Annotated in this window: 83 protein-coding genes, 4 tRNA genes and 2 other RNA genes (1 of these 89 running past the window's edge); 26 read left to right on the top strand and 63 right to left on the bottom strand. The window is 38.4% G+C overall.

Annotated features, from left to right (window positions below; genetic code table 11):
* Window positions 1–196 (top strand): hypothetical protein (locus ACTCIM_RS05255; RefSeq protein ID WP_472314264.1); only part of this gene is annotated, 196 nt, incomplete at its 5' end.
* Window positions 197–266: 70 nt separating this feature from the next.
* Here the strand turns inward: ACTCIM_RS05255 and ssrA are convergent.
* Window positions 267–631: a transfer-messenger RNA gene (gene ssrA / locus ACTCIM_RS05250) on the bottom strand.
* A gap of 106 nt (window positions 632–737) precedes the next feature.
* Window positions 738–814 (bottom strand) — tRNA-Met (locus ACTCIM_RS05245).
* 213 nt (window positions 815–1,027) lie between these two features.
* On the opposite strand from ACTCIM_RS05245, the gene ACTCIM_RS05240 reads away from it, so the two are divergent.
* Window positions 1,028–1,483, top strand: a complete 456-nt coding sequence (locus ACTCIM_RS05240; RefSeq protein ID WP_464278409.1) for a hypothetical protein — start codon at window positions 1,028–1,030, stop codon at window positions 1,481–1,483.
* 47 nt (window positions 1,484–1,530) lie between these two features.
* Here ACTCIM_RS05240 and ACTCIM_RS05235 read toward each other — a convergent pair whose 3' ends face one another.
* The 3 genes from ACTCIM_RS05235 to ACTCIM_RS05225 form a co-directional block, all read right to left on the bottom strand.
* Complete coding sequence (locus tag ACTCIM_RS05235) at window positions 1,531–2,595, bottom strand: BMP family ABC transporter substrate-binding protein (RefSeq protein WP_472314262.1); 1,065 nt, start codon at window positions 2,593–2,595, stop codon at window positions 1,531–1,533.
* A 146-nt stretch (window positions 2,596–2,741) separates the two neighbouring features.
* Window positions 2,742–4,661 carry an acetate--CoA ligase gene (gene acs / locus ACTCIM_RS05230; RefSeq protein ID WP_472314261.1) on the bottom strand — a complete coding sequence of 640 codons (1,920 nt, stop codon included), beginning with the start codon at window positions 4,659–4,661 and terminating at the stop codon, window positions 2,742–2,744.
* A 152-nt stretch (window positions 4,662–4,813) separates the two neighbouring features.
* Entirely contained in the window at window positions 4,814–5,653 is an 840-nt protein-coding gene (locus ACTCIM_RS05225) for a LytR/AlgR family response regulator transcription factor (RefSeq protein ID WP_464278410.1), read from the bottom strand.
* 203 nt (window positions 5,654–5,856) lie between these two features.
* Between ACTCIM_RS05225 and ACTCIM_RS05220 the strand changes: the two genes are divergently transcribed.
* The 7 genes from ACTCIM_RS05220 (at window position 5,857) to ACTCIM_RS05190 (ending at window position 13,310) form a co-directional block, all read left to right on the top strand.
* Window positions 5,857–7,590, top strand: a complete 1,734-nt coding sequence (locus ACTCIM_RS05220; RefSeq protein ID WP_472314259.1) for an aldehyde ferredoxin oxidoreductase family protein — start codon at window positions 5,857–5,859, stop codon at window positions 7,588–7,590.
* Window positions 7,591–7,649: 59 nt separating this feature from the next.
* Window positions 7,650–7,871: a MoaD/ThiS family protein gene (locus tag ACTCIM_RS05215; RefSeq protein ID WP_029966015.1), complete on the top strand. Its 222-nt coding sequence runs from the start codon at window positions 7,650–7,652 to the stop codon at window positions 7,869–7,871.
* Between the two features lie 3 nt (window positions 7,872–7,874).
* Window positions 7,875–8,642 (top strand): ThiF family adenylyltransferase, encoded by a 768-nt coding sequence (locus ACTCIM_RS05210; protein ID WP_464278411.1) that lies wholly within the window; start codon window positions 7,875–7,877, stop codon window positions 8,640–8,642.
* Window positions 8,643–8,791: 149 nt separating this feature from the next.
* Window positions 8,792–8,989, top strand: coding sequence for a hypothetical protein (locus ACTCIM_RS05205; RefSeq protein ID WP_464278412.1), 198 nt, complete (start codon window positions 8,792–8,794; stop codon window positions 8,987–8,989).
* A gap of 174 nt (window positions 8,990–9,163) precedes the next feature.
* Window positions 9,164–9,775: an XTP/dITP diphosphatase gene (locus tag ACTCIM_RS05200; protein ID WP_464278413.1), complete on the top strand. Its 612-nt coding sequence runs from the start codon at window positions 9,164–9,166 to the stop codon at window positions 9,773–9,775.
* Window positions 9,775–11,595 carry a glutamine--fructose-6-phosphate transaminase (isomerizing) gene (glmS, locus tag ACTCIM_RS05195; protein WP_472314257.1) on the top strand — a complete coding sequence of 607 codons (1,821 nt, stop codon included), beginning with the start codon at window positions 9,775–9,777 and terminating at the stop codon, window positions 11,593–11,595. Before ACTCIM_RS05200 ends, glmS begins: the two co-directional genes overlap by 1 nt.
* A complete protein-coding gene (locus tag ACTCIM_RS05190; protein ID WP_472314256.1) occupies window positions 11,592–13,310 on the top strand; it encodes an N-acetylmuramoyl-L-alanine amidase in 1,719 nt (572 codons plus the stop codon). The genes glmS and ACTCIM_RS05190 overlap by 4 nt, the downstream gene beginning before the upstream one ends.
* On the opposite strand, the gene ACTCIM_RS05185 is transcribed toward ACTCIM_RS05190, so the two are convergent.
* Window positions 13,307–14,326: a type I asparaginase gene (locus ACTCIM_RS05185; protein WP_472314253.1), complete on the bottom strand. Its 1,020-nt coding sequence runs from the start codon at window positions 14,324–14,326 to the stop codon at window positions 13,307–13,309. The genes ACTCIM_RS05190 and ACTCIM_RS05185 overlap by 4 nt on opposite strands.
* A gap of 96 nt (window positions 14,327–14,422) precedes the next feature.
* Between ACTCIM_RS05185 and hisD the strand changes: the two genes are divergently transcribed.
* The 6 genes from hisD (at window position 14,423) to ffs (ending at window position 18,766) form a co-directional block, all read left to right on the top strand.
* Window positions 14,423–15,730: a histidinol dehydrogenase gene (hisD, locus tag ACTCIM_RS05180; RefSeq protein ID WP_464278419.1), complete on the top strand. Its 1,308-nt coding sequence runs from the start codon at window positions 14,423–14,425 to the stop codon at window positions 15,728–15,730.
* A 12-nt stretch (window positions 15,731–15,742) separates the two neighbouring features.
* Window positions 15,743–16,636, top strand: a complete 894-nt coding sequence (locus ACTCIM_RS05175) for a phosphoribosylaminoimidazolesuccinocarboxamide synthase (protein ID WP_464278420.1) — start codon at window positions 15,743–15,745, stop codon at window positions 16,634–16,636.
* Window positions 16,637–16,656: 20 nt separating this feature from the next.
* Window positions 16,657–17,421 carry an SDR family oxidoreductase gene (locus ACTCIM_RS05170; protein WP_029965962.1) on the top strand — a complete coding sequence of 255 codons (765 nt, stop codon included), beginning with the start codon at window positions 16,657–16,659 and terminating at the stop codon, window positions 17,419–17,421.
* A gap of 137 nt (window positions 17,422–17,558) precedes the next feature.
* Entirely contained in the window at window positions 17,559–18,512 is a 954-nt protein-coding gene (locus tag ACTCIM_RS05165) for a D-2-hydroxyacid dehydrogenase (RefSeq protein ID WP_472314250.1), read from the top strand.
* A 48-nt stretch (window positions 18,513–18,560) separates the two neighbouring features.
* Window positions 18,561–18,654: transfer RNA gene (locus ACTCIM_RS05160), tRNA-Ser, on the top strand.
* A 16-nt stretch (window positions 18,655–18,670) separates the two neighbouring features.
* Window positions 18,671–18,766, top strand: an RNA gene (gene ffs, locus ACTCIM_RS05155) — signal recognition particle sRNA small type.
* A gap of 74 nt (window positions 18,767–18,840) precedes the next feature.
* Here ffs and ACTCIM_RS05150 read toward each other — a convergent pair.
* Genes ACTCIM_RS05150 through mgtE form a run of 3 tightly spaced genes read right to left on the bottom strand, consistent with a single transcriptional unit; the run spans window position 18,841 to window position 21,660 of the window.
* Window positions 18,841–19,680: a pseudouridine synthase gene (locus tag ACTCIM_RS05150; RefSeq protein WP_472314248.1), complete on the bottom strand. Its 840-nt coding sequence runs from the start codon at window positions 19,678–19,680 to the stop codon at window positions 18,841–18,843.
* Between the two features lie 27 nt (window positions 19,681–19,707).
* On the bottom strand, window positions 19,708–20,313 hold the full coding sequence (locus ACTCIM_RS05145; RefSeq protein ID WP_464278424.1) for a CDP-alcohol phosphatidyltransferase family protein: 606 nt from the start codon (window positions 20,311–20,313) through the stop codon (window positions 19,708–19,710).
* 27 nt (window positions 20,314–20,340) lie between these two features.
* Window positions 20,341–21,660: a magnesium transporter gene (mgtE, locus tag ACTCIM_RS05140; protein ID WP_472314245.1), complete on the bottom strand. Its 1,320-nt coding sequence runs from the start codon at window positions 21,658–21,660 to the stop codon at window positions 20,341–20,343.
* Window positions 21,661–21,760: 100 nt separating this feature from the next.
* Here mgtE and nadC point away from each other — a divergent pair, with 100 nt between their 5' ends.
* The 3 genes from nadC to nadB are packed head-to-tail and all read left to right on the top strand — an operon-like array spanning window position 21,761 to window position 25,189.
* Window positions 21,761–22,627: a carboxylating nicotinate-nucleotide diphosphorylase gene (gene nadC, locus ACTCIM_RS05135; RefSeq protein ID WP_472314243.1), complete on the top strand. Its 867-nt coding sequence runs from the start codon at window positions 21,761–21,763 to the stop codon at window positions 22,625–22,627.
* Window positions 22,617–23,627: a quinolinate synthase NadA gene (nadA, locus tag ACTCIM_RS05130; protein ID WP_472314241.1), complete on the top strand. Its 1,011-nt coding sequence runs from the start codon at window positions 22,617–22,619 to the stop codon at window positions 23,625–23,627. The genes nadC and nadA overlap by 11 nt, the downstream gene beginning before the upstream one ends.
* Window positions 23,627–25,189 (top strand): L-aspartate oxidase, encoded by a 1,563-nt coding sequence (nadB, locus tag ACTCIM_RS05125; RefSeq protein ID WP_472314238.1) that lies wholly within the window; start codon window positions 23,627–23,629, stop codon window positions 25,187–25,189. The genes nadA and nadB overlap by 1 nt, the downstream gene beginning before the upstream one ends.
* On the opposite strand, the gene ACTCIM_RS05120 is transcribed toward nadB, so the two are convergent.
* The 15 genes from ACTCIM_RS05120 to phnC form a co-directional block, all read right to left on the bottom strand.
* Window positions 25,186–25,413, bottom strand: a complete 228-nt coding sequence (locus tag ACTCIM_RS05120) for a hypothetical protein (RefSeq protein ID WP_464278428.1) — start codon at window positions 25,411–25,413, stop codon at window positions 25,186–25,188. The two genes, nadB and ACTCIM_RS05120, sit on opposite strands and share 4 nt — an antisense overlap.
* A 4-nt stretch (window positions 25,414–25,417) precedes the next feature.
* Window positions 25,418–26,158: an RNA methyltransferase gene (locus ACTCIM_RS05115; protein WP_472314236.1), complete on the bottom strand. Its 741-nt coding sequence runs from the start codon at window positions 26,156–26,158 to the stop codon at window positions 25,418–25,420.
* 12 nt (window positions 26,159–26,170) lie between these two features.
* Window positions 26,171–27,181: a DUF933 domain-containing protein gene (locus tag ACTCIM_RS05110; RefSeq protein WP_472314235.1), complete on the bottom strand. Its 1,011-nt coding sequence runs from the start codon at window positions 27,179–27,181 to the stop codon at window positions 26,171–26,173.
* A gap of 46 nt (window positions 27,182–27,227) precedes the next feature.
* Entirely contained in the window at window positions 27,228–28,391 is a 1,164-nt protein-coding gene (gene chrA / locus ACTCIM_RS05105; RefSeq protein ID WP_029965928.1) for a chromate efflux transporter, read from the bottom strand.
* 318 nt (window positions 28,392–28,709) lie between these two features.
* Window positions 28,710–29,237 carry a hypothetical protein gene (locus ACTCIM_RS05100; protein WP_472314233.1) on the bottom strand — a complete coding sequence of 176 codons (528 nt, stop codon included), beginning with the start codon at window positions 29,235–29,237 and terminating at the stop codon, window positions 28,710–28,712.
* Complete coding sequence (locus ACTCIM_RS05095; protein WP_029965919.1) at window positions 29,237–30,376, bottom strand: alpha-D-ribose 1-methylphosphonate 5-triphosphate diphosphatase; 1,140 nt, start codon at window positions 30,374–30,376, stop codon at window positions 29,237–29,239. The genes ACTCIM_RS05100 and ACTCIM_RS05095 overlap by 1 nt, the downstream gene beginning before the upstream one ends.
* Window positions 30,369–31,067: a phosphonate C-P lyase system protein PhnL gene (phnL, locus tag ACTCIM_RS05090; protein WP_035259857.1), complete on the bottom strand. Its 699-nt coding sequence runs from the start codon at window positions 31,065–31,067 to the stop codon at window positions 30,369–30,371. Before phnL ends, ACTCIM_RS05095 begins: the two co-directional genes overlap by 8 nt.
* 8 nt (window positions 31,068–31,075) lie before the next feature.
* Window positions 31,076–31,906, bottom strand: coding sequence for an ATP-binding cassette domain-containing protein (locus ACTCIM_RS05085; RefSeq protein ID WP_472314230.1), 831 nt, complete (start codon window positions 31,904–31,906; stop codon window positions 31,076–31,078).
* Window positions 31,878–32,729: an alpha-D-ribose 1-methylphosphonate 5-phosphate C-P-lyase PhnJ gene (locus ACTCIM_RS05080; RefSeq protein ID WP_029965912.1), complete on the bottom strand. Its 852-nt coding sequence runs from the start codon at window positions 32,727–32,729 to the stop codon at window positions 31,878–31,880. The genes ACTCIM_RS05085 and ACTCIM_RS05080 overlap by 29 nt, the downstream gene beginning before the upstream one ends.
* The gene (locus tag ACTCIM_RS05075) at window positions 32,722–33,744 is read right to left on the bottom strand and encodes a carbon-phosphorus lyase complex subunit PhnI (protein WP_029965904.1); all 1,023 of its coding nucleotides are present in this window, start codon (window positions 33,742–33,744) and stop codon (window positions 32,722–32,724) included. Before ACTCIM_RS05075 ends, ACTCIM_RS05080 begins: the two co-directional genes overlap by 8 nt.
* Window positions 33,744–34,280 carry a phosphonate C-P lyase system protein PhnH gene (locus tag ACTCIM_RS05070; RefSeq protein ID WP_472314227.1) on the bottom strand — a complete coding sequence of 179 codons (537 nt, stop codon included), beginning with the start codon at window positions 34,278–34,280 and terminating at the stop codon, window positions 33,744–33,746. Before ACTCIM_RS05070 ends, ACTCIM_RS05075 begins: the two co-directional genes overlap by 1 nt.
* 15 nt (window positions 34,281–34,295) lie before the next feature.
* Entirely contained in the window at window positions 34,296–34,712 is a 417-nt protein-coding gene (locus ACTCIM_RS05065; protein WP_029965892.1) for a phosphonate C-P lyase system protein PhnG, read from the bottom strand.
* 2 nt (window positions 34,713–34,714) lie between these two features.
* Window positions 34,715–35,572 carry a phosphonate ABC transporter, permease protein PhnE gene (gene phnE / locus ACTCIM_RS05060; RefSeq protein ID WP_472314224.1) on the bottom strand — a complete coding sequence of 286 codons (858 nt, stop codon included), beginning with the start codon at window positions 35,570–35,572 and terminating at the stop codon, window positions 34,715–34,717.
* Between the two features lie 63 nt (window positions 35,573–35,635).
* Window positions 35,636–36,505, bottom strand: a complete 870-nt coding sequence (phnD, locus tag ACTCIM_RS05055) for a phosphonate ABC transporter substrate-binding protein (protein WP_472314221.1) — start codon at window positions 36,503–36,505, stop codon at window positions 35,636–35,638.
* Between the two features lie 28 nt (window positions 36,506–36,533).
* On the bottom strand, window positions 36,534–37,319 hold the full coding sequence (gene phnC / locus ACTCIM_RS05050) for a phosphonate ABC transporter ATP-binding protein (protein WP_472314219.1): 786 nt from the start codon (window positions 37,317–37,319) through the stop codon (window positions 36,534–36,536).
* 235 nt (window positions 37,320–37,554) lie between these two features.
* On the opposite strand from phnC, the gene ACTCIM_RS05045 reads away from it, so the two are divergent.
* Both ACTCIM_RS05045 and ACTCIM_RS05040 read left to right on the top strand, forming a co-directional pair.
* Window positions 37,555–37,631: transfer RNA gene (locus ACTCIM_RS05045), tRNA-Arg, on the top strand.
* 53 nt (window positions 37,632–37,684) lie between these two features.
* The gene (locus ACTCIM_RS05040) at window positions 37,685–38,266 is read left to right on the top strand and encodes a YkgJ family cysteine cluster protein (RefSeq protein ID WP_472314217.1); all 582 of its coding nucleotides are present in this window, start codon (window positions 37,685–37,687) and stop codon (window positions 38,264–38,266) included.
* 13 nt (window positions 38,267–38,279) lie between these two features.
* On the opposite strand, the gene trhA is transcribed toward ACTCIM_RS05040, so the two are convergent.
* The 11 genes from trhA to ACTCIM_RS04985 form a co-directional block, all read right to left on the bottom strand.
* A complete protein-coding gene (gene trhA, locus ACTCIM_RS05035; RefSeq protein WP_029965874.1) occupies window positions 38,280–38,921 on the bottom strand; it encodes a PAQR family membrane homeostasis protein TrhA in 642 nt (213 codons plus the stop codon).
* A 29-nt stretch (window positions 38,922–38,950) separates the two neighbouring features.
* The gene (locus tag ACTCIM_RS05030; RefSeq protein ID WP_472314214.1) at window positions 38,951–39,175 is read right to left on the bottom strand and encodes an AEC family transporter; all 225 of its coding nucleotides are present in this window, start codon (window positions 39,173–39,175) and stop codon (window positions 38,951–38,953) included.
* Window positions 39,176–39,203: 28 nt separating this feature from the next.
* A complete protein-coding gene (locus tag ACTCIM_RS05025; RefSeq protein ID WP_472314211.1) occupies window positions 39,204–39,806 on the bottom strand; it encodes an AEC family transporter in 603 nt (200 codons plus the stop codon).
* Between the two features lie 69 nt (window positions 39,807–39,875).
* Window positions 39,876–40,808: a pyruvate synthase subunit PorB gene (gene porB / locus ACTCIM_RS05020; RefSeq protein WP_029965868.1), complete on the bottom strand. Its 933-nt coding sequence runs from the start codon at window positions 40,806–40,808 to the stop codon at window positions 39,876–39,878.
* Complete coding sequence (locus ACTCIM_RS05015; RefSeq protein ID WP_029965865.1) at window positions 40,801–41,973, bottom strand: transketolase C-terminal domain-containing protein; 1,173 nt, start codon at window positions 41,971–41,973, stop codon at window positions 40,801–40,803. Before ACTCIM_RS05015 ends, porB begins: the two co-directional genes overlap by 8 nt.
* Window positions 41,973–42,254 (bottom strand): 4Fe-4S binding protein, encoded by a 282-nt coding sequence (locus ACTCIM_RS05010; protein ID WP_029965857.1) that lies wholly within the window; start codon window positions 42,252–42,254, stop codon window positions 41,973–41,975. Before ACTCIM_RS05010 ends, ACTCIM_RS05015 begins: the two co-directional genes overlap by 1 nt.
* 105 nt (window positions 42,255–42,359) lie before the next feature.
* On the bottom strand, window positions 42,360–43,328 hold the full coding sequence (locus ACTCIM_RS05005; protein WP_472314208.1) for a hypothetical protein: 969 nt from the start codon (window positions 43,326–43,328) through the stop codon (window positions 42,360–42,362).
* On the bottom strand, window positions 43,321–43,638 hold the full coding sequence (locus ACTCIM_RS05000) for a NifB/NifX family molybdenum-iron cluster-binding protein (RefSeq protein ID WP_472314206.1): 318 nt from the start codon (window positions 43,636–43,638) through the stop codon (window positions 43,321–43,323). Before ACTCIM_RS05000 ends, ACTCIM_RS05005 begins: the two co-directional genes overlap by 8 nt.
* 5 nt (window positions 43,639–43,643) lie before the next feature.
* Window positions 43,644–44,969: a sigma-54 interaction domain-containing protein gene (locus ACTCIM_RS04995; protein ID WP_472314204.1), complete on the bottom strand. Its 1,326-nt coding sequence runs from the start codon at window positions 44,967–44,969 to the stop codon at window positions 43,644–43,646.
* Window positions 44,962–45,987, bottom strand: coding sequence for a tRNA lysidine(34) synthetase TilS (gene tilS, locus ACTCIM_RS04990; RefSeq protein WP_472314201.1), 1,026 nt, complete (start codon window positions 45,985–45,987; stop codon window positions 44,962–44,964). The genes ACTCIM_RS04995 and tilS overlap by 8 nt, the downstream gene beginning before the upstream one ends.
* A gap of 1 nt (window position 45,988) precedes the next feature.
* Window positions 45,989–47,578, bottom strand: coding sequence for a peptide-binding protein (locus ACTCIM_RS04985; RefSeq protein WP_472314198.1), 1,590 nt, complete (start codon window positions 47,576–47,578; stop codon window positions 45,989–45,991).
* Window positions 47,579–47,709: 131 nt separating this feature from the next.
* Between ACTCIM_RS04985 and ACTCIM_RS04980 the strand changes: the two genes are divergently transcribed.
* Window positions 47,710–50,916: a DEAD/DEAH box helicase gene (locus ACTCIM_RS04980; RefSeq protein WP_472314195.1), complete on the top strand. Its 3,207-nt coding sequence runs from the start codon at window positions 47,710–47,712 to the stop codon at window positions 50,914–50,916.
* Between the two features lie 138 nt (window positions 50,917–51,054).
* On the opposite strand, the gene ACTCIM_RS04975 is transcribed toward ACTCIM_RS04980, so the two are convergent.
* From ACTCIM_RS04975 to sat (ACTCIM_RS04860), 24 genes are all read right to left on the bottom strand, one after another.
* On the bottom strand, window positions 51,055–51,228 hold the full coding sequence (locus ACTCIM_RS04975) for a hypothetical protein (protein WP_472314192.1): 174 nt from the start codon (window positions 51,226–51,228) through the stop codon (window positions 51,055–51,057).
* Window positions 51,189–52,277 (bottom strand): EAL and HDOD domain-containing protein, encoded by a 1,089-nt coding sequence (locus tag ACTCIM_RS04970; protein WP_472314190.1) that lies wholly within the window; start codon window positions 52,275–52,277, stop codon window positions 51,189–51,191. The genes ACTCIM_RS04975 and ACTCIM_RS04970 overlap by 40 nt, the downstream gene beginning before the upstream one ends.
* A 15-nt stretch (window positions 52,278–52,292) precedes the next feature.
* A complete protein-coding gene (argC, locus tag ACTCIM_RS04965) occupies window positions 52,293–53,327 on the bottom strand; it encodes an N-acetyl-gamma-glutamyl-phosphate reductase (protein WP_472314188.1) in 1,035 nt (344 codons plus the stop codon).
* Window positions 53,328–53,346: 19 nt separating this feature from the next.
* Complete coding sequence (locus tag ACTCIM_RS04960; RefSeq protein ID WP_029965839.1) at window positions 53,347–53,754, bottom strand: DUF1844 domain-containing protein; 408 nt, start codon at window positions 53,752–53,754, stop codon at window positions 53,347–53,349.
* 1 nt (window position 53,755) lies between these two features.
* Window positions 53,756–54,913 carry a pyridoxal-phosphate-dependent aminotransferase family protein gene (locus tag ACTCIM_RS04955; RefSeq protein ID WP_472314185.1) on the bottom strand — a complete coding sequence of 386 codons (1,158 nt, stop codon included), beginning with the start codon at window positions 54,911–54,913 and terminating at the stop codon, window positions 53,756–53,758.
* A gap of 21 nt (window positions 54,914–54,934) precedes the next feature.
* Window positions 54,935–57,514: a DNA polymerase I gene (gene polA / locus ACTCIM_RS04950; protein ID WP_472314183.1), complete on the bottom strand. Its 2,580-nt coding sequence runs from the start codon at window positions 57,512–57,514 to the stop codon at window positions 54,935–54,937.
* Complete coding sequence (locus tag ACTCIM_RS04945) at window positions 57,507–58,529, bottom strand: DHH family phosphoesterase (RefSeq protein ID WP_472314180.1); 1,023 nt, start codon at window positions 58,527–58,529, stop codon at window positions 57,507–57,509. The genes polA and ACTCIM_RS04945 overlap by 8 nt, the downstream gene beginning before the upstream one ends.
* A complete protein-coding gene (locus tag ACTCIM_RS04940) occupies window positions 58,516–59,028 on the bottom strand; it encodes a bifunctional adenosylcobinamide kinase/adenosylcobinamide-phosphate guanylyltransferase (protein ID WP_029965831.1) in 513 nt (170 codons plus the stop codon). The genes ACTCIM_RS04945 and ACTCIM_RS04940 overlap by 14 nt, the downstream gene beginning before the upstream one ends.
* Window positions 59,021–59,746, bottom strand: a complete 726-nt coding sequence (cbiR, locus tag ACTCIM_RS04935) for a cobamide remodeling phosphodiesterase CbiR (RefSeq protein WP_472314178.1) — start codon at window positions 59,744–59,746, stop codon at window positions 59,021–59,023. The genes ACTCIM_RS04940 and cbiR overlap by 8 nt, the downstream gene beginning before the upstream one ends.
* A gap of 3 nt (window positions 59,747–59,749) precedes the next feature.
* Entirely contained in the window at window positions 59,750–62,794 is a 3,045-nt protein-coding gene (locus ACTCIM_RS04930; protein ID WP_472314175.1) for a UvrD-helicase domain-containing protein, read from the bottom strand.
* Window positions 62,787–64,400 (bottom strand): two-component system sensor histidine kinase NtrB, encoded by a 1,614-nt coding sequence (locus tag ACTCIM_RS04925; RefSeq protein WP_472314173.1) that lies wholly within the window; start codon window positions 64,398–64,400, stop codon window positions 62,787–62,789. Before ACTCIM_RS04925 ends, ACTCIM_RS04930 begins: the two co-directional genes overlap by 8 nt.
* Window positions 64,384–65,124, bottom strand: a complete 741-nt coding sequence (locus tag ACTCIM_RS04920; RefSeq protein ID WP_472314170.1) for a MogA/MoaB family molybdenum cofactor biosynthesis protein — start codon at window positions 65,122–65,124, stop codon at window positions 64,384–64,386. Before ACTCIM_RS04920 ends, ACTCIM_RS04925 begins: the two co-directional genes overlap by 17 nt.
* Window positions 65,125–65,136: 12 nt before the next feature.
* Window positions 65,137–65,832 (bottom strand): DUF1614 domain-containing protein, encoded by a 696-nt coding sequence (locus ACTCIM_RS04915; RefSeq protein ID WP_472314167.1) that lies wholly within the window; start codon window positions 65,830–65,832, stop codon window positions 65,137–65,139.
* Between the two features lie 103 nt (window positions 65,833–65,935).
* On the bottom strand, window positions 65,936–66,640 hold the full coding sequence (locus ACTCIM_RS04910) for an ABC transporter ATP-binding protein (protein WP_029968071.1): 705 nt from the start codon (window positions 66,638–66,640) through the stop codon (window positions 65,936–65,938).
* A gap of 3 nt (window positions 66,641–66,643) precedes the next feature.
* Window positions 66,644–67,408 (bottom strand): ABC transporter ATP-binding protein, encoded by a 765-nt coding sequence (locus ACTCIM_RS04905; protein ID WP_029968084.1) that lies wholly within the window; start codon window positions 67,406–67,408, stop codon window positions 66,644–66,646.
* A complete protein-coding gene (locus ACTCIM_RS04900; RefSeq protein ID WP_464278467.1) occupies window positions 67,405–68,361 on the bottom strand; it encodes a branched-chain amino acid ABC transporter permease in 957 nt (318 codons plus the stop codon). Before ACTCIM_RS04900 ends, ACTCIM_RS04905 begins: the two co-directional genes overlap by 4 nt.
* 10 nt (window positions 68,362–68,371) lie before the next feature.
* Complete coding sequence (locus ACTCIM_RS04895; RefSeq protein WP_029968089.1) at window positions 68,372–69,277, bottom strand: branched-chain amino acid ABC transporter permease; 906 nt, start codon at window positions 69,275–69,277, stop codon at window positions 68,372–68,374.
* Between the two features lie 74 nt (window positions 69,278–69,351).
* Entirely contained in the window at window positions 69,352–70,473 is a 1,122-nt protein-coding gene (locus ACTCIM_RS04890) for a branched-chain amino acid ABC transporter substrate-binding protein (protein WP_029968092.1), read from the bottom strand.
* Window positions 70,474–70,673: 200 nt separating this feature from the next.
* Window positions 70,674–71,819: a quinone-interacting membrane-bound oxidoreductase complex subunit QmoC gene (gene qmoC / locus ACTCIM_RS04885; protein ID WP_472314164.1), complete on the bottom strand. Its 1,146-nt coding sequence runs from the start codon at window positions 71,817–71,819 to the stop codon at window positions 70,674–70,676.
* A 9-nt stretch (window positions 71,820–71,828) separates the two neighbouring features.
* Complete coding sequence (locus tag ACTCIM_RS04880) at window positions 71,829–74,117, bottom strand: FAD-dependent oxidoreductase (RefSeq protein ID WP_472314161.1); 2,289 nt, start codon at window positions 74,115–74,117, stop codon at window positions 71,829–71,831.
* Between the two features lie 3 nt (window positions 74,118–74,120).
* Complete coding sequence (locus tag ACTCIM_RS04875; protein ID WP_472314158.1) at window positions 74,121–75,362, bottom strand: FAD-dependent oxidoreductase; 1,242 nt, start codon at window positions 75,360–75,362, stop codon at window positions 74,121–74,123.
* A gap of 152 nt (window positions 75,363–75,514) precedes the next feature.
* Window positions 75,515–77,539, bottom strand: a complete 2,025-nt coding sequence (gene aprA / locus ACTCIM_RS04870) for an adenylyl-sulfate reductase subunit alpha (protein ID WP_472314156.1) — start codon at window positions 77,537–77,539, stop codon at window positions 75,515–75,517.
* Window positions 77,540–77,589: 50 nt separating this feature from the next.
* A complete protein-coding gene (aprB, locus tag ACTCIM_RS04865; RefSeq protein ID WP_472314154.1) occupies window positions 77,590–78,084 on the bottom strand; it encodes an adenylyl-sulfate reductase subunit beta in 495 nt (164 codons plus the stop codon).
* Between the two features lie 189 nt (window positions 78,085–78,273).
* Window positions 78,274–79,563: a sulfate adenylyltransferase gene (sat, locus tag ACTCIM_RS04860; RefSeq protein WP_464278471.1), complete on the bottom strand. Its 1,290-nt coding sequence runs from the start codon at window positions 79,561–79,563 to the stop codon at window positions 78,274–78,276.
* A gap of 633 nt (window positions 79,564–80,196) precedes the next feature.
* On the opposite strand from sat (ACTCIM_RS04860), the gene sat (ACTCIM_RS04855) reads away from it, so the two are divergent.
* The gene (gene sat, locus ACTCIM_RS04855) at window positions 80,197–81,555 is read left to right on the top strand and encodes a sulfate adenylyltransferase (protein ID WP_029968108.1); all 1,359 of its coding nucleotides are present in this window, start codon (window positions 80,197–80,199) and stop codon (window positions 81,553–81,555) included.
* Between the two features lie 23 nt (window positions 81,556–81,578).
* Window positions 81,579–81,929 (top strand): DUF6955 family protein, encoded by a 351-nt coding sequence (locus ACTCIM_RS04850; RefSeq protein WP_029968110.1) that lies wholly within the window; start codon window positions 81,579–81,581, stop codon window positions 81,927–81,929.
* Window positions 81,930–81,978: 49 nt separating this feature from the next.
* Here the strand turns inward: ACTCIM_RS04850 and ACTCIM_RS04845 are convergent, their stop codons facing one another.
* Window positions 81,979–83,868: a diguanylate cyclase domain-containing protein gene (locus ACTCIM_RS04845; RefSeq protein ID WP_472314152.1), complete on the bottom strand. Its 1,890-nt coding sequence runs from the start codon at window positions 83,866–83,868 to the stop codon at window positions 81,979–81,981.
* Window positions 83,869–83,932: 64 nt separating this feature from the next.
* Between ACTCIM_RS04845 and ACTCIM_RS04840 the strand changes: the two genes are divergently transcribed.
* The 3 genes from ACTCIM_RS04840 to ACTCIM_RS04830 all read left to right on the top strand — a co-directional run bounded on the left by ACTCIM_RS04840 (window position 83,933) and on the right by ACTCIM_RS04830 (window position 86,022).
* The gene (locus tag ACTCIM_RS04840) at window positions 83,933–85,114 is read left to right on the top strand and encodes a class I SAM-dependent rRNA methyltransferase (protein ID WP_464278474.1); all 1,182 of its coding nucleotides are present in this window, start codon (window positions 83,933–83,935) and stop codon (window positions 85,112–85,114) included.
* Between the two features lie 12 nt (window positions 85,115–85,126).
* Window positions 85,127–85,894 (top strand): inositol monophosphatase family protein, encoded by a 768-nt coding sequence (locus tag ACTCIM_RS04835; RefSeq protein ID WP_464278475.1) that lies wholly within the window; start codon window positions 85,127–85,129, stop codon window positions 85,892–85,894.
* A gap of 51 nt (window positions 85,895–85,945) precedes the next feature.
* Window positions 85,946–86,022: transfer RNA gene (locus ACTCIM_RS04830), tRNA-Pro, on the top strand.
* 17 nt (window positions 86,023–86,039) lie between these two features.
* Here ACTCIM_RS04830 and ACTCIM_RS04825 read toward each other — a convergent pair.
* The 3 genes from ACTCIM_RS04825 to ACTCIM_RS04815 all read right to left on the bottom strand — a co-directional run.
* Window positions 86,040–86,537 (bottom strand): hypothetical protein, encoded by a 498-nt coding sequence (locus ACTCIM_RS04825; protein ID WP_472314149.1) that lies wholly within the window; start codon window positions 86,535–86,537, stop codon window positions 86,040–86,042.
* A gap of 70 nt (window positions 86,538–86,607) precedes the next feature.
* Window positions 86,608–87,072 carry a metallophosphoesterase family protein gene (locus ACTCIM_RS04820; RefSeq protein ID WP_472314147.1) on the bottom strand — a complete coding sequence of 155 codons (465 nt, stop codon included), beginning with the start codon at window positions 87,070–87,072 and terminating at the stop codon, window positions 86,608–86,610.
* Window positions 87,069–87,355, bottom strand: the 3' end of a protein-coding gene (locus ACTCIM_RS04815) for a sigma-54-dependent transcriptional regulator (protein ID WP_464278479.1). Its footprint extends 1,069 nt past the window's final position; only the last 287 of its 1,356 coding nucleotides appear in the window; its start codon lies beyond the right edge, outside the window — the gene reads right to left on this strand; it ends in the stop codon at window positions 87,069–87,071. Before ACTCIM_RS04815 ends, ACTCIM_RS04820 begins: the two co-directional genes overlap by 4 nt.

Raw genomic sequence — 87,355 nt, 5'->3', positions numbered from 1 at the left:
GACAACCGCCAAAAACGGCAACCAGCCGCAAACCCATATCAATCAAGGATGTAGCTTTCCGGACGAGCTTCGGACTTGGTCCGGAGAAAACAGAGAATCTGGGGGGCAAACAGAGAATGAAAGGCGGGAAAAGAGGGAGATTCAGGCGGGTGGAGAACGGGTCGTAAAAGATGTGAAACTGGCGCAAACCCTTTGAAAACAAGGGGAAATAGAAAACCCGTCGTCCCGGAGAATAACCCCGGAGAGACGGGTTGTCTTTTTTCAAATGGTGGAGGCGGTGGGAGTCGAACCCACGTCCGAGAAGCTTCGGACAAGGCTTCTACAGGCTTAGACCAGGTTTTAACATCTCGTCTTTAGGTTAGCCCCTGGTCAGGCACCTAAAGACCGGTCTGGATTTATTTTCACCTTTGGCCCTCCAGACAAAAACCAAAGGCTAGCCTGATGCCTATTCCGCCTTTATCCTCCCCTCAGGCAAGAGAAGATAAAGACGCTCGCTTTAATTAAGCAGCGAGAGCGTATTCGTAATTATCGTTGGCATTTATTATTTCGCTGCGTGTTTTACGAGGACCTCGCAGCACCTCGGCCTGCAACCTTGACCTACAAATCTCCCCGTCGAAACCATTTCGCCCCCAGGCGAAATTTATATCTAAAAGAACTAATCTCTAAATAAACATTCTTTGTTCTGTAGGCAAGCCCAAAAACAAAAAGAGCCCCTTTTTAGGGCTCTTTTTATCCTCTGGTAGCGAGGGAGGGACTTGAACCCCCGACTCTGCGGATATGAGCCGCATGCTCTAACCAGCTGAGCTACCTCGCCGTAGGAGAAGACTCTTTACCTTTTTTTAAAAAAAAATCAAGAAAAAATTTTTCACTTAAAATTTTATCCTTTTATTTAAAACTAATTGGACTCAATGAATTTTTCTTAAAGAAATCTTTGCTTAACTACTAAAAAAATTTATAAAGGAATATAAATCTTTACTATTAAAAAATACTTATGTAATATTTATTCAAATTTTTAAGGAGGTGAATAGTGAAGATTAAAAATTTCTTAATCCTAGGAGTAAGTGCTATCTTTCTCTTCCAAACCATGTCCTGTGGATATTTTATCTATCCTGAACGCAGGGGACAAACTGGAGGAAAAATTGATACTTCCATTGCTATTCTGGATGCTATAGGTCTATTATTTTTCCTGATTCCAGGCCTTATCGCCTTTGCTGTAGACTTTTCTTCAGGTACCATTTATCTACCAAATACCAATAAAAATACCAAGAAAAGTGCCTTGGATAACTCCTATCCCCTTTTAAGCTATGAAACCCATGATCAAAACCTTTCTAAAGAAGAAATAGAAGAAGTGGTTTTTAAGTTAACGGGTAAAAAAATAGACCTGGATGCCCCTGAAGTAAAAATTAGCAAACTAAAAAATCTCAATCAGGCCATTATAGAAATAAGTAAAGCCAATGCACAATTAAACTTAGTCCACAAATAAAAAAAGGGAGCTTAAGCTCCCTTTTTTATACTATATTTATCTCAATTTTACTTGGTATTGCCTATTACTCCCTCTACAAACCAATCCATGCCCAAAAGCTCTTGGTCACTAGCTACCTTTCCAGCAGGAATTCTAATCTTGCCCTGTTGATCTTTAATAGGACCTGTAAAAACCTTAAATTTACCTTTCTTAATTTCCTCTTTTATCTTCAATACCTTTTCCTTTATCTTTTCAGGCACCATAGGCCCAAAAGGAGATAACCCTACAACTCCTTTTTCCAGTCCATACCAGATATCCCTGCTCTTAAACTTACCTGCTTTTACTTCTTCAACGATTTCCTTATAAATGGGAGTCCAATTCCACACTGCTGCTACTAAATGAGCCTTGGGAGCGAATTGGGCCATATCAGAATTATAACCTATAGAATACACTCCAGCTTCCTGAGCTGCTTCCTGGGTTGCTGGAGAATCCTGATGCTGAGTCAAAACATCAGCCCCTACATCCAGTAAACTTTTGGCAGCTTCTTTTTCTGTAGCAGGGTCATACCAGGTTTTAGTCCAGACCACTCTAACCTGGACCTTGGGATTAACGCTCCTGGCTCCCAGAGTAAAAGCGTTAATACCTCTTATAACTTCAGGAATAGGAAAGGCTGCTACATAACCCAGGATATTGGATTTAGTCATCATTCCAGCCACAATACCGCTTAAATATCTGGCCTGATACATTCTGCCAAAATAAGTACCCATATTTTTAGCCCGTTTAAACCCAGAACAGTGCATAAAAACTGTTTGAGGAAACTTTTGAGCTATCTTATACATGGAGTCCATATAACCATAACTAGTACCAAAGATTATATCATAGCCTTTTCTGGCCATATTTAAAATAACCCTCTCGGCATCACTGCCTTCTGGTACTGCTTCAACATAAGAAGTAGTAACCCCTTCCATCTTCTCCAGTGCCTGTCTTCCCAGGTCATGGGCATAAGACCATCCAGCATCTCCAATGGGAGAAACATAAATAAAACCTACTTTAAGCTCTTTGGCCCAAGCTGAGGATAACCCCAAGACCAAAAAAGCCATCCCAACAACCAGAAAAAACAAACTTCTCTTCATAAAACCACCTCTCCTCTTTTTTTTATGGGCTAGCCATATAGTTTGTTTTTCATTTTAGCAAGAAAAGAAAAAGGGAGTAATCTCTTAACTTAAGATTACTCCCTTAAACCAAGTCTTCACCCTTCCCCCTTCCTAAACGGGGAATTTTATTCTTCTAAAGTAGAAGTATCTCCTACCTCTTGTCCCAATTCTTGAGCTTTTAAGACCCTGCGCATAATCTTACCACTTCTGGTCTTGGGCAATTTGTCTCTAATTTCAATACTTTTAATGACAGCTACTGGGCCTAATTCCTTACGTACATGCCCCTTTAATTCTTTAATTAACTCGTCTGTATCTTCTACTTCTGCATCAGCACTCAAAATTACAAAAGCCTTGGCCACTTCACCTTTAATAGGATCAGGAATACCTATAACTGCCGCCTCAGCTACTGCCCTATGAGATACCAAAGCACTTTCTAACTCAGCTGTTCCCACTCTATGTCCAGCAATATTCAAAACATCATCAGCTCTACCTTGAATCCAAAAATAGCCATCCTCATCTTTTCTGGCTACATCCCCGGCTAAATACCACCCAGGGAACTTTTCCCAGTAAGTTTTTTTGTACCTCTCCGGATCGTTATAAAGGGTTCTCAACATAGAAGGCCAGGGCTTTTTAATAACCAGAAGTCCACCTTTTCCTGGAGGCAAGGAATTACCTTCTTCATCTACCACATCAGCAAAAATCCCTGGTAAAGGTTTGGTCGCCGAACCTGGCTTTAGCAGGGTAATAGGTAAAGGACTAATCATAAAAGAACCTGTTTCTGTCTGCCACCAGGTGTCCATAATAGGACACACCTCCCTACCCACATTTTTATAAAACCAAACCCAGGCCTCTGGATTGATGGGCTCACCCACAGAACCTAAAAGCCTTAAGGTAGATAAGTCGTGTTTCTTGGGATATTGAGAGCCAAAACGCATCAGCATCCTCACCAAAGTAGGCGCAGTATAAAAAATGGTCACTCCATACCTAGACACCATATCCCAAAGCCTATCTGCCTGAGGATAAAGAGGATGTCCTTCGTAAATTACTGTGGTAGTCCCAGCCATAAGAGGTCCGTATACCACATAGCTATGGCCAGTAATCCAGCCCACATCAGCAGTACACCAGAAAATATCTGTAGGTTTAATATCAAAAACCCACATCAAAGAACGATATACCCCCACCATATATCCACCATGGGTATGTACAATACCTTTAGGTTTACCCGTGGTACCAGAACTATAGAGTAAAAAGAGCATATCCTCTGAATCCATTACTTCAGTGGGGCACTCTGGACTTTCCTGCCTTACCAAGTCTTCATACCAAATATCCCTGGCATCTACCATTTCCACATCCACATTGGCTCTGTGTACTACCACTACTGTTTCCACACAATCACAACCCTGGGTAAGGGCTTCATCCACTACTGTTTTTAAATTTATTACCCGCCCATTGCGATAAAATCCATCTGCAGTAATGACCAATTTCGCCCTAGCATCTTGAATTCTATCTCGCAGGGCCTTAGCAGAAAACCCCGCAAAAACCATACTGTGAATAGCACCAATCTTGGCCACTGCCAAAAGTGCAATTACGGTCTCTGGTAAAGGTGGCATGTAGAGTACCACCCTATCACCTTTTTTAATACCCAGAGCCTTTAATCCATTGGCAAAACGATTTACAGCCCTATAAAGCTCATAATAAGTAAGCTTTTTTGTATCTCCAGGCTCTCCTTCCCAGATAAGAGCCAATTTATTTTTATTTACTGTCTCAATATGTCTATCCAGGGCATTATAAACGATATTACACTTGGCTCCCACAAACCACTTATAAAAAGGAGCCTCTGAGTCATCTAACACTTTATCCCATTTTTTAAACCAATTTAATTCTTTGGCAGCTTCTTCCCAGTATTCTAGATAATTATCTTCAGCCTTTTTAATGGCTTCTTCATATTCTTGGGGATTCACATTGGCTTCAATTACCAATTGAGGCAAAGGTCTAAATACTCGCTCTTCTTTTAATAAAGCGTCTAGAGCACCTTTACTTTCCATATTATTTCCTCCTTTTTCCAAGACCCCATCAAAGGTCTCTCGTTAACCTTGTTCTTAAATTTTTAGGAACAAGGCAAATATAAATAAAGTAAAATAAAAAAAAAGACTTTTATCGATTAAAGGTTTAAACACATAGTTAAATGGTAAAAGGCTTAAAGACCCAAAATCTCTTTTAACTCCCCTATTCTGCGCCTGCTAATGGGCAACTCTATTTTTTTCTTACCTGTGGTGCGCAACATAAAATTGCTTCCAGGTAAAGAAGCTATCTCTGTAACCATTTCCAGATTTACCAAATACTTACGATGAATTCTAAAAAAGCCATAAGGAGTGAGTTTCTTTTCTAAATTTTTCAATCTATAGGAGGTAAGATACCTTTCTCCTGGAGTATGGACATAACTATAATCTTCATAAGCTTCCACAAATACAATTTGATGATAAGGTACCAAGATAAGCTTGCCATCCTGATTGATGGGCAACTTTTCCAGGTCCTTAATCTTCCTTTCTTTAAAGCTCCAGGCCTTTCTCAAAGCCTGCAGAATATCCTCCTGTTCTTCTTCTTTTAAGTCCAAATGTACAGTATCCTGCTCTTCTGCTTTTTGAGCCTGGACAATATGTTCTGGGGGCTCCAGTAAATACTCTACCCTTTCAATAGTCTTGATTAGTCTCTCTCGAATAAAGGGCCACACCAAATAATCTATTGCTCCCACTTCAAAGGCCTTAAAGGCCAAAGTCTCATCTTGGGCAATAAAAGCAATCTTGGGTCTTTTCTTGCGTTGATTTAAAATTTGCGCCAGTTCAAATCCATCTACTCCACCACTTAAATCAGTAGTAGCCAAAAAGAGATCATAGGGTATGTTTTCCAGAAGCTCCAAGGCCTCAAAAGCAGTCTTTGCTTCTCCTAAAATTTTAACTCTTTTCTCTTTGGCCAAAAAATCTCTAATAGTTTCTGAAATTTCTTGATCTGGAACAACCAACAAAAGTTTTATTTCCATATTTCTTCTCCGCCTCTTTTGTTTATTTAATAAAAAAAAACTCCCCTTGGCAACCACTAAAACCGAAAAGTTTCTACCTTCCAACGATGATAAATTTTGCCAGATTTGAAGGCCTTTTATCTTAAAAGCAATTGACTTTAATGCATTTTTGCTTTAAATAAGTGCTTAAAAAATAAACCTAAAGCCAACCAAGGAGGCAAACCATGGCTAAACTATTGCGTATTAATACCAAAACTAAGGAAGTCTCTTTTGAAGAACTGGGAGGAGAGCTAAACCTTCTGGGTGGTAGAGCCTTAACCTCTAAGTTAATTCGCAAAGAGGTTCCTCCTACCTGTCATCCTCTGGGAAAAGATAATAAACTCATTGTAGCCACAGGTCTTTTAAGTGGAACTCCTCTAGCCAATTCAGGAAGAATTTCTGTGGGCGGTAAATCTCCTCTAACTGGTGGCATAAAAGAAGCCAATGCTGGTGGAACCTTTTCTCAAAAAATGGCCAAACTGGGCATAAGAGGCATTGTTTTAGAAGACAAACCAGAAGAAAAGTCCACTCGCATTATCTACCTAGACAAAGATGGAGTAAAAATAGAAGACATGCCTGAGTTAGCAGGCCTTGGCACCTATGCCACTGCAGAGAAACTCTTTGCCAAGTACGGCAAAAAAGTGGGGATTTTAGTTATTGGCCCTGCAGGAGAGGACTTACGCTTGGGAGCATCCATTCAATTTACTGACCCCAAGGGAAGACCTGCCAGAGCAGCTGGTAGAGGTGGTTTAGGCGCAGTAATGGGCTCTAAAGGCATCAAGGCCATTGTGGTAAATGACGAAGGCGCTCCTGGAACAGAAATAGTAGACAAAGAGACCTTTAAGGCAGCAGCCAAACGCTGGGCTGAAATTTTAACCAATCATGCAGTTACAGGCCAGGGGCTTCCTTCCTTTGGCACCTCCATTTTAATCAATATTATCAACGAAGCAGGGGCCCTGCCCACCAAAAACTTCCGCTTTGGCCGTTTTGACAAAGCTCAAGAGGTAAGTGGCGAAAAAATGGTGGAAATCATTAACAAAAGAGGAGGCGTAGCCAAAGAAGGTTGCCATCCAGGCTGTATTATCCAGTGCTCTCAATCTTATGTGGATGAAAAGGGAGAATACATAACTTCTGGTTTTGAATATGAAACAGTCTGGGCTTTAGGCCCCAACACTTTGATAGATAACCTAGACCATCTAGCCCAGTTGGACAGGCTCTGTGATGATTTGGGCCTGGATACCATTGAAATGGGCAACACCATTGCTGTAGCCATGGAAGCAGGCCTAATCCCCTGGGGTGATGGCCAGGCTGCCATAGACCTTTTGAAAAAAGTCTATGACTCCAAAGACTACCTGGGCAAGATTATTGCCAATGGAGCAACTTTCACAGGTGAGGCCTTAGGAGTAGAAAGAGTACCGGTGGTAAAAAGACAATCCCTGCCAGCCTATGACCCAAGGGCAGTAAAAGGTGTGGGCGTAACCTATGCTACCAGTCCCATGGGCGCAGACCATACTGCAGGTTATGCAGTATGCCAAAACATCTTAAAAGTAGGTGGAGATATTAATCCTCTGGGTAAAGAAGGAAATGTAGAAGTCTCCAAAAACCTACAAATCGCCACTGCAGCCATAGATTCTACGGGCTTCTGCCTGTTTGTGGCCTTTGCTGTTTTGGATACAGAAGATGCCCTGGAGACTATAGCCAAGCTAATTTCTGCCAAAGTAGGTCAAAACATCACTGTAGATGATATTGTCAACCTCGGTATAAGCGTACTTAAGGATGAGTACTCTTTTAACCAGGATGCAGGCTTTACCAAAGCTCAAGACCAGTTACCTGACTTCTTTATCAATGAACCTTTGCCTCCTCATAATACTGTCTGGGATTTTAGCATTGAAGAATTACAACAAGCTAAGGTATTATAATCTCACAAAATAAAAAAGGGGTTGGGAATCTTTTCCCAGCCCTTTTAAAAAGCTAAACCATGTTAGAAGTAAAATGCTTTGCCACCTTACATGAATACACCCCGGACCAGGGCAAGCTGGAATTTACCCCTGGGATGACCGTACAAGAGGTGATAAAAAGGTTAAATATTCCCTTAGAAGAAGTAAAAGTGGTGTTTGTAAACGGAGGGCATGCTTCTCTAGACACACCTTTACAAGATGGGGATAGAATTGGCATTTTCCCAGCTGTAGGAGGAGGATAATTTTTGAGTAAAGTTAATTTTTTAGCCTGGGAAAATCTTGCTTCTTTATTAGAAAAATCATCCCTCTCTTCTCTTCTTCACCAAAACCTTTTACCCTTGGGCTTAAAAAAGAATTTTAAGGCCCTAAGTATAGAAGAACAAAAAAAACTCCTGCAAAGCAAGGTATTGGTCGTAGGTTGTGGTGGGCTTGGAGGCTATGTCTTAGAACTCTTGGCTAGAAGTGGAGTGGGAAAACTTGTCTTTGCAGATGGTGATACTTTTGAAGAGACCAATTTAAACCGCCAATTGTTTTCCACCCTTAAAAACCTGGGCCAAAACAAGGCCTTAGAAGCTAAAAAAAGGCTGCAAACTATTTTTCCCTTTCTTCAGTTAACCCCCCTAGACTACTTTTTAACTGAGCAGGATTTAGAAACTCAAATATCCCAGGTAGACCTGGTAATAGATTGTCTGGGAGGTATAGGCTTTAAACCAGTTTTAATCCAAAAATGCCAGCAAAAAAACATTCCCATTGTTACAGGAGCCATTGCTGGCTTTGAAGGTTTTTTAAGTACTGTTCTACCACAAAGCAAAGCTCCTCTAGCCTTTTACCAGGGTAGTCAAGAAGAAGGTGCAGAAAACACCCTGGGGTCCCCAGCACCTATGGTAAGCCTGATAGCTACCTTACAAAGCGCAGAAGCCATTTCCTTTTTAAGAAAACAAAAATTTCACCTGGTAAATAAAGTTTTTTATGTCTCTTTGACTGACTTTATCTTTGAAACTTATTCTCTTTAACCTCTAATTATCTTTTATTTTTTCTAATACAAAAACATCTTAAAAATATATCCTATTTTTCCATTACAAACTTGTTTTCATCATAAAAATTTGCTACCATATAAAAAATAAAAATTTTTAAAAATATCTGCTCAATAGGAGAATAAAATATGAAACTCCCAATTTCTTTATATTGGTTGTTATTTTTCCTTTTAGGGACAAGTCAGCTTGCCTGGTCCAACTTTTTACCTTTGATTGAGCTCTGGCAGGCTCAAGGATTTTGTTTAGAAAATCCAGAATATGAACAGGACTATATTCAATTTAAGGGCAAAAATGTGTATGGAGCTTATTGGCAATGCAACAATTAATTAACTTTAGGGGGTAGTGAGAATTAGGTTTTAACCCCAAACCTCTAACTACCCCCAAGTCAAAAACAACTCCAATATTTCCCTTTCCTTCCTGCACCCCCTTGTTTTAAGCCTAGACTATTAAAAAAAATTAGCCTAAAAGATTATTCTCAAAAAATCTGAAAGGAAATCTCAATGAAAATACTCTTAGCCACATCCAACAAAGGAAAAATAAGGGAAATCCAGAGTCTTCTCTCTACCACTGGAGATTTTGAAGTAGTTGGTTTAGACCAGTTCAATTTAGGAGATATCCCAGAGACAGGCACAACTTTTCTGGAAAATGCCTTGCTTAAAGCTAAAACTGCCAGTGAAAAAACCGGGCTTATTACCTTAGCTGATGACTCTGGTCTAGTAGTGCCCTACCTGGGAGGAGAGCCTGGAGTTTATTCGGCCAGGTATAGCGGAGAAGATGCCACTGATGCAAAAAACAATGCAAAACTTTTAGAGAAGTTAAAGGGAGTACCCTTAGAAAAACGCCAGGCTTTTTTTGTCTGCGTATTGGTAGCGTACGCACCTCAAGGTAAGTATTTTTGGGTAGAAGGCAAATGGGAAGGACGCATTGCCTTTGAGCCCAGGGGAACTAAAGGCTTTGGTTATGACCCCATTTTTATTGACCTGGAAACAGGCAAACACGCCGCAGAAATGGACTTGGAAGAAAAAAATCAAAAAAGCCATCGGGGTAAGGCCTTGCAGGAGTTTCTAAAAAAATGGCCTAAGTTTTTGACAGAAATTAAAGGAGAACTTTAATGTGTGGAATTATTGGCTATGTAGGACATAGACCAAGTGTACCTTTACTCATAGAAAGTCTACGCCGTTTGGAATACAGAGGCTATGATTCAGCTGGCCTGGCCTTTTGCTTAAACAATAAATTACAGGTCATAAAAAGTGAGGGCAAGTTAAGCAACTTAGAAAACAAATTAAATCAAAGCGAATTCTTCCTGGCTACCTCGGGTATTGGGCATACCAGATGGGCTACCCATGGTTTACCCATAGAAAAAAATGCCCATCCCCACTTGAGTATAGATGGCCGTTTTGCCCTGGTTCACAATGGAATTATTGAAAACTATGGGGAACTTAAAGAAAAATTAGAGAAAAAAGGCATTACCTTTTCCTCTGAAACAGATACAGAGGTATTGGTGCAACTAATTGCCCATTATGTAAGAAAGGGAGATTCTATTCTCCAGGCAATCTCTAAAAGCCTAAAAGAGGTAGAAGGCTCTTATGCCTTTGCCCTTATTGAATGCTCTCAACCCGATAAAATGTGGGTAGGAAGACATTCCAGTCCTCTTATCCTGGGGCTGGGACAGGGAGAAAATTTTGTAGCTTCTGATATCCCTGCCTTCTTGCCCTACACCAGGGAAGTAATTTTTCTGGAAAACGAAGAAATAGCTGAAATCACCACTTCTTCTTATCAAGTCTATGATTTAGACCTAACCCCTTTAAATAAAAAAGTTACTACTATTAAGTGGGATATTCAGGCTGCGCAAAAAGGTGGTTTCAAACACTTTATGCTCAAGGAAATATTTGATCAGCCCCAGGTAATCAGGGATTGTTTAACCGGGAGAATCAACAAAAGCAAAAAAAGTGTTATTCTGCCAGAATTAGAAAACTTTCCCCTGCCTCATAAAATCCATATTATTGCCTGTGGCACCTCTTTTCATGCGGGCTTATGGGGAAAATATCTCCTGGAAGAACTGGCCCAAATTCCTGTGGAAGTGGATATTGCTTCAGAGTTTCGCTACCGTAAAGTTCCCTTAAGCCCCCAAGACCTGGTAATGGTCATCAGTCAAAGCGGAGAAACAGCAGACACTCTAGCTGCTCTAAGACTGGCTAAAGAAAAAAAACTCAAGGTCCTGGGACTGTGCAATGTGGTGGGCTCCAGTATTGCCAGAGAAGCAGATATTACCCTTTATACTCAAGCCGGACCAGAAATAAGCGTAGCCTCTACCAAAGCCATGTTAAGCCAGATGTTGACCCTTTTATTACTCACTCTTTTCTGGGGAAACAAGAAACAATTACTAACTTCTACTTTTCTGGAAAAGGCCATAACAGTTCTTAGCAATTTGCCAGAAATTTTAGAAGAACAACTTCCAGTACTTAAAAACACTGCTGAAGAACTGGCTCAAAAATACGCCTGGGCCAGAAGTTTCTTTTACTTAGGCCGGGGACTGGGATACCCCCTGGCTCTGGAAGGTGCTTTAAAACTAAAAGAAATCTCCTACATTCACGCTGAAGGCTATGCTGCAGGTGAAATGAAGCACGGCCCCATTGCCCTTATTGACCCAGATTTTCCCACTTTTGCTTTGGCTTTAGAAGATGAACTCTTAAGCAAAGTGGTGTCCAACTTAAAAGAGGTCCAGGCCAGGGGTGGAAAAATAATTGCTCTAACCACTCCAGAGGTTAAAGTAGAAGCAACAGACCTTTGGACTGTGCCTTTTTTAGAAGCGCCCTTTAATTCCTTTTTGGCCTTGCCAGCTCTACAACTATTTGCTTATGAAATGGCTGTGTACCTTGGTAAGGATGTAGATCAACCTCGCAATCTGGCCAAAAGCGTTACTGTAGAATGAAAAAACTACTCACCTTTTATTTTTTTTGTTCTTTTTTACTACTTTCTTCTCCTGCAGGAGGGCTATCCCTTTCTGCCCAATACCAAAAGCAAGTAAATTATTTCCACTATCTCTTAAAAAATCCTAAAAAAGCCAAATATAGAAGCACCTGGCTGACTTTAAGCAATAATTTTCTAAAAATATACAAAGCCACTCCCAAAAGTTCTCTAGGCACCAAAGCACTCTACTACGTAGGCAGAAGCTATGAAGAGCTGGGGAAACGCTCTCACTTAAAAAAAGATTTTCTAGAAGCCATTGATTACTTCCGCAGGGTTACCCTTCATTTTCCCCATCACAGCTGGAGTGATGATGCCCAATTAAAAATTGCCAAAATATACCTATATCATCTAAAAGATGAGCCACATGCCTATGTAGAGCTCTTAAAAGTTGTTTATTCCTATCCTCAAGGAGACAAACAAAAGGAAGCCCAACAAATACTGGAGAAACTAGACCACAAAAAAATCGCCCAGAATAAAAAAAACAATTCTACTCAAAAACTGGCCATATCTAAAGTAAGTACAAAAAAAACAAAACCCAAGACAATCCAGTTAACCAGCATAAGACATTGGTCCAGTGATGATTATACTAGAATCGTCTTAGACTTAGAAGATGAAACTAAATATTTCTACAAATTATTAAATCCAGACCCCAAACTACACACTCCCTATCGCCTTTTTATTGACCTGGAAAATACCAACTTATCTTCCTCAGTACCTACTGAACAGGTTATTGCTGATGGTATCTTGAAAAAAGTAAGAGCAGCCAAGCATTCCACTCAAAAAACCAGAGTGGTTTTAGATATAGAAAATATCAAAGATTATCGTTTATTTTCCTTAAACAATCCTTACAGAATAGTTATTGATGTCTTTTCTGAAGAAAAAAAAGAACCTGCTTCTGCCAAAACTAAAATAAACCTAGACCCTAAAAAAAGAAAAGAAATTGCCAGTCAAAATCTCATTGAACAACTGGGCTTAAAAGTAAAAACTATTATGCTGGACGCAGGACATGGAGGAAAGGACCCTGGAGCCATAAGCCATGGAATTAAGGAAAAAGATATAAATTTAAGAATGGTCAAAATCCTGGGAAAACTTTTAAAGGAAAAAGGATTTAGAGTTATTTATACCCGAACTACAGATACTTTTATTCCCCTAGAAGAAAGAACAGCTATGGCCAATTCTAAAAAAGCTGACTTATTCATTTCCATTCATTGTAATGCGCATAGAAGCTCCAAAGTAAAGGGACTGGAAATTTATTATTTAAACCTGACCAAATCCAAAGATGCCTTACGGGTAGCTGCCAGGGAAAATGCCGTGTCTGAAAAAAGTATTAGTGATTTACAACTTATCTTAACTGAACTCATGTTAAATTCTAAAATTAGTGAATCCAGGGACCTGGCCAACCTGGTACGCAAGAGGTGTATTCAAAAGGCCAAAAAAGTATACCCTTCCCTTTTGGACCATGGAGTTAGAGAGGCGCCCTTTTACGTGTTGATGGGGGCAAAAATGCCAGCTATCTTAGTGGAAATTGGTTATCTAACCAATCCTTATGACCGTAAAAAAATGACCAGCTACTCCTACTTATCGGCTCTGGCCCAGGGATTGGTTCAGGGCATTTTGGCTTACAAACAGGAAGTAGAAAAAATCGCCAATCTGCCAGGAAGTACTACAGGCAGTTAAAAAGTTACCTCTCCACACCAATTGGAATTTAAAGCCCTGGGAACAAAGCTTAACCCCTTTTCACTATAGGCACAAATAAGCTTGCTGACCAGAGCTTCTCTGGTCATATCCCAGGCAGGTAAAACTCCCAAATGAGTCAAAACTTGCCCTGTGGCATAGGCTTGAGGACGCACCTTACCTTTTAAGCACTGGGTACGGTTAACAAAAAGAATCCCTTTTTCCCTGCCTTTTTCCAGGGCCCTTAAAAAGGCTTTATTATCCTCAGGTGCATTGCCACTACCAAAGGTTTCTAAAACAACCATCTGCACATCTTGAGTTGCAATCAACTGTTCCAGGGTTTCTCCAGAAAATCCTGGGAAAAGAGGAAAAATGAGTAAATTGGGGATAGTTATCTGCTTTACCCGCAATTTACACTCTTCTCTTAAAGGTGGTAAAAGAAGCTCTCTGTTGATTTTAAGCTCAATCCCCACCTCACCCAGAGGAGGAAAATTGGGAGAAGCAAAGGCAGCAAAACTATCTGCATCTACCTTACTGGCCCTTACTCCTCTTAGAAGCTTATTGCCAAAACAGATAACTACCTCTTTTAAATCCTTTTCTCTGGCCAATAAAAAAGAGGCAATGAGGTTCTCCCTGGCATCATTTCTGGTTTCAATGAGAGGAATTTGAGAGCCCGTAAAAATCACAGGTTTTCCTAAGCCTTGTAGCAAAAAAGCCACGGCTGAGGCTGTATAGGCCATGGTATCAGTGCCATGCAAAACCACAAATCCCTGGTAAGAAGAATAATGTTCATAGATGTCCTTAGCTATTTTAAACCAATCCCAGGGAGTCATATTAGAAGAATCCAGCAAAGGAGAGTATTCCAAGACATCAAAGGAAGGTAGTTCTCTGGCTTTTAATTCAGGAATCCTTTCTGCCAAAAGGGTTTTTAAATATCCCTTTTTAGGCTCATAGCCTTTTTCCCCTGGAACCATGCCGATGGTTCCTCCAGTATAGATTACTAAAATTTTCTCACTCAAAACACACCCTCCCCTCAACTTTAGCTAGTTTCACTTGACGAAGCCAGAGCCTAAAAGCTACTTTGTTTTTATACCCTGGTCAAAGGAGAAGTTTAGATGTTAATCAACAAATTTTCTTTAAAACAGGAATTTGAATTTCCTCAACTAAAAAAGTGGTTGAGTAAACGCAATGAATCCAACTTAGAAATAGAAGATAAAGTAAGAAAAATCATTGCTCAAGTAAAAGAAAACAAAGACCAAGCACTTCTGGAATATACCAGACAGTTTGATTGCCCTGACTTTTCTCTAACCAACTTAAAGGTAAGAGAAGAAGACCTAAACAAAGCTCTAAAGGAAATCCCTGCTGAAGATTTAGACATTATCCAGGAAGCTAAAGAAAATATCTGGGACTTTCATCTCAAACAAAAACAAAACTCCTGGTTTACTCCTCAGGAAGACGGAACTATCCTGGGACAAATAGTAAATCCTGTAAACAAGGCAGGACTTTACATTCCTGGAGGAAAAGGAGGAGAAACACCTCTTATTTCTTCTCTGTTAATGAATGCCATTCCAGCCCTGGTGGCAGGAGTAAAAGAAATACATCTGGTCTCCCCGCCCAGAAAAAATGGCAGTTTAAACCCCTATCTCTTGGCCACAGCCAAGATTTTAGGGTTAAAAGACATCTATGCTGTGGGTTCAGCCTGGGCCATTGCAGCTTTAGCCCTGGGTACTGAAACCATCCCAGCAGTAGATATTATCGTGGGGCCAGGAAATATTTTTGTGACTACAGCCAAAAAAATCCTCCAGGGACAAGTGGGAATTGACATGATTGCAGGTCCCAGTGAAATAACCATCCTGGCAGATAAAAAGGCCTCTCCTGCTTACCTGGCAGCAGACCTTCTCTCTCAAGCAGAGCACGACCCTCTGGCTGCCAGCATCCTGATTTCTCCTTCTCCCATCTTACTGGAAGCTGTGGAGATAGAGTTGCAAAGGCAACTGGACAATCTGTCCAGAAAAGACATTGCAGCTAAGTCCTTGCAAAACTGGGGAGCCCTTATTGAAGTGCCTTCTATTGAACAGGGCCTTAAGCTGGTAAATCTCATTGCCCCTGAACACTTTGAGTTTATTGTGGACAATCCCTGGGACTATTTGGGACAAATCAAAAATGCTGGAGCTGTTTTTCTGGGGGAATATACTCCAGAACCTGTAGGAGACTATTTTGCCGGTCCCAACCATGTCCTGCCTACCATGTCCACAGCCAGATTTGCCCAGGCCCTGAGCGTGGAAACATTTTACAAAAAAACAAGCTTAATTTATACTCCTAAGCATTATATCCAGAGGCAGGGTAAAAAAATAGCCCGTCTGGCCAGACTGGAAGGTCTGGAAGCCCATGCCAGAAGCGTTGAAATTAGATTACAAAATTAAGGAGTAGTTAAAATGAAAGTAATTTCCAGTACCAATATCCAGGAATATCCCCTTTATTCCAAAGGTAAGGTCAGGGATATCTACGAGTTGGATGAAGAACACTTGCTCATCATTACTACAGACCGCATGAGTGCCTTTGATGTGGTTATGCCCAATCCCATACCTTACAAAGGCGTTGTCCTGAACCAGATTACCATCTTCTGGATGGAAAAGTTTTCTTCTCTGGTAGACAATCACCTGGTGGAAACAGAAGTATCCAGATTTCCAGCCAAGCTACAAAAATATGGAGAAGAGCTGGAAGGAAGAAGCGTAATTGTAAAAAAAGCCAAACCCTTGCCCATTGAGTGTATTGTTCGGGGCTATATTACTGGCTCAGGCTGGAAAGACTATCAAAACACAGGTAAAGTCTGTGGTCATGTATTGCCAGACAATTTAAAAAAGTCAGATAAATTACCTAATCCTCTTTTTACTCCTTCTACCAAGGCAGAATTGGGAGAGCATGATGAAAATATAACCATTGCTCAGGCCAAGGCCAAAATAGGCGAAGGACTCTTTAAATTGGTAGAAGATATTTCCTTAAAAATTTACACTCAGGCCCAGGAGTACGCCCGCAGCAGAGGAATTATTATTGCTGATACCAAATTTGAGTTTGGTCTAAAGGATAAAAAGCTCCTGCTCATTGATGAAGTGCTGACCCCAGATTCCTCCAGATTCTGGCCTGCTGAAAGTTATACCCCTGGAAAAGACCAGCCCAGTTTTGATAAGCAGTATTTAAGAGACTGGCTTACTCAAAGTGGTTGGGACAAGACTCCACCTGCGCCCAACTTGCCTGAAGAAGTAATTGAAAAGACCAAAGAAAAATATCTCAAGGCCTATGAATTATTAACCGGTAAAAGTTTATTCTAAGTTAAAAAGGAGTTTTCACTATGTTGTTAAAAGATAAAAAAGCCCTAATTTTTGGTGTGGCCAATGAACGCTCCATTGCTTACGGGATAAGCAAAATTTTTAAAGAACAGGGAGCAAAACTAGCCTTTAGTTATCTGGGAGAAGCCCTGAAAAAAAGAGTAGAGCCTATTAGTGAACAACTGGGAGGAGATTTTATTTTTCCCTGCGATGTTAGCAAAGACGAAGACATCCTGGCAGCCAAAGAAATAGTGGTTGAAAAATGGGGCAATTTTGACATCCTGGTTCACTCAGTAGCCTTTGCTCAAAGGGAAGACTTACAGGGTCGCTTTATTGAAACTTCCAGAAAAGGCTTTCAAATTGCCCTGGATATCTCAGCCTACTCTCTGGTAAAACTCTGCCAGGATTTTGAAGAGTTGCTTAATCCTGGTGGCTCTGTTCTTACCATGACCTATTATGGTTCAGAAAAGGCAGTACCCAATTACAATGTAATGGGAGTGGCCAAGGCTGCTTTAGAGGCCAGTGTGCGCTACCTGGCAGTTGATTTGGGTGCCAAAAATATTCGTATTAATGCCATTAGCGCTGGCCCCATAAAAACCCTGGCTGCTTCTGGCATTAGTGGTTTTAAAACCATTCTTAAAACCATTGAAGAAAAAGCTCCCCTGGGACGCAACATAACTCAAGAAGATGTGGCCAAAACCGCTCTGTACCTGGCTTCAGACCTATCTTCTGGAGTTACAGGTGAGGTAATTTTTGTGGATGCTGGGTATAACATTTTAGGGCTATAAGATGAGTGGAGATTTAATCCTTTTAATAATTTTTCTCATTATCTGGATTTTGTTAATCAAGTTTGGCTCTAAGCTGGGAATTCCCACTTGAGGCCCAGCCAAATCTTGTCAGTTGGGCAAACAAAAGGAGCAACAGGATGAAGATAGTAGTCCTTGATGGCTATACCTTAAACCCAGGTGATTTAAGCTGGGAAGAGTTAAAAACTCTGGGAGAAGTAGCTATCTATGACCGAACCCCCAAAGACCAGGTGGTAGAAAGGGCCAAAGATGCCCCCATTTTAATCACCAACAAAACCATTCTGGACCGAGAAAACCTTCAACACCTGCCTCAGGTAAAATACATTGGCGTACTGGCCACAGGTTATAATGTGGTAGATGTGGATTACTGCCAGGAAAAAGGGATTGTGGTCACCAATGTACCTGGCTATGGGCCCAAAACTGTTGCCCAGATGGTCTTTGCCCACATCCTGGAATTAACCAACCGGGTTTATGCCCATCACTTAAGTGTAATTGAGGGAGAGTGGTCCAGGGCTCTAGATTTTTGTTATTGGAAGTACCCTCTGGTCGAACTAAGTGGCAAGACCCTGGGAATAATTGGTTTTGGGCAAATTGGAAGAGAAGTGGCTAGAATTGGCCAGGCCTTTGGGATGAATATTCTGGTAAAAACCAGAAGCATACCCAAAGAAGTGCCTGAATATGTAAAACTGGTTTCTTTAGAAGAATTAATTACCCAAAGTGATGTCATTTCCCTAAACTGCCCCTTGACCAAAGAAACAGAAAACCTGGTCAACGAAGACTTTTTAAAGGCTATGAAACCAAGTGCTTACCTGATCAACTGTAGTCGGGGACAACTGGTAGATGAGCAGGCTCTGGTTAAGGCCTTAAAAGAAGGGCAAATCGCTGGAGCAGGCGTAGATGTCTTGAGCCAGGAGCCACCTCCTGCCAATCATCCCTTTTTTAACTGCCCCAACTTACACCTAACCCCTCATATTGCCTGGGCTACTAAAGAAGCCAGACAAAGGCTATTAGACATTGCTGTAGATAATTTGCGTTCCTTTTTACAGGGAAAAGTGAAAAATAGGGTGGTTTAACTCTTGCCTAATTAAACATTTTTAGCTAAAGAGGTTTTCTTCTGGCCCGGAGAGGTGTCCGAGATGGCCGAAGGAGCACGATTGGAAATCGTGTGTACCGGCAAAACCGGTACCGAGGGTTCGAATCCCTCCCTCTCCGCCAGCAAAAAAAAGAGAATAAAGGGGAGCCAGGCGGCAAGGACGCTACAAACCCCGTCAGGCCCGAGAGGGAGCAGCGGTAGTAGTTGTCCTTGGGTGCCTGGTTTCCCTAAAAAAGGCGCTAATTAGCGCCTTTTTTTATTTTGAACAAACTTTCTTTAACTCCCTAAAATATCAACCAAAAACCTGATTATAAGGTGGTCAACCTGGATTTTACCAGGGCAAGTTCAGGTTCTTTTAACCATCTGGGCCAGGATAGGACCTCCCAGCCAGGAAAGCGCAAATAAAAGTGGTGTAAAAATAAACAATCAGCCTTTTCCTGGCCATAAAGAGGGTCTCCCAGGATAGGAAAACCCAAACCAGCCAGGTGGGCTCTAATCTGATGCCTTTTACCCTTTAAAATTTTCACCACCAACAAAGAAGAGTTTAAATCCCAACTAAGAGGATAAACCCAGGAATATCTTAAAGGGTCTTTTTCTTCCTCTTCCAATACCTTTACTTTTTTTCTCTTACTTACTTCTAAACCCCTTTTGGCCACTAAGGGCTTTTCTATCTTTCCCTTAACCCTTACTAAGTAAAACTTTTCCACCTGACCCTGATTTTGCCACTTCTTGTATTCAATTTCCCTTTCAACCTTATCTGTAGCTAAAACAATGCCTGAAGTTAAATAATCCAATCTATTTAAAAGAATTAAGGGTAAGCCTTTGTATTTTAACCAATCTTCTAAACTACTTTTTTCTTTTCCCCTGATAGAATGTAAAAAGGAGGGTTTATCTAAGGCCCAAAAAGAATCTTTTTGTTTTAAAATTCTAATTGAAAATTTTAGAGAAATATCCTCTTCTCTTACCTCTACCCTATCTCCTGGTTGTAACAGCCAAGAAGTCTTTTTTATCTTTTGAGATTGGACCAGTACTTTACCTGAACGAATTAAATCCTTGGCCTGACGCCTACTAAAAAATCTGGCCAAAAACTTACTTAAAGTAATTGCTTCTTGCTCTGTAAAAGGATAAATAAAAACTTTTTTAGACATAAAAAAAGCCCCTTTAGGGGCTTAGAGTTAAAACTGCTTATTAACTTCTATAAAGCGTTGTATCACCGTAAACAAAGTTAAAAATACATATACAACCAGACCTATAAAGAAAAGGCCTTCCCTAAAACCAAATAGGGCCAAAAGCAGTCCCCATACCAATAGAAAAACTGTTCTGGAGACTCTATCCATAAGCCCGGACTCACAAATCTTTCCCAGAGACTGGGCTCTAGCCTTAAGATAACTAATCAAAAAGGAAAAGCCCACAGCCAGAAAAAGCATTACTCCAGCTTCCTTATACCAAACACTCTGCGTACTTAAGACATAAAAACCCAGTAAATAAAAAAGGTCGCTTATTCTATCCAGAGAAGAATCCCAAAAAGCCCCCTTGGGACTTACCTTATTTTGCTCTCTGGCTACAAGGCCATCTAAAGTATCAGCCAGTCCAGAAAGGCCAATTAAAACCACTCCCCAGAAAGCATGTACATAAAACCCCAAAGGGACAAGCAGGGCCAGGACAAAGCCACTAAAAGTAAGCTGGCCGGGAGTAATTTTTTGAGAGTTTAGCCAACTACCAAATACCTTTTTAACTATTTCATAGTACCTATCGGTCAAAGGACATTTTTTCCAATCCATGTTAACCTCCTTAATTTATTCTATCTTTTAATTCAACAAAAACAAAGAAGCAAGACCTAAAAAGGTAAAAAAGCCTGCACTGTCCGTCAGGGTAGTCAAAAAGATAGAAGACGCCTGGGCCGGGTCTCGTCCCAGGGCCCTTAAGATCAAAGGAATGGAAGCTCCAGCTACTGCCCCTAAAACCATATCCAGCAACAAGGCTAAAGCCATAACCAAACCCAACTCCCTATTTTGGGTCCACAGATAAATACCTGTATAGACCATAAGGGCAATCAAAATCCCATTAACCAGGGCAATTTTGGCTTCCCTGGCCACTGCCTTCCAAAATCTTTTGGGGTCAAAGGTTTCCAGAGCTAACTGTCTAATCATTACTGCCAGGGATTGTTGGCCTGTATTTCCGGCTTGATTGGCCACTATGGGCATCAACACTGCCAAAATCGCCATTTGAGTAATGGAACCTTCAAAAAGATGCACCACATAGGCAGAAATGGCAGAGTTAAACACATTGATAATCAACCAGGGCAGTCTTTTTTTTACTGAGTAAAACCAGGGGGTATAAAGGGTTTCATCTGAACCAGCACCCACCATGGTCTGCATGTCTTCACTGGCTTCTTCTTGAATAATATCAATAACATCGTCTGCAGTTACAATACCCAAAAGCCGCATCTCATGGTCTACTACTGGAATGGCCAAAAGGTCATAACGACTAAGAAGTTTGGCCACCTCTTCCTTGTCCTGGTCATAGGTAACAAAAATAAGGTGCTGGTCCTTTAACAAAGATTTTAAAGTCTTATTGCCTGGAGCCAAAAACAAGTCTCTTAAAGACAATACTCCTTTTAAGTGTCTAAATTCATCCACGATATAAGCATAATAGGGAATTTCTATCTCTTCTGCATTTTCTCTAATCAATTTAATGGCCTGTTCAACACTGAGATTTTGATCCAGGACCAAAATCTCAGTATTCATCACGCCACCAGCACTATCAGGGTCAAATTTTAAAAGATGTTTAATGCGAACTGCATCTTCTTTTTCTATATACTTTAAAATTTTATCCCGAATATCCTTAGGTAATTCACTTAAAATATCCGTAGCATCGTCAGGAGCCATTTCCTCCAACAGGTCAGCAGCAAAGGCAGGAGGCAAGGTGGACATTAGAGCCACCCTTTCATGCTTTTCCATTTCAGTAATAGATTCAGCACTCACTTCCAGAGGTTGAGAACGAATAAAGGCCTGCTGCTCTTCCAGAGAAAGTTCTTCTAACTTATCTGCAGCATCTGCAGGATGCAGATTGTCAATACTGGCCTTGGGCCATTTTACTTTTTTGTAATTCATCTTTTTATTTTTCATCAGGGCCTCCTTTTATTAGGCCAAAAATAAAAAACTCCAGATAAAGGGATTCTTTCCCTATTGACGAGTCTTCAAAGTTTCTTTACCCAGACTTCCAACCATGGATAACTTCTCTACTTACTTCCCCCCTCAAACAAAGCCTCTGCTACTTAATCTTATTGACCTGGCTTGGCAAGAAGATGGTGAAGACCCAAGTAGCCTAATTTTTCCTTCAGACCACACCTCTTCAGCCAAGTTGATAGCCAAGGCCCATGGCCTTATTGCTGGACTACCCCTTTTAAACTTAATTCAAGAAAAGTTCAAACTTTCCTTAAAAATTACTCTTTTGGTCCACGAAGGAGCCAGAGTTAAGCCCAGACAAGTCATTGCCAAAATCCAGGGAAAAACCAGAGACCTATTAAGAGCAGAAAGGATTTTTTTAAATTTTTTAAGCCACCTTTCAGGCATAGCCACCTTAACCAGCAAATATGTGGAAAAGACCAAACCTTATGGTGTAACCCTTTTGGACACCAGAAAAACTCTACCCGGGATGCGTTATTTAGAAAAATATGCTGTACAAGTAGGGGGAGGGAAAAATCACCGCCTGAACTTATCCGAGATGATTATGCTTAAAGACAATCATCTGGCAGCCTTTCCTCACCTGCAAGAAGCAGTAAAAACTTTGAGAACCCAACTTAATCCCTGCCCACCCATTGAGGTAGAATGTGGGACCTTAGAAGAAGTAAAAGCAGCCATTAAAGCCCAGGTGGACAGAATTATGCTGGACAACATGTCCCTGAAGCAAGCTAAAGAGTGTCTGGCCCTTATTCCTTCTCATATTGAGACAGAAATAAGTGGCAATATAGACCTTAACAACATAGAGGCGTATGCCCGGTTAAAACCCACCTATATTTCTGTAGGCAAATTAACCCATTCTGCCCCAGCTTTGGATCTCAGTTTAAAGATAGAGGGAAAAAATGAAAAATAAAATTTTACAACTCAAGGAAAAGCTTGGCACGCAAGTAGCCATACTGGCCCATCACTATCAGGCCCAGGAAATAGTAGAGATTGCAGACCTCACAGGAGATTCTCTAGAACTGGCTCAAAAAATTCCCTACTTAACTGCCAGGTATTTAATCTTTTGCGGAGTCCACTTTATGGGAGAAACAGCAGCTATTCTGGCTGCAAAAGGACAAAAGGTCTTTATGCCTGAGCCTCAGGCTGGCTGCGTCATGGCCAATACTGCTCCCATCTTTTTAGTTCAAAAGGTAGTGGAAGAACTCACTTCCCTGGGGAAAAAGGTAATTCCTCTTACTTATGTAAATTCCACAGCAGAAATAAAAGCCCTCTGCGGGAGGCTGGGAGGTAGCACCTGTACTTCTGCCAATGCCAGGCAAATGCTTAGCTGGGCTTTGGAACAAGGTGATTTGGTATTGTTTTTACCTGATAAAAACCTGGGGCAAAACACAGGAAAATCCTTGGGACTAAGCGCTAAAGATATGGCTACCATCTCTCTAACCAACTTGGAAAATTTAAAAAACATAGCTTCTAAAAAACTTTTACTCTGGCCTGGAGTGTGCGCAGTACACTTTAAGTACAAACCCAAACATCTTATCCAGATTCGCCAAAAGGATTCCCAGGCCAGGATTGTTGTTCACCCTGAATGCTCTCCTGAAGTCGTAAGTTTAAGCGATGCCAATGGCTCCACTTCTTTTATCATTAAGTATGTAAAAAACGCTCCTGCTGGCTCAAAAATCTATGTGGGCACAGAAGAAAACCTGGTAAAAAGGCTGCAAAAAACTTATCAAGGGCAAAAAGAAGTTTTGTCCCTCTACCCAGTATGTTGTTCTAACATGGCCAGAACCAGGCTGGAACAGGTCCTAGAGACCTTAGAACATTTTCCTGCTGCTAAAGAAATTACTGTCTCAGAAAAATTGAGCACCTGGGCTAAAAAGGCCCTGACAACCATGTTTGAGGTTTGCTCTTAATGAGCCCTAAAAGCGAGGTCTTAATTATAGGCAGTGGCCTGGCAGGTCTTACTGCTGCCCTTATCCTGGGTAAGGCTGGTTTTACAGTAAATCTTCTTACTGAAGAAGACCTAGGCGAAGGCAACTCTTACCTAGCTCAGGGTGGAATCGTTTATAAAAATCCTCAAGGCGACCCCCAAAGCTTAGAACAGGATATTTTTCAAGCAGGATGTAAATTAAACTATAAAAAAGCTGTTAAATTAACAGCACTTCAAGGACCTCAACTGGTTGAAGATATCCTTTTAAAACAACTAGATATACCCTTTGCCAGGGAAGGTAAAAAACTCCTACTGACCAAAGAAGGAGCTCATTCTTTACCTCGCATTCTTTTCTGCAAGGACTTTACTGGTAAAGCCATAATGGACAAACTAATCCAGGAAGTAAGCAAGCTAGAAAGCGTAAAAATATATCCTCAACACCTGGCCATTGACCTGCTTACCAGTCATCACCACTCTACTCGCCTGGAATTTAAGTATCACCTGGAAAACCAGTGCTTAGGTGCTTATGTCCTGGATAAAAAAAATAAAGTGGTTCTTCCCTTTTTGGCTGAATATACCCTTCTGGCTACAGGGGGATTAGGACAGATTTTCTTACACTCCACCAATTCCCTAAGCAGTATAGGTTCTGGCCTGTCCATGGCCTATCGGGCTGGTTGCCGCTTGTTAAACCTGGAATACATTCAATTTCATCCCACTTCTCTTTTTCACCTGGCTCCTAGAAAATTCTTAATTTCTGAGGCAGTAAGGGGAGAAGGTGCCTTTCTGGTCAATCACCAGGGCAATCCCTTTATGCAGGAATATCACCCCCAAAAGGATTTAGCGCCCCGAGACATCGTAACCAGGGCAATCTGGGAAGAAATGTTAAAACACAATCAGGAACATGTGTTCTTAAATATTTCCAGGGTAAAAAATTTTCCTGAACGCTTTCCCACCATTTATCAACAATGTGTACAAGAAGGCATCCAGATCCAGAAGGAACTTATCCCTGTAGTGCCAGCAGCTCATTATTTTTGCGGTGGAATTCTGGTCAACCATCAAGGCCAAACCACTTTAAAACGCCTCTATGCTGCTGGAGAGTGTAGTTGTACTGGCTTACACGGAGCCAATAGACTGGCCAGCACCTCCTTACTGGAAGCCCTTATCTGGGGTTATAGAAGTGCCAGGTCCATTCAAAAGGCCTTACAGGGTAAAACCAAACTGCGCAAAGCGCTTTTAGCTTCTATTCCAGATTGGGAATATCCCCAAAACCCAGAACCAACTGACCCTGCCCTCTTAAAACAGGACTGGAGCACTATCAAACATACCATGTGGAACTATGTGGGGATTATTCGAAGTAAAGCCAGATTAAAGCGAGCCTTTGAAGAACTACAACTCTTAAACAAAAGATTACACGACTTTTATAGAGAAACAGAATTAAGTGCGGACCTGGTAAAGCTTTATCACGCCTGCCAGAGTGCCTATATTATTACCCGGGCAGCCTTAAAAAACAAAACCAGCCAAGGATGCCATTTTCGTAAAGACTAATCCTTGGTCCCAGAATAGGTAAACCCTTTAGCCACCATTTTGTAAAATGTTCCCTTATCCAGACCTATTACCTGCCCACAAGAGCAGTAAATCTTACCCTCTCTTTGCACAAATCCATATACTTTCTTTATTCTAGCTTTATGACACCTAAGGACTTCACCAGGACCTATTTTGTAATATTTAAAAAGCTTTTTCTTACAACCTGAACATCTAACAACAAGCATAAAGCTATTCTTTTACCTTACTTTTTAACCACTTAATCTGCCTGCAAATCCCCATAAACAGGTTATATTCATTTTTCCTTAATTTCACCCGGTTAAAAAACCTTTTTACCGGCAGCATAAAGTAGTCTGGATTATTATCTGCATGCAAAAAATCAATGGCCAATAAAGTTTCCTTTAGATTGTCAAAAAGTACCTGCAAATCCTTTTGCGAGGCCAGTTTGAGATTTTTGTCGTGAATGGGTCTTATTTTGCGGGAAGATAATTGCTTAAAACACTCATAAAGCAAAATCATAACTGCCTGGGCCAGGTTTAAGGACCAGGCTTCTGGCATAGTAGGTATGGAAACCAGCCTGGAACAAAGGGATATTTCTTCATTGGTAAGGCCCTTGTCCTCTGAACCAAAGACCAAAGCTACCCTACCCTTTAAATATACCATCTCCTTAATCTCTTGAGCAGCTTCTTCTGGAAGCAAGATATTTTTGCGCCATCCCCCAATTCTAGCAGTGGTGGCCACACTTAAATTAAAGTTTTTAAGCGCTTCTTCCAGAGAAGAATAAAGGGCAATGCCCTCTAAGATTCTTTTCCCTTTGGGAGTAGCTAAAGGCAAGGCCTTTTCCAGGTCAAAATTAAGGGGATTTACCAGATATAAATTGGGGCAGCCCATATTGGCACAGGCCCTTGCTACAGAGCCTATGTTTTCCGAAAATTTGGGCCGCACCAGAATTACACTGAGATTTTCTAACACCAAATTACTCATTTAGACATTAAAGCGAAAGGTTATGATATCTCCATCCTCAACTATATAATCCTTGCCTTCCAGACGTAAGGCTCCCTTTTCTTTGGCCAATTTAAAATCCCCATACTTTTCAAAATCTGCCCAGGACAAAACTTCAGCACGAATAAATCCCTTTTGTAAGTCTGAATGAATAACTCCAGCAGCTTCAGGTGCTTTACTCCCCTTACGCAAGGGCCAAGCCCTTACTTCCTTTTCACCAGCCGTTAAAAAGGTAATTAAATTTAAAAGCTCATAGGTTTTTCTAATCACCCTAGCCAAAGCAGATTCCTTAATTCCCAAATCTTCCATAAACATCTGCAGTTCTTCTGGGTCACTTAATTCAGCCATTTCTTTTTCTAATTTGGCAGAAACCAGGATGTGCTCCTGTCTGGGTTTGCCTTCTGGTAAAGAATAAGAACTTAACTTGTTTTCAGATACATTCCAGGCATACAAAATGGGCTTGGCACTTAAAAAACAATAACCTCGAAGTTCAGGAGCTAAAGCCAGTTCTTCCACTTCTCGCAAAGGTGTTTCAGCTTCCAAAGTTGCTTTTACCTGTTCCAGCAAGGCTTCTTCCTTGGGGTCTACTAAACCCTTGGCTTTTTTCTTGTCTATGGCCATCTTTTCCAGCTTTTTTTCCACCACAGCCAGGTCTGCAATCAAAAAATCCGTCTCAATAGCCTGCCACTGATTTTTGGGCTCATTTACTCCAGAAAAGCCATCCAGTACAGCCAGTAAACAGTCAAAGGCCCTGATTTCATTTAGCAATCTATTGCCCAGGCCCTCTCCCTTGCCTCCACCACCGGGAATATCCACATATTCTATTTCTGTATAAGTAATCTTTTTGGGATTAAAAAGAGCAGCCAAAGGGTCCAAACGAGGCTCAGGCACCTTTACCATGGCTCGGTTTAAATTTTCACTGCCTGGGCCAGCCAAAGCCCCAAAAAGATCTGTTTTTCCACTGCCAGCAAAGCCTAAAATAGCGGTTTTCATATTACCTCCCTAGAATAAAACCCATTATACAAATGGGTATTAACATCTATAAAGTAAAAATAGAAATAATAGCTCCTGCCATTACTACCCAAAGAATATCCACCTTGCGATACAGGGCAATAAAGGACAATATCGTTATAAGTAGTTTATACAAGCTCCAATCTACAGCAAAAGAAAATTTAACAGTAACTGCAAGTAGTAAACCAACAAAAGATACCAAAACTCCATTAAGAGCCCTTTTAAAATAAACATTATGTTGAATTTTATCAAAATAGGGAACAGTAAAAGTTAAAACTATCAGGGAAGGACTAAACATACTAATAGTAGCAACAAGAGCACCAATAATACCAAAACACAAATATCCAACAAAAGTGGAAGTTATAACTATAGGTCCTGGAGTAACCTGTCCTAAAGCAATTCCATCCATAAAAACCTTGCTGCTTAGCCAATGCATATGTTTAACAACTTCATGAAACATTAAGGGTAAAGAAGCATATCCTCCTCCAAAGGCAAACAAATCAATTCTGGCCATAAGATAAGCCAACTTAAATAATTTTCTATCAAACAAGAAAAGTAAAAGTAGTCCCAGCAAAAAAATAAACAAAAGAGCAAAAGAGCCAGCTGAATTTTTTTTAGACTTTAACGAAACCTCCTGAGCATTAATTTTTTCATAACTATTCTTTGAGTATATAAAAACTCCCAGGACAGCACATCCTAAAATAGCTAAAATAGGATTGCCATTAAATAGTAAAAATGTAGCAGCCAATATAGTAAACACTATATCAGCCCAAGTCTTTAAAATATTTTTGGCAAAACTTAAGGTTGCATTAGCTACAATGGCAATGACAATAAGTTGAAGGCCATTAAAAAGGGACATCACAAAATTTACATTTGCAAAGCGTTGATATAAAGTGCTAAAAACAAGCATCAATAAAAAGGCAGGTAACCCAAAGCCTATATAGGTACAGAGTGCGCCTAAAACTCCTCTAGTTCTCAATCCAACATAAGCAGCCATTTGCATGGCAGTAGCTCCAGGTATAGACTGACAAATAGCAACACCATTTTGAAAACATTGGCCTGTTAGCCACTTATTTTTATTTACTGCAAGCTCTTTGATATAAGCTACCATAGCTGGACCACCAAAGGCAGTAAGTCCTAATTTTAAAAAAGAAAAAAACAGTTTCCTGTAAGGTATATTTTGGGGGTTCATTATTTTTTCATTTAATACAAAGAAGTTAGCATGCTTAGAGCCAAAAGGTCTATCAATGAACCTCTTGTCTTTAGTCAACCTGTGCCTAGATAATGAAAATTCACTGGGCTGTCTATGTTGGAAATGGGGAGAAATAAGACACTATCTTTAGACTCGCTGAAATTTAGGCAAGCTATTTCAGCAAATAAATTCAAATATAACAAAAAAGCTTGCCTAAATTTAAAGAAATTATAACAAATCCAGGAAAAATTCTTCCTATTTATATTTAAATATTCTTAGTTAAATATTATATATTTAACCATAATTCTTTCTAATATATTATCTTTTTAATATATCTAAAAATTTTTTTAAAGATTTATCTAAATTTGTATTATATATAAATGTAATATTATTAGTATCAGGCATAATATTATACCTGGACAATCTCTTTTTAATCATATCATCAGGTTCTCTCTTTCTCATATTAAGTCTTTCTTCTATCTTTTCTACACTCTCAGTTATATATAATGTATGTACATAATTAAATTTCCTTTCAAAGCAACTTACTTTTTTTCTAGATATAGAAATAATAACTTTTTTATTTTTTAAACAAATTTCGTTAAAACTTATCCCATACAAATTATTATAAGCTTTCCAGGTGGTAAAAAAGAATCCACTTTTCTCTAAAATAAAAAAAGCTTCTCTAGATAAATAATAATTTTCCTCATTTTTATCAGGCTTCCTAGTAATATATCTTTTCAAAAAAATAATTTCTTTATTATCTTTTAAATATTCCTTTGCTAATTTAATCAACGTATCTTTACCCGCACCACTAGGGCCAGTAACTAAAAATATCTTTGTATTCATTATATATCCTTAGAATAAACAATTTTTCCATTACAAATAGTCATAACAACTTCTGGTGGATAATCATTATCTTTAATAGCTACTAAATCCGCTTTCTTACCTTGAGCAATTAGCCCTCTATCATTTAGTCCAAGAATTCTGGCAGGATTATAAGTAATGAAAGAAAAGGCTTGTTCTAAATCCATATTCATATCTTTATGCAATAAATAAACTGCTTTAAGCAAGGAAGAAGGATGATAATCTGAACAAAGATAATCACAAAGTCCCATATCAATAAGTTCTCTAGCCGCAATATTGCCAGATTGACTTTTATTTCTTACTACATTTGGCGCACCCATACCTATAGCAATATTTCTTTTCTTAGCTTCTCTAGCTACTTCTAAAGATACAGGAAATTCCGAAATAGTTATTCCTGCTTTATAAATAAAATCCAACTTCTCTAAAGTATCATCATCGTGAGAAGCAACCTTCAAGTTATGCCCTTTTGCCAGTTTAATAACCTTTAAAATATGTTCTACACTCTTATTCATTTTTTTATTTTTTAATAGTTCAAGTTCTTCTAATTCCAATTTATAGCTAGACGAAAAATAATGATTCCAAGCTTCTATAGATTTAAATTGTCCTTGTCCTGGAGAATGATCCATAATGGAGATAAGATCTACATCTCCATTCTCTATTAAACTTTTAACTATTTCTATAGATTCATAAGTAGAGACATCATATCTTAGATGAATTAAATTATTTACATCCAAACCATAATGTAACTCTTTTATTTTTTTTATAATATTTTTAGAAAACTCATGACTTCTTATTTTCCCAGGTATCTCAGTCTCAAAGGCAATTGCATGAAATACAGTAGTTATCCCTAAAATCTTAATTTTTCTATCCAAATCAATAATAGATCCTTCTAAAGGGAAAAACACCCCTGTTCTGGGTTCTATTTCTTTTTCTATAGCATCAGAATGCATATCTATAAACCCAGGAGTGATAAGCATATCCTTAAGATCATAATCTACATCCTGGTTGTATTTTTCACATATACTATCAATAATATTATTTTTAATACAAATAGTGCCTGAAACAATTCTATCTTTTATTAAGATTCTTTTTGATTTTATCTTAAAACATTTTCTATTCATTATAGAAACTCCCTATTTTTAAAAATCTATCACTAACATCTTTTATTAAATCAAACTCATGAAATATACCAATAATAGTTACCTTATCTTTTTCTCTTAATTTTTTTAAAATATCGATAACTATCTTTTTTCTCGTTTCATCCAAAGAGGCTGTTGGCTCATCTAGAAGGAGTAACCTTTTAGGAGCAATGATTGCTCTAGCAATATTTACTCTTTGTTGTTCGCCACCAGAAAAAGTTAAAGGAGATAAGTCATGAAGACTTTCTTTTATCCCTAAAAGCAATAATAACTCTTGTGCTCTTTCTCGAGCTTCTTTTTCAGCTACACCTAGTTCTAATAAAGGTTTTGCTACTAATTTTAAAGTAGATACCCTTGGCAAGACTCTTAAAAACTGACTTACATATCCTAGCTCTTTTTTTCTAATCTCTAAAATTTCATCATCTTCTATAGAATGTAGATTAATGTTTTCTCCATTATCTTTAGTAAGAATAATTTCTCCAGAAGTTGGTTTATAGGTTCTATAGATACACTTAAGGATGGTCGATTTTCCAACTCCACTCGGTCCAATAATTGTCAGGAATTCTCCTTGCTTTAGATTAAAAGATATCGAATTCAATACTTTTATTGTCTTACCTCTCTGAGTATGTAATTTAAACTTTTTTTCTAAGTTATAAACTCTTAATTTCAACATATTCTCTCCTATAACATACTACTTATAAGCAATTGGGTATAAGGATGCTGAGGGTCTTCTAAAATTTGATCTGTCAATCCCTTTTCAACTATCTCTCCATTTTTCATTACAGATGTTATCTCTGTTAAATGTTTAATTACATTTAAATCATGAGATACTAAAATCATTGAAAATTTAAATTTATCTCTAAGTTCTTTAATCAAATCAATAATTTTTGCTTGTATAGAGACATCCAGTCCTGTAGTTGGCTCATCTAATAACAAAAGTCTGGGAGAATTAGCCAAGGCTTTGGCTATCTGAATTCTTTGTTGCTGTCCTCCTGAAAATTTCATAGGCAAATCTTTACTCCTAGAGATATCTATTTCAGTTTGGGAAAGTAATTCTAAAACTTGTTTTTTTATATCGTTAAATCTTCTATTACCAAATCCAATAATTCTTTCAGCTACATTAGCTCCTGCTGAAAAATGAAAATTTAACCCTCTTTCTACTTTTTGAAAAATTATAGAAGCAAAAGAATTTCGATATCTACTTTGCTCTAATAAATTAAAACAAAAAGCATTTTTAGGAGAAGACATATTATCTTCATATAAAAACATACTTCCCTCATCTGGATTTTCTAAAAGGTATAAAATATTTAGTAAGGTAGATTTTCCACTACCACTTTCTCCTACAATCCCTAAAGATTGACCATCTCTTAAAGAAAAATTAACTTTATTTACAGCAACAATACTGTTACAATATGGACATTTAGAGGTATTATAATTTGCTCCTGTAAATTTTTTACATCTTCCACAGGAATTACCAAATATCTTACTTACTTCTTTTACTTCTATAAGCATATCTATTCCTCTCACAGAAATCCGTATCATTACAATAATAATGTTTTTCACCACAACTATCCTCAAATATATCAAAAAATACTCCCTTGGCCCCACACTTTTCACATCTTATTTCTTCATATAACTCTATTTTAAATTCTATATCTTCAAATTTAAGGGGTTCAACTTTTGTATAAGGAGGTATTGCATATATCTTTTTTTCTCTACCTGCTCCAAATAATAACAAAGATTTATTATTATTTAACTTAGGAATATCAAATCTAGGAATAGGAGATGGATCCATAACATATCCATCATTAACTCTAACAGGATATCTATGTGTAAATCTACTATCACCTACTGCAAAAATATCATCAAAAAGAAGAATCCATAGCTTAGAATAGTCATGAAAAGCATGTAATTTTTTTTGTATATAGCTATCAGGCTCTACAGTAACCAAAACATCTGGATATGGCACCTGAAAAACTAAGATTTGCTCTTCTGTAGTAGGAGTTTCTGGAATCCTATGTCTAGTCTGAATTATACTGGCTTTAGTTGTATCTTTTGTTGTCTTACAAAAAGAACAGGAACTAATAAATTCTCTAAGAATTACTGCATTAACAGAATCGTCACTTCCTTGATCAATTACTTTTAATATATCCTCTTCTTTAATTATAGTTAAAGTTATTTGTAATCCTCCTGTCCCCCATCCTCTAGAAATTGGCATTTCTCGTGAAGCAAAGGGTACAATATATCCAGGTATTGAAATGGCCTTAATTATAGCTCTTCTTATTTCCTTCTTAGTGTCTTCATCCAAATAAGAATAGTTAATATATTTACTCATCTTTTTTACTCCTTTCCACAACTTTAAGATCAGAATGAAAAGTAACATAATGAGGTAATTTATAATGATTGCAAAATCCAAGGGACTCAATACTATCTATATGCATCAATACTAACTCTTTATTCTGAACAATACTCTTACTATCTAAAGTGTAAGATGGATAACTCATAGCAATATCTAAAACAGCCATAGCAATAGCCTTTGTCTCATTAAAGCCAAAACAAAAACCATATCCAACTGTGAAAAAAAATTCATCATCTTTTTTTGAAGTTCCAACAACTTCACAGGAAGTAGCTCTTATTTCTCCTAATTTTACCTTTTTACCAGTAAGTGGATGTTTAAAATAAATACCAACATAACCAACTCTCAAGTCACCTATAGTAGGATGAACATCTCCATAGCCTCTCATAGAGGTATAAGCTAATAAGAGCATCCCTCCAGTTTCTCCTCTTGACATTATTTGTAAAGCAGCAGAACGAGGATAAGGCGGGGAAGGAGGAGTTCTGGTAATATCAAAAGGCTTTTCTTCTTCTACTTGCAGAGGCAAAATTAATCCTTTATTTTTTATTAAATCTACAGCACTAGCTAATTTTTCATTATCTATTAACCTTTCATACTTTAAAGGTTCTTCTCTATTTTCTTTTAAATTAAAAATATCATTATTTAAAATTTTTAACACATAATCGTTAGTTGGACCTAATATTTGTCCACCAGGTATATCCTTAAAAGTAGAAGAAATTCTTCTAATCACTCTAAAATCTAAAATAGATATAGGAAAAGAATCTCCAATTCTCTTATAAGTAGTTTTTTGTGCTCTTAAATAAAATGAAGAACAAAAAGAATCTCCTCCTGCTAATATAATAGCCTTATCTACTAATTTTTCAGAATAGAGCCCACCTTCACTTAACACCCTATCTATTAGATAAATATTCTTATTTTCTTTAATGAACTTAAAATATTCTATCCTAGAATGTTTTATAGCTTCTTCTCCACCTTTAGCAGCTACGTAAGCCATTATTCTACCTCTATGTTGATTGTTCTTGGTAACCCAAACACCTTACCTTCTAAGGTTAAAATAAACATATCAATACCCAAGGGAAAATCTTTATTTTTATTTAAAAATAGTTTGATAAGTTCATAATCTATAGGTAAATAGACATCTAATTTTCCATTAACTCCAGGACCAGATAAGCAATATCTTATGTTATTACTATAGCCAGTCTCTAAAAAAACAACAGCACTTTTTTCTGGATTTAAAAAATCACCTATTTTAACTTCTTGAATAGCATAAAAGTTTTCAATTTTACTTAGAAAAATATAATCAGCTTCTTGAATAGAGCTTTTTTTACCATTAGTTAAAATATCAACATAACCTAAGATATTTTTATCTTCTAAATCTACATAGTAACTTGCCTCTGAGAACACAAATACAGAAATTGCTGATAAAAGATAAGATTTATTAATGGGCTCTATAACAAAACACCTTCCAGGAAAGGCTAAGGCATTCATAAAACTTCTAAAATTGTTTCTATTTATCTTTTCAATATCCATTTTTACACTCCATATTTAAACCATAATTTCAAAGTCTACCTTTGTACTTGTAGCTATCTGCCTGTCTTTATTTATTACTAGATTATAATTATCTATTCCATTTTTTAATAATTTTTTTATTTCTTCAACATATATACCCTGTGCAAAACAAGAGTCCAGAATAGCAATATACTCAGAGAGCTTATTATCTATATCTTTTACCATTGACCATCCTTCAACTTTATTAACCTTCACATAAGATTGAGTAAATAAAACCTCTCCTGCATAAAAAATAATATCAGAAACCTGATCTTTTACAGGTATGTTTAACAATACCTGGTCTGGTGGGACAACAACTTCTACATTTTCTTTCTCTCTTATATTTTTTATTACTTTTTTTATCTCACCCCTATCACAATACTGTAAAAAAAAGTTTAAATCTTCTCTTTTCATATTTATACCACCTTATATCTAATATAAGCACTTATTTTATCAATAATATATACTGTAATTACTATCATAATCAAAATAGTTGAAACACTTCCATTATCAAAAGAACGCATGGCATCAAACAAATAAAAACCTATTCCACCAGCACCCACGAAACCAAGGACAAAAGCGGATCTAACATCAGACTCAAATCGATATAGAACCATCGAAACAAAATGAGGAAGAGTCTGAGGTAAAACAGCAAATCTTATTACTTTTAAAAAACTAGCTCCTGTAGAAATTAAAGCTTCTATAGGAGCTGGATCTATATTCTCATTTCCTTCAGCTAACAGCTTGGCTAAAACACCTGCGGTATGAATACCTAAAGCTAAAATTCCAGACATAGGTCCCAAACCAACAGCAGTAACAAAAATTAAGGCCCACACAAGTTCATTGATAGACCTAAAAATATTAGCTAAAATAAAAGCAAAATAATATATGCATTTCCTTACAATAATATTTTTTACCTTTTTACCTGGAATCATAATATTTAATAAATTCCTAGAAGATAAAAAAGAAAGAGGAAATGCTATTATTATAGAAATAATTAAAGCCAATAAAGCCATCTGGATAGTTTCTACAATAGCTTTAAAGTATATTTTTAAATAATAAGGACTTAAATTTAAATCAAAAAAACTACTATTTTTTATGTTGGGATTTCCCTTAATATATATCCAAATAGATTCTAATCCCTCTATAAGTTTTAAAAACCCCATTTCTGTAGAATGCCAAGACCAGGCAAGCACCAGGAAAAAAATAACAAATATTACAACATTCTTTAGCTTTAAAGGAGAAATTTCTTTTTTTATTTGTAAAGCATCCATATAGACATCCAATTTTTGTTTTTTAAAGTCCTCTATAACTAAGATAGAGGACTTTAAAGTTAATTATTTCCTTTTTAATTTTTCTTTAAACTCTATTAACTCTCTTACACTATTATATAGACTATCATCCGCAGGACCATAACCCTTTATTTTCAATTTATTTAAACCTTTCTTATCCTTAAAAGAAATGAAAGCTCCTTTTAAAGCCATTTTTAAAGAAGATGGTAAATCTTTTCTTACTGCAATTGGAGATCCTGGAATCATCTTAGATTTCCATATAATATTAAAGTCTGACTCTGACCAGTGCTTACCCAAACCTCTAGCAAAATCTAAATCATTAGTAGAAGCAGCATCTACTTTGCCATTTTTTACAGCTAAAATAGAAGCTTCATGACTTCCTGAATATAATACTCTACTAAAGTATTTATTAGGATCTATCCCTATGCGAGCAAAAAACACTGAAGGAACTAAAGTACCACTTGTAGACTGAGGATCTGTAAACGCCCAACTATGGCCTTTTAAATCTTCTATACTCTTTAATCCAGAACCTTTTTTGGTAATAATCAAACCATAATACCCAGCAACTCCTGTATCTTTATTTAACTCTACAGCTATAGCTTCTGCATTAGCCCTCTTAGCAGCTTCACAATAAGATTTTGGGCCAAAGTAAGCTACGTCTACCTTTTTAAACATCATGCCTGTAATAACAGCAGAATAATCATCAGCCACTTTAAAATCTACATCAATCCCCAACTCATTTGCTAAAAAATCAATCAAAGGCCTAAAACTTTCAGTCATTTCCCTACTAGAAGCTACAGGAATTACAGCAAAAACAATTTTCTTAGGCCATTCTTGTCTTTCATCTTTAGCAAAAGACAAATTACTTACCAACAAAAAAAACAAACTAAATAGAACAAACAAAGCTTTTTTCATAATTTAACCTCCTAAATAAAAATAAAAATTATGCAATTAAATACTTATCATACACTTCAGAAGTATAAATATAGCTATTAGCATCTGAAAAAATATTTTTAATATGTTTCTCCAGTAGAAAATCTGCTCTATTATTAAAAACTATTTGACCATGTTTTATTCCAATAATCTTTTTTGCATATTGCTTAGCTATATCTAGCTGATGAAGGTTAGCTACTACTGTAACCTGCAATTCATTATTAACTTTACATAATATATCCATCACCTGTTTTGAACTATATACATCCAGGGCAGCTACTGGTTCATCTGCCAGAATTATTTCTGGCTCTTGAGACAACGCTCTAGCAATTGCTACTCTCTGTCTCTGGCCACCAGATAACTTATCACATCTCACCAGTGCTTCTTTTTCTAACCCAACTATTTTTAAACAATTATAAGCTTTTTCTAAGTTCTCATCTTTATAAAGCTTTATCACAGATCTGCATAATGATATTTTAGAAAGCATTCCTGTTAATACATTTTCTATAGCACTCATTCTTTCCACAAGATTAAACCCCTGAAAAATAAAACCTATTTTACTTCTTAATCTGGAAAGATCTTTCTTATTAATATTATTTAAATCATAACCTAAAACTCTTACTTCTCCCTCAAAAATATCTGTTTTTCCAGATAACGTTTTAAGAAGAGTAGTTTTTCCAGCCCCAGAACACCCTATTATACCTACAAACTCTCCTTTTTTTATACATAACTTTATAGAATTAAGTACTTTTTTTTCCTTATAACCTATTGTTGCCTTTTCAATTTCAATAACCATAAAACCTCCTTTGTTTTGTTAGGAAGTATATTAGTGTACTATGTTACCAATATGTTACATAACAATAAAAAAAAGATTACATTGTCTCTATCAACCACTAATCCTATGAAAAACACTTCAAAATCTCCCAAAAAACTTCTAGACTTAACCGACATAAAGACAAATTAATCAAAATTTGACTCACAAAAAAATTGACTAACTCCAACAAAAAGTATAAAAAGCTTCCTCTGTTTGGGCGCCCGTAGCTCAGCTGGACAGAGCAGGAGCCTTCTAAGCTCTTGGCCGGGGGTTCGAATCCTCCCGGGCGCACCACCAAAAAAAGAAAAGGAAAGCTTACCCTTCTGGGGTAAGCTTTTTTATTATCCATGCCTGCCTGTAAACGCTGTGCCAAATGCTGTGAGACCAGCCCACCCACTTTACACCAGGAAGATAAGGAACTGGTTATTCAAAAAATCATTGCCAGGGATAAACTTCTTACCCTGCGCCAGGGTGAAGTGGTTTTTGAGCATAGCAGCCAACAATACCTTGTTTTAAAAGAAGAGCTTATTAAAATAAGAACTGAAAACTCAAAATGTATATTTTTGGAACAAAACTCTTGTTCCATTTACCAAAACAGACCCATTGAATGCAAAAATTTCTTTTGCAGTCAGCCTCAAAACTTACTAAACATCCAGTATAAAAATCTTCTGCACAGATTGGATATTATCAAAAGAAAATCTGCCCTGGGAGAAATCATTCAAGAACACGAAAATATATGTAATCTTCATAAATTAAAAAAATATTTAAAAGAAAAAAATATCAAAAAAGTAGAAGATGCTCTATACTTTGATTTTAATATTAGAGAATATCTGAAAAACAAGTTGGAATTAAAAGATAGTATTTTAAATTTTTACTTTGGCAGGCCTTTAGAAAAAGTTTTAGACCTCATTAAGCCTTTTTTAAGATAGTTTTTAACCTTCTTTAAAAGACATAAAAAGCAATAGATATAAAATGACAAACACTGCCTATTAAGACAAACAGATGAAAAATGGCATGGTTAAACTTTACTTTCTTTAGGGCATAAACAATTGCCCCCAAAGTATAGGCAACCCCTCCAGCCAATAACCAGATAAGCCCGGGTAAGGAAAAGTTTTTAACTAAAGGGTCTAGAAAAAAAATTATCATCCAGCCCATCCCCAGATAAGTAAGTAAGGATAAAAAGGTATACCTGCCAGTAAAAAATATCTTGAGGACAATTCCCAGCAGGGTTAAAACCCAGGAAAGGGAAAATACAGTCCAGCCCACCTTATCTGGCAGAACAATCAAAGCAAAAGGGGTATAAGTACCAGCAATAAAAACATAAATGGAAGCGTGATCAATTGCTCTTAGCTTAACTCTTAAACTTTCCTTTTTTATACTGTGATAAATAGTAGATACAGCATAGAGATTGATAAAACTAAGTCCAAAAGCAAGGGCACTAAGTAAATAGACATTATCATCATAGTTATTGGATAGATAAATTAAAATACCCAGGGCAATTAGACCTAGAAAGGTACCTAAACCATGTGATATTATGTTTATCTTTTCTTCTAAGGGAGGATAATATTTTACTCTTTTATTCATTGTTAAACTTTACTTTTAAGATACTTATTTTACATTAACAACTGGTAAAACAAAGGTAAAGTAATAAAGCTTAGAAAAATACCTACAGCAATCAAGGCAGAGACCAGTTCTGGGGCCAAACCTGCAATTATGGCTAAAGCACCTGCTGAAACCATAGGAGGCATGGCAGCCTCAAAAATAGAAACCTGTACAGCCAGTCCCTCTAAGGCCAGCAATTTACACCCTTCCCAGGCAACTAAAGGAATTATGAACATTTTTATTCCCAAACCCAATAATAGTTTACTAAATTCCTCTGACTTCAAACGCAAAGTGAACTGAAAACCCAACCTTTGCCTGTTCAGAAGATAGCAGCCAGTTCTTAGCCAGCAAAGCCAGCAAAAGGGCTAAGAAAGGTGGAAAGGAAATTATTCTCTGCAAAATCGCCCCCAGGGTGGGCTTATTTTCTTTTTCTCCATAAAAAACCAGTATTAAAGAACCATAGAGCACCAGGGCTAAAAAGGAACCCAATTGGTCATAAATCAAGGCATAGGGAATTCCCTGCTCGCCAAAAAAACTTTGCACCATGGGAATACCTAGAAAAGAGGTATTACCCAGAGGCACTACTAAAAGCAAAGCGCCTGTAATATTTTTATTCCACTTAAACCAGTAGGAACATAAACCAATCAAAAGTACAGACACTAAAAGCAAAATCCAGGGTAAAAAGGTGGGGACAAGTAAATCCCAGGAAAATTTAAGAGTTGGAACTTTTAACAAAATTAAAGCTGGCAAAGAAATGTAAATAACAATTAAATTCAATACTGTTCCTGTATTTTCGGGAATGCTTTTTATCCTCTTTAAAAGAAAACCCAAACTTAAAAAAGTAAGAATAGCTAAATAATTATGCATCCTTTTTAGATAAAAAAAAGGACGACTCAAGTAAAGAGCCGTCCTTTTACCAGTTTTAAAATTTATCTTTTATTCTAGCTCACAAAGCTTTTTTAACCTTGTAAAGTTTTCTTCAACTTTCTTCTGGATAATTTCCACATCCTCAGGAGTTAAGTGCCTGAACCTTCTCTGGAGCTTTAAATATTCCTCTACAGGTTTTAGTTTTTTGGCCTTTTGATTCAAAGTAAACTTGCCATATTCGACTTCAAATAAGGGGAATACTCCCGTTTGCACGGCCAACTTGGCCAAGGTAATACTATCACTGGGTTTACTTCTCCACCCGGTAGGACAGGGTGAATAAATCTGAATATAGGCAGGCCCTTCTACAGCCAGGGCCTTTCTCACTTTGTTCATCAAATCCAGATGAAAACCCGGGCTAGCAGTAGCCACATAAGGGATATCATGGGCAGCAGCAATCATGGCCACATTTTTCTTCCAGGTGTGCTGGCCTTTGCTCTTTTTACCAGCAGGAGAGGTGGTAGTTGCTGCTCCAAAAGGAGTGGAGCTAGAACGCTGAATGCCTGTATTCATATAGGCCTCATTATCCAAACAAACATACAGGAAATCATGTCCCCTTTCCAGAGCACCAGATAGTGCTTGCAAGCCAATATCTGCAGTTCCGCCATCCCCAGCAAAGGCAATGACCTTGGGTCTTTTTTTCAGTTTACCCTTTTTTTCCAGAACCTTTAAAGCTGCTTCTATGCCAGAGGCAACTGCAGCTGCATTTTCAAAGGCAACATGTATCCAGGGAGTTTTCCAGGCAGTTTGGGGAAATGGGGAAGTAACGATTTCCATACAACCAGTGGCATTGGCCACAATAGTTTCAGGGCCTGCTGCCTTCATCACCATGCCCATGGCCAAAATTTCGCCACAACCCTGACAGGCTCTATGTCCTGAAGCTATCAAAGATTCCCTGGGTAAATTTTTAGCTGTAATTTTTTCATATTCTATCTGTTTAGTCATTTTCTCTAACTCCCCAAATTAAATATTCATCTTTATATTGACCTTTAGTGGCTAATTTATACATTTCCTGAAAATCTTTGCGAGTTACATCTCTGCCCCCAAGACCACAAATAAAATTATATACCTCTGGCTCAAAGTCTCTGCCATAAAGAGAAGCCTTAATTTCAGTAGCCACCGGGCCGTTGGGACTACCAAAGGACAAAGCCCTATCAATAACAATAACCTTTTTGGCGCCTTGCAAGGCTTCCAAGAGTTCCTCTTCAGGAAAAGGACGCCAGAGCCTAATTCTCACCTGCCTTACCTTTTCTCCTTGAGCATTTAACTCTTCAATAGCTGTGCTTACAGTCTCTCCTAAAGACCCCATGGTCACAAATACCACCTCAGCATCCTCAGCTCCATTTTGCTCCACCACCTTATAACTGCGGCCAAAACTCTTTTCCCAGGCTGTAAACACCTCTTTTATTACCTTTTTAGAATCAAAAAGAGCCTGTTCCTGCTGTTTTTTAGCCTCAGCATATATTTCAGGCACTCCTACAGGACCCATGGTAACCGGCTTTTCCACATCCAGTTTTAACTGAGGAACATATTCAGGCAAAAAGGCGTCTATCTTTTCCTGGTCTTCTATAATCACAGGTTCAATCATGTGACTTAAAATAAAACCATCTATATTTACGCCCACAGGCAAAAGTACTCTTTTATCCTCTCCAATTTTAAAGCCCATAATAGTCAAATCAAAGGCTTCCTGGCCATTTTCTGCAAAAAGTTGAATCCAGCCCACATCTCGTTCAGCCATAATATCACTATGGTCATTCCAGATGGAAATGGGGCCAGATAAGGCCCTGTTGGCAATGGTCATAACAATGGGAAGACGCATGCTGGCAGCAATGAATAAAATCTCATGCATCAGGGCAAGCCCCTGAGCAGAAGTGGCTGTATATACCCTGGCCCCTGTAGCAGAAGAGCCTACAGCTGCACTCATGGCTGTATGTTCTGACTCTACAGGGATAAATGCTGCTTCTAGCTCCCCATTGGCTACTATCTGGGATAATTCTTCCACAATATGAGTCTGAGGCGTTATGGGATAGGCAGAAATAACATCTACCTTGGCCAACTTTACTGCCTCAGCTATAGCCAAAGAAACTTCTGTACCTATTCTTTTAGCCATTATTTTTCCTCCAATACCAAACTTAAAGCCCCTTTAGGACATTCTTGCACGCAAATACCACACCCTTTACAGTAATAAAGATTGGCTCTAAAAAAACCATCTTCTCCCTCTTCCACACAAAACTCAGGGCAATAAACCGCACACAAACCACATTTTATACACTTTTCCTCATCTAATACGGGCTTTTCAGTCCGCCAATCACCTGTCTTAAGTTCAGCAGCATTACCTGGAGTAGTAATGGCTGCTCCTAGTTCTAGATCCTTCCAACCAGGATAGGTCATGACAATCTTCCTCCATTTTTACAATTTTCTCTTTGTTAACCAAGAAAGTAAACAAAACAAACTTTTCTTCGATTAACGGTCTTTTTTAACCTTCCAAAAACCTTTTTAAGCTTTAAGCAAGCTCTTGGCCAAATCTTCTAACATAGAAGCCAGCCTTAATATCTCTACCGAAGTAAAACCATCTTTTTCCATACGCCGATAAGTCCATAAACCGAGGTATAACTTATCTTCTGCACTAAGTCCAACATCTTTAAGCTGGGCTAAAATCTTTTTTTGTAAGTGTTCTCTGGCAAAAATAGTCTTTTTAATTAAGTCACCCAATCTAGCTTTTTCTTCTTTATCTTTTTCTTCCAGTTGCCAGTATTTAGCATAGATTTGATAAAGACTTTTTTGAATCTCCAGATAATCCTTTATTCCTGTTACCAATTCTGTCTTAGAACCCATTAAGTTTAACTCTCTAGCAATAGCTAAAATTTTTTCCTGTAAACGAGTTAAGAACAATTTTCTTTTGGCTTCTGGCCAGTTATTTTCTTTAACATAACTATCCAATTTATCATTCAATCGGTAAAGTACAAAGGATTTAAGTAAAGGGAAAATCTCTTGAGAAAAAGAAGTAGAAAATAACTGTTTAAAAATAAAAAGTCTTTTTTGCTGAACATCTTCTCCTTCTGCTGTAAATCCTTCCAAATCTACTCCAAAATAAAGATTCATCTTTTTTAAACTAAAAGTAAAATTATCCCTTTGAGAATCATAATTTTTCAGGAAAAAATCAATTACTCTATCTACCAGTTCAACCTGAAAAAAAGATACTTGAGGAAATGTTGGGGGTAAATCAGTTACCTGTTCCTCTTTTTTCTCCTCTTCCACAACTTCCTCTGTATTATTCTCACTAACTTCAGGCTTTAGAGAAGAAAATTCATAACCATAAGTAGTATTTTTATCTATTTTAGAAGAAACCTTGGATTTTATACCTTCTACCTGTTTTACAGGCTCTTTTTTAAATTTGAAAGTAAAAAGAAAAATAAATCCAGAAACTAAAACCAAAAGTAAAATAAAAATTGTTTTTCTACTCATACCTTCTCTCCTCTCTTATCAAAAAGGCCAAGGCATTTTCTATATTATCCATAACATTATCTATAACTTTTACTTTCTTCCACTTTAAATAATTATAATACTCATCTTCAATACCGTTAGTAAGAACAATATCCACATTTTCCTTTAGAATTAAAGAGCACATTTCTTCTCCAGAAGATTCAGGCAAAATAACATTCTTACTGGAAATAACTTTCCACTTGGAATCAAACTCTACAATAAACACTTCCAAAGCTAAATCAAAGCGAGGAGCAACCTCTTTTCCTAAAATGGGAATTAGGACTTTGGTCATTTTAATTAAATCCTATAAAATTTCATTTTACGCCAGAGTTTACTTCTAGACCAACCCAGATATTTGGCAGCTTCACTTTTTTTGCCTCTACATTGTTTCAAGGCTTCTAGAATCATATTTTTCTCTAAGTCTTGAAAATTGTCTTCTTTTTCCGGGGAAAATACTTCTTTTTTTTCTATCTGAGGGGTAACTGCAGTATATTCTTTGAGATAGGCAGGCAAATCTTCCAAACCAATTTTTTCTTGCATACACACAGCCACGCTATACTCTACAATATTTCTAAGCTCTCTTACATTTCCAGGATATCGATAAGAAAGCAAAAATCTTAACGCATCCAAAGAAAACTCTTTTATCTTTTTTTGTAGTTTTTTGTTATAAAAATTCAGAAAATAATAAAGTAGTTCTTTTATGTCTTCTCCCCTCTCTCTAAGAGGAGGCAAAGCCAGCCTGACCACATTAAGTCTAAAAAAAAGATCTTCTCTAAATTTTTTTTCTTTAATCATCTGTCTCAAATCTCTATGCGTGGCAGCAATAACTCTTACATCCACCTCTATCCCCCTGGTGCTGCCCAAAGGATATATCACTTGATCATCTAAAAAAGATAAAAGCTTTACCTGTAAAGATAATGGCAAGTCGCCTATCTCAGTTAAAAAAATTGTGCCCTTATGAGCAAGTTTAAACCAGCCAGGTTTATCTGTGGTTGCACCTGTAAAGGCTCCCTTTTTATAACCAAAAAGTTCAGATTCCAAAAGATTTTCAGGTAAAGCTCCGCAATTCACCTTTATAAAAGGACCATCCTTGCGAAAAGAGTGTTGATGAATCGCTTCTGCTAGTAGGTCCTTACCTGTTCCTGTCTCTCCAGTAATCAAAATTGCAGAATCAGTCTTGGCTACTATGGGAACAAGGGCAAAAAGTTCCTTCATCTTGGGACAATTTCCTAAAATATTGCTAAATTCTCCCTGGCTAAGCTTCTCTTCTTCTTTAAGTTCTTCTATGCTTTCTAAATAAGCGACAATGTTACCGTCTTTATCTACCAGAGGAGCTATTTTTTGTCTTATCTTTTTTAACTCCCGATAGTAGTTAATTAAATTTGCTTCTTGATATTCATTCTTATCTATTGTTTTCATTAAACATCTATCCAGGCAACAATTACTTCTCAAAACTTGGTAACATTTTTTGCCCAAAAGTTTATCTCGTTCTGTACCTAGAAACACTTCCAGATAAGTATTTAAAAAAAGAACTCTTTTCTCTAAATCAAAAATGATTATACCGTGAGGTATCTGATCTAAAAGATGCAAAAGATCTAAATCAAAATTTATTTTATTATTCATTTTCTTTTATAATCACTATTTTGTCTTTTAATACTTTTACCTTTTTTTTGCCAGGAAATTCAAAGGTTTTAGCAGAACTACTATCTTGTTCTAAAAAAAGTTCTAACCTGTACAGATTATCAAAAAGAACCTGTCCCTTCCCTATCTTATCCAGGTAAAAGGCCAATAAATTCAATCTATCCAGACTTGCTAACCCTTCCAGATCCTTTCTTTTTACTTCTATACAACAATCATCTTTTTTTATTTCTATTTTATTTAAAATTTGTTTCAAATCCCTTCTTTCCAGTTGACTGATTTTCCAGATTTTAAAGACATTTTTTAAAAACAAGGGATTTTCCTTTAAAAATAGAGGCAAGATATTATGCCGAACCCTATTTCTTAAAAAACTTAAATCCTCATTGCTTTTATCCACACAATATCCCTGTCCTACCAGTTCTAAAAACTTAAGTATTTCCTCTTTAGTAAGAAAAATTAAAGGACGCAATAAGGTAAAAAAATCCTGCTCAATTTTTGCTTCCATACCTCCCAACGCAGGCCAACCAGTACCTCGAATAAAACGCATAAGCACATCTTCAGCCAGATCATTTAAATGGTGTCCTAGAGCAACCAGTTCAAAACCATATTTTTTAGTTAAATAGGTTAAAAGTTTATAGCGAAGATTTCTACCTATTTCTTCCAGGCCTTTTCCTGTTTTTTGGGCAATAAGATCTACCCTGGTGGAAAAAAAATAAAGGGAAAATCCTTGTCTCTGGCTTAAATCTTCTAAAAACCTTTTTTCCTCTTTACTTTCTTTGCGTAAACCATGGTCCAAATAAAAACCAGCAATTTCCTTAAGTTTTAGTCTTTTTTTTAGAAGGGTTAAAATGAGGGCTAAAGCTGTAGAATCAGGACCGCCAGACAAGGACAAGAGGAGAGATTTATTTTGAGTGGAAACTTTAAGTTCCTGACGCAAAAAACGCTCTACTTTTAAAACCAGATGAGCAGCTGGGGCGGGCAGGTCTTGTAAACGCAAAGCCATTTTAAAAACTAAAGTTAACCTTTTGATATTGTTTAGGAATCCACCAGCGGATAAAATTATAACCAATACCTGCTGGAGCAGGCTCTATCCCTTTAATGCGCTTGTGCACAATGGGTAGGGCATAAGGCACATACAAAAAACAATAGGGCTGTTCTTTATGCAAAATCTCCTGGACCCTATCATAAATTTTTTTTCTTTGACTCAAGTCCAGAGTCTCTCGACCAAGTTCTAAGAGTTTATCCACTTCTTTACTTTTATATCCCATAAAATTTAACCCACCTGCTACAGCCTTTGAAGAATGCCAGACATCAAAAAGGTCTGGATCCAGAGGGATAGTCCAGGCTAAAATTACAGTTTCAAAATTACCCTTATCAATAAATTCGTTGATAAAAGTAGCCCACTCCAGGGTCCGGATATGCACTTTAATTCCCACTTGAGCCAGACGATATTGAATAATTATGGCAGTTTTTAGACGCAAGTCATTTCCCTGATTGGTCAGAATGGTAAACTCAAGTTTTTTACCATCCCTTTCTAAAAAACCATCTCCATCCAGGTCCTTATATCCCAGGTCTTCTAAAATCTTTTTAGCCTTTACAGGATTATAGGGATAATCTTTTATCCTGGTATTATACGCCCAGGTGCCTGGTTTATAAGGGCCTATTGTTGGCTCTCCCAGTCCAAATAAAACTCCTTTAACAATCTCCTCTTTATCTAAAGCCAGGGCTATCGCCTGCCTTAATTTTACATTCTTAAATAAAGGATGTCTTAAGTTATAACCCAGGTAGGTATAGGAAGAAGCAAGATACTTATATTTATTAAAATTTTTCTGCCAAAATCTTCCCTTAGTCTGAAAAATATATTGCAAAGGAGACAAGTTCATATTGTCTAAATTACCAGCCTTTAACTCCAAAAACATGGTATTCATATCAGGAATAACCCTATACACAACCTCATCAATATAAGGCCTGCCCTCAAAATAATTAGCATTGGCTTTTAAAATTAAGTTCCTGCCACTTTCCCATTTTACTAATTTATAAGGCCCTGCTCCCAAAGGGTTACGACTATATTTGGTTTGCAAGAGGTCTTCTTTTTCCAAAATATGCCTGGGCAAGATAGACATGGTCCAGGAGGCAAGAGAGCCTGCATAGACTTTGGGATAAGTTACTTCCAGTTCATAAGGAGAAAGGACCCGACATTCTTTAACCAGTTTAAAATCTTCGCCATAAGCAGTGGGGGTCTTAGGATCTATCATTAATTTATAAGTAAAATAGACATCTTCGGCAGTTAAGGGTTTTCCGTCAAACCAAAAAATATTTTTTTTAAGCTTAAACCTAAGCCTTTTACCCCCATCTAAAACTTCATAACCAGAGGCAGCCCAGGGCACCAGTTGCAAATTTTTATCATACTTTAAAAGAGAAACATATAACAAGTCAGCTAGTTCGTGGGAAAAGGCATCTGTAGCCAAAGGCGGAATAAGATTGGTAGGGTCACTTAAGGTGCTTAAAATAATCCTTCCGCCTAAATCCTGAGCTCTAAGCCAAGGATTAAGGCCCCAAAAAACAAGGTATAACAAAATAAAAACCTTTTTCATTTTAGTCAGTTAAACCTATTTTTTCAGTTTAGTAAAAAAACTTTTTTCAAATCTTGCCAAAAGTCCTCAATTTGCTTAAATAGAAATGTTCTTTTTTACCACTTTTGTTAATGTAAGGAGTCAATGAATTAATGGTGATGAATGAAGAGAAAAAAGTCAAAGACATTTTAGCTGCATTTGTGAAAGATAACATTCCAGAATATATTTACGAAAACGCCCAGGAAATGGCCTCTAAAGAAGACCTTAAGCTAAACCTCAAACAACACTCTGATTACTTAGAATTAAGCGGTCAGGTTCAGGCCGAGGATTTCCAAGTCTATCAAACCGAGATCTCTCTAAACCTAGAACTGGAATCTGTAACTTATTATTGTAACTGTCCAGAATCCTTTGCTGGCATATGTAAGCATGTAGGCGCTACTCTTATCAAATACCTTCACTCCCTGGAGCAGGAAAACAGTGAAGAAGAAGCTATTTTGGTCAGTACAGACTGGAAAACTACTTTTAAAAGCTATTTTGCTACTCAACTAGAACCAGAACCAGGCCAACACTACATAGTTTACCGTTTTTTCCCAGAAGTAGGTCGTCTGCAGGTAGAATTTTTTAGAGCCAGACAAAATAAATCCGGACTTTCCTCTGTTTTAAATCCCATCACCTTAGAACAAATCCTGCGCAATCCAGAATGGTGTGAAGTATCGCCAGACCTTCCGCAAGTGGCAGAACAAATTGGCCAATACTTAGACTATTATGGCCATAAGGTAGAAATACCCTATGGACTTATGAGCTGGTTTTTTACTGCTATTAAAAATGAGTATTACTTATTTTTTGAGGAAACAGAAAAGCCTGTACGCATTGTCTCCACTCCCATGCGCTTACAGTTAAAACCAACCCTTACTGAAGATGGACTAACCTTTGAAGTCATGCTGGGCAGAGAAGGCAAGATTCCCTTTCCCATCAAAGGAGAAGAGACCTTTTTCTTTGGAGACATGCCCTTATGGGTATTTTGGAAGTATACTTTTTATCCAGTACATACTGGTATCCCTCCCTTTCTCATTCGTGAACTGGTAGTAAAGCCCCCTATTGTACCTCATAAGGAAATTTCTGAATTTCTGGATCGAGTCTGGACCCAGATTCCAGCCTCAGACCTCTTTGAACAAGAAAAGTTTCTGGAAAGAATGGCTCCCATTTTTGTGGAAGCCAAATACAATCCCAAACTCTTTTTGGAAGAAGAAGGTAGCCTGCTAACCCTTCAAATTCAAAATGTTTATGAAACTGAACATGGTGAGTTTACCTTGCCTGGTCCAGACCCGGACTTACAAACAGGAAGCTATCAATTTGAAGGAAAATCCTTTCTTATTCGAAGAGACCAGGAAAAAGAAGGAGAACTAATAAACAGGCTTATGAATCTCGGCTTTCAGGCCAGAAACAATGCCCTTTGGTTCTTAGAGCCTGAAGAAGCCATCAATTTCCTCCTGGATGAATATCCCAAACTGGTAAAAGAATATAGAGTTTATGGAGAAAAGAACCTATCCAGGTACAAAGTAAGGCTCTCTCCACCCAGGGTGGTTGCCCAGGTGGAAAGCAAAGAGGAAAACACCTGGTTCAATGTGGATATTGTGGTGGAATATGATGATATTTCCGTGCCCATAGAAAAAATCTGGAAGGCCTGGTCTCAAGGCAAGCGTTATGTTCAGTTAAAAGATGGCTCTTACACCAGCTTACCAGAATCCTGGCTGGAAAAGCTGGGACACAAACTGCAAACCATGGGTCTGGATCCAGAAAAGGGTCCCAAGAAAAAATATGCTCATCACGAAGCCTCAATCATTGATAAACTGGTAGAAGATGTGGATGAACTCCAGGCAGATTCTTTCTGGGATGAATTAAGAGAGAAAATTCATACTTTTAAGGAGATTACCGCAGTAGAGCAACCTAAAGAGCTCAATGCCACCTTAAGACCTTACCAGCTACAGGGTTTAAGCTATCTCAACTTCCTCTATGAATACAAATTTGGTGGCATTTTAGCCGATGAAATGGGACTGGGAAAAACCATTCAGACCCTTTCCTTTCTTCAGCACCTAAAGGAAAAGGGTATAACTGGTCCGCATCTTATTGTGGTACCCACCTCTGTTTTGCCCAACTGGGAAAGAGAAGCAGAAAAATTTGTCCCCACCATGAAAAGATTGGTAATTTACGGGGCCAAAAGAGAACATATTTTCCCCCAAATCAAAGAAGCAGAACTGGTCCTAACTACCTATGCCTTACTTAGAAGAGATTTGGAATTTTTATTACCCTATGAATACGCAAGCATTATCTTAGATGAAGCCCAAAACATTAAAAACCCCAATACCATTACTGCCAAAGCTGTACGCAAGTTAAACTCCCGTTTTAGATTGTGTCTTTCTGGAACTCCCATTGAAAACAACTTGCTGGAACTCTGGTCTCTCTTTGAGTTTCTCATGCCAGGCTTTCTGGGCTCCCAACACGCCTTTCACAAGGGATTTATCAAACCCATTAAAGACGGGGATGAAGAGGCTCTTAACTATTTAAAAAACAGAGTAAAACCCTTTATCTTGCGCAGAACCAAAGACCAGGTGGCCAAAGACCTGCCACCCAAGGTGGAAAATGTTTACTACACTGCCCTGCTGGACGAACAAATGGAACTCTACGCTTCTTTGGCCAAAAAACTCAAAGAACAGGTCCTACAAAGAGTGGAAGAAAAAGGCATTGCTGGCTCTCAAATGTCCATTTTGGATGCCCTGCTCAAACTAAGACAAATCTGCTGCCACCCTCGACTGTTAAAGCTGGATATGCCTGGAGTGCAAACCAACCTGCCTTCTGGCAAATTTGAGGCCTTTAAAGAGCTGGTCACCACCATCATTGAAGATGGGCACAAAGTACTGGTCTTTTCTCAATTTGTGCAGATGCTGCACATCATTCGCTCCTGGCTTTCCATGAACAAAATCCCCTTTGCTTATCTGGATGGCTCCAGCAAAGATAGATTTGAACAGGTGGACAGATTTAACAATGATCCCAATATCCCCATCTTTTTAATATCTCTTAAAGCTGGAGGTACAGGGCTAAACCTGACTGCTGCTGATTATGTCATCCACTATGACCCCTGGTGGAATCCGGCTGTGGAAAATCAAGCCACTGACCGCACCCACCGTATTGGCCAGACCAAACAGGTTTTTGCCTATAAAATGATCTGTCAAAACACTGTAGAAGAAAAAATCTTAACCCTACAACAGCAAAAGAAAGGAGTAGCTGAAGCCATTATTCCTGGTCAAAGCGCCATTCAAAGCTTAACTAGAGAAGATCTGGAAATGCTTTTTGAAGTTTAAAAGGTTTCAGGGGAAATCTCCCCTGAAACCTTATTCAAAGACTTTTTTACCTTCTAATAATCTAACTTCCAAAAGAAAATATAACCAGAAGTAGCAGGAACTAGCTGCTTGTGAGTTTACTTACTTTCTTAAAAGCTACTACTCAGATTTTAGTAAGTTATTTACCCAAAGATAAGCTGCATTTAAACATTCACTGGCATAGGTGGGATCTATTTTCAAAAAAGCAAGTTGTTTACCTACTTTTCTCCACTCTCCCTTTTCCAAGTAAGAGGCTAAAACCAGCCATTGATGATAGGGATGTTCTGGGTCCAACAACCCTTTTTAATGTCTTCATCCAGGAACAGTTCTTCCACTATTTCAGATAGACTTTTTTGCAACAATACATCCAGATAAGAAAGGAGTCCTAAAAGAAAAAACTTCTCCCCTGACTCTTCTCCAAAAAACTTTTCAGCCAAAAGCTGCAAAAACCTGCCCCTAAAGGCAGATAAAAAGACTACTTCCTTTCCCCTATCTTCTGTACTTAAGTCAGCCAGCAAAACAACTCTTAGCCACTGTTTTATTTTCTTCTCTCCCAAACAGGTTAAAGCCCTTTGCAAAGAAGAAATCTTTTCTTTAAAACCAAAATAAGGTGAATTAATATATTTAATTAAGCGGTAAGTTAAATTAATATCCTGTTTGATAATTTCACTAAGCCCCTTAAAACTTATTTCAGGCTTACTAATTTCCTTTAAAATTTTTAACTTGCTGACTTCACTAGAGCTTAATTTTTTGCCTTCCAGGATTTCTGGCTTGCTAAAGAAAAATCCTTGAAAATAGTCAAATCCCAATTCCAAACAGGTTAGAAACTTTTCTCTGGTTTCAACCTTTTCTGCCAAAAGTTTTACTTTATACTTTTTAAGGTTGGTAACTATTTCTTCCAGTTCCCACTCATAAAGCTCTAAAATATCTACCTTTACTATATCTGCAATAGCAATTAAATTCTTAAATTCTTCCTGCCCCACATAATCATCCACAGCCAGCACATAGCCCTGCTTTTTTATCTTTTTACAACAATCTACCAGCTTGGGAGTGGGATTTACCCGTTCCAAAATCTCTAAAACCACATGCTGAGAAGGAAGCAAATTATAGTGCTCTTCTAAAAGGGATTTTTCTGAAAAATTAATTAAATATTTTAAATTCAGGCCTTCCTTAAAGGCCAGATTAAAACCATCTACAAGCACCTGGCCTGTAGCAACTTCATCATCTATTGCACCAGCCTGATTTAATTTTTTACCTGAACGAAATAACAGTTCATAACCCCAAAGCTTTTCCTTGCGGTTAAAAATAGGTTGCCTGGCAATAAATATTTCTTCTAAACTCATCTATCTTGCCTCATTTTAAGGGACCAAAGCTGTACTTATTAATCCCATTTCCAGAGGATAACCACACAACAAATTGGCATTGGCCAGAGCCTGACCTGAGGCTCCTCTACATAAGTTATCTATGGCTGAAACCACAATTAGCTTTCCCGTTCTTTTATCTTCCACTAAACCAATAAAACAACTAAAAGTACCCCTTACCCACCTAACCTGGGGCAATGTTCCTAAAGGAAGCACTTTGACCCACTTTTTAGACCCGTAAAAATCTTTATAAACCTCAAAAACCCTTTGTAAGTCTACCTTTAAGTCTGCATAAATGGTGCTTAAAATACCTCTATTTAAGGGCAAAAGATGAGTAGAAAAACAAACTTTAACCTCTTTTGCGCAAGCCTTGCTTAATTCTTGCTCAATTTCTGGAGTATGGCGATGCCTGGCCAGATTGTAAGCATAAAAATTGTCATAAACCTCACAAAACAAAGTAGCTTCTTTGGGCGAGCGCCCTGCTCCAGTGGTGCCTGACTTGGAGTCTATAATAAGGTTTTCAGGCTCAATTAAATCATATTTTAAGGCTGGATACAAGCCCAAGATAACTGAAGTGGGATAACAACCAGGATTGGCTATTAAGGAAGCCTTTTTTATCTCCTCAGCATAAATTTCTGGCAAGCCATAAACAGCTTTATCCAGATATTCCTGAGCTAAGTGTTTTACCTGGTACCACTGTTCATAAACCTTTACATCCTGCAATCTAAAGTCTGCACTAAGGTCCACTACTTTTTTGCCTTGCTCCAACAATTTTTTGGCCACCTGCATGGCTGTACCGTGAGGTAGAGCCAGGAAATAAAGCTCTGCCTCTAAATTGCTCTGCTCTAAATCTGTAATCATCAATTCTGCATACTTACTCACAAAAGGAAAAACCTCTTGCACGGCTTTTCCTGCAAGTTTTCTGGAAGTAACTTCCACCAGTTCAAAACCCGCATGATTTTCCAGTAAGCGCAATAGCTCTATTCCTGTATAACCGCTTACGCCAATGATACCCACCTTGGTTTTTTGCATAGTATAAACCTCAACCAGTTTATGCCTTTTGAATATACTTCATTCTAAGGTCAAATAAAACATCTTTTAAAAGTTTTTCCTCTTGCGCACTTAAATTGCCTCTGGTCTTTTCTTCTAAAAGTCCCAATAAATCTATAGTCTGTTTGGCCAGGGCTAAGTTTACTTCAGTGGTGTTGGTTTCTGGATTAGCTATCTCCCCTAAATGCACCAGGGCTGAAGAGCTAAGGGAAATTACAAAGGTGGCAAAATCCAGCTTGGGCAGATTTACCTCTTCTTTGGCACTTACTTTGGCATAATCATGCGCTATCTTTTTCTGAGCAAGCTTGCGGGCTTCACTTTCAGAAGACTTTTCTTCTTTTAATTCTTCCTCGTCCAGTTTTACACGACGATCGTTAACAATAATCTTTTCTTCTTTTTTTTCGGACATCTTAACACCCTCCTGCAGATAAAGTCTTAAAGTAGACCTTTAAAGACTCTTCCAGATAATTTCTAGCTCCACTAAAGCCACCACAAGCAACATAACTTTCCTTAAGCGCAAATAAAACGCCAAGCAAATCTACATAATCCACATAACCCATATGTCCTATACGAATTATTCTATCTTTTAACTGGTCCTGTCCACCAGCTAAGGTATAACCAAAATTATCCTTCATATATTTTAGAACCTTGCTTGCAGATACGGCTTTAGGCAAAAGCACAGAGGTAAGTCCCCAAGTGTAATGTTCCTTAACCAGAAGTTCAAGTCCTATAAGCTCTACCCCAGCCCTGACCATTTCCGTAAGGGCTCTTTGTTTTAAATAAATTTCCTTTAATCCCTTTTCTGTAAAATATTTTAGGCTCGCTTCCAGACTTAGAATAAGGCTTATAGCTGGAGTATAAGCAGTCTGGTTTTGTACCACCTTCTTTTTTTCCTTTATTAAATCAAAGTAAAAAGGCCTTTTACAATTACTTTTTACCTTTTCCCAGGCTCTGCCACTTAAGGCTACAAAAGCAAGGCCAGGTGGCAACATTAACCCCTTCTGCGAACCAGTTAGCAAGCAATCTATTCCCCACTCATCCATGGGACAGGGGGAAATACCCACGGCAGAAATGCCATCCACCACGCACAAAATGCCTTTTTTCTGGCAAAAAGAGGCAATCTCTTGTACTGGATGCATAACGCCTGTAGAAGTTTCTGAAGCCTGAACTAAAATGCCTTTAATCTCTGGATGTTCTTTAAACTTTTCCTCAATCTGACTTATCTCTACAGCCCTACCCCATTTTACAGGCAGGGAAACCACTTCTAAGCCCCAATTTAAGGCAATTTCCCTGAACCTTTGGCCAAACTTGCCGCCTTCAACCACCAGCACCTTTTCTCCAGGAGAAAAGATATTTTCTACTGCAGCTACCATGGCTCCTGTACCTGAGGAAGTGAGAATAAGCACTTCCTCTTTAGTGCCAAAGAGATACTTTAAGCCTGCTCTGACGCGGGCAAAAATATGCTTGAATTCCTCTTTACGATGATGAATAAGTTCTCTGGCAGCTGTAAGCCTGACTTCTTCAGGTAATGGTGTAGGTCCTGGAGTCAACATTCTTGCTTTGTGCATCTATTTTCTCCCCTTTTCTATTTAACTGTGAGCTTCTCCCCAATTATGACCAAAGCCCACATCTACCACCAAAGGCACAGCAAACGCATACACGCCTTCCATGATTTCCTTTATTCTCTGCACAGCCAGTTCAATCTTGGGCCTGGGCACTTCCAACACCAGTTCGTCATGAACCTGCAAAATCTGCCTGGCTTCAATTTCTTTTAACACCTCATCTTCTTCAACCAAAAGCATGGCCTTTTTAATCACATCTGCAGCAGAACCCTGAACCACTGTATTTATAGCCATTCTTTTGGCCTGAGCTACCATCTGTTCGTTCCTGGAAAAGATATGGGGCAAAAAACGGCGCCTACCCAAAATAGTAGTGACAAACCCCTTTTCCATGGCCTGGGTTTCTACCTGCTCGTAAAATCTTTTTACGCCTGCAAATTTTTTAAAATAAAGTTCAATAAAACTTTTGGCTTCTTTTAAAGAGATATTTAACTCCCTACTCAATTTTAAGGGCCCCATGCCATAAAGTAAGCCAAAGTTAATGGTTTTGGCCTTTCTTCTATCATCAGCACTTATTTCTTGAGGTTTTTTCTCCAAAATCAAGCAGGCCGTGGCTGTGTGAATGTCCTGTCCTTCTTTAAAGGCCTGAACCAGGTAGGGGTCCTGGGAAAAGTGAGCTAAAATTCTAAGTTCTATTTGCGAATAATCAGCAGATAATAAAAACTTATTTTCTGGAGCCACAAAACAGGCTCTCATTCTAGGCCCATACTCACCTTTAATGGGAATATTTTGCAAATTGGGATTACTACTGGAAAGCCTTCCTGTGGCAGTAGCCAGTTGATTAAAGGTGGTGTGCAATCTATTTTTAGAATCCACTTTTTTGGGTAAAGGCTCCAAATAGGTAGAGCGCAACTTTTCTAGGCTTCTATAACGCAAAATAAGCTCCACAATGGGGTGCTGATGGCGTAAACTTTCTAAGGCACTTTCTGCAGTGGAAAACTGCCCAGTAGGAGTTTTTTTGCGACTCTTTAATTTTAATTCTTCAAAAAGGACCTGCGCCAGTTGCTGACTGGAGCGAATATTAAACTCTTTGCCTGCCAATTTATAAATTTCCTGAGTTAAGTCCTTTAACTCCTTTTTTACTTCTTTTAAAAAAAGTTTAAATTTCTCTAAATCCAGTAAAATACCCCTTTTTTCCATATTCACCAGCACCACACTAAGAGGTTGCTCCAGTTTTAATAAAAGTTCTTCCAGATTAGCCGCCTGTAATTTAGCCCTGAGATGTTTTCCCAGGGATAAAATACTTCTGGACAAAGGCTCTCCAGGGCTTACTAGATGCTCAACTTCCCTAGCTATTCCCTGAAGTAAAGTAGATAAAGAATAATCCCTTTGCTCTGGGTCCAAAAGATAGGCTGCCAGACTGAGGTCAAAACAGTTTTCCCGGGTCCAGGGAAAAGAGTACTGAGAATAAAAGTCCTTTAAAGAAGAAAGGTAAATTTCCTTTCTGGTGTCCAAAAATTCTCCAGAAAGTTTTTCATCTATTTCCAGTTCTAATTTACCATCGCCAATAAAAAACTTTTCTCCTTCTTTCCAGATGGCACAAATCTGTTCTAAATTTTTAAGCTGTTTTTCTTGAACTTGAGGCCTTGATACTTTAGTGGAGGCCTTTTTTTCTAGTTCAAAAAAAGGTAAATTAGGAGCTTTACCTTTTTCTACCCTCTTTTTGCTACTATCCAGTTCCTCGATTTCCCTTAACAGGGAAAAAAACTCATACTCCTTACAAAAATTTTTAAATGCAGGCCAATCTGGCTCTCCCAGGGTTAAGGTCTTCAGGTCTATTTCCTGGCAACAATCTTGACGCAGGCGAGTAAGTTCCCGGTACTGATACACCTTGGGAAAGCACTCTTCAATAACCTTCCTGGCCTTACCCTTTAGCTTATCTAAGTTTTGCTCCAGCTCTTCCAGGGTTGCAAATTGCTTTAATATGTTTTGAGCTGTTTTAGGTCCAATGCCAGGCACCCCTGGAATATTATCACTACTATCTCCTACCAGGGCCTGAAAATCAGGCCAGCTCCGGGGGGCAAAGTGCCACTTTTGAACAAAATCTTCCACTGAAAGGAATTTTTCTTCTTTTCCTCCTGGGTCCCAAATAAACACTCCTGGACTTAAAAGTTGATTTAAATCCTTATCACTGCCTACAATAACTATAGGAAATTCATCCTTAAACCTCGCAGCTAAACTGGCAATACAGTCATCAGCCTCTATACCCTCTGTGATTAGGGAGTAAACTCCTAACAGTTTAAGCCCCTGTAAAAGCGAAGGAATCTGTTTGGCCAGATCTTCAGGCATTTTCAGCCTGTTGGCTTTGTATTCTGCCCAGATCTCTTTTCTGAAGGTCGGCTTAGGCCCATCAACAAAAAAGCCTAGATAGCGCGGCTTTTCTTCCTTTAAAATTTTTAGAATTAAACGCAGGACAATGTAAATTACATTGGTAGGAAAACCATCTGAGCGAGTAAGATTACGATAGGCATAAAAAGCCCGGTAAATATAAGAACTTCCATCCACTAAAAAAAGTGGATTTCCTTCCCAGGCAAATTTTTTTTTAAGCATTTTCTATTTTTTTCTCCTGCTTAGGAGCACAGGTAGAGCGTTTGCGCACATGATAAAAACGCTGCCACATAAATTGTTGAGGATGTATTCCCCCCAGTTTCTCTACTGGAATCTCTGCTCTGGCCATGGTTCTATGCCCACCAGCAGGACCAAAATCAGCAAAAAGCTTGCGCGCAAACTTGCCCATATCTCTTCTCAGGCCATCACCTCTAAAAATAACCACTAGTTTATCATCATAAAGTCCACCCACCATATCCCAGGAAATATTATGCACCTGCAAAAAAAAGTCTGCCAGAATAACCAGGACATCAGGAGATTCCACACTACCTAAAAAAACTGCCAGACCATTTCCCAAAATTTTCACTTTTTTTAAGGCCTGGGAAAAATATTTTAGCCAGCTTTTATGAAATTCAGAACGAATAATCTTTTGTAAAAGCAAGGGGTTGTAAAACTTGGTAAGGTACTTAAAGGCCTTGATATCCGTATCCACAAAGGGCCTTTCAAAACTCTGGGTATCTGTTTTTATTCCATAGGCCAGGGCTGTAGCCAGCAACTTGCCAGGCCTTATTTTTAAATTGTACAAATATTCAGTCAAAATAGTAGAATTGGCCCCATATTCAGGACGAATATCCACAAACTCAGCTTCTACTGGATGCTCTTTAAGTAAAGGATGATGGTCAATTACAATGGAAAAGTTGAGTTGGGCAAAGTCTGGATGATGGTGAGGCTGGGAGTCCACCAGGGCAAATTTATCAAATTGAACTATTAAGTTGGAAGTAGCCTTTTGGGTAGGAATACGCAAAAGCTTAACCATAGCCAGATTATCCGGCCTGCTAATTTCATTGACATGTCCAATAGCTACCTCTAATACCCTGTGGGCCAAAATCCTTTTTAAGGCCATGGCTGAAGCCAGGGCATCTGGGTCTGCATTGACCAAAATAAGCCAGCGTTCACTTTTATCCAGAAGCGACAAAAGCGAGGGGATTTTATCCGTCAGATTCTTAAAATAAGCCATCTTCTTGATCCTTAATTTTGAGAGCACAACCAGCTACTACCAGATATACTTTTGCACACAGTCTGGCAAGTTTCTGATTGAATTCTCCCAATCCTCTTACTTCCCAGGTTAATTTTCCTGGCAAAAGCCCAAGTCCTACTTCACTGCTGACCAAAATAACTTCCTGCTTTAAGGAAGCCAAACTTTCCCAAAAAGCTTCTAGATATTCTTCTCTTTCTTCTTTAGACAAAGAAAAAAACCAAAAATCAAGTCCCTCGATTAAAATCTTATCCAAAGAAGCAGGTAAAGATTTTAAAGTCCCGGCCAAATTTTTCTCCACTTCAAAGACCTTTATTTCAGGATTACGCTCTAAACGATGGTCCAAAATCTGTTTTTTAAAAGCAAAATCCAGACCTTTACCTGTAACCACCAAAGCACCTTCACCCTGAAGATTATTAAAAAGCTTTAAAGCAAAATTACTTTTGCCCGACTTTGCTCCGCCCAAAACCAAACTAAACAAAACAAACTCCTAAATCCTCTTTTTTGTCCAGAAGCAACTGATAAGAAGACAAAAAATCTTGCCTGTTAAACAGCTCCAGAACCAGAATTTTATTTTCCAGACGAAAAAATACCTCTTGCAGGATTTGCCAACCAGCTGCAGGTAAGTCTTCTAAGGAAGTGTGTTTTCCTGCCTTTTCTTGGCCATAAAAATGCACCACCTTGACCCTAGGCCAAAATCCAGGCAAAGCCAAAATATTGTGCTGCTTGTAAGCAAGTAAGTGGCCTATATCCAGACAGATGGATAAGTCAAACTCTTCTATAACCTGCCAATAATCTTCAAGATTTCTTCCCTGAATATTTTCTAGGCACAAACTCGAAGCCAGGTATCCTGCTTCTAACCAACTTAAAACAAAAACTTTTAAATCCCTGGCCAAAGGAGGCGGATGCAGGACAAAACAACTGGGTTGCAAAAAATTCACTTTTTGTACCAGCTTTAAAAGTTCCTTACTGGTAGTCTCTGCCTGCTCCCAGTTTAAGTCCAAAGGCAGGTGAACATGATAGGTTAAACCTATCTCAGCTAAATCTGGAGGTAAATCTTCTTCTGTATAATTTAAGCAGGAATGCAACTCAAAAAGAGCCAGATAAACATCAGAGACAAAGTTTTTTAAAAATAGGCAGTTTTCCTTGATAGAAGCAAATAAAACATAGGAAGGAGCACTTAAAATAAATTTTTTCATTTTTTAGGAGAAAAGAAGATGTTGTTTTTCTTTTAAAGAAGTTTTTTTCCTGGGCTCTTTGAGCTCAAACAGGTTAGAGTCTAAGAGGTCTAAAAACCTGGAAGGTGGCAGGTTTAAGCGCTTGCCATAAAGTTTTCTACTTTGAGCAAAGCTTAAAAAAAGATGACTTTTGGCCCTGGTGAGTCCCACATAAAACAGTCTTTTTTCTTCTTCCAAATCAAAGCTACCTTCCTTTTCTGCCCCTACCAACTTATCCACTCCAATAAAAGGTAACAGTCCATCTTCCAGACAAGGCAAAAATACCACCTCAAACTCCAGTCCTTTGCTGGCATGCAAGGTCATCACCCGTACCCTCTGGCTCTTTTCCCTTACCAGGTCAAGCTCACTTTCCAGACGAATAAAATTAATCAAACTTAACCAGCCATTTTCCTGCGCATAGAGTTTTTCTAACTGTTTAAAATAATTACTTTCCCAGAATAAAGGGTCAAAAGGAGGTATGTCCTTTAAAAAGTTTTTAATTCCTCTGGGGCCTGCTGCCAGTACACTTTCCGGGAATAAAGAAGGCTTTTCCACATTAAACCCCAGGACCTTTTCCACTTCTTTTAAAATAAGCTCTATTCTGGGCTCCTTAAAAAAAGCTTCCTCTTCTGGTGAGGCTACTGGAATGCCTTTATTTTTCAAAGCCTGGACAAAGGGTTTTACCAAAGCCCTGAAACGTACTAAAATAGCAATATCTCCAGGAGAATATTGGGTAGGCTTATTATCTGCTTCAAAATGGGCACTTCCTCCCAGAAGGTCTTTAACTTTATTGGCAATCCAAAAGGCCTCATAATTATCAGAAGGTGCTTTTAATAAACAAACCTCTGCCTCAATTCTTTTTCTGGCCTTTAAGTTAGTTCCAGAAAAAAGGCCTCCAGCTAAATCCAGAATCTTTTGGCCAGAACGGTAATTGGAATGTAGGAAAATGACTTCCAGTTCAGGCCAGTATTGCTTTAAATAACTTTCCACCTCTGTAACTGCCCCTCTAAAACCATAAATCGCCTGCCTGGGATCACCTATGGCAAAAAAACCCTCTCCTTTTTCTGGAGCAAGTTTTACAATTAAGTCCAATTGTAAAGGCGAAAGGTCCTGTACTTCATCCACCAAAAGGTGCGTATAGGGCCTTAAAAAATTACCCACTTCCAATTCATGCAGCCAAAACTCCAAAAGATCTGCATAATCTACTAAATTTAAGTCTTTTTTTAAATTAAAGTAATTTTCTCCTTCCAGGCTACACTCTTCTCGCCTTTCTCGTTTTAAACAAAACTCTGCCCACTTTTCCTTAAGCTCCTGGGAGCTAAGCTTGGGATTGGCCCGGGCAAAAACCTTTTTGGCTTCTTCCTCTTCCAAAATAAGAGGCTTTTCCTTGTGTACCTTTTGCCAGTACTCATAAGCCAGGGCGTGCAAGGTGTCTGCCACTGGCAAAACCTTTTCCTGCAAATTCTCCAGTAATCTCTCTCTTATCTCCTGTGCGGCCTTTCTGGTAAAGGTTAAAATCAAAATGTGTCTGGGATTTATTCCTTCTTCCAGAAGTTTTTTTACCCTGCCCAATAAGGTCTGAGTTTTACCAGTGCCAGGCCCAGCTATGACCAACAAAGGCCCTTTAGCTCCAATGGCCCTTTCCTGTTCTTCATTATAGTGAAAACTTTCTTGCTTTTCTTCTGCAATAAGCTCTAGTTCCTTTACTGCGTCTGTCTTCTTGCTTTCCTGCCCCAGGACAAACAGACTTTTCCCCTGCAAGATTTCCTGTAATTCTTTAGGAGTAAAAAGGGATATTTTCCCATATTCGCCATCAAATCCAGGTTGACGCAAAACTTCCCTTCTCCTCATCCTGGCAACAGCTTCTCCCAGTAAACTATGTTTTTGTTTTAAGTCTTCTAAGGGAACATTTAAAAGGATATCCAGTTCTGAACCAAATTTTTCTATTAACTCCACATATAAGGTATTAACTTTCTTACTTTTAGGCCCTACACCCAAAAACTCACTCAAAATTTCTTTTAAGGGAATAAGTGAGGTATAATCTGGATGGTGCTTGGGTTTTTGAGGGGTTTTGCGATCAGCTAAAGCCAGGACCCTATGCAGTACGCCAACAGTAAGTTTCTGACCACAAACCGGACAAATACCTCCCCGACTCAAAGTCTCCTGGGGAGTCAAAACTACCTTGCACTTTCTATGACCATCTAAATGATACTTGCCTTCTTCTGGATAAAACTCCAAGGTGCCTAAAAATTTATGACTAAGCCCTTCACCTCTTAGGGCATAATAAATCCCTGTATAACTTACTTCTCCCTGAAAAATATTGGCTTCTCTGGCTAGGTTCTCTCCAGAATGGGCATCTGAATTGGAAACCAAAAAAAATCTATCCAGCTTACTTAAAAGCCAGTTCATCTCTGGATCAGAAGAAAGCCCTGTCTCCAGGGCAAAAATATATTTACTCAAATCTTCAAAACACTCCTCTATGGAGTCAAAACCTGATTTGGAACCAAAAAGAGAAAACCAGGGCGTCCAGATATGGGCAGGAACCAAAAAGGCCTTGCTATCCAGCTCCAAGACCATATCCAATAAATCTTTGGCATCCAGGCCTAAAATGGGCCTGCCATCAGAGTGCAAATTGCCAATTTCTGCCAGTTTGCGATTCAATTCCTTAGCTTTGTCCAGGGAAGGCACATAAACCAGGTTATGAATCTTCCTAACTTTTCCCCTTTTTTTGTAAATAGAACTAATCTCTGCACTTAAAATAAATCTTACCTTGCCTTTTAATTCTCCAGAAAATCCAGGAATTTCTTTGGCCAGGCCCTGTTTATTTTTCAGCTCAAACAGTCCTTCTTCTACTTCCACCAGTTCTTCTTCTAATATTTCAAGCCACTTAGGATGAGTAAAATCTCCAGTAGCAACTACATCCAAACCCTTTATTTCTGCCCAGGCAGCCAAATTTCTTGGCAAAAGTTTTTTACTTGTAGCTCTAGAAAAAGGTGAATGAATATGTAAATCTGCAATAAATCTATCCATGTTTTACCTTCCCTAAAATTAAACTCACTTTTGTCCCCTTTCCTTCCTCAGATTCAATCTCTAAACTACTTTCATTTAAATGACAAAGCCTAAGGGCAATGGATAGTCCCAGGCCAGTTCCCTGTTTTTTAGTGCTAAAAAAGGGGTCAAAAACTTTTTTTATTTCCTCTTTTTTAATTCCCTTTCCTTTATCTGCAATGACCAAAGACCATGTCTCCTCTTTTTTTTCCAAACCAATAAAAATTTCTTTTTTTCCTTCTAAAGCAGCTTCCTTGGCATTAAGCAAAAGATTAAGTAACACCTGTTTTAAATGCTCCCTATTCCAAAATACTTCCAGGGAACTATCCAGATCTAACTGTAACTTAATTTTACCTGGTTCCAGAGGGGCCAGGATAATAAGTTCTTTGACAAGAGAGGCTATATTCACCCACTCTTTATCTCCTTCCCTGGGTTTGGCAAAAGATAAAAAGTTCTTCACCAGTCTATCCAGCCTATCTACTTCTCTTAACACAATGGTAAATAGTTTGGTTTGTAATTCCTTGTCTTCCTCTTCTTGCAAAAGCTGCAAACTGGCCTTTATTCCAGCCAGAGGATTTTTAATCTCATGAGCTACTCCAGCAGCAAGTTCACCTAAACTGGCCAATTTTTCCATTTGAAAAATCTTTTCTTGTAACTTTTCTAACTCTGTGGTTTCATGTAAGATAACTAGATAGCTATTTTCAACTTCTAGATATGATATTTTACCTAAAAAAGACCTTTCTCCCAATTTAAAATTAAAACTTTTTTTGTCTTTTTTATTTGCCTCTATAATATTACTTAGTTCTTTATTATAGTACGAAATACTTCTGCCTAAAGCCAAAGATAGATGTTTTAAACCTAAAAAATAAAGAGCTTTCTGATTTAAAGATATGATGATATTTTTTTCTGGCTCTAAAACAAAAACCAGAGACTCCATTAAATCAAAAATGCTCTTTTTTAGAGCTTCAGACCTACTTAAAGCTATTTCTTGACTAATTAACTCATTAAAAAGGCTTTTTTCTCTGCTTTCAGAAAAATAAACAAGTAAATTTATCAAAAAAAGACTAAGAAAATTTAAAATAAAATAAAAAAAGAAGTTAGATAGGCTAAAGCTATTTTCTTGCCAGATAAATGGATACTTAAATTGAATAATACCCACAATAAGATAAATCAAAACACAAAGGGCACTAAAATAAATACTTGTCCTTAAGCCTAAAATTTTCCCATATAAAAAAATGGTTACCAGGATTAAGAAAAATAAACTGCTTTTTAAGCCACCTGTTAGAAATATGATATAAAAGGCCAGAAAAATATCAGATATAAATTGCAGGTAAACAAAGTAGTAAGCAGATTTAAATTTATTCCAGGTAAGTAAATAGATTAAATTCAACCCAAATCCGCAGACAAAAAAGATAATGTATAAATATTGATTTTCAATAAAATAATTTATCTGAGGGATTATACCCAACCAGACAGCCTCTAAAAGCACAAAGATAATTAAGATAAGGGCTAGACGAAAAAGGGAAAAACGAACGGTAAAATCTCTCAAAAATTTTTCTGAGAGAACATACTCAAGGTCTTTTTCCACACTCTTCTGGATCACCATGAAATTTTTTAAGAGTATGAGGTAATGCCGGTAAAATGGCTTCCAAATTTTCTTTTACGGCCTTTATGCTTCCAGGCAAATTTATAAGTAAACTTTCCCCAGCCAGTCCACATACAGCTCTAGAAATCATAGCATGGGGTGTTTTTTGAAGAGAACTGATTAACATCGCCTGTTCAAATCCAGAAAGTCTTTTGTCCACAAATTTAAGACAAATCTCCGGAGTAATATCTCTAGGATATACCCCTGTTCCTCCGGAAGTAACAATTACATCTACCTTTAAAAAATAAATAAGATGAGCAAGTAAATAGCTAAGACTTTCCCTAGAATCAGGAAGAACATATCTTCTGGTCCAGGAAAAATCCATTTTATTTTGCAGCAAACTAAGCACTAAAGGCCCACTTTCATCTTCTCTTTTGCCTGAATATCCCTTGTCACTCAAGGTGATTACAGCCAGAGAATAGGCCTCTTTTCTCCAGAAAAAAGACTCCTTTTCTACAAATTCTGTAAACAAAAGATAAAAATTACTGCCCACTAAGAGTTTATCCTGTAAGAAAAATTTATTTTTTTCAGCTTGCAAATACCCCCCAGCTTTCAAAAAATCAGGCTCCAAAACACTTCCATCTGCAAGAAAAAAATTTTTTAAAGGCACTAAAAAAGCTTTTCCCTGAGGAATAACTTGCTCCAAACTTGAGTATTTTATCTCCATAATTCACCTTTTTTAAGCTAAAAGTACGGCAATAATTCCACACAAAAATATGCCATCAAAAGTGCCTGCTCCACCAATGGAAAGTATTGGACTTACCAGTTTATTCTGCTCAGAAGGATTTAAAAGATGCAAAATATCTGCTCCCACCAATGTGCCCAGGGTACCGGAAATATAGGCAACTTGAGGGGCAATATCTGCAGGTGCCAAAATCCAGGTAGCCAGGACAGTAATTAAAGGAGGAGCCAAAAAAGGAATGCCTATGCCAACTCCTGGAATGGGACGGGCCAGTTTATAGCAGGCCAGGGAGACAATCAAAAAGCAAAGCCCCAGTTCTAAAGAAACCCCAATCTGGGAAATAAAATAAAAGGACAAAAAAATGGGAATAAGTCCACCACCAACATTTAAGGCGATTATTTGCTTAGAAAAATCAGCTTGATAATATCTGACGTGTCTAAAAAACTTAGAATAAAAATCTTCTTCCATCTCATAAGGAGCAAAAGAAATCTCCCTGCTGAACAAGGGCAAATTGATACCACTTCCAATTAAGGTGGTTATAAGCAATAAAAAGGTTTGCAGTCCTGTTAGCCCCAGTTTATGAAAGGCAATAACAAATAAACCAATCTTAATCAGGCCAAAAAGCAGTAAAACTAAAAGAAAAAATAAAATAAGAATAAAAATAAAATAGGGAAAATAAAAAATAGGACCCATTGTCTCCTCCTGCTAAGAGGAAAGGCTACCATCTTTAAAAAGAGAGGTCAAAATCTTCTCCAGGAATTTTAAAGTTAAAAAAGAATTTGACCTCTAAAAAAAATTATCCACCCAAATAGGCTTTGCGTACTTCAGGGTTACTTAAAAGATTTTCTGAACTATCTGCCAGAACAATATTGCCCACTTCAATAACATAACCTCTATGGGCCAATTTTAAGGCAGCTCGTGCATTTTGCTCTACCAACAGAACTGTTACCCCGCTTTCATTGATTTCTTTGATGGTAGCAAAAATGGATTTAACCAAAATAGGAGCCAGGCCCAAACTGGGTTCATCTAACAGCAAAATTTTCGGATTAGCCATAAGCCCTCTGGCAATGGCTAACATCTGCTGCTCTCCTCCACTTAAAGTGCCTGCCAACTGTTTTCTTCTTTCTTTTAAACGGGGGAAAAGGGAAAAAATCCACTCCAAATTCTTCTGAATGGTCTTTTCATCCAGTACCGTAAAGGCACCCAAATTTAGATTTTCCTGTACAGTCAGGGTGGAAAATACTCTCCGCCCTTCGGGAACCTGAGCAATACCCAAGCTCACAATTTCATGAGCCTCTAACTTGCTAATCTCAACATCTTTAAAATAAATGGTGCCCTTGGTGGGCTTTAACAGTCCACTAATAGTGTTTAAGGTAGTAGATTTTCCTGCTCCATTGGCTCCCAAAAGAGTTACAATTTCACCTTCTTTTACCTCTAGATTTATGCCATGTAAAGCTTCCACATTACCATAACTAACATGTAAATTTTCTATTCTAAGCATCTTCTAATCCTCATCCACACCTAAATAAGCTTCTATAACCAAAGGATTATTCTTCACTTCTTCTGGAGTGCCTTCTGCAATTTTGGCTCCATGTTCCAGGACCACAATATGCTCACATATGCGCATAACCAAACTCATATCGTGTTCAATGAGCAAAACAGTTATTCCTCTCTTTTTTATTTCTCCTATTAATTCAACCAGTTCTTGGGTCTCCTGCTCATTCATGCCCCCAGCTGGCTCATCTAAAATAATGAGCTTAGGCGAAGTGGCCAGGGCTCTGGCTATTTCCAGAAGTCTTTGATTTCCATAGGAAAGGTTTTTGGCTTTATTTGTTAGCTCCTTGCTTAAACCTACAAATTCAAGCTCAGCCCAGGCCTTTTTTAAAGCTTCCCTTTCTTCCTCTTTTTGCCATTTAGGCCTGAACATGCAAGCCAGCATACCAGCTTTCATTCTACAATGGCAACCAGCCAAGACATTTTCCAATACCGAAAGGTTTTGAAAAAGACGAATGGTCTGAAAGGTCCTGGCTATGCCTAAATTTACAATTTTATGAGTGGGTAAACCTACAATATTTTCACCTTCAAAAATAATTTCGCCACTATCAGGTTTATAATTGCCTGTAATTAAGTTAAATACAGTGGTTTTTCCAGCTCCATTGGGACCGATTAACCCTACCACTGCACCCTTATCTACAGAAAAACTTACCTCATTTACTGCCATTAAGCCACCAAAGGTTTTAGTTAAGTTTCTTAACTCAAGTAAACTCATTTTCCTGCTTCTCCCAGCTTAAGAAAATCCAAATTATAGGTTCTAGGTTTAGGAGGTATAATCCCTTGAGGTCTAAAAATCATCATTACTACCATAGCTGCACCAAAGATAAGCATCCTGGCACTGGCAAACTGCCTAAAAAGCTCTGGCAAGCCAATAATGAGAAAGCTACCCAGGATAATTCCCCGCATACTGCCAGAGCCTCCTAAAATAACAATTACAAACAAAATCACAGATTCCCAAAAGGAAAAGGATTCTGGAGAAATAATAGTCATTTTAGAAGCATAAATATTACCCACAAATCCGGCCCAGATAGCGCCAATAATAAAGGCCTTTAACTTATATCCAGAAGAATCAACTCCACTACCTTCAGCAGCTAAATCATCTTCTTTAATATAATTTAAAGCTCGACCAAAACGGGAATTTTCTAAACGATAAAAAAGATACACACTAATCCCCAAAAAAATCCAGATGTAATAAAAAAAGTCCTGAGGACGCCTGATGACAAATCCCCAAAGCTTGGGTCTGGAAATGCCAAAAATTCCATTGGACCCACCTGTAATTCCAAAGATATTGTTCACCAGAGCAATGCGCACAATTTCCACAATACCAATGGTAACAATAAGCAAATAATCACCGCGCAAGTGAATAATGGGCCTGGCCACCAGATAGCCAAAAATACCTGCCAAAAGCCCGCTTAAAGGCATAAGCCAAATAATGGGAATATGATACATGGTATTTAAAATAGCTGTGGTATAGGCTCCAATGGCATAGAAAGCTGCATGCCCCATATGAAACAGGCCTGTATGCCCTAAAATAAAATTTAAACTCAAAGCTAAAATAGCATAAATACCAATATTATTTAATACATCTACCCAATAGGTATTTAAAAATAAGGGAGCACAAGCTAAAACTAAAATAATAATTATGTTTATAATTCTTTTTCTGTTCATACCTACATCCTTACACCTTTTCAGCAACTCTTTCTCCCAATATTCCAGTTGGACGAACAATTAAAATAATAATTAAAACCAAAAAGGCTATAGCATCTTTCCAGGCAAAAGAAACATACGCAGCCCCTAAAGACTCCACTACTCCTAAAATAATTCCACCAAGCATAGCTCCAGGAATATTACCAATTCCTCCAATAACAGCAGCAATAAAGGCTTTTAATCCATAAAGCCATCCCATAAGAAAGTTTATTTGTCCATAATAAAGTCCAACCATAATCCCTGCAGCCCCGCCTAAAGCCGGACCAATAAAAAATACAATGGAAATAATTTTATTTACATTTATACCCATAAGCTTGGCTGCACCCTGGTCAATGGCTGCAGCTCTAATAGCTGTACCTGTTTTGGTCTTTTGCACAAAGAGGTATAAAGCAGTCATCAGGATAAAGGAAGCCAGTAAAAGCAAAATACGGATTAAAGGTATTTTCATTCCCAAAATATCCACTGCCATTTTGGGCAGGATATTGTGAGGATAGACTCTAAACTTTGCCCCATAAATAAGCATTAAACTGTTGGCAAAAAAGATAGATGCTCCCAGAGCTGAAACTACTGCAGCCAATCGGTCGGCCTTTCTTAAGGGGCGATAGGCTACTCTTTCTAAAATAATGCCAATAATACCTACCAGTCCCATGACCATAAGCATAAGTAATAAAATGCCACCCAATACACCTATTTTGTCCACTAAACCTAAGGAAAGAAGTAAGGTAAGCCCCAGATAGGCCCCAATAGAAAACAAATCTCCATGGGCAAAGTTAATAAGCTTCATCACGCCATAGACCATGGTATAACCAAGAGCAATAAGGGCATATATTCCACCGATAGCAAGTCCATTGGTAAGTTGCTGAATGAATAACTCCATACTTTTTCTCCAGAATAAAATTTACAAGAAAAAGGGCTGTCCTGGTAGAACAGCCCTTTTGATACTTAACTTATCTATTGCAGAACAAAGTTGCCATTGGCATCCACTTTATAAATACGATAGAGGTCACCCACTCTATCTCCCTTGCTATCAAAAGAAATCTTACCAGTAAGTCCTGGCATATCTTTTAGTTTGTTGTGAAGATAATCAGCAAGCACATCAGAATCAGTAGACTTGGTGGCCTTGATAGCAGTGGTCAAAGCCAAGAAACCATCTCCAGAAAGCACTGCCCAGACAGAGCCAGGAAGATCGCCATATTTTTTCTTATAAGCAGCCAAGAAGTCTTTGGCTTCTTTACTATCCAGGTCTTGAGGTACAGGAGGGCTCAAGAACATAAACCCTTCAGCAGCATCCTTGCCAGCAATTTTTACCAAATCAGGATTATTAGTAGCATCACCACCTATAAAGGGAACATTCCAGCCCATTTCCTTTTTCTGCCTGAGCAACAAGCCAGCTTCGGGATAATAACCAGTAAAAAAGACTACATCAGGATTAGCAGCCTTAAGATTGGTCAAAATGGCAGAATAATCCCTTTCTCCTGGAGTTAAGGCATCATAAAAAACAATGTTGGCACCCTTCTTTTCCAGCAAGGACTTGGTCTCATCAGCCAGACCCTTGGCATAGGTAGTGTTATCATGCAAAATAGCTATTCTCTTAAATCCTTTGCCAGTAAGGTAGTTGGCAGCTACTCTTCCCTGTTCATCATCTCTAGGAGATGTTCTAAAAAAGTATTTTAACCCCTTTTCAGTTAAACGAATGGCAGTGGAACCATTGGCAATCTGAATAATCTTGGCTTCATCAAAAATAGCCTGGGTAGCCTCAGTTACAGAGGAGCCATAGGTACCAATAACTCCTACAATATCCTGAGCAGAAAGCCTCTGAGCAGCCAAAGCAGCAGTTCTGGGATCTCCACCATCATCTTCTACCACCACTTCCACTTCACTTCCCAAAAGTCCACCCTGGGCATTGAGTTCTTCAGCCAGGAGTTTAACAATCTTTTCCATATCCTGCCCTTCACTAGCCCAGGAACCAGTTAAAGGACAAAGAAGACCAATTTTAATAGTTTTTCCAAAAGCAGGACCAAAACTAAAAAGCAGGCCCAAGCCAACCAGTAAACTAAGCAAAACTTTTCTCATCTACACCCCTCCTTCTATTTCTATTTTCCAGACAGCCATACTCAAAATTCAAGTCCAAATCAACTTTTTATTTATTTTCTCCTTATTATTTTTTGATTTTTCACCTAAAAACAAAATTATCAGAATTTTATTCAGAAAAAATAAAAAAAGCCCTACCATTTGGTAGGGCTTTTAAAAGCATAGTTTAATTTTTACGAAGCTTATTCGCCAAGGCCTTTGCGACCTATTTGACGGGCATAGGCCAAAGCTACGGTACGATAGACCAAGTGAGCAAGTTTGGTCCAGGGAAGATAAGCAATGAGCATAAATACAGAAATCAGGTGTAAGTAGTACATGGGATAGGCCAGGGCAGCTACATTGGCCACACGTAAAATCTCACTTAAAAGTCCAGTAAGGGCAATGGCCCAGATTACACCCAAAAGATACCAGTCATAATAAGAACTTACACTCTTAGAAGGATCAGCATTTAAACGCATTCTGGTAATCAAGACCAAACCAGCAATAAGCAAGATAGCTCCCACATTGGCCAAAATTTTTACTGGATTCCAGAGGGCCAGGGGAGTGTGCATTTCATGGCCAATTAACCTTCCACCCCAGTGTCCAACTGCTACGATAGAGGTAACAATGAAAAGGGCCACAAAACCATAGAACAGGAACAAGTGACCTTTATACCTTTCAGCATTGGAAGAACACTTCTGAAATTTGGAATGAGTAATAATCTCTTCTTTAACCACATCCAAAAGGGCCTGCCAGAAGCCAGGACCATCTTCCCTGGGAGTATAACCGCTTTCCTTAAAGGATTTAAATAAATTACCAATGGCTGAGGCAAAGGTAAAGAGCACAAAAACAGCTACCAGGCCAAATACAGGGTCAATGGTATAATCACCAGGGAATACCTTGCCAAAAACAATCTCTCCCTCAGGAATGGTAAGCCCGGTGGTAAATCCCCAAATAATGAGGTAAATTAAAGCAGGAATAGCAAATAAAATGGGTAAATACTTAGCAGAGCTAAGCCACTTACCCAGAATGGCAGGCTTAGCCAAAGAACGATAAGCCATATTCCTAAGAGCAGCTAAAACATCTCCAGGACTGGCTCCTCTAGGACAAAGGTCAGAACACTCACCGCAATTATGGCAAAGCCAAATGTCAATATCATTAACCAATTTATCCTTTAATCCCCACTGTCCCCAAATCATTTCTTTACGAGGAAAAGGGTTTTCCTCAGGAGAAAGTGGACAGATTACGCTACAAGTAGCGCACTGATAACATTTTTTAATGGACTCACCACCTGCAGCTTGCAGGTCTCTAATAAATTGTACATCCGGATCTACTACTAATCTAGCCATAAGCCCTCCCTAGAATCCCTTGTATGGGTTAGCACCAAAACCTTCTATTTCTTCCACAAACTTATCTATAATTTCAGGTACCTTATCATATTCATCAATAGATACCTGCACTTGTTTAACTCTTTCAGCTTCTACTTGTAATCTGGAAAGTGTCTCAGCTACGTTTTCCATCCTACGATTACAAAGCTCACTACCTTTAACAAAGTGACATTGATAATCTTCACCATACTTACAACCAAGTAAAAGCACTCCATCAATACCCTTAGACATAGCTTCTGCAATCCACTGAGTATTTACAGAACCAAGACAACGTACAGGAATAAAACGAACATAAGAAGACCATTTTTTGCCTCGCATAGCAGCCATATCTAAAGCTGGATAGGCATCATTTTCACAGCAAAGAACTAAGATTCTATAACCACCATCTTCTGCATATTCAGGCACCTGAATAGAGGTAATCATATCATTAACCATGGTGATGGAGTAATTATCAAAAGAAATAACTCTTTCCGGACAAGCACCCATACAAGTTCCACAGCGACGACATCTAGTAGGATTGGGCTTAGGTGTTCCCTTTTCGTCATCATCTAAAGCACCAAAAGGACACTCTTCTGTACATCTTTTACATTGAGTACAACGTACAAAATTAAATTTGGGATAAGACATATCCCCAGAACGAGGATGTACTGCTACACCTCTGTTGGCAGACTCTATACACTGAATGGCCTTTAAAGCTGCACCAGTAGCATCTTCCTTGGCAGCAACCATACCCATGGGCTGCCTTACGCAACCAGCAGCATAAATACCGGTTCTTCTGGTTTCATAAGGAAAGCAAATATAGTTAGAATCAGCAAAACCATCAAAAAGCATCAAATCAGGGAAGGTTGGCCCCTGTCTATATTGCAGTTTAAGACAGGAAGCTTCTTGTAATTTGGCAAGTAAAGGATTCTCGCAGGTTTCACTTTCTTCTTTCTTTTCCTCTTCTCCTTCACTAGCCTGGCTCTTGCACTCCAATTCCAGCTTGGCTTCTTCAGCAGTAGTAGGCACAATACCTGTAGCCAGGACCAACATATCTACCTTTACTTCCAGGTCTTCGCCCAAGAGGGTATCTTTTACCTTTACCACTACTTGATCGCCATCCTGGGATATTTCTTCAACTTCTGCCTTGGTCAAGAAGATACCAGGATCGTCTTGAGCGGCTTTATAATAATTTTCCATAATACCAGTGGTGCGCATATCTTTATAAAAGATAAAGGCCTTTGCATTTTCATCCAGTTCACGCACATACTGGGCCTGTTTTAGGGAAACCATACAACAAATGGAAGAACAATAAGGCAAGTGCTCAGGGTCTCTTTGCCCAGCACACTGGATAAAGGCAACACTTTTTACAGGAGCACCATCAGAAGGTCTTTTTAAGCCTTCTTTGGCCAAGGTCTCAAACTCCACATTGGTCACAACATTTTTAATTTGACCATAACCCAAATGGGAAAGTTTAGAAGCATCATAAGGCTTCCAACCAGTAGCCAAAACCACAGCACCAATGTTTAAGGTTTGCTCTTCTTCACCCACTTTGACTGTGGCTTCATAAATTCCAGGAGCACCAGCAATCTTTTGAATAGCAGCAGAAGTCAAAACCTTAATCTTATCATTTTGCTCTACTTCGGCAATTAATTTTTCAATGTCGTTTTCTTCTGTGCTGGTAAAAGGATATTTAGAAGGAGTCTTCTTATACATTTTGGCAGCAAAGCCACCCAAACGATCTTCCTTTTCTACAATCACCACATCATAACCAGCCTTGGCAGCATCCAAAGCAGCAGAAAGACCAGTAAAACCACCACCTACAACCAGGATAGTTTTATTGATTTCTGGAATTTCAGGTTCAGGTTTTTCTGCTTTTTCCAGTTTCATTACAGCCATTTTGATGTAGTCCTGAACCATCATGGTGATATGGTCTGCTTCCAAGTCAGTCTCTTCAATAGGTGGCAAATCTTCAGGCTCTTTAAAGCTCCATACTCCAAGCTCACGAATATTAGCCCTTTCTACCAGAACCTCAGGGCCAAAATCAAAGACATCCCAGTTTACTCTAGGAGAGCAACCAGCTATACACACTGCATTTATTTCTTCTTCTGCAATATCTTTTTTGATTGCTTCTACACCTTCCTGCCCACAAAGAAAGGGAAGCTCTTTGATTAGAGCAGGAGCGCATTCATCATCAATAAATTCCTTTACTTTCTCTATATCTACCCTGTTACCTATATCGCAACTTGTGCAGATATATACTCCTATTTTTTTTGCCATGTCTTACCTCCTGACCAAAGTTTGAATAGCTTTTAAAGCCGCACCTGTTGCTGTTTCTGCAGAAGTCATAACATCTAATGGCATTTTGGCGCAACCTGCGGCAAAAATTCCCTTATCTTCTCCACCTACGACAAAACCTTCCTTTACCTCCACATCTGCAGGGAATTCTACTCCATCTAAAGAAGGTTGCATACCAGTGGCCAAGACCACCAGGTCGTAGGTTTCCTCTTTTTTCACTCCAGCGATAATGTCTTCAGCAGTTACAATTACATTACCTTCACTGTCTTCTTCTAACTTGGCAACTTTACCCTTCACCATTTTAATCTTTTCATCAGCCTGGACTTTATTTAAAAACTTTTCATAACGGCCAGGAGCTCTAAGATCTATATAATAAACCACTATCTCCGCATCAGGATATTGCTCTCTAATATAGGTACATTGTTTAAGAGAAGCCATACAACAGATATAAGAGCAGTAATTTAAATGGTTCTGGTCTCTGGAACCAGCACACTGAACAAAGGCAATTCTTTGAGGTTCCTTGCCATCAGAAGGCCTTACAATCTTGCCCCCAGTAGGACCATTGGGAGCAGCCAACCTTTCCATTTGCATATTGGAAATGGCATTTTTAATTTGACCTGCGCCCAAATTAGTAAGGTTCTTAATATCATAAGGCTTCCAACCAGTAGCTACCACAATGGAGCCCACATTTAAAACTACTTCTTTTTCCTTATCTTCCAAGTCAATAGCTTTATATTCACAGGCACTTACACATTTAGCACAAGAAGTACCTGTACATACTTCAGAATCAATTACATACTGCATGGGCATAGCCATGGTATGAGGTTTGTAAATGGCTTTAGTCTTACCCAAGCCAAAATCAAATTCACAATCTCTTTCTACAGGGCAAACTTCCACACACTTATTACAAGCAGTACAATTGTTGTTCACAAAGCGAGGTTTAATCTTAACTGTAACTTCGTAATTACCAGGTCCGCCACTAATTTTGCTTACCTCAGCCAAAGTAAAATACTTTACTTTAGGATTTTTCTTTACTCTCTGGAAGTTAATTTCCAGACCACAAGTGGGAGGACACAGTTTGGGAAAATATTTGTTTAGTTGTGCCACTCTACCACCTAAATAAGGTTGTTTCTCTACAATAAACACCTCATACCCTACTTCGGCTGCTTCTAAAGCTGCGGTAAGACCGCTAAAGCCGCCACCTAATACTAATATACTATTACTCATGCCAATCCTCCCTCAAATTTTCCAAAGGTCTTATCACTCAAATGGCCCAAGTCAAAACTTTTTCTAAGCTCTGACTTAGACCATTTGGCAAAAAATAGCAAAAAATAAAAAAAAGCTGGCCGTGGTCAAACCACAGCCAGCTTAAAGCATCCTTATGGATGCATTGGATCAGGAATGATCTGAATGTAAGGTCTCTTGAAGAACTTAATCTCACCAGTTTCAGGATTAAACTGAGAATTGGTGAAGCACTTCCATTCTTCGTCATTAAGATCCATAAAGTCAGCACGATAGTAGAAACCAGGATAACGAGTTTCCTTACGGAACTTAATGTGGAGTATGTGCAAACGTACAGTCCAGAGACGATGGTAGTTTTCCCAAGCTCTTAGGAGTTCGTGTAAGTCGCGAGCACAAAGCTTTTCAGAATCTTCTTCGAGCATATCCAAGAGTTCTTCACAGCGTTCTAACAACTTTTCAGAAGTTACATAATAAGTAGCAACACCACCACCATATTCGTCAGTAGCCTTAATCAAGCGGAACATGAAGTTACGAGGAGTGATATATTTGGGGTTGATGTCAGGAGCAGTGGTAATATCTTTGTGCTCTAAGAAGTTATAGTAAGGCTTGTAAACGAGTTTAGCCAATTCTTCAGCACTTTCCTTCAAGGTAGGCACGAAATCTTTGTGATCTACAGCCCAGCGTACCAACTGCTTACCAGCGATACGACCTTCAGCGTGAGAACCAGAAGAGAATTTATGACCAGAAGCACCAACACCATCAGCACAGGTAAACAAACCGTTAACAGTGGTCATACGGTTGTAAACCTTGCCGTTGTCAGCCTTAATCTTGTACTCTTCAGGTACCCAATCTTCGTCTGGACCAGATACCCAGATACCACAACAACCAGAGTGAGAACCCAAGAGATAAGGCTCAGTGGGCATAATCTCAGAACCAACCTTTTCAGGCTCGATGTTCAAACAAGCCCACAAGTTGGCCTGACCAACACACATGTCTAAGAAGTCTTCCCAAGCTTCAGCTTCCAAGTGCTTCTGCTCTTTCTTATCCAAGGTCTTAAAGGTTTCCTGCAAGGCAGTAGCAGTGTCCATGAAGATAGGACCGCGACCTTCTTGCATTTCCTTGAGCATCATGTGGTTACGCAAGCAGGTAGGAATGATAGGACCATGAGCATAGCCCTTTTCTTCGTACTGCTTGAGCATTTCACGGTTGGTCTGACAGTAGTCTTCACCAAAAGCGTTAGTAGCTTTGGCCTTGAAGAGCAAGAACCAGGCACCAACAGGACCGTAACCATCTTTAAAACGAGCAGGTACGAACCTGTTTTCCATCATGGTCATTTCAGCGCCAACCTGAGAACAAAGAGTATAGGTAGAACCAGCATTCCATACAGGATACCAGGCACGACCCATACCTTCACCAGTGGAGCGAGGACGGTAAACATTAACAGCACCACCGCAAGCTACCAACATGGCGTTAGTTTTAAAAATGTATACCTTATTTTCACGAACAGAGAAACCAACAGCACCAGCAATGCGGTTGGGCTGATTGGCATCCAAAAGAAGTTTTACCACAAAAATTCTTTCTAAGTAACCAGTACCCTTGCCATCTTCTTCTCTGTACTCGCCAAGAGCGTTCTTAGCAGCTTCAGCCACAATACACTTATAGGATTCACCGTTGATCATAATCTGCCAACGACCAGAACGAACAGGCTTGGCACCATTGCGAATAGCCAATCCTTTCTTTTTGGCAGTAGCACCATCAACGCGCTTACCATCTTCTAAGGTAACCCAAACAGGAAGACCCCATTCTTCAAAAAGATGAACAGAATCATCAACGTGACGACCAAGGTCAAAAATCAAGTCTTCACGAACGATTCCCATAAGGTCAGTACGAACCATGCGTACATAATCATCAGGATCGTTTTCACCAAGATAGGTGTTAATAGCAGAAAGACCCTGAGCAACAGCACCAGATCTTTCCAAAGCAGCCTTGTCAACCAAGAGAACTTTTACGCCATATTTGTCAGCCCATCTCTTGGCTTCAAAAGCAGCACCACAAGCACCCATACCACCACCGACGAGTAAAACATCGGTTTTGATTTCTACAATTTCAGGCTCAGCCAAAGGTAAACCCAATGGTTTGGCCTTAGCAGGAATCTGAGGCATATTTATCCCTCCTTAAATTTTAATTTCTTAATTTAAAAGTTAACCTACAACTACTTTCTATACTTTGGATCAACCCAGGTCTCTACATAGTCAGCATTAGCAACTTCGTATTTTTTACCCAATACAGCTTTGGGTTTCTTCAATTCAGTTTCTGTAAAAAGAAGTTCATTGTCTAAATCACCGGGTTCAGGCTTTCCATCATAAGGCTTGATGGACCCTTCATCAGTGGTTCTGATGGGGAATTTAAAGCGTTTGATGTTACCATTTCTAAACTGAATGGTCCACATAATGTCAGAAGCACTGCGCATAGGAATACTGGTTCCGCCCATAGGAGCGAAGTCAGCATAAGGACGGGCTTCAATAGCACCCTGAGGGCAAATCTTTACGCAGGAATAACATTCCCAGCAAGCATCAGGTTCTTGGTTGTAAGCCTTCATTTCCTCAGGATCCAAGATCATAAGGTCATTGGGGCAGATGTACATGCAAGCAGTTTTCTCTCCACCCTTGCAGCCGTCACACTTGGCTGGATTAACAAAGGTTGGCATAACTCATCCTCCTCTAATATGGTTTTAATAATTAATACCCCTAGCCAAAAAGAACCAAGGCCTTTTACCTTGATTCTGCACGCTGCTTATTACCAGCGCATCTTTCTCCTTGTCAAGGAGAAAGTGAAATTTATCCCAAACTCAAATTAAGAGGGCAAAGTATACACTTTACCCTCTTAATAGCAACAACTATTTCATAGGATCGCCGCTAGCGGCCTTTTGCATTTTGATCTCTACCTTTTCAGTCAAACCTTCATAGTATTCACGCAAGATAGCCAATACTTCATCTCTTCCAAAGTGATCAGGAACGGGCTGACCTTCGGAAAGGGCCTTACGTAACTTGGTACCACTTAAGATTACCCTGTCTTCCTTAGAATGAGGACAGGTTCTAAGAGAAGCCATACCATCACACTTGTAGCAGTAGAAGGTCCAGTCAATCTTAAGAGGCTTACAGATCAAAGCCTTACCTGGCTCTTCAGGATAAGGAATGCGATCAAAAATCTCTTGAGCCTCAAAAAGACCATAAAAGTCACCAACACCAGCGTGGTCACGACCAATAATCATGCGAGAGATGCCATAGTTTTGACGAAAAGTAGCATGAAGCAATGCCTCTCTGGGACCGGCATAGCGCATATCCAAGGGATAGCCAGCCTGTACTACATTTTCCTTTACAAAATAGTGCTCAATAAGAGTATCAATACATTTAATACGAACTTCAGCAGGAATATCTCCAGGTTTTAACTTACCAATAAGGGAGTGAATAACTACACCATCACAAACTTCAATGGCAATCTTGGCCAAAAACTCGTGAGAACGGTGCATGGGGTTTCTAAGCTGTAAAGCAGCAACCTCTTTCCACCCTCTCTTTTCCAACTCAGCCCTCATTTCAGCAGGACGCATATAAACGCCTTTAAACTTAGTGGGGAACTCGCCTTCACTGAGAACCTTTACAGGACCAGCAAGACAGACATCCTTTTCAGCCATTACCATCTGAACACCAGGATGATCTTCCAAGGCTACTTTCCAGAACTTATCATCAGCACTGTCTTCGCCTTGGCCCTTATAGACCATCTCACATTCCCACTTTTTATCAGCCTCGGTTTTCTCCCACTTTTCTGTAACCTTTAAAGTAGCTACAATTTCATTATTATTCTCAGGATCTACCAAAGCAACTTCATCCCCTTCATTAATCTCAGCAGCATCTTCCTTAGTTACAGAAAAAGTTACAGGCACAGGCCAAAAAGTGCCATCAGCAAGCAAGAAGTTTTCACAAACACCCTTCCAATCAGCACGAGTCATAAAACCTTCCAAAGGACTGAAACCACCAGTACCAATCATGATAAGATCGCCCTTCTCACGACTGGTAACAGGAACCTTCTTCATGGACTCGGCTCTTTTTAACTCTTCAGCCCTAGCCTCTCCTTCCAACAAGCGGATTACTAACCCCTTACCGCCATGGGGTGGAACAAGATTAGACATTAGCTGTTTCCTCCTTCCTTGTTTTTTCCCAGCTTCCGCCAGATTGTGAATTTGTGCACACAACACTTACTCACTTCTAAAAAAAGTTGCAAGTCTTTTTTTTCACAATCACTACATCTTTAAAAAAGAGCAAAACCTATCTACACCCCCTAAATTCTGTTGTCAAGAATAAAAGTTCTTTTTTTCACAATATAAAGATTAAATAAATTAAATAGTTAAACAACAAAATACCTTTTTCTACTTCTTTGTCTCAAAAAATATTGTGATTTTTTTAACTAGGACCACAATTCAAATCACTCCTAACCCTAAGTTCACCTTAAGGCTAAAACTAAGATTAGTTTCCCAAGCCAAAGAAAATTCTTTTTTCCTCAATTTTACAATCAATTATCACCTATCCTCAAAAGTTAACCCAAACAGATAAACATAAACAAAATCTTCTCACTAAAAAACGCTCTTTCACTTTAATAAGGTTGCACTATCTTTTTTGCTTATGAAAGTGAAAGCAAAAACCCCCCCCAAAGTGAAATTTTTCACATTTTTTCTTGACAAAAAATACAAAGCTACTAATTCTATTCCAAACACCTAACTACCTGTTTTAATGAAATTAAAATAAATAATGAGGAGGTGCAGCAAATGTCTAGTTTGATCATTGAAAGGCCCTTACCTCATGGCGGCAGACTTGTGGAAAGGGTAGTTAGAGACAAGGAAGCTGCCAAAAAAATGATCAAAGGTTGTCCCACTTATGACATTAAGCCCACTCTTCATTATGAAACTGGCGTGCCAGTGCGCAATGTTTACCGCGAAATCATGTCCATTTGTTATGGATTTTTCAGTCCTGTAGAAGGTTCCATGAAACAGGCTGAAGTGGAGCGTATTTTAAAAGAACGCAGGCTCTTAAACGAATGGATTTTCCCCTATCCCCTGGTCTTTGATATTAGCAAAGAAGACTACAAAAAATTGGGAGTGGGGTCTGGAGACCGCTTGGTTTTAAATCTCAAAGGCAAACCCTTTGCCATTTTGGATATTGAAGAGGTCTGGGAAATAGACAATCCAGAAGAGCTAGCACACAAAACCTTTGGTACTCCTGAAGATAACCCCGAAGTAGTAAGAGAGCGCTTCAATAAAAAACATCCAGGCTGGGTCATTTACCGCAGCTTAAATCCCATTGTCCTGGCTGGAAAATATACCATTATCAATGAACCTAAAATGCGTCCTCCTTTTGACCGTTTCTGGTTTCCACCCAGAAAATGTAGAGAAGAGTTTGACAAAAGGGGCTGGCGTACAGTTATCAACCATCAGACCAGAAATGTCCCCCATGTAGGGCACGAGTTCTTAATGAAAAACGCTGCCTATACTGGCGATGTGGAACCCTGTCATGGCATCTTGGTCAATGCCATTATCGGAGTAAAGAGAAGAGGAGATTATCCTGACGAAGCCATTGTAGAAGGTCACGAAGCAGTCAACCTGGGCGGTTACATTAAACCAGAAAGGCATTTACCCACCATTTGTCTCTGGGATATGCGTTATGGTAACCCCTTAGAATCTCTCTTGCACGGAATTATTCGCCAGAACATGGGTTGTACTCATCATATGTTTGGTCGTGACCACGCTGCTGTAGGTGAATATTATGATAAGTGGTCCACCCAAATTTTATGGACCAAGGGAATCCCCAGTTTTGGTTTCCCCAAACCTCCCACTGATGTTCCTTATGGTTTAAGCATTAGACCTCAAAATATGAGGGAGTTCTCCTACTGCCCCACCTGTAAAGAAATGGCTTACAGTGAAACTTGTGGGCACAAGCGCGAAAAGTTGAGTGGAAGTTTCTTAAGAGGCATGGTGGCTGAAGGCGTACAACCTCCTGCTATTATTATGAGGCCAGAAGTATACAAAGCTATTGTAAAATGGTGGAAACACTTCAACTATCCCTTCTGTAATGAAAAATATGTAATTAACAAGGAAAAAGAATTAGAAGTAGATTTGGAGGACCTTTAAACCAAGCTAGGAGGAGGTTTAAAATGGCCTATTTTATGGTAGTACTTTTAGATGATAATCGCTTTGCCAAAATAAAAGGTACAGAATTGGAAGAAAAGGTACAATATATGTTTGGTGGAGAACTGCGTTGTTTAAATGTAGAAGTATCTGAAGAAATGAAAGACAAAATTCTTCAGGAATTTGATACTGCCCGCATTGACTCCAGGGGAGCAATTACAGATGTACCTGTTGCCTTTTTAAGGGAATTATTCAATCAAGTAGCTGAGAAGAAAAGCTTAGGCTCAGAGGTAATTGAAGCTGTTTTAGCTAAATCCAGCGAGATAAAAGAATTGGCAGCCAAGGAATCTGAATACCTGCCTGCTCCAGAAATATAAAAAATTTAAAAAGGAGAGGGCCTTTAAACCCTCTCCTTTTATTTTCCCTTTAACCACTCTTTTTATCTTCCTCAAAAAGATAATAGATACGCTCAGAATTCTTCTTGGCAGCATACATGGCCTGGTCTGCCTTTTCCAAAAGAGTGGCTAAGTCTTTTCCTTGCTCCGGGAAAAGGCTTATCCCCATGCTTACAGAAAGCTTTATCTCATCCTGTTGCCAGTAAATTGGTTCTTCTAGTTCCATGGCTATCTTGTTTATCACCACTTTTACATCTTCATCTTTTTTTAACCCTGGAGCCATAAGGACAAATTCATCCCCACCCAACCTGGCCACCAAATCACCCCTGCGGAGGGTTTTCTTTAATCTTTTAGCTAAGTTTTCCAGAACAAAATCTCCGGCCTGGTGGCCATAGACATCATTTATTAATTTAAAGTCATCTAAATCTAAATAAATTAAAGCCACCACTTCTTCCCTGTCTTCTGCCTGCTGTAAAATATTTTTCCCCTGGCGTAAAAAATAAAGCCTATTGGGAAGACCAGTCAAAGCATCATGAAAGGCCAGGTAAGTTAATTTTTCCTGCCTTAGTTTCTTGGCAGTAATATCTTTGGCCAAGATGCTAACAATCTTTTTCCCTGCCAGCTCAATAACATAGGCACTTACATCCACATAAAAGACCTTACCCTCTTTATTCTTGTAAGGCCTTTCTCCTAATAAGTTCTTTTCTTTCTTGAAAGTGGCTAAAATCGCATCCACTTCTTCCCTGGTATTATCCACCAAATCATATACAGTTAACCTCTGTATCTCTTCATCAGTATAACCAAAATAGTTTTTAAAGGCATTATTATACTTAATTATTTTCTTGGTCTCCAAATCGTAAAGAAATATGATATCTGTGCTTTGATTTACTATTGCAGAATAAAGCTTTAGATTCTCCATAAACCCTAAGGAATTGTCTTCTAACCTGCCAATCATTTTATTAATATTATTTATCAAAGGAATAAGTTCTTGTTCATAGCGAGAGACATTTAATCTTCTTTTTAAATCCTGAAGAGAATTTATAGTGGAAAGTTCGCTATTTATCTTATTAAGAAAATTAAAAACTATATTTTTAATTTTTGAACTAAGGAAAAATAAAAGCACACAATTTATACTTAAAATAACAACAAATAGCTTATATAATATTTCTTTGGCCTGAATAATGTCTTCATTTAAATCTTTTAAACTAAAAACCAGAGACTTATTACCCAAGATATCTTCTTTTAACCAATAAAAGTAAAAATATTTATCATTTAATTCAAGATATTTACCTTTATCCGTTAGCTTAGAAAAAAAGGATTTATTCTTTACCTCTTCTTTTGCCAGATAGCTAAATTCAACTCCTGTAATATTTATAAGTTGTTTTATCTTTTCTTCACTAAAACTGCGAAATAAAATAAGATGGTATTTATTCGTTTCTCCAACTAAAGGAACTACTACAACTTCTCCTCCTCCACATTCCCTGGCACAAAAACCTTTGGATACTTCCTTTTTCCTGGCTAGCAAAACTCTTCCATGCTTTTGTAAGTAGGAAAGCAACCTATTTTTTGAACTTAAGACAACACTTTTTACAACCTCGCCCTGTTCATTTAAAAAAGCCAAGCCGTGCATGTGTACACTTTTTAAGATATTGGTTGCCTGGGTAGAAAACTTTTGTCCGGGTAAAGTTAGAAGAAAATGGGCCTGCTTGGAGTTAATTAAAAATTGGGCAAAGCAGGCTACCTGCTCCAGGTCTTGAGCCAAGCTGGCATTGACTCTGGCCTGTTTTGCCAGTACATTTTTTTCTTCTTCTTTTTTTAACTTTTGCTCTAAAAAAAAGGAAAAAATAAAGTAAAACAACAAATTAAAAATAAAAAAAGCAAGTAAAAAATTCAGTCCTATCTTTTTATTTAAAGATAGCAAAGAGTTATCCTCTCGTTGTTCTTTTTTTGCAAGTAACTTAAATAATTCTTAAAGGAAAGACAAGATGTTTCAAAAAGTTTTTTTAAAGCCCAAAGAAGAAAAAAGAATCCTCAAAGGCCACTTGTGGGTCTTCAGCAATGAAATAGATACTCAAAGACATTCTCTAAAAAGCTTTTCTCCAGGAGAAATTGTCCACATCTTTTCTTCTAAAAATGATTTTGTAGGCACAGGGTTTATAAATCCCAACAGTTTAATTTGTATAAGAATACTTAGTAGAAAAAAAATAAAAAATTTAGAAGAATTAAAAGAAATAATAAAAAGTAAAATTTATTTAGCCTTAGAACTTAGAGAAAATTTATTTTCTAAACCTTATTACAGATTGGTCTTTGGAGAAAGTGATTATTTGCCAGGACTTATTATAGATAGATTTGAGCAAACCTTTGTCTTACAAATAAATTCCTTTGGAATGGAAAAAATAACCTCGCTTATTTTAGATAACATTCTGGAAATTTTTCCTACTGCTTCTATCATTTTAAAAAATGATTCCAAAGCTAGAAAAATGGAAAATTTGCCTTTAGAAGTAAAGGTTATCGGTGCAAAACAAGAAACCCAAACTGTCCTGGAAAACGATTTAGAATTTTCCTTTCCTTTACTTAAAGGACAAAAAACCGGTTGGTTTTTTGACCAGAGGGAAAATAGGTTGCTAATAAAAACAATTTCCAGAGGCAAAAAAGTCCTGGATATATTTTCCTATGTAGGTTCTTTTAGTTTAAATGCACTTGCAGGTGGGGCCAGAGAAGTTGTTGCCCTGGATAGGTCCAGCGAAGCACTAGCCTATCTAAAATTAAATGCCCAAAGATATGGTTTTCAGGTAAAAGCCATAAAAGGAGAGGCCTTCAATAGTTTACAAAGGTTAGCAAGTGAAGGGGAAAAATTTGATTTGATTATTTTAGACCCTCCAGCCCTTATTCCCAGTAAACCTGCCTACAAACAGGGCGTAAAGGCTTACCTGCGTTATAATCAACTGGCTTTAAGCCTGCTCGCTAAAAAGGGCTTTTTTTATACTGCTTCTTGTTCCTATCATCTAAGCCTTGAAGAACTTCAGAAAATAGTTAAAGAAGCGGCATATAAAGTTCACAAAAAAGTAAAAATCCTTAAGTATTGTTTTCAAGGGCCAGATCATCCCCTTCACCCCTTTATGCCTGAGACCTTGTATTTAAAGGGACTATTTTGCTATGTGGAATAAAAGGAGTTTAAAATGAAAAACTGGGAAAAGGTAAAGGAATTGGTTTTGGAAGCTGGTGAGATTGTTAAAAGAAACTGGCTTAAGCCTCGCGAAATCAACTTTAAGGGAGAGATTGACTTAGTAACCAATACAGACCTGGAAGTGGAAAAATTTTTGACCTGGAATTTAAAACAACTTTTTCCTCAGGCCTCTTTTTTGGCAGAAGAAAGCGCTCTTCACCTTACCCTGGGAGAAGAAACTTTTATCCTGGACCCTTTAGACGGCACTACCAATTTTGCCCATGGTTTTCCCTTTGTGGCCATTTCCCTGGCTTATGCCTATCAAAAAGAGATTGTGGCTTCCTTTTTGTATCTGCCTATTTTAAACGAACTCTTTTTGGCTCAAAAAGGTGAAGGGGCTTTTTTAAATGAAAAGCCTATATCTGTCTCTAAAGAAAGGGATTTAAACAAAAGCCTTATTGCCACAGGCTTTCCCTATTCCATCAGGCAAGAAGTAGATGAAGTCCTAAGCTGGATGAAAAAAATACTTCTCCACACCCAGGGGCTAAGGAGGGCAGGAGCTGCTGCTATTGATTTAGCTTATGTAGCTTGTGGCAGGTTTGAAGGTTTTTATGAAGTGGGCTTAAAACCCTGGGATACTGCTGCAGGCTGGCTTTTGGTAGAAGAAGCAGGAGGCAAAGTTTCTACCTTTGCCAATAAACCCTATGAACTGGGGCATAGAGAAATTTTAGCCACTAATGGCCTCATTCACTCAGACTTAAGTAAGTTGCTTACTTCTTGATTTTTTTAATTGACAAAAAGCACAAGAAAATATAAAAGGCATACCTCTTTACGGGAAGTGGCGCAGCCTGGTAGCGCACCTGCCTTGGGAGCAGGGGGTCGCTGGTTCAAATCCAGTCTTCCCGACCAGACAGTAAGGCCCTTTTTTAAAGGGCCTTTTCTTTTTTTATCTCCTTTTTTATTTCCTTGATTTCCTCAAGAAGCTTTTCTTTACAAGTGGGGCATACTCCATGGGTAAATTTGGTATGGGTATGTTTGCTAAAATATTCTTCTACCCGTTCCCAATAACCCTTATCTGTTCTTATTTTTTTACAATAGGCACAAATGGGAATAACCTCTCTTAATTCAGCTACTTCTTCCCAGGCTTTTTGTAATTGTTCCTTTTGTTTTTTTAGTTTCTGATTCATTCTAACTAAAAATACCAAAAGAAGAACCACCCAAACCATGGCTACTATTAGCCATTCATCCAATTCCCAGGACTCATGTTTTTGAGAAAACCGTAGAAATCGCTCCAAAATATCATACTTAGAAGAAACCAGAAAAGTAATTATCCCGGTGAGAATAAATAAAAGAATCTCTTTGGCTAAAAATTTAAGCTTAAATATTCCACGCTGTTTAGCTGAAAACTTATCCTTTTCTGGCATATATTTTAATGTCCCTTTGCTTTTTCCCTGGGCAATAAGCAAAAACACCAACAAAAAACAAGTAGGATTTTTAAAGGGAGATAAACTCCATTTCTGGTACTTCTTGTTCCCAGGAAACTAAAGCCAGGGTACCATTAAAGGCAAGACTACCTGGATTTAGCAAATAGGTCTGCTTAACCTTCTTCCACAAAGGAGTATGGGTGTGACCAAAACAGATTAGATTGGTATCTGGAGGAAAAAGTGGGAGTAGATCTTCTGGGTTTCTACCCAGGTTGGACACTCCATAACCATGGATAATCCCTATTTTTTTATTCTGGTGGCAAACTACCTTTTTTTCTTCTAAGCTAAAAAAATCACAATTTCCCTTTATCCCCACAAAATTGGGAAAACTATTTAAGTAGTGATAAATTTCTTCTCCTGTATAATCCCCGCAGTGAATAAGCAAATCACAATCCTGCAGAAACTTTTCCACTATTTGCACAAAATCCGCAGAAACCTGATAGAGATGAGTATCTGAAATAACCCCTATTTTCATTTTTCTATTCCTGTTTTTTCCAGTCTATAGCGCAATTGTCTAAGATTTAACCCCAGCAAGCTAGCTGCTTCACTTTTACTTGCAGTGCGCTGTAAGGCAACCAACAAGATTTCTTTTTCCTTCTGGAGCAAATAGTCATCCAGGCTAATCTTACCTGCCAGCACCTCTTCCACTTCCATTTTCCTTTGATTCTCGTATTCATAAACAATTAAAGAACTGGCTTGAATAAATTCTGTGCTTTCAAGGGCCACTGCTCTTTCCACTATGTTTTCCAGTTCTCTAA

The sequence above is a fragment of the Desulfonauticus sp. genome, from assembly GCF_055126295.1.
Note: the sequence above shows the minus strand (reverse complement) of the source record. Positions and strands in the feature narration are given on the sequence as shown.

Bases quoted from the DNA above. Each gene is read 5' to 3' on its own strand.
- ACTCIM_RS05235 (WP_472314262.1), bottom strand. From the start codon at position 2,595: ATGAAGAGAAGTTTGTTTTTTCTGGTTGTTGGGATGGCTTTTTTGGTC.
- acs (WP_472314261.1), bottom strand. From the start codon at position 4,661: ATGGAAAGTAAAGGTGCTCTAGACGCTTTATTAAAAGAAGAGCGAGTA.
- ACTCIM_RS05225 (WP_464278410.1), bottom strand. From the start codon at position 5,653: ATGGAAATAAAACTTTTGTTGGTTGTTCCAGATCAAGAAATTTCAGAA.
- ACTCIM_RS05220 (WP_472314259.1), top strand. From the start codon at position 5,857: ATGGCTAAACTATTGCGTATTAATACCAAAACTAAGGAAGTCTCTTTT.
- ACTCIM_RS05215 (WP_029966015.1), top strand. From the start codon at position 7,650: ATGTTAGAAGTAAAATGCTTTGCCACCTTACATGAATACACCCCGGAC.
- ACTCIM_RS05205 (WP_464278412.1), top strand. From the start codon at position 8,792: ATGAAACTCCCAATTTCTTTATATTGGTTGTTATTTTTCCTTTTAGGG.
- ACTCIM_RS05200 (WP_464278413.1), top strand. From the start codon at position 9,164: ATGAAAATACTCTTAGCCACATCCAACAAAGGAAAAATAAGGGAAATC.
- glmS (WP_472314257.1), top strand. From the start codon at position 9,775: ATGTGTGGAATTATTGGCTATGTAGGACATAGACCAAGTGTACCTTTA.
- ACTCIM_RS05190 (WP_472314256.1), top strand. From the start codon at position 11,592: ATGAAAAAACTACTCACCTTTTATTTTTTTTGTTCTTTTTTACTACTT.
- hisD (WP_464278419.1), top strand. From the start codon at position 14,423: ATGTTAATCAACAAATTTTCTTTAAAACAGGAATTTGAATTTCCTCAA.
- ACTCIM_RS05175 (WP_464278420.1), top strand. From the start codon at position 15,743: ATGAAAGTAATTTCCAGTACCAATATCCAGGAATATCCCCTTTATTCC.
- ACTCIM_RS05170 (WP_029965962.1), top strand. From the start codon at position 16,657: ATGTTGTTAAAAGATAAAAAAGCCCTAATTTTTGGTGTGGCCAATGAA.
- ACTCIM_RS05165 (WP_472314250.1), top strand. From the start codon at position 17,559: ATGAAGATAGTAGTCCTTGATGGCTATACCTTAAACCCAGGTGATTTA.
- ACTCIM_RS05150 (WP_472314248.1), bottom strand. From the start codon at position 19,680: ATGTCTAAAAAAGTTTTTATTTATCCTTTTACAGAGCAAGAAGCAATT.
- ACTCIM_RS05145 (WP_464278424.1), bottom strand. From the start codon at position 20,313: ATGGATTGGAAAAAATGTCCTTTGACCGATAGGTACTATGAAATAGTT.
- mgtE (WP_472314245.1), bottom strand. From the start codon at position 21,660: ATGAAAAATAAAAAGATGAATTACAAAAAAGTAAAATGGCCCAAGGCC.
- nadC (WP_472314243.1), top strand. From the start codon at position 21,761: ATGGATAACTTCTCTACTTACTTCCCCCCTCAAACAAAGCCTCTGCTA.
- nadA (WP_472314241.1), top strand. From the start codon at position 22,617: ATGAAAAATAAAATTTTACAACTCAAGGAAAAGCTTGGCACGCAAGTA.
- nadB (WP_472314238.1), top strand. From the start codon at position 23,627: ATGAGCCCTAAAAGCGAGGTCTTAATTATAGGCAGTGGCCTGGCAGGT.
- ACTCIM_RS05120 (WP_464278428.1), bottom strand. From the start codon at position 25,413: ATGCTTGTTGTTAGATGTTCAGGTTGTAAGAAAAAGCTTTTTAAATAT.
- ACTCIM_RS05110 (WP_472314235.1), bottom strand. From the start codon at position 27,181: ATGAAAACCGCTATTTTAGGCTTTGCTGGCAGTGGAAAAACAGATCTT.
- chrA (WP_029965928.1), bottom strand. From the start codon at position 28,391: ATGAACCCCCAAAATATACCTTACAGGAAACTGTTTTTTTCTTTTTTA.
- ACTCIM_RS05100 (WP_472314233.1), bottom strand. From the start codon at position 29,237: ATGAATACAAAGATATTTTTAGTTACTGGCCCTAGTGGTGCGGGTAAA.
- ACTCIM_RS05095 (WP_029965919.1), bottom strand. From the start codon at position 30,376: ATGAATAGAAAATGTTTTAAGATAAAATCAAAAAGAATCTTAATAAAA.
- phnL (WP_035259857.1), bottom strand. From the start codon at position 31,067: ATGTTGAAATTAAGAGTTTATAACTTAGAAAAAAAGTTTAAATTACAT.
- ACTCIM_RS05085 (WP_472314230.1), bottom strand. From the start codon at position 31,906: ATGCTTATAGAAGTAAAAGAAGTAAGTAAGATATTTGGTAATTCCTGT.
- ACTCIM_RS05080 (WP_029965912.1), bottom strand. From the start codon at position 32,729: ATGAGTAAATATATTAACTATTCTTATTTGGATGAAGACACTAAGAAG.
- ACTCIM_RS05075 (WP_029965904.1), bottom strand. From the start codon at position 33,744: ATGGCTTACGTAGCTGCTAAAGGTGGAGAAGAAGCTATAAAACATTCT.
- ACTCIM_RS05070 (WP_472314227.1), bottom strand. From the start codon at position 34,280: ATGGATATTGAAAAGATAAATAGAAACAATTTTAGAAGTTTTATGAAT.
- ACTCIM_RS05065 (WP_029965892.1), bottom strand. From the start codon at position 34,712: ATGAAAAGAGAAGATTTAAACTTTTTTTTACAGTATTGTGATAGGGGT.
- phnE (WP_472314224.1), bottom strand. From the start codon at position 35,572: ATGGATGCTTTACAAATAAAAAAAGAAATTTCTCCTTTAAAGCTAAAG.
- phnD (WP_472314221.1), bottom strand. From the start codon at position 36,505: ATGAAAAAAGCTTTGTTTGTTCTATTTAGTTTGTTTTTTTTGTTGGTA.
- phnC (WP_472314219.1), bottom strand. From the start codon at position 37,319: ATGGTTATTGAAATTGAAAAGGCAACAATAGGTTATAAGGAAAAAAAA.
- ACTCIM_RS05040 (WP_472314217.1), top strand. From the start codon at position 37,685: ATGCCTGCCTGTAAACGCTGTGCCAAATGCTGTGAGACCAGCCCACCC.
- trhA (WP_029965874.1), bottom strand. From the start codon at position 38,921: ATGAATAAAAGAGTAAAATATTATCCTCCCTTAGAAGAAAAGATAAAC.
- ACTCIM_RS05030 (WP_472314214.1), bottom strand. From the start codon at position 39,175: ATGTTCATAATTCCTTTAGTTGCCTGGGAAGGGTGTAAATTGCTGGCC.
- ACTCIM_RS05025 (WP_472314211.1), bottom strand. From the start codon at position 39,806: ATGCATAATTATTTAGCTATTCTTACTTTTTTAAGTTTGGGTTTTCTT.
- porB (WP_029965868.1), bottom strand. From the start codon at position 40,808: ATGACTAAACAGATAGAATATGAAAAAATTACAGCTAAAAATTTACCC.
- ACTCIM_RS05015 (WP_029965865.1), bottom strand. From the start codon at position 41,973: ATGGCTAAAAGAATAGGTACAGAAGTTTCTTTGGCTATAGCTGAGGCA.
- ACTCIM_RS05010 (WP_029965857.1), bottom strand. From the start codon at position 42,254: ATGACCTATCCTGGTTGGAAGGATCTAGAACTAGGAGCAGCCATTACT.
- ACTCIM_RS05005 (WP_472314208.1), bottom strand. From the start codon at position 43,328: ATGAGTAGAAAAACAATTTTTATTTTACTTTTGGTTTTAGTTTCTGGA.
- ACTCIM_RS05000 (WP_472314206.1), bottom strand. From the start codon at position 43,638: ATGACCAAAGTCCTAATTCCCATTTTAGGAAAAGAGGTTGCTCCTCGC.
- ACTCIM_RS04995 (WP_472314204.1), bottom strand. From the start codon at position 44,969: ATGAATAATAAAATAAATTTTGATTTAGATCTTTTGCATCTTTTAGAT.
- tilS (WP_472314201.1), bottom strand. From the start codon at position 45,987: ATGGCTTTGCGTTTACAAGACCTGCCCGCCCCAGCTGCTCATCTGGTT.
- ACTCIM_RS04985 (WP_472314198.1), bottom strand. From the start codon at position 47,578: ATGAAAAAGGTTTTTATTTTGTTATACCTTGTTTTTTGGGGCCTTAAT.
- ACTCIM_RS04980 (WP_472314195.1), top strand. From the start codon at position 47,710: ATGGTGATGAATGAAGAGAAAAAAGTCAAAGACATTTTAGCTGCATTT.
- ACTCIM_RS04970 (WP_472314190.1), bottom strand. From the start codon at position 52,277: ATGAGTTTAGAAGAAATATTTATTGCCAGGCAACCTATTTTTAACCGC.
- argC (WP_472314188.1), bottom strand. From the start codon at position 53,327: ATGCAAAAAACCAAGGTGGGTATCATTGGCGTAAGCGGTTATACAGGA.
- ACTCIM_RS04960 (WP_029965839.1), bottom strand. From the start codon at position 53,754: ATGTCCGAAAAAAAAGAAGAAAAGATTATTGTTAACGATCGTCGTGTA.
- ACTCIM_RS04955 (WP_472314185.1), bottom strand. From the start codon at position 54,913: ATGCACAAAGCAAGAATGTTGACTCCAGGACCTACACCATTACCTGAA.
- polA (WP_472314183.1), bottom strand. From the start codon at position 57,514: ATGCTTAAAAAAAAATTTGCCTGGGAAGGAAATCCACTTTTTTTAGTG.
- ACTCIM_RS04945 (WP_472314180.1), bottom strand. From the start codon at position 58,529: ATGGCTTATTTTAAGAATCTGACGGATAAAATCCCCTCGCTTTTGTCG.
- cbiR (WP_472314178.1), bottom strand. From the start codon at position 59,746: ATGAAAAAATTTATTTTAAGTGCTCCTTCCTATGTTTTATTTGCTTCT.
- ACTCIM_RS04930 (WP_472314175.1), bottom strand. From the start codon at position 62,794: ATGGATAGATTTATTGCAGATTTACATATTCATTCACCTTTTTCTAGA.
- ACTCIM_RS04920 (WP_472314170.1), bottom strand. From the start codon at position 65,124: ATGGAGATAAAATACTCAAGTTTGGAGCAAGTTATTCCTCAGGGAAAA.
- ACTCIM_RS04915 (WP_472314167.1), bottom strand. From the start codon at position 65,832: ATGGGTCCTATTTTTTATTTTCCCTATTTTATTTTTATTCTTATTTTA.
- ACTCIM_RS04910 (WP_029968071.1), bottom strand. From the start codon at position 66,640: ATGCTTAGAATAGAAAATTTACATGTTAGTTATGGTAATGTGGAAGCT.
- ACTCIM_RS04905 (WP_029968084.1), bottom strand. From the start codon at position 67,408: ATGAGTTTACTTGAGTTAAGAAACTTAACTAAAACCTTTGGTGGCTTA.
- ACTCIM_RS04900 (WP_464278467.1), bottom strand. From the start codon at position 68,361: ATGAACAGAAAAAGAATTATAAACATAATTATTATTTTAGTTTTAGCT.
- ACTCIM_RS04895 (WP_029968089.1), bottom strand. From the start codon at position 69,277: ATGGAGTTATTCATTCAGCAACTTACCAATGGACTTGCTATCGGTGGA.
- ACTCIM_RS04890 (WP_029968092.1), bottom strand. From the start codon at position 70,473: ATGAGAAAAGTTTTGCTTAGTTTACTGGTTGGCTTGGGCCTGCTTTTT.
- qmoC (WP_472314164.1), bottom strand. From the start codon at position 71,819: ATGGCTAGATTAGTAGTAGATCCGGATGTACAATTTATTAGAGACCTG.
- ACTCIM_RS04880 (WP_472314161.1), bottom strand. From the start codon at position 74,117: ATGGCAAAAAAAATAGGAGTATATATCTGCACAAGTTGCGATATAGGT.
- ACTCIM_RS04875 (WP_472314158.1), bottom strand. From the start codon at position 75,362: ATGAGTAATAGTATATTAGTATTAGGTGGCGGCTTTAGCGGTCTTACC.
- aprA (WP_472314156.1), bottom strand. From the start codon at position 77,539: ATGCCTCAGATTCCTGCTAAGGCCAAACCATTGGGTTTACCTTTGGCT.
- aprB (WP_472314154.1), bottom strand. From the start codon at position 78,084: ATGCCAACCTTTGTTAATCCAGCCAAGTGTGACGGCTGCAAGGGTGGA.
- sat (WP_464278471.1), bottom strand. From the start codon at position 79,563: ATGTCTAATCTTGTTCCACCCCATGGCGGTAAGGGGTTAGTAATCCGC.
- sat (WP_029968108.1), top strand. From the start codon at position 80,197: ATGTCTAGTTTGATCATTGAAAGGCCCTTACCTCATGGCGGCAGACTT.
- ACTCIM_RS04850 (WP_029968110.1), top strand. From the start codon at position 81,579: ATGGCCTATTTTATGGTAGTACTTTTAGATGATAATCGCTTTGCCAAA.
- ACTCIM_RS04840 (WP_464278474.1), top strand. From the start codon at position 83,933: ATGTTTCAAAAAGTTTTTTTAAAGCCCAAAGAAGAAAAAAGAATCCTC.
- ACTCIM_RS04835 (WP_464278475.1), top strand. From the start codon at position 85,127: ATGAAAAACTGGGAAAAGGTAAAGGAATTGGTTTTGGAAGCTGGTGAG.
- ACTCIM_RS04825 (WP_472314149.1), bottom strand. From the start codon at position 86,537: ATGCCAGAAAAGGATAAGTTTTCAGCTAAACAGCGTGGAATATTTAAG.
- ACTCIM_RS04820 (WP_472314147.1), bottom strand. From the start codon at position 87,072: ATGAAAATAGGGGTTATTTCAGATACTCATCTCTATCAGGTTTCTGCG.